Consider the following 104,799-nt stretch of genomic DNA (forward strand, 5'->3'; position numbering starts at 1 on the left):
AATATACTAAAAACAGATAACGTGAAAGCTACTTTTTTCATGTTAGGACAGATGGTGGATCAAAATCCAGATGTTGCAAAACAAGTCCACGACGAGGGTCATGAGGTAGCAAGTCACTCGTATTCTCATCCACAATTGAATACACTTTCGACAGATGAATTACAAAGGGAAATAAATAAAACCAACAAAGCTATTTTCAAGGCTACAGGCGTCTTGCCTCGCAATATCCGTCCCCCTTATGGCGCTATTGATAAAAAAAGTGCTGAAACAATTGGCATGCCAATTATTCAATGGGATATTGACTCACAGGATTGGAAATCAAAAAATCCTGGAACAATCAATAATGTTGTTAAACAGAATGTCTTTAATGGCGCAATCATCTTAATCCACGATATCCATCCTGAATCAGTCAAAGCTGTACCAGGATTGATCTCTATGTTAAAACATGAAGGATACGAATTTGTGACGATCGATCAACTATTGTCAGGAAAACAAAAACCATTGCATCAATATTTTGGTATGAATGATGAACGACTAGTAGAATAAAAGAAAAGCGAACGTATTGGCGTTCGCTTTTCTTTTATTCATAAACATTTGTAGTAAATATTTGAATAAGTAAATGAGAAACTGCTTTAGGCTGCATCTCAGAAAAATCTTTTAGCCAGCGTTCAATCAACCCGATCGAGCCACAGACAAAATAACTCAAACATAACTCTAATTCTTCTCTTGTTGCATCTTCGAAATAAATAGTAAAGCGTTTAAACGTTTCCGGTCTGATTTTTTCCAATAACAAATCTAATAAATGACTGTTATTAAGCAGAATCAAATGACTTACACTAGGATTTTCTTGCAGTATAAGTAATAATTTTTCTAGCCATAGATCTAATGGGAGATTTTCTTGTTGCAAATTATCTGCAATTTGTTCAACGATTTCTTTCTCAATCTCCTCTAAAAGGTCTGCAGTATCTTTGTAATACTTATAAAAAGTTCCTCGATTGATATCAGCACGCTGGGCAATCTCTGTAATTGTGATTTTTTCAAATTCTTTTTCCATCAAAATCTCTTGAAATGCTTTTCGAATCACTTTTTTTGTATATTGTGTTCGGCGATTTCCAACTATTCCTACCATAACTTCAATCCTTTCTATACAAAAATAACTTAAATGTTTATTTAATAACAGATGAATAAGATTTGAGGATTGCCCCTTTTTTTCTTTCTTAGTATACTAACGCTATGTGATTAAATCAACAGGTGTTCAAAATATGGAGGCGTTATATGAGTTATGTAGAAGTAAAAAATACGTATAAAAGATATAAAATGGGCGAAACCACGATTACCGCTAATGAAGACCTATCCTTTTCAATTGAAGAAGGAGAACTAGTCGTTATTTTAGGTCCAAGCGGAGCTGGAAAATCGACTATTCTAAATATATTAGGTGGGATGGATTCACCTGATGAAGGTCAAATCATTATCGATAATATTGATATTGCACAATTTTCGGATAAACAACTTACAGAATATCGGCGCAAAGATGTAGGCTTCGTTTTTCAATTTTATAATTTAGTCCCAAATCTAACAGCAAAAGAAAATATCGAGTTAGCAACAGAGATATCACCGAACGCACTTGACCCAGATGCTGTGCTTAAGCAAGTAGGATTAGAAAATAGGTCCAATAACTTTCCTTCTCAATTATCAGGTGGCGAACAGCAACGAGTGTCCATTGCCCGAGCGCTAGCAAAAAATCCGAAATTACTTCTTTGTGACGAACCAACAGGAGCATTAGATTTTGAAACCGGTAAACAAGTATTGAAGCTGTTGCAAAGCGCAAGTCGTCAAGCTGGAAATACTGTTTTAATCATTACGCACAACAGTGCCATTGCTCCCATTGCTGATCGCGTGATTCGTATTAATGATGCTACAGTGCGCTCTGTAGAAATTAATGAATCCCCTATTTCAATCGATGAGATCGTTTGGTAGGAGGAAACAAATGAAAAATAAGACGTATTTAAAAGCAAGCTTACGAGAAATCAAACAGTCTAAAGGAAGATTTATCGCTATTGTTTTAATCATCTTTCTAGGTACTTTTTTGTATGTAGGTGTCAAAGCAACTGGGCCTATTTTGAATCATTCTGCAAGTACTTATGTTGATGAACATAACTTAGCTGATATACAGGTTACATCAACACTAGGTATCACCGATCAAGATCTTAAAGTAGCTAAAGAGTCAGGGATTCAAGTGGAATCAGGCTACCAATTTTATTATGTAGCAGAAGCAGATGAAGTTGTCCAAATCAATTCTTACAACAAAAGCCAAAAACAAAACGCATTAATCCTTGAAGAAGGCCATTTACCAAAGAATAGCAATGAAATTGTCTTAGATACACAAGCGAAAGAATATGGCTATCAGTTAAACGATACTTATACTATCGACTCGCAGGATACTATAAAGGATAAAAACTTCAAAATCGTTGGTTTTGCCAACTCGCCCCTATTTATCAGTAAAGCTGAACGAGGCTATGCGAATGTTGGCAGTGGTACAGTAACATATTTTGCTTACCTTCCCGAAAATCAATTTCTGAGTGATGTCCAATCGGTGCTCTATCTGTCTTTTGATAATGTGAAAGATTTAGAAACTTACTCTGATTCCTATCAAGAAAAAATGGAAAAGAATCAAGAAAAAGTAAAAACGCTTTTTGCTGATCGTCCACAAGAACGTGTAGCAGAAATCAAACATGACGCAATGGAAGAATTGAAACCTGCTAAGGAAAAAATTGAAACTGGAAAAGCACAGCTATTAGATGCACAAACAGAATTAGATGCTGCTAAAGCTCAGATTGAACAACAAAAAAGTGCAACCCTTCTGTTACCGTCTCAACAACAAGCTGGTGCTATTGAACAACTGAAAACTGCTGAATCGACATTGATTAAACAACAAAATCAAATCAATGAAGAAAAAGAGAAGTTAGCTGATGCAGAATCTACATTACAAAAAAAAGAAAATGAAATAAATGAAATGGAAGAGCCTACTTATTTATTTAATCTAAGAAAAGATAATCCTGGGTTTCAAGAATACGGCGGTTTATCTGATCGTATAGCGGCAATTGCAAATGTCTTTCCAGTATTCTTCTTTTTTGTAGCAGCTTTAATAACTTTTACCACCATGACTAGAATGGTAGAAGAAAATCGAAAAGAAATTGGCACATTAAAGGCTTTGGGATATGCAAAAAGAGAGATAGCTCGAAAATATATCATCTATGCTCTTTTATCATCTAGTATAGGAATTCTCTTAGGAGCTGTACTAGGTATCGAATTTCTACCTCGATTAATCTATTTTCTTTCTAGTGAACGGTATCTTTTAGGTGGTGTCCGGGTTTACTATGTTTGGGGGCCAATCATTCAAGCTACAGTCGTCTTTATTCTTGCTACTTTAGGTGCAGCCCTTGTTGTCCTCTATCGTGATTTGCGAGAAAAACCAGCGCAACTATTGCAGGCACGTGCACCAAAGCCAGGGAAAAGAATTTTTCTAGAATACATTCAACCACTTTGGTCACGCTTGAGCTTTAATCAAAAAATCAGTTACCGAAACATTTTTCGCTATAAATCACGAATGATTATGGCAATAATTGGGATCGCAGGATGTGCAGGACTTATGGTCGCTGGAGTGGGTCTAAAAGATTCATTAAGTGCTGTTTCGCAAAAACAATTTGGTCCTATCACTGATTATCAAGCAATCGTCACATTAAAAGATAGTAAAACAAACAATACCGAAGTTTTTGAAATATTAGAAGAAGATCCAACAATTCAACAATCCCTGCTTGTATTGAATGAAACAATTGAGTTACGGTCCAAAGAACAAGGAAAGCAAAGTCTGTCTTTAGTGGTACCTTCTGATACTGACTCATTCTCGAACTATATGCATCTACACTCTACCGATGGAAAAAAAATGTCACTAGATGATGGGGCCATCCTAACGATGAAATATGCGGAGCTTTTTGATATCCACATTGGAGATGAGCTAACCTTTTATGATAAGGATCAAACAGCTGTAACAGTGAAGATAGCTGGTATCGCTGAAAATTATTTAGGTAACTCACTTTATCTTTCTAGAAATGACTATGAAAAAGCAACAAATACGAACTATCAGCCTACATCGCTTCTTATCAAGAGTAAAAAGATGGAACAAAAGCAAGAAGGCGCATTAGCTAAAGAACTATTGAAAACAGACCAAGTTCAGAATACTACCTTCCTGTCTAGTCAAATCAAAGCGCAAAATGAGTCCATGGGGAATCTGAATTCCATTGTTCTTATCTTGGTCATTTTATCTGGTGCCTTGGCATTTGTTGTTCTATACAATTTAACAAACATTAATGTATCGGAAAGGATTCGGGAACTCTCTACAATTAAAGTTTTAGGTTTTTACGACAAAGAAGTTACAATGTATATTGTTCGTGAGAATGTTGTCTTTACTTTGCTAGGGATCCTAGCTGGTTATGGAGTCGGATACTTACTGACTGATTTTATTCTCCGACAGGCATCGATGGAAAACATGGTTTTTCCATTAGTGATTAGTTGGGCTGCTTATGCGTTAGCCGGCGGCATGACCATTTTATTTACAATCATTGTTATGTTGGTTACTCATTATAAATTGAAGCATGTTGATATGATCGACGCATTGAAATCAAATGAATAATTTTCCCATACAAAAAATGGCGGTCAGTGTCTTATTAAGACTACTGGCCGCCATTTTTTATTTAATGTTTTCACGTGAAACAATTTCTAAGACTTCACAGAATAGTTTGGTGCTTCTTTAGTAATTTGCACATCGTGAGGGTGAGATTCTTTCAAACCATTTCCGCTCATTTGGATAAACTGTGCTTCATCTCTTAGTTGTTTTAAGTTCGCTGCTCCAACATATCCCATCCCTGATTTTAGACCGCCGATCATTTGGAATAAAATATCTGCAACACTGCCTTTATAAGCCACTCGGCCTTCAATTCCTTCTGGAACAAGTTTATTTGCTTCATTAACTCCACCTTGGAAATAACGATCACTTGAACCTTTTTCCATAGCTCCTAGTGACCCCATTCCCCGATAGGTTTTGAAACGTCGACCTTGATAAATTTCAAATTCCCCTGGAGATTCATCCGTTCCTGCCAACATACTTCCTAGCATAACTGCATGTCCGCCAGCAGCCAAAGCTTTGACAATATCACCAGAATATTTGATACCACCATCTGCAATAATGGCTTTTCCATATTGTCGAGCCACTGAGGCAGCATCATAAATAGCCGTTAACTGAGGGACACCTACACCAGCGACAACACGTGTCGTACAGATGGAACCAGGACCAATACCAACTTTAACGACATCTACACCAGCGTCGTATAGAGCTTTTGTTCCCTCAGCAGTTGCGACATTCCCTGCAATTAATGTTGCTTCAGGAAAATGTGCTCTGATTTCAGAAATTTTACGCAGTACGCCTGCACTATGTCCATGAGCAGTATCGATTACGATCGCATCTGCTCCAGCATCTAACAATGCTTGTGCTCTTTCAAAGGTATCACTGGTCACACCTACAGCTGCCGCTACTAATAAACGGCCATGAGTGTCTTTAGCCGCGTTGGGGAATTCAATGACTTTTTCAATATCTTTGATCGTAATCAATCCACTTAAAATACCTTCATCATCAACGATCGGTAATTTTTCGATCTTATGTTTTTGCAAGATTTTCTCTGCATCTTTCAAAGAAGTACCAACCGGTGCCGTAACTAATTTTTCTTTGGTCATTACATCAGAAATTGCGATTGAATAATCCGTAACAAAACGCATATCTCGATTCGTGATGATTCCAACTAGTTTACGATTCTCCATTGTTTCAACAATAGGGACACCGCTGATTCGGTATTTACTCATAAGGTGTTCTGCATCTGCTACTAGATGACTAGGTGTTAAGAAGAACGGATCAATGATTACGCCACTTTCAGAACGTTTTACTTTCCGCACTTCATCTGCTTGGGCAGCAATACTCATATTTTTATGAATGACCCCTAATCCACCTTGACGAGCCATTGATATTGCCATTTTACTATCAGTTACTGTATCCATACTGGCACTCATGATCGGTATATTTAACGTAATATTTTTTGCAAGCTGCACATGCATATCCACATCATTTGGCAACACATGACTTTCTGCAGGTATCAATAATACATCATCAAACGTTAACCCTTTTTTTACAAATTTGGTTTCCCAGTTGGACATTTTTGTAACCACTCCTTAAAGTTAATATGTATTTTTAAAAAAATAGCAAATATTTTTTCATAAGTCAACTATTCGGAAAGCTTTCTTATTTATTCCTGTGTAATCTGAGAAAACAGCCAGAATCACAAAAGATTTCTATTTTCTCCCTCTTGTATGACACATAATAAAAAAGACCCACACGCATGAATGACATGTGGGAACTTATTATTATCCTCTAGGAACAGATAAGCTACTAATAATATTGTATTTCTTCTTCAAGTAATATTTAGCTGCTAGTGCCACAGCCCCAATCACAATTTCGATTAATGGGTCGACCTGTGGATTAAGTGGTGGTTGAAGCATAGCAGAAAGTGAGATAGTCACGATCCATACTAAGAAAGCTCCAACTAAAATCAAAATAATTTTCCACATTTTCGGACGTTTACTTTTATCTGCGCCTGGACGTTCATATTGATACATGTACTTGTACATTAAGTAGAAGACCCAACCAGCTAACATGGCCATTAAGAAGAGGGTCAACAATCCGTAAGGCTGTGCTTGACCTTTTGTAAATACCCCCATCACGCCGAGCATTAATCCAAAAATACCTAAAATAAGCAACGTATTGTCTAACCACATCAAGAATGGACCTGATTCTTTTTGTTCAACTGGCTTCGTGATGATTGCTTCCGTACGTTCAGAGACTGTCCCAAAAAGTTGTCTAGCGGTTTTACCACCTTTTTGTTCTTGAACAAGAATCGGTAACATCTCATGTAATGCGACAGTTTTTTCTTCTTCAGAAAGATTAGCTGCCTCCAAAGATTTTTTTAAATCAAAAATATATTGTTGGTTACGTTTTGTTAGTTGTTTTTCTAATTCACGATTTTCGGAAACATACGAGCGCAGAGTTTCTGGTTCCATAAATCATTTCTCCCTTCTGCGTGATTTCTTCACAAAGGACATTTTACCATATTTTTTTTTGGAAGAAAGCCTTTTATACATTAAAACGGAATAACATAACATCGCCGTCTTGAACGACGTATTCTTTTCCTTCTAAACGAACACGCCCAGCTTCTTTTGCTGCATGCATATTGCCATACTTATCTAAATCTTCAAAGGAAACAGTTTCTGCACGGATAAACCCTCGCTCGAAATCTGTATGAATAATTCCTGCAGCTTGAGGCGCTTTGATTCCTTTTCGGAAAGTCCATGCACGAACCTCTTGTTCCCCAGCTGTAAAGTAAGTGGCTAATCCTAATAAATCATAGGCCGCACGAATCAGTTGATCTAAACCAGATTCTTCAATGCCTAAAGCTTCCAAAAATTCTGCTTTATCTTCATCATCCAATTCAGCGATTTCTTCTTCTGCTCGAGCACTAATGACGATCACTTCCGCATGTTCACTCTCGGCAAATTCTTTCACACTTTTAATATAGGGATTCTCTTCTGCATTTGCCACATCATCTTCTGCAACGTTTGCTACATATAGAACAGGTTTTGTTGTCAGCAAAAACAATCCTCTAACGATTTTTTGTTCTTCTTCAGTAAATTCAATAGAACGTGCGGATAGACCTTCTTCTAAAACAGGTTTAATTTTATCTAAAACTGCTAATTCAGCTACAGCATCTTTATCTTTTGTTTTCGCAACTTTAGCAACACGTGCATAACGTTTATTGATAGATTCTAAATCAGCCAAGACTAATTCTAAATTAATAGTATCGATATCCGCTAGTGGATCTACCCGTCCTTCAACGTGTGTAATATTGTCATCATCAAAACAACGGACTACATGACAAATAGCATCTACCTGACGGATATGACTTAGAAATTGATTTCCTAGTCCTTCTCCTTTACTAGCTCCGCGAACGATTCCTGCGATATCCGTAAATTCAAATGTTGTCGGTACAGTTTTTTTTGGATGTACTAATTCCGTCAAACGTTGTAAACGCCAATCAGGGACTTCCACCATCCCTACATTTGGATCGATCGTAGCAAAAGGATAGTTTGCTGCTTCCGCTCCAGCTTTCGTTATAGCATTAAATAAAGTAGATTTACCTACATTAGGTAGTCCAACGATTCCAGCAGTTAAAGCCATTTATTATTTCACTCTTTCTCTTTTTTTTCTAGGATTTTTTTCATTTTTTTGTCGAACTCACGGCGAGTAAGCATAACAATATGGCCACAGTTCGTACATTTTATTTTGATGTCCGCACCCATACGGATAATTTCCCAACGGTTTGCTTTACATGCATGGGGTTTCTTCATTTCAACAATGTCACCAAGATCATACATATTTATCACCTCAAGCTTCATCAAATTGAATGTTCAATAAATCAAGGATTCGTGTTAAATCTTTCTGTGAAAGGTACTCAATCTCTATTTTCCCCTTACCTTCCTTTTCATGGATTTCAACATTTGTCCCAAACTTGTCCATTAGTCGTTCTTCACTTTCCCGCAAATAATAGGGTTTTTCACGAATCAAACGAGGAATTTTCTTCTTCTCATTTTTAGCATCATTCATTTCAGACACTAATTGTTCTAATTGGCGAACAGTAAGATTTTCTTTCACACATCGATTGGCTAATTTTAAAATCAGATCTTTGTTTTTTAACCCTAGCAGTGTGCGCGCCTGTCCCATTGATAAGCGTTCATCTTGTACCATCTCTTTTACCAACTTTGGCAATGATAATAGACGAAGATAATTTGCAATATAAGGACGACTTTTGCCTAATCGTGTTGCCACTTCTGCTTGTGTTAATTTAAGATTTTTCATCAGCATTTCATACGCTTCAGCTTCTTCTAAAGGATTTAAATCTTCTCTTTGCAGATTCTCTAGAACAGCTACTTGCATCATTGCTTCTTCATCAAAATCACGGATAATTGCAGGTATCGTTTCTTTTTTTGCTAACTTGGATGCACGAAAACGTCGTTCACCAGCAATGATTTCATAGCCCTTTACAGTAGATTTTCTAACAATAATCGGCTGAAAAACACCTGCGTGTTGAATTGAATTAGCTAGTTCTTGAAGTGAGACTTCATCGAAGGTTTTACGTGGCTGGTAAGGGTTTGGTCTTAATTCATTTAAAGGGAGCTCAACCACTTCCTCTGTTTTGATATCTACTTCTTCTAAGCCTTGAAGATCTTGAAATAGTGCATCGATCCCCCGTCCTAAACCTTTCCCTTTATTTTTCACGAGTCAACACTTCCTTTGCTAATGTCTGATATACTTCAGCACCCTTTGAACGTGGATCATAATCAATAATAGATAGACCATGACTTGGGGCTTCTGATAAGCGTACATTACGTGGAATAATTGTCTCATAAACTTTTTCTTGGAAATAACGACGAACTTCTTCTACTACTTCAGCACCTAGATTTGTCCGTGCATCGTACATTGTCAACAAAACACCTTCAATTTCTAATTCAGGATTAAAGTGCTTTTGAACTAGACGCACGGTATTCAATAACTGACTTAGTCCTTCCAATGCGTAATATTCACATTGAACGGGTATTAAAATAGAGTCGCTGGCTGTAAATGCGTTGATCGTCAAATGTCCAAGAGAGGGGGGGCAATCAATAAATATATAGTCATATTGATCTTTGATTTCATTCAATGCCGATTTCAAACGAGATTCCCGAGCCATCATTGAAGTTAATTCAATTTCAGCACCAGCTAATTGAATCGTCGCAGGAACAATATCTAAATTCTCACGACTACTTGGCAATATTGCCTCTACGATTGGTGTTTCATTCACCAATACATCGTAGATATCTTTATCAACATCTGGTTTACGAATTCCTACTCCACTTGTGGCGTTTCCTTGAGCATCAATATCTACTAGTAAGACTTTTTTTCCTACATAAGCCAAACAAGCACCCAGGTTGACTGTAGTTGTTGTTTTGCCTACGCCGCCTTTTTGATTTGCCACCGAAATAATACGTGCCATTCTGCTTCCTCCTACTTGATTGGTTGTTTCGCCGGCAAACCAGGTTTGCGCGGGTATTTTTTTGGCGTTTCTTTCGTTTTTTTGATGATCAAAAGATGCCGTTCATCATTACTAACAGGCAATGTCAATTTTTTTTCTTCAATAAACTTACCACCAAGTAATGCGATTGCTGATTTTGCTTCTATTAATTCTTCTTCGCTTTTTGCTGCTTTTAAGGCAAAGAAATACCCGTTCTTTTTAACGAGAGGCAAGCATAGTTCCGTTAAAATATTTAAACGAGCTACTGCTCGAGCAGTGACATAATCAAAGGATTCTCGGAACTCTTTTTGACCAAATGTTTCTGCTCGATCGTGAAACAAGTAAACATCTTTTAAACCTAAATCTGCCACTAAAGTTTGTAGAAAAGTAATCCGTTTATTCAGTGAATCAACGATTGTTATCTTTAGTTGTGGGAAGATGATTTTCAATGGAATACTAGGAAAACCTGCTCCAGAACCGACATCACATAAATGTGCATCTTCTTTGAATGCTGTCACAAAAGCTAAAGAAATCGAATCATAAAAGTGTTTCAAATATACTTCTTTTTGATCGGTAATTGCAGTGAGGTTCATTTTTTGATTCCATTCAATCAACCGATCATAGTAAGTAGCAAATTGCTTGAGCTGTTCAGATGACAACTCAATTCCTTGAATAGATAATTGTTTTTGAAATTCTTCTGGCAGCATAATGAATCCTTTCTATTTTTGTGAAACAGAAAAATGTTTCACAGACTAATTCCTACTTTAACGCAAAAAGTTTTGAGATGCAATAGGAATACATTGCTTTCAAAGAGATTTTAATTTTTCCACGACGGTTTTTATTTAATTGTTTGTGGTTAGTTTATGGCAAAAATTTGAACTTGTACTCAGACAAAAAAATGCATCATTTTCCATGACCGGTAAATACTAACTCACTAGACTTAAAAAATACAATTACAAAATTGTATCTGTATTCTGATGAAATTGTTACTTGTATGAATAGTCAGTAAGCAGCTGTAAAAGTGTATTATCAGTTCTATCAATTTTTTAGTTAAATAATATAGAAAGAATCTATTTTTCAAAAAAATTGATCGATAAAATAAGAGCTACCCTTCAACATGAAGGATAGCTCTTATTTTTTCTATTATTAATTAATGAACGCGAGGTTCATTATTTTCTTGCATACGATCAGATGTTCGTTCTACTGCACCTTTAGCTTTTTCTGTTTGTCGAGAAGCAAAATCTCCTGTTTTTGATGCCGCGTTGGAGACTTTATCTTGAACTGTCTCGCTATCTTCTTGATACTCAGCTTCTGACTTAATGTCGACCACATTGATATTGACTTCAATTACATCTAGTTGAGTCATATTGGCTACTTCTCTATGAATCACTTCTTTAACTCTCTCAGCAACTTCTGGAATATTTCGTCCGTACTCTACCACAATATCCATATCAACAGCGACTTGTTTTTTGCCAACTTCAGTATTGATCCCAGAGGTTACATTATCTGTATTTACTAATTTCTCTGCAATATTTGAGAAAAACCCTCCATCAACTGTTAACAGACCATCAACATCTTCCAGAGCGATACCAATAATTTTTTGAATAACTTTATCATCATAGGTCAAAGAACCATTTACGGATGTTTCTCCAGTAGGACCTTGAAATCCACTAGGTTTTTCTGTCTGATTATGATGTTGGTTTCCAACTGTTGCTTGGTGCTGTTCAACCGCTTCTTGCGCATGAGGTACAACTGGGTCTGGTGCTTCTGTCATCGGAATATCGTTTTCTTTTGTCGTATGATCCGTGTTTGGTACGACTGGATCTGGATGTGCACTTACTGGTTTTTCATTTTTTAATTCGTTTTTTTCGTTATTCATTTAAATTCCTCCTGAGTTCTTATTGTTTTAGAAATTGATCTAACATTCCCGTTCTCTGTACGTACATCCCTAGGGCAAAGCCTAATCCTGTGAGCACAATGATCAGTAGTGTTTTGAAAAAGCCAATGCTGACAAATAGTAAAGCTAACACTAATCCAATCGCTCCAAAGATAATAGGGATCTTATATTGTTCAAGCTCTTTCATTGATAGACCTCCTATTCTACACGTGGATTTTCTGTAGTGTTCTGTTCTTCGTAGTTCGTATAAGAAACATCGACTTTGACTTTTTCACTTGATCCTAACGTTCTCTGCAAATCTTGCTGGATCTCAGTCATCAAATTCTCTGTTTTACCTACCAATGCAGAAGTACGTTTTAATTTTCCTTTGATTTTTACGCTGATTCGATTTTTAGTTGCTTTAACATTCACTTTAGGTCCATCAACGAATTCTTTTTCACTAACCTTTGTTCGTACTAAACCTTCAATTGCTTTTTTATCGATCGACAATGTTCCTTTATCCTCTTTCAAAACAAAAGTAGCTTTTGTTCTAGGATAGAAGATAATAACTAGAATGACACAAAGGAAAAAGATAATTAGAACTGCTGCTGCCCAAAAAAGATATTGTTGTAGGAAATAATTCGTGAAAAAGAAGAAAATAAATCTTTCTTTTCGATCTAAGCCAAACGGTAAACTAAAATAAGGATTGCCCAATAATAATATTGGCAATAACACAGTAATAAAAATCAATGAAACTACAATCGCTAAAGTTTTCCATCCTTTATTCATAAGACACCTCCTAATATTTGATCACTTCTTATAGATTGATTGCTTCTCCACCAGTTACTCCATAAATTTGAGCTGTTACATAGCTTGCTTTGTTCGACGCCAGAAAAACATACACAGGTGCTAACTCGGCTGGTTGTCCTGCACGTTGTAACAACGAATTTTGGCCAAATTCAGGTAACTGATCCTGAGGTTGTCCATGATCCAACTGTAGAGGTGTCCAAATTGGGCCTGGTGCTACACCGTTTACTCTAATTCCCTTTTCAGCAAACTGTTTTGCCAAACTAACTGTGAAACTAGCAATAGCAGCCTTAGTTGCAGCATAATCCATTAAATGAGCACTTGGACTAAAAGCTTGAACAGAAGTCGTTGTCACAATGGCCCCACCTGCTGGGAGATGAGGTTCTGCAGCTTTAACTAAAGCAAACATGGATAATATATTCACCATGAACGTATCTTTTACTTGCTCAAAGGGTAATTCTGAAATAGAGGGACGTGTGATTTGTTGCGCAGCGTTCAAAACAAGCGTATCCAAACCGCCTAGCCCTTTTACTGCTTTTTCAACGATTTCTTGAGGAGCTGCTTCATCTCTCAGATCATATGGTAATAGGATAGCTTTACGTCCAGCTTGTTCGATATAGTGAGCAACTTCCTCGGCATCTTTTTCTTCTCCTGGAAAAAAATGTAAGGCGATATCGGCCCCTTCTCGTGCAAAAGCAATGGCTGCCGCTCGACCAATTCCTGAATCTCCACCCGTAATCAGTACCCGTCGATTTTCTAATTGATTTGTTCCTTCATATGTTTCTTCTCCACAATCCGGCTCAGGCATCATTTCTTCTTGCAAAGCAGGAGTATCTTGATCCTGTTTTTTAAATTTACCTGTTTGATAAAGTTCGCGCGGATCATTCAAAATAGGTTCACTCATCTTACATCCTCCTTTTGTCTATAACAAAATTCTAAACCATTAAATTTTTTTTTGGAAATATAACGCTTATTTAATTTTAAAATCAAAAATAATTTCAATAAAAAATGAGCAAAGAAAGCGCAAACAAAGAGGGTTTTAATAAGGATATAGAAGGTAAAATAATTTATTTCTCTTTCCGTACTGAAATTCAATTTTTTCCATATTTGGGCAAAAGTAGGTAAACTAAAAGAAAAAAGGGGGAGTACAAAATGCCTTGGAATATGAAAGATTATCCTGCTTCAATGAAAAACTTGGATCCGTTGGTTCGAAAAAAAGCAATTGATATTGCAAATGCTTTGTTGAATGATGGCTATACAGACGATCGGGCAATTCCTATTGCTACTAGCCAAGCGGAAAAATGGCTAGAAAATGCCAGTGAAGAAGAAAAGAAAGAATTTCGTAAGGAAAAAAATCCTCAAAAAGATGATCCGCATACCAAAAATAAAAATGCAAAAAAGCTTCTGACAGCCAATGTTCAAGTAAAATTTGAAGAAGATAAATGGGTTGTTTTATCTGAAGGCGCTAAACGAGCTAGTGATCATTTTAATATTAAAGAAGATGCCATTGCTCGGGCAAAAGAAATCGCTGAAAATAAAAAAACTGGTGTAGAAGTATTTAAAAAAGATGGTAGTCACCAAAAAGATTACGACTTTTCCGAATAAAAAAACCAGCCTCTTTAGGCTGGTTCAGTTATTTTCGCAATCTTTCCTTGTTCGATATAAACCATCAATATACTTATGTCGGCTGGATTTACGCCACTAATTCGGCTGGCCTGAGCGATGGTTTCTGGTTGTATTTTTTGTAGTTTTTGTTTTGCTTCAGTTGCAAGACCATTGATTGCTTCATAATCAATGTTTTCAGGAATCCGTTTTGCTTCCATGCGTTTTAGTTTTTCCACTTTTTCAAGGGCTTTTTTGATATATCCTTCATATTTGATCTGAATCTCTACTTGCTCAATTTCCTTCGGCTTTAATGCAGGGTTTGCTTCGATAAACTGCAAGAGTTCTTGATAATTTACTTCTGGACGGCGTAGAAATTCATTTGCTAGAACACCATCTTTTAATGGAGCGGTTCCTTTCTCTTTGAGGAAAGATTGAACAGATGGTGTTGGTTTGATACGTACTTTTTTTAGACGTTGGATTTCCTCTTCTACAGCTGTTTTTTTCGTTAGATAGGCTTGGTATTGTGGCTCTTCCACTAAGCCAATTTGGTGTCCGACTTCTGTTAGACGAAGATCCGCATTATCGTGACGCAGCAACAACCGATATTCTGCTCTCGATGTCAATAGACGGTATGGCTCATTAGTCCCTTTTGTTACTAGATCATCGATCATTACTCCGATGTATCCATCACTACGTTTCATAATAAAAGGCTCTTTTCCTTGAATCTTAAGAGCAGCATTTATGCCAGCAATCAATCCTTGACCCGCTGCTTCTTCATATCCGCTCGTTCCATTTGTTTGTCCTGCTGTAAAAAGGTTAGCGATGACTTTTGTTTCTAACGTTGGTCGTAACTGATGTGGTACTACAACATCATATTCAATAGCATAACCCGTACGCATCATCTCAACTTTTTCAAGCCCGGCAATCGAATGGAGCATATTGACTTGGACGTCTTCTGGAAGAGAAGTTGAAAGTCCTTGGACATACACTTCTTCGGTATCTAAACCTTCTGGCTCTAAAAATAATTGGTGGCGTGATTTATCGGCAAAACGTACGATTTTGTCCTCGATCGAAGGGCAGTACCTTGCTCCAACCCCTTCAACGATTCCAGTAAACATTGGTGCACGATGAAGATTATCATTAATGATTTGATGTGTATGTTCATTGGTATAGGTTAACCAGCAAGGTTCTTGATTGGTTTTGTATTGGCTATCTGGTGTACTGTAACTAAAGTGATTAGGGGCTTCGTCACCGGGTTGGATCTCAGTTACATCATAGTTGATGGTACTTGACTTCACACGTGGCGGCGTACCAGTTTTGAAGCGCGCAATTTCTAAACCTAACTCTTTTAAATGATCAGCAAGCCCAATGGATGGTTGAGAATTATTAGGTCCCGAAGAATATTTTAGTTCACCAATAATAATTTCCCCACGTAGCGCAGTTCCAGCAGTAATGATCACCGATTTTGCTTGGTAACGAGCTCCAGTTGCAGTAACAACGCCTTTACAAATACCATCCTCAACAATCAATTTCTCTACAATACCCTGGCGTAATGTCAAATTTTGCTCCATTTCAATGGTTTTTTTCATTTCAGAAGCATAGGCATGTTTATCTGCTTGTGCACGCAATGCACGCACAGCCGGTCCTTTACCTGTATTCAACATTCTCATTTGAATGTATGTTTTGTCGATGTTCTTCCCCATTTCGCCCCCGAGAGCATCAATCTCTCTAACAACTACACCTTTAGCAGGACCTCCTACTGATGGATTACAAGGCATAAATGCAACCATATCTAAATTGATGGTTAACAATAATGTTTTACACCCCATACGGCTAGCTGCAAGAGCAGCCTCTGATCCAGCATGACCTGCACCAACTACTATAACTTCATATTCTTCTGCTTGATATTCTTGCATCGTATTCTCCTTTGGTAATTTTATTTTCCTAAACAAAATTGACTAAATAACTGCGTAATTAATTCATCTTGAACACTATCTCCAACAATTTCGCCTAAATAATCCCAGCAACGAGTCATGTCGATTTGCACAAGATCAACAGGCATCCCACTTTCAATTCCTTGAATCACTTCTGCTAATGAATGTTCTGCTTTTTCCAATAATGCAATATGACGAGTGTTTGAGAGATAAGAGGCATCTTTATCTCCTGTATTTCCACCAAAAAACAAGTCAGCTATTGCTTGTTCAAGTTGATCCAATCCTTCACTCGTTAATACCGAAATAGGAAGAGCAGGCTCATTCTCTAAATAGGGCACTAAATCTTCTTGATTGATTCTTGAAGGTAAATCTGTTTTATTTAGCAAAATGATTCGTTTATTTCCAGATGTAATATCCAATAATTGTTTATCTTCTGTTGTGAGTGACTCACTTTGATTTAGTACTAATAAAATCAAATCCGCTTCACTGAGTGCTTTGCGACTACGCTCAACACCAATTTTCTCAACGATATCTTCTGTTTCACGAATTCCTGCGGTATCAACTAACTTTAAAGGCACACCACGTACGTTTACATACTCTTCAATAACATCTCTAGTAGTACCTGCAATATCTGTTACAATTGCTTTCTCTTCCCGTAATAAGTGATTTAGCAGACTTGACTTGCCTACGTTTGGCCGACCAATAATTGCTGTACTGAGACCTTCTCGTAAAATTTTTCCTTGCTGTGCTGTCTGTAAAAGAGCTTGTATCTGTTTCTGGACTTGATTTGCCTTTTCTAATAATAAACGTGTTGTCAATTCTTCGACATCATCATATTCTGGATAATCGATATTTACTTCTACCTGTGCCAATGTCTCTAAGATCTCTTGCCGTAGTTGTCGGATCAATCTTGAGAGGTTACCATCTAATTGGTTGATAGCGAGATTCATTGCTTTATCAGTTTTTGCACGAATCAAATCCATCACTGCTTCAGCTTGAGATAAATCAACACGCCCATTAAGAAAAGCACGCTTTGTAAACTCTCCCGGTTCAGCCAACCGTGCTCCTTGACGCAAAACTAATTGCAAAATTTGATTAACGACAACAATCCCGCCGTGACAATTGATTTCTACTATATCTTCTCTAGTAAAAGTTTTTGGTTTTCTCATGATCGATACCATAACTTCATCCATCATTTGATACTTCTCAGGGTCAAAAATATGGCCATAATGTATCGTGTGGCTACTCACATCTATTAGTTTTTTCTTTCCTGATTGAAAGACAGCATCTGCTATGGAAATTGCTTGTTCACCACTTAATCGAACAATACTGATTGCTCCTTCACCAGGGGGCGTAGATATTGCTGCAATCGTATCAAATTCCTGCGTAATACTCACCATACTAAAGCTCCTCCTAATTTTTCGCATAAAAAAAGCGCCCACTCCACCCGTCAAACTCATAACGGATAGACTTAGCACTTTGACTGCTTGTCATATAAAATTCTGGGAATAGATTAGCATACTTTTTATTTTGTCGCAAGTCTACTTGGTAAACTTTTAATCTTTTGCATCAAACACTAAAAACATTTAAAATAAAGGAAACAATAAGAAATGAGGGATTTTTATGGATACGTCCAAAAAAATAGATACTTCTTCTCGCATCAAGGAAATCATTCTTTCTACCGGAAATGTCAATCGGCCATACATTGTTCGCGATATTGTCTTTGCCGCAGATAAAATTGAAGTAGATTTATTTGATCCTGAAATCGATTTGAATGCGCTTCTCTCTGATGTTGCTTTTCGTCTGAAAGAAAAAGCGCACAGTTATGGTGCTAATGCTGTAATCAACTGCCATTTTGAACATGATCGAATCGTAGAAAACGGGAAAACTTTTTTAGAAATTTTTGCTTATGGAACAGTTGTACAGTTTACACAATCTACAATCGGCGGCTAATTTCCCTCAACAGTAAACTGCTAAACCTCGATACTACCAATACAATTAATATAAAAAAAGAGTCCGTGGCAAACGGACTCTTTTTTTCACCAAAGTAAGAACTACTCATCGTATGTTTACTTTGATAAGAATGATTTCTAGTCAAGAATACTTGGTTTCAAATATCTTGTCAATTCCTTTTTCTCCACGATAAAAGGAATGACCTGAAATCAGGTCATTCCTTTAGACTTAAAAGTTTTTTTTCGCTGGTTCAACCACCAAGTACCGATAAGGCTCGTCACCTTCAGAGTGTGTTTGTATTTGGGCATCCTTACTTAATGCAGAATGGATTTGCTTTCTTTCAAAAGCTGGCATAGGTTCTAAAAAGACTGGTCTACCTGTGCGTTTAACTTTTTCTGCTGTTCTATTGGCCAGACGCTCTAAAATTGCCTGACGCTTTTCACGATAATCACCTACATTAACAACCACAGATAGCTTATTTGCTGCGATTCGATGAATATATACTTGTGCCAGATATTGTAAAGCATTTAGTGTTTTTCCATGTTTTCCAATCAGGAGTCCTTGCTTTTGTGTATCTAGATGAAAAACGATCAAGCCATCTTCTCGTGCTGTTTTTACAAGGGCTGGTGCATTCAATGCTTTAGAAATGTTAGTCAAATATAAAGCAAGATGAGTAAGTGCTTCATCATCAGAAAGATCCTTTGCGTTAGGTTTTTCTTCCGTATCTGCTTGCGATTTTGCAGTAAGCACTGATTCCTCAAGTTCAGGTTCTAAGATTTCTTCAATTATTTCAGTTACTGATTCTGTGATGATTTTTGATTCATCCGCAGCACTTCTTTCAATTGATACGCGGGCACTCTTTTTACCAATACCCAAAAAACCTTTTTTCCCCTCATCCAAAACATCGATCACTGCTTGATCCTTGTTTAAACCTAAAGCATGCAATCCTTCTTGGATAGCTTCATCTACTGTAAGACCTTCATAAATCGGCATTATCTGCAACCTCCTTTTATTTCTTACGTTTTTTCTTAGGACTCATTGCTTTCTTCAGCGCTCTTTCTCGTTCTCTTTCTTTTCGAGCAGCTTCTTCTCTTTCTTGACGAATCTTGAATGGATTATTCAAAATCAACGTTTGTACTACTTGGAATGCATTGGATACAACCCAGTATAAAGATAAACCACTAGCGATATTGATCCCCATCAATAAAATCATCAATGGCATTGCAAAATTCATTATCTTTAAACTAGCATTTGATTCTATTTGACTCATACTAGACAAATAAGTACTTGCAAATGTAAATAGTGCAGCTAATATAGGTAAAATAAAGTAAGGATCTCGGTCCCCTAATTGTAACCACAAAAATTTTCCTTCTTGTAAAGCTGGAACCCGCGAAATCGATTGCCATAATGCCATCAAAATTGGCATTTGGACAAGTAGCGGCAAACATCCGGCATAAGGATTCACATTATTTTCTGCATAAAGCCGTTGCGTTTCTGCACGTAATTTATTTTGTGTTTCACTATCTTTCGATGCATATTGTTGTTGCAGAGCTTTTAATTTTGGCTGCAATTCTTGAGTTTTTCGCATACTCTTTGTTTGAAAATGCATTAAAGGCATGAGAATAATCCGAATGATCAAAGTAAATAGAATGATCCCAATTCCAGCATTGCCAAAAGATAGCATCTTGATCGCTTCAGCAAAGTAATAAACGATATAACGATCCCATAATCCTGAACTTTGCGCATTCACTTCCCCAGTTGCGCTACAGGCAGACAAGACAACTACCAATGAGACGATCCCCAAAAATAGTAAGATACGTTTTCCTTTTTTCACTTAAATAATTCCTTTCCGTTAGTTAATGATTTTAGCAAGCTTTAACACATGCTCTAAATTCGAGTATACTTCTTGAGAAGAGCAATTCGAAACACTTGGACGAGCAATTACGATGAAATCGAGTGTAGGTTTGATTCTAGGTTGCATATCCGTGAGACTTGCTCTGATTTTTCGTTTGATCTCATTTCGTTTAACAGCATTTCCTACTTTTTTTCCTACAGATAATCCGACACGAAAATGTGGCTGATCTTTCTGCAGAACATAGACAACAAATTTACGGTTTGCAAAAGACTTTCCTTTCTGAAAAACCTTTTGAAAGTCTTGTTCTGTTTTTACGCGATATGCCTTTCTCATCTTGGTTCCTTCATTTCTTTCTACTTTGGTTACTCACCTGTCAATAATACCATATTTAGTAAAAGGGATTCACTATATTCCTTAAAAAACGGCATAAAAAAAACCACTGGCATTCAGTGGCTTATGCAGAAATAACCTTTCTGCCTTTACGACGACGACTTGCTAAAACACGACGTCCATTTTTTGTACTCATACGTTTACGGAATCCGTGAACTTTTTGACGTTTACGTTTATTTGGTTGATAAGTTCTTTTCATTTAGTGACACCTCCATCAAAATAATGATTATGCGCATAGACATACTTTGATAGTATAACGAGTCAGACAGTGTTTTGTCAATATAAAATTCACCCACTTTACTGTCTTGTTTTCCACATAAACGAAATGAACTGTGTGTTACTTGTGGATTTTGCATTTTTGTGGATAACTTATTTCCACAAGTTTTTCCTGCTTTTTCCACAAATAAACACCCTTCTAAAAAGTTATCCACATACACTTTTCTGGCTGTGCATAAATCAGGAAAATGCTTTTACATCAACGTATTTGATTAACAGTTGCTTGTGGATAAACAAGAGATTATTGTAACAATCCACAAACACTCCTCCTCTGTGGATAACCGTAAATTTGATAAGTTAATTTCTCCTGTTCTTTTTTCCATAAATGTGGAAAAGTATTTTTTTCTAACCTTTTTTATTATAATCTGTGGAAAACTTCTTCCATCCGTGCTAAATTAGTATTATCTATTCTTAGCTATAGGAGGACAATTTATGTCATCTGCTGATTCCATTTGGCGAGATCTTCAGAAATCTTTTAAAGAAGAACTTAATCCAGCAAGTTACAGTGCTTGGATCGAAACAGCCAACATATTATCTTTTGAAAAAAATCAGTTATTGATTGAAGTACCCAGTGATCTTCATAAATCTTATTGGGAAAAAAATCTAGCTGCAAAAATTGTTGAGATGGGCTTCATGAAGACCGGTGAAGAACTAATTCCTAGTTTTGTCACTGCTGAAGAAGCAGAAGCTCTGCAAAAATCGCCTTCTGTTGAACAAACAGTTACTGAAAAAGCAGAAAAAAAAGGAAAAACTATTCTAAACGAAAAATATACTTTTGATACATTTGTTATAGGTAAAGGAAATCAGATGGCTCATGCTGCAGCTTTAGTTGTAGCTGAAGATCCCGGTTCTATCTATAATCCGTTATTCTTCTATGGTGGTGTGGGTCTAGGAAAAACTCACTTGATGCATGCTATCGGACATCAAATGCTGTTAAAAAGACCAAATGCAAAAATCAAATATGTGAGCAGTGAGAACTTCACTAATGATTTTATTACTTCGATCCAAAAGAATAAAATGGAAGATTTTCGGAATGAATACCGAAATGTTGATCTCTTACTTGTTGATGATATTCAGTTTTTGGTCAATAAAGAAGGGACACAAGAAGAATTCTTTAATACATTTGAAGAGCTTTATCGAAATAACAAGCAGATCGTTTTGACAAGTGATCGCTTACCAAATGAAATACCCACGTTACCTGAACGATTGGTTTCACGTTTCGCATGGGGGTTATCTGTAGATATTACACCTCCAGATCTAGAAACTAGAACAGCGATTTTAAGAAAAAAAGCAGAAGCTGAACGCCTCGAAATCCCTGACGATACACTGAGTTATATCGCAGGACAAATTGATTCGAATATTCGGGAATTAGAAGGCGCATTAGTGCGTGTACAAGCATTTGCAACTATGCAAAATTCGGATATTACAACAAGCTTAGCTGCAGAAGCAATCAAAGCATTAAAGTCAAGTCATGGAAGCACTCAAGTTTCTATATTGCAAATCCAAGAGGAAGTTGCAAAATACTACCATATCCATATAAATGATCTCAAAGGAAAAAAACGTGTCAAAGGAATTGTCGTACCTCGGCAAATCGCCATGTTTCTTTCTCGTGAACTAACGGATAACTCTTTACCTAAAATTGGAGCTGAATTCGGAGGTAAAGATCATACTACAGTCATTCATGCTCATGAAAAAATCCAACATCTCTCAGAAACAGATCCTACCATTAAGAATGAAATTTCAGAAATCAAAAACATTCTCTTTAGTTGAGTTGTGGATAAAGCAAAAACATGTCAAAAAGTTATGCACAGGTTATACACAGGCGTTTTCGTTGACGTCTCAATGATATTTTCTAGTTATCCACAATACTAACAAGCCTATTACTACTATTACCTTATTTAATAACTATAAATAAAAGGAGTGCTCCTAATGAAAGTAACTTTAAATCGAACAGAGTTCATGCAAGAATTACAAACCGTTCAACGTGCCATTTCATCAAAAACAACCATACCGATCCTTACAGGTGTTAAATTAGTTCTAACTGATAAAGGTTTAACTCTGACAGGAAGTAATGCTGATATTTCAATTGAGACTTTTTTAAGCGTAGAGAAAGAAAAAGTTCAAATGAAAATTGAACAAACAGGAGCAATTGTTTTACAAGCACGATTTTTTAGTGAAATCATTCGTCGCTTACCGGATAATACTGTTACGCTGGAAGTGATAGAAAATAACCAAGTAGCAATAACTTCAGGGAAAGCTAACTTTACTGTAAATGGATTAGATGCTGATAGTTATCCACATTTACCAGTTGTCGAAAGTCAAGATCGCATCGAAGTTCCTGCTCACATTCTAAATAAAATTGTTAACGAAACAGTTTTTGCTGTTTCACAGCACGAAAGTCGTCCAATTCTAACCGGTGTTCATTTTGTTCTTGAAAATAAGAAATTATTAGCTGTAGCTACAGATTCCCATCGATTAAGTCAACGAGTAATTCCATTAGAAAGTGGGGAAGCGAATTTCAACATCGTTATTCCTGGGAAAAGTTTGACTGAATTGTCCCGTTCTTTAACAGATGAAGAAGAAGCTATTCAAATCAGTATCATGGATAATCAAGTATTGTTCCAAACCAATACAATGAAGTTCTATTCACGCCTATTAGAAGGGACTTACCCAGATACAAATCGATTGATACCATCAAGCTTTAACACAGAAATTGAATTTTCAGTTCCAGAATTGTTGTCAGCCATCGAACGCGCATCTTTACTTTCACATGAAGGAAGAAATAACATTGTTCGTTTGTCAATAAATGAAGATTCTGTTATTTTATATGGGAATTCTCCTGAGATTGGTAAAGTAGAAGAAGATCTATCCTACGAGCAAGTTTCAGGAGAACCATTGGAAATCTCTTTCAATCCTGATTACATGAAGGCGGCTCTAAGAGCTTTTGGAGATACAAGCATCACGATTCGCTTTATTTCTGCTATCAGACCATTCACTTTGGAACCAACTGAAAGTCAAGGAAGCTTTATTCAATTGATTACACCAGTCCGCACAAATTAGAATTTTTCATGTTTATTGTAAATGCATGAAACAAACGTCTGAAAATACAAAAATAGTTTAGAAGGGCTTAAAATCGATTTTAAGCCCTTCTTTTTGTTTTTGCTTATTTTTTATCTAAAACAATCAAAACTTCTCAGAATGAAAATTATACGGATAAATTTGTTTTATTCCTTAAAAAAGAGTATAATAATGGTATACGTTCTTCTATAGAATCGAGGGATAATATGAAAATGCAAATACCTTTAGAAACTGAATATATGACGTTAGGACAAATGTTGAAAGAAGTCAGCGTAATCAGCAGTGGAGGACAAGCAAAATGGTTCCTAGCTGAACATACGGTACTTGTAGACGGAGAGCCAGAGAATAGACGAGGCCGCAAATTATATGCGGGAATGAGGATTGAGATACCTGATGAGGGTACTTTTTTTATGGTAAAGAAGGAAGCCTCAGATGCGTCTGAATAATCTTCAGCTAAATAATTATCGCAACTATGAATCTTTGGAGTTATCTTTCGATAAAAATCTTGTCATTTTTTTAGGCGAGAATGCTCAAGGAAAAACCAACGTTTTAGAAAGTATTTATGTTTTAGCGATGACAAAAAGTCATCGAACTACAAGTGAACAAGAGTTGATTCGTTGGGATACAGCTGAGGCTCAAGTTAGCGGAGCTGTGTCTCGAGGGCATTCTACCATACCATTAGAATTATTTTTAACTAAAAAAGGTCGTAAAACGAAAGTCAATCATATTGAGCAAAAAAAACTTAGTAGTTACATAGGGCAATTGAATGTAATTCTTTTTGCCCCCGAAGATCTTTCACTTGTTAAAGGAAGTCCTCAAGTAAGAAGAAAATTTATCGATATGGAAATTGGACAGATTGATCCGATTTATTTGTATGATCTTGTGCAATATCAAAGTGTTTTGAAACAGCGAAATCAGTATTTGAAGCAATTATTTGAAAAAAAGCAAAATGATGAGCTCTATCTCACTGTGTTGACTGAACAATTGATTGAATTTGGCAGCAAGATCATTTTTGCACGACAACGTTTTGTAAAACGATTAGCATTTTGGGCCAATCAACTCCATCAAAAAATAAGTGATGAAAAAGAAGTTTTACAAATAGAATACTTGTCTAGTGTTGGTACTGTAAGTGCATCTCTAGAACAAGTTCAACAACAATTCAAAGATGCACTGGATCAAGTGAAAACACGTGAAAAAATGAGACAGATTTCTCTAGTGGGTCCACACCGAGATGATCTCAACTTTTTAATCAATGATAGGAATGTTCAAACATTCGGATCCCAAGGTCAACAGCGAACCACTGCATTAAGTGTAAAATTGGCAGAGATTGATTTGATGAAAGAAGAAACGGGAGAATATCCGGTTCTTTTGTTAGATGATGTCATGAGTGAATTAGACGATTCTCGTCAGTTACACTTACTAGAAACAATTGAAGGAAAAGTACAAACATTTATTACTACAACCACACTTGAACATGTAAAAGATAAAATGTCTGTTGAAGCAGAGATTTTTTACGTAGACAAAGGACACATAAAAGGAGAATAGACTGAATGACAGAAGAAGAAAAAAGTTTAGTTGAACGTGCCAAAGAATATGACGCCAGTCAGATTCAAGTCTTAGAAGGTTTAGAAGCGGTACGCAAGCGTCCAGGAATGTATATCGGATCGACCAGTTCAGAAGGGCTCCATCACCTTGTGTGGGAAATCGTAGATAATTCGATTGATGAAGCACTTGCTGGTTTTGCTACAGCGATTCAAGTAATTATCGAAGAAGACAATAGTATTACTGTTGTCGATGACGGTCGGGGAATTCCTGTAGATATTCAAGCAAAAACTGGCAGACCTGCTGTTGAAACCGTATTTACTATTCTTCATGCAGGGGGAAAATTTGGCGGTGGCGGATATAAAGTTTCAGGAGGCTTGCATGGGGTAGGCTCTTCAGTGGTAAACGCATTATCTACCACATTAGATGTTAAAGTATTCAAAGAAGGCAAAGTTTATTATCAAGAATACCATCGGGGAGCTGTTGTCGAAGATCTAAAAGTGATTGGTGAAACAGATCGTCATGGGACCACTGTTCACTTTGTACCGGATCCTGAAATATTTACAGAAACTACTGTTTTTAACTTTGATAAGTTGGCTACACGTGTTCGAGAATTAGCTTTTCTGAATCGCGGCTTAAAAATTTCAATTGAAGATAAACGAGAAGAACATCCTGTTCTGAAGGAATATCATTATGACGGCGGAATTAAAAGCTACGTTGAACACTTAAATGCAAGTAAGACAGTTATTTTTCCTGAACCAATCTATCTTGAAGGGGAACAACAGGGCATCACGGTTGAAGTTTCTCTACAATACACAGATAGCTATCATAACAATTTGCTAAGTTTTGCTAATAATATTCATACGTATGAAGGTGGTACACATGAGTCTGGATTCAAGACAGCTTTGACTCGGGTTATCAATGACTATGCACGTAAATCTAAGCTAATGAAAGAAAATGATGAGAATCTAACAGGTGAAGATGTTCGAGAAGGTCTTACAGCGGTTATTTCCATCAAACATCCAGATCCTCAGTTTGAAGGACAAACAAAAACAAAATTAGGGAACTCAGAAGTGCGGACTGTAACTGATCGTTTATTTTCAGAACATTTCACAAAATTTTTGATGGAGAATCCAGCAGTTGGGCGCCAAGTAGTTGAAAAAGGACTGTTAGCCTCTAAAGCACGTCAAGCAGCTAAGCGTGCGCGTGAGATGACTCGACGTAAAGGTGCTCTTGAAATTAGTAATCTGCCAGGTAAGCTAGCAGATTGTTCAAGTAATGATCCTGAGAAATGCGAATTATTTATTGTCGAAGGAGACTCAGCTGGAGGATCAGCTAAACAAGGACGAAGTCGTGAATTCCAAGCGATTCTGCCTATTCGAGGGAAAATTTTAAATGTCGAAAAAGCAAGCATGGATAAAATTTTGGCAAATGAAGAAATCCGTTCACTATTTACAGCGATGGGCACAGGATTTGGAGCAGACTTTGATGTTTCTAAGGCACGTTATCATAAATTAGTAATTATGACTGATGCCGACGTCGATGGCGCACATATCCGAACATTGCTATTAACTTTATTCTATCGCTATATGCGACCAATTGTTGAAGCTGGATATGTTTATATTGCTCAACCACCACTTTATGGGGTAAAACAAGGAAAAAATATCCATTATATCCAACCAGGCAAAAACGCAGAACAAGATTTGAAGAATACAATCGAGTCATTGCCTGCAACGCCTAAACCAAGTGTTCAACGATACAAAGGTTTAGGTGAGATGGATGACCATCAGCTTTGGGAAACAACAATGGATCCGGAAAACCGGATGATGCTCCGTGTAAGTGTAGACGATGCAATTGAAGCAGATCAAATTTTTGAAATGCTAATGGGCGATCGTGTAGAACCAAGGCGTGCCTTTATTGAAGAGAATGCACATTATGTTAAAAATCTTGATATCTAGCCAATCGTAAAGGAGGAAATAGCTTGAGTGAAGCAAAACAAAATATTCATGATGTCAATCTGACAAGTGAAATGCGTGAGTCCTTTATCGATTATGCGATGAGTGTTATTGTTGCAAGGGCCTTGCCAGATGTTCGAGATGGACTAAAACCAGTTCATCGTAGAATTTTATATGGAATGAATGAATTAGGGGTTACACCAGACAAACCTCATAAAAAATCAGCCCGTATCGTCGGTGATGTAATGGGTAAATATCACCCTCATGGTGATAGTGCGATTTACGAATCAATGGTGCGGATGGCGCAACCGTTTAGTTATCGTTATATGTTAGTGGATGGTCATGGTAACTTTGGTTCAGTCGATGGTGATGGTGCTGCCGCGATGCGGTATACTGAAGCCCGCATGAGCAAATTAGCAATGGAAATGCTAAGAGACATTAATAAAGATACCGTCGATTTTCAAAGTAATTACGACGATACTGAAAGAGAACCTGCAGTATTGCCTGCTCGTTTTCCTAATCTCTTAGTCAATGGTACAACAGGTATTGCGGTAGGTATGGCAACGAACATTCCACCACATAATTTGAATGAAGTAATTGCGGCTATTGAGCTGCTAATGGAAAATCCTGAAGTAACAACGAATGAATTGATGGAAGTTTTGCCCGGACCTGATTTTCCAACGGGCGGCCTAGTTATGGGTAAATCAGGTATTCGACGGGCCTATGAGACAGGTAAAGGGTCCATTACGGTACGAGGAAAAGTTGAAGTTACTGAGATGCCTAATGGTAAAGAAAGAATTCTAGTCACCGAATTGCCGTACATGGTCAATAAAGCAAAATTAATTGAGCGGATTTCAGAACTTCATCGAGACAAACGTATCGAAGGTATTACGGACTTGCGCGATGAATCTTCTCGAGAAGGTATGCGTATTGTGATCGATGTTCGTCGTGACGTTAGTGCTTCAGTTATTTTGAACAACCTTTATAAAATGACGGCTCTTCAATCATCTTTTGGCTTTAATATGCTGGCGATTGAAAAAGGCGTACCAAAAATTTTAAGTTTGAAACGAATTTTAGAAAATTATATCGAGCATCAACAAGAGGTAGTAACGCGTCGTACTCAATTTGACAAAAACAAAGCAGAAGCACGTGCTCACATCTTGGAAGGATTACGGATTGCTCTTGATCATATTGATGAAATCATTGCATTGATTAGAGCATCTAATTCAGATGATGAAGCAAAAAACACAATGATGGAACGTTTCAGTCTATCAGATCGACAAGCGCAAGCGATTCTAGATATGCGTTTGCGTCGTTTAACAGGATTAGAAAGAGACAAGATTGAAAATGAATATCAAAGTTTGTTGGAATTGATTGCTGACTTAAAAGATATTTTAGCTAATCCTCAGCGAGTTTTAGAAATTATCCAAACAGAATTGCAAGAATTAGGTCAACGCTTTGGTGATGAGCGCCGAACAGAATTACTTGTTGGAGAAGTATTGAGTCTTGAAGATGAAGATTTGATTGAAGAAGAAGAAATTGTCATTACGCTGACAAATAATGGGTATATCAAACGAGTAGCAAATTCTGAATTTCGAGCTCAACGTCGTGGAGGTCGTGGTGTTCAAGGCATGGGGATTCACGATGAAGACTTTGTTAAAACGTTGATTTCTTGTTCAACTCATGATACTTTACTTTTCTTTACTAACATGGGGAAAGTTTATAAAGCTAAAGGATACGAAATTCCTGAATACGGACGAGCTGCTAAAGGTATTCCTGTGATCAATCTTTTAGGTATTGATTCAAACGAACGCATCGAAGCGATTATCTCTGCTTCTGGAGGACCTCAAGAAGGACGTTATCTGTTCTTCACGACACGGCTAGGTATAGTAAAACGTACATCAGTTACTGCTTTCTCCAATATTCGGGCCAATGGATTGATTGCTATTGGGTTACGCGAAAATGATGAATTAGTTAATGTAGTAGAAACCAATGGGCAAGATGTGATGATTATTGGTACACACAATGGCTATTCAGTTACATTTAAAGAAGAGCTGGTTCGAGATATGGGACGAACTGCTGCAGGCGTTCGAGGCATCCGTTTAAGAGAAGATGACTATGTTGTCGGCGCTTCTGTGATCAAAGAAGATAGTGAAGTATTAGTTATCACAGAGAATGGCTACGGAAAACGTACAAAAGGTTCAGAATACCCAATAAAAGGGCGTGGTGGTAAAGGAATAAAAACTGCGAATATTACTGCGAAAAATGGACCGTTAGCTGGATTGACTACAGTTTCAGGCAAAGAAGATATCATGCTAATTACAGACAAAGGTGTCATTATCCGATTTAACGTTGAAACAGTATCTCAAACTGGACGTGCAACTTTAGGCGTTCGCTTAATGAAGATGGAAAACGGAGCGAAAGTAGTCACGATGGCCACTGTAGATCCGGAAGTTTCTGAAACAGAAGAAGAAATATCTTCTGAAAGTCAGAATGATGAATAGTAATGAAACTCCAACACGATGTTGTTGGAGTTTTTTTAATAAATGAAAATATTTTGTGCGTACTTATTGATGCAAGCAATTTTACTGTCAAAAGTCAAAAAATTAATCTTGTATTATGGATGAAAAAAATGTATAATTGGTATTTGTGAGTAGTCTAATCAGGCGACTCTCTCTGCTCCTAGAATATACTAGGGGCCTAAGACCACAGGGAGGTGAATAATCAATGGAAAATACGAAATATGAGATCTTATACATCATTCGTCCAAACATTGATGAAGAAGCAAAATCTGCATTGATCGCACGTTTTGACACGATCTTGACAGATAACGGAGCTGAAGTTATCGAGTCTAAAGATTGGCAAAAACGCCGTCTAGCGTATGAAATGGATGGATTCCGTGAGGGTATCTATCACATCGTTAAAGTTTCTTCTCCATCAAATGCAAGTGCAATCAATGAATTTGACCGTCTTGCTAAAATCAATGACGATATTATCCGTCACATGATTGTCAAAGAAGAAGAATAAAATTGTTTCACATGAAACAAAGCGATGAGGAGATGATGAACTTTGATTAATAATGTTGTATTAGTAGGAAGATTAACCAAAGATCCTGATTTACGATACACTGCTAACGGCACTGGCGTCGCGTCTTTTACATTGGCTGTAAATCGTAATTTTACAAACCAAAGTGGAGAACGTGAAGCTGATTTCATCAATTGTGTGATTTGGAGAAAACCTGCAGAAACACTGGCTAATTATGCTCGTAAGGGTACATTACTTGGTGTGACTGGAAGAATCCAAACACGTTCTTATGACAATCAACAAGGACAACGTGTATATGTAACTGAAGTTGTAGCAGACAATTTTCAATTGTTAGAATCTCGAAATGCTTCTGAACAACGACGCACTACCGAAAGCGGTGGAAATACTTCGTATAATACTAGTGGTTCTTCTGGATTCGGAAACAATAGCACAAATCAAAATCAATCCTCTCAACCATCAGGAATGCCTAACTTTGATCGAGATAATTCTGATCCATTCGGAAACTCGTCAATTGACATTTCAGACGATGATTTACCATTCTAATAAATTGATAGGAGGGAAATAGAATGGCACAACAAAGAAGAGGCGGACGTAAACGTCGCAAAGTAGACTATATTGCTGCAAATCATATCGAACACATCGATTATAAAGATACAGAATTGTTAAAACGTTTCATTTCTGAACGTGGAAAAATTTTGCCACGTCGTGTAACAGGTACAGGGGCTAAAAACCAACGTAAACTAACTGTTGCAATTAAACGCGCACGTATCATGGGATTACTTCCATTTGTAGGCGAAGAATAATTTTTACTATTCAAAAGTTGACAACTGTTTTTGACAGTTGTCAACTTTTTTTGTATATACTATTGCTAAAAAATTTAGTATATTCGTTATTTAATTCTATCTTTAAATAACGAAAAAATCTTTGCTGGTATTTGATTTGTGGTTTCCTAAATAAAGTTTCACGTGAAACTTTATTTAGGAAATCGCTTATTCGTATAAGATGTGGTAAAATATAAAAGTGTTTAATATTTCTATAGCAGTTTATTGAGGAGTTAAATTATGTCAGCAATCGGACTTATTTCAATTGATAACTATGATGATCTAATTGACAAAAAAGATGACAAACAAATATCCTACTTGAACTCTTTGATCACGACGCTGATTTCAGATTGGGCCAGTGAAAATCATATCTTTTATAAGCGGATTAATTCTGAACGCTTTCTTTTTGTTGCCAAGATTGAAGATATTGAGAAGATGAAAAAAGGGAATTTTGAATTTTTGACACGTGTTCGTAATATTGCTGAAAAGAATGACTTAGCCTTAACCATTAGTATGGGAATCTCTTACGGAGAAGAATCGCTAGAGACAATAGGCGAAGTAGCTCAAAATAATTTAGATATCGCCTTGGTACGTGGTGGGGATCAAGTGGTACTGAAGAAAGCTGATGAAGAAGCAAAACCACAGTTTTTTGGGGGGAATACAGATGGTACGCCTAAGAGAACTCGTGTTCGCTCTCGGGCTATGAGTACTACATTAAAAAAAATATTTGCTGATAATAAAAAGGTATTTATCATGGGACACAGGTACCCTGATATGGATGCTTTAGGTGCAGCCTTTGGAGTTGCTTATATGGCAATGATGAGTGAACGTGAATGTTACATCATTTTAAATCCTAAAGAAATTACTGCGGATATTGAACGGGTATTAGAAGAATTGAAGAAATATCCTGATTTAGAACGAATTGTTATTTCAGGTGAGGAAGCTGTAACTTTATCCAATGAGGAAAGTGTCTTAGTAATGGTTGATTATCATAAACCGTCTATGTCAATCTCACAAAAAGTTTATGATGTATTTGATAAAATTGCTGTAATTGATCATCACCGTCGCGGAGATGAGTTTCCAGATAAGCCGTTGTTGACTTATATTGAATCAACAGCATCTTCGGCATCAGAGTTAGTCGCTGAGTTGATACAATATCGTTCTACTCGCAAAACACAAATTCCCAAATTTATCACTACTTCTTTATTGGCGGGAATTTATGTCGATACAAAGAATTTCTCTGTTCGAACAACTGGTAGAACTTTTGATATAGCTGGATACCTCAAAAATCAAGGTGCGGATACTTCACTTGTTCAATATATGCTTAGTACGGATTTAGATTCCTATTTAATGATTAGTGAACTAGTTTCTAAAAGCAAACATTACAAAGAAGATATCGTTATCGCAGTAGCTGATGATAAACGAGTATATGACAGTGTGACAGTCGCTAAGGCAGCGGATACGCTTTTATCAATCAATGGGATTCATGCTGCTTTTGTGATCACAAGGCAGCCTAGTAAGTTGATCGGTATTAGTGCTCGAAGCACTGGCAAAATCAACGTGCAAGTTTTAATGGAAGCACTTGGTGGAGGAGGCCACTTCACAAATGCAGCTACTCAAATCAAGGATAAAAGCTTGGATGAAGTCAAAAAAATGTTAATTCAAGAACTTAACAAGTTAGAAAGAGAATGAGGAGTGACCACAGATGAAAGTTATTTTCTTGCAAGATGTTAAAGGAAAAGGAAAAAAAGGAGATATTAAGGATGTACCAAATGGGTATGCACAAAACTTCTTAATTAAAAACAACTTAGCTAAACCAGCTAATAATGAAAGCATGGCCGAATTAAAAGGAAAACAAAAAGCACAAGAAAAACATGAAGCGGAATTACTGGCGGAGGCTGAAGAACTAAAAACAGTCCTTGAAAAGGAAGAAACAGTTGTTAGAATTAAAGCGAAAGCAGGAGAAGATGGTCGATTGTTTGGTTCTATTCCATCAAAACAAATTGCTGATGCTTTGAACAAACAATATAGTATAAAATTGGACAAGCGGAAAATTGAGTTAGAACAACCCATTCGGGCATTAGGTTATACAAAGGTGCCCGTCAAATTACATTCTAAAGTAACTGCTACAATTACCGTCCAAACGGTACAAGAATAAAAAGTTTCCCAACAGTAAAATGTTGGGATTTTTTAAGCGGATATTTTTGTAATCGAGGTTCTCTTGTGCTTTGATTTGATATCCTGTAGAATAAATGAACACTAGATTAGGAGCGAAAGTCATGAATGAAGTATGGCAAAATCAAATTCCGCCTCAAGACATTGAAGCTGAGCAAGCGGTTTTAGGAGCAATCTTTTTAGACGCGGATTCAATTATTGATGCGATGGAAATTATTGAACCACAAGATTTTTATCGGCGCAGCCATCAGATTATCTTTCAAGCGATGATTCAACTCAATGATCGTAATGAATCCATCGACCTAATCACATTGAAAGCAGAAATAGAAAAAAGTAATAGTCTGGAAGATATCGGCGGGCTTACTTATTTAACAGAACTTAGCCAAGCTTCTCCTTCGGCCGCTAGTATTGCTTATTATGCAAAAATCGTGGACGACAAAGCGACTTTACGCAACTTGATTCAAACCGCTAGTCGTATCGTGACAAAGGGGTTTGAACAAGATGAAGATGTTCAATCGATTGTCGATCAAGCAGAGAAAAGCATTTTAGAGGTTTCAGAAAAAAGAAATAGCAACGGATTTCAGTCTATTGCTGATGTGTTAAATCGAACAATTGAAAATATTGATCAGTTAGCGCAAAATAACGAAGAAATTACCGGATTGCCTACTGGCTATGCAGCTTTAGATAAAATGACAGCTGGACTTCAAAAAGAAGAGCTAATTATTTTAGCAGCACGTCCTGCTGTTGGTAAAACAGCTTTTGCACTAAATATAGCACAAAATGTAGGAACAAAAACAGATCGTTCTGTCGCCATCTTCAGCTTAGAGATGGGTGCAGAATCATTAGTCAATCGAATGCTATGTGCGGAAGGATCTATTGAAGCCAGCCATTTACGGACCGGTCAACTGTCAGAAGAAGAGTGGCGCAATTTGATCGTGGCCATGGGAAGTTTATCGAATGCTAGTATTTATATTGATGATACACCTGGAATCAAAATTTCCGAGATTCGAGCACGTTGTCGTAAATTAGCACAGGAAAAAGGGAATTTGGGTTTGATATTGATTGATTATTTGCAATTGATTGAAGGTACAGGAAGAGAAAACCGTCAACAAGAGGTCTCTGAGATTTCTCGGCAATTGAAGAAATTAGCCAAAGAATTAAAAGTTCCAGTTATTGCGCTTTCTCAATTATCACGAGGGGTGGAACAACGCCAAGATAAACGTCCAGTTTTAAGTGATATTCGTGAATCTGGATCTATTGAGCAAGATGCAGACATTGTTGCATTTCTCTATCGAGACGATTACTATCAACGTGAAGGTGACGAAGAGGATGGCGGTGAAGAGCCGCAAAACAATAATGTCATTGAAGTGATTATTGAAAAGAACAGAAGTGGAGCACGGGGAACAGTTGAATTATTGTTTATCAAGGAATACAATAAGTTTTCCTCTCTATCTCCAAGAGTTGAGTTTGCATAGGATAGGTTGCGACTGGTACTATTGCCGGTCGCTTTTTTTATTCGTATTTAGCTTTGTATAAAAAAAATAAATAAAATATAGTTCGTTTTTTTCTGCTTTTTTTCATTTTAATCGATTCAATCATTCGATTTTAGATTGAATCCATGATCGAATACTGGTACAATACTTATGGAGTGCAATATATAAAGAAAGAGGTCATTAAATGTCATCTGTAGTAGTAGTAGGTACCCAATGGGGCGATGAAGGAAAAGGGAAGATTACCGACTTTTTGAGTGAAAATGCGGAAGTGATTGCACGTTATCAAGGTGGAGACAATGCAGGACATACTATTAAGTTTGATGGAGTGACATATAAATTACACTTGATTCCATCCGGTATTTTTTATAAAGATAAAATTAGCGTGATCGGAAATGGCGTAGTTGTGAATCCAAAATCTCTTGTTAAGGAACTTGCCTATCTAAAAGAGAATAATATAATAACAGATAATTTGAAAATTTCTGACCGTGCCCATGTTATTTTACCGTATCATATCAAATTAGATCAGTTACAAGAAGATGCTAAAGGTGACAATAAAATCGGAACAACGATCAAAGGGATTGGTCCAGCTTATATGGATAAAGCCGCTCGTGTAGGTATTCGAATTGCTGATCTTCTTGATAAAGAAATTTTTGAAGAAAGATTACGTATCAATCTTGAAGAAAAAAATCGTCAATTTGTTAAAATGTTTGATGATGAGCCGATTGCTTTTGAAGATATTTTTGAAGAGTATTATGAATATGGTCAACAAATCAAGAAATATGTAACGGATACTTCAGTTATTCTAAACGATGCGCTAGATCAAGGAAAACGCGTACTGTTTGAAGGTGCTCAAGGAGTTATGCTAGATATTGATCAAGGAACATATCCGTTCGTAACATCCTCAAATCCAGTAGCTGGTGGAGTAACCATTGGTAGTGGAGTGGGTCCTTCTAAAATCAATAAAGTAGTTGGTGTTTGTAAAGCATATACTTCAAGAGTTGGTGATGGCCCATTCCCAACAGAACTTTTTGATGAAACAGGCAATCAAATTCGTGAAGTTGGCCGTGAATATGGTACGACAACTGGTCGTCCACGTCGTGTTGGTTGGTTTGACTCTGTTGTCATGCGTCATTCAAAACGTGTTTCTGGTATCACGAATCTGTCTCTAAATTCAATTGATGTTTTGAGCGGCTTGGAAACTGTAAAAATTTGTACTGCTTATGAATTAGATGGAGAATTGATTTATCATTATCCTGCAAGTCTAAAAGAATTGAATCGTTGTAAACCAGTCTATGAAGAGTTACCAGGCTGGTCAGAAGATATTACTGGATGCAAAACATTAGCTGATCTTCCTGAAAATGCACGTAACTATGTACATCGTATCTCTGAATTAGTTGGGGTTCGTATCTCAACATTTTCAGTAGGGCCAGATCGTAATCAAACGAATATATTAGAGAGTGTTTGGGCACAAATCTAATCAGTGGGTAGAATTAATTAGTAGAATTGAATAGTAGAAAGAACAAGGCAGAGTATTTTAGAAGAAAATCGATGATTTTCCCGGCTTCAAGTATGATTTCTTCTGCCTTGTTCTTTTTTTGCTATAATAAGGTTATCAAAGGGGGTGTACCTATGTATCAAATCATTACAGATTCATGTTGTGATCTACCAGCAAAAAGATTAGCTGAATTGGGTGTTCAATATATATCTATGACAATTGAACTTGAAGGAAAAGAATATATCGATGATATGGGTGAACAATTTGATGCCAAGTGGTTTTTAGAAAAATTAAAAGAAAATGCACAACCGACAACTTCTCAAATCAACGTCGGACGTTATGTTGAATTTTTTCGTCCATATGTAGAATCGCACACACCGATACTTTATCTAGGTTTTTCGTCTGGAATGAGCGGTTCTTTTCAAAGCGCTGTTCAAGCTGTTGCTATTCTTAAAGAAGAATACCCTCATGCTGAAATCACACTCATTGATACAAAATCTGCTAGTTTGGGAGAGGGTTTTTTAGTAGCGGAAGCAGCAAAAAGATAAAGTGAAGGTTGGTCTCTTCATGAGGTCAGCCAGTGGGTAGAAGAACATAAATTATCTCTAGATTCTTGGGTGACAGTTGATGATCTTCGACATCTTGAAAGAGGCGGTAGAATATCTAAAACAGCAGCGGCCATTGGCGGACTATTAAATGTTAAACCAATTATTACTGTAGATACAGAAGGAAAGTTGAAAAATGTCGATAAAGTGAGAGGTCGAAATAAATCAATTCAAAAAATTGTTGATAAAACAGTAGCGAATCTGCGTGAATCTCAAATAGAGACGGTTTATCTTGCAAATGCAGGTGATGACGAAGCAGCAGAAAAAGTGTTAAGACTCTTGAAAGAGCAATTTCCAGCATTAATTATTTATCATTATCCTTTAGGACCAACAATTGCCAGCCATACAGGATATGGTTGTTTGGCACTTTTTTCATTCGGAAAAACACGTTTGATCAGTGATTGATTTTCTCTTAAATATAAAAGCCAAATGCAAGAGTTCTTGCATTTGGCTTTTTCATTTGGAGATCAATTATATAATTCTTGAATTCTTTGTTGTACATCTTTGTTGTCTAAGAACTCATCGTAGGTAGTCTCTGCACGATCAACAACACCTTTATTTGAAACGGCGATAATTCGATTTGCGAGCGTTTGAATAAATTGATGATCATGAGAGGCAAAAAGTAAAGAGCCGGTAAAAGCCATAAGGCCATCATTCAATGCAGTGATCGATTCTAAATCTAAGTGATTTGTTGGATCGTCTAAGACAAGAACATTAGCTTTTGATAGCATTAGTTTTGATAACATACAACGAACTTTTTCGCCACCCGATAGAACATTGACTGGTTTTAAGACTTCATCACCTGAAAACAGCATCCTACCTAAGAAACTACGTAAGAATGTATTATCATCCTCTTCTTTACTAGCATACTGACGCAACCAATCAACAATTGGTGTATCCGTATCAAATTCACCAGTAGTATCTTTTGGCAAGTAAGCGTGTTGTGTTGTAACACCCCAGCGTACACTACCAGTATCTGGCACGATCTCGCCCATAATAACTTTGAATAGTGTAGTCGTTGTGATGTCGTTGTTGGCAATAAAAGCAACTTTGTCATCTTTATTCAAAGTGAATGAGATATTATCTAAAATCTTTTTACCGTCAATAGTCACACTGACATTATCTACTTGCAACAAGTCATTCCCAATTTCCCGTTCTGGTTTAAATCCTACAAAAGGATAGCGGCGTGAAGAAGGTTGAATATCATCAAGTGTGATTTTATCCAACATTTTCTTTCGAGAAGTGGCTTGCTTTGATTTTGACGCGTTTGCACTAAAGCGGGCAATAAATTCTTGCAGTTCTTTGATTTGTTCTTCTTTTTTCGCATTTGATTGTGATTGCAATTTTGCTGCTAATTGACTTGATTCTAACCAAAAATCATAGTTTCCGACATACAGTTTGATCTTCCCAAAATCTAGATCTGCCATATGGGTACATACTTTATTTAAGAAGTGACGGTCATGGGAAACTACGATAACGGTATTATCAAAGTTGATTAAAAATTCTTCTAACCAGTTAATAGATTGGATATCCAATCCATTAGTAGGCTCATCCAAGAGCAAGACGTCTGGTTTTCCGAAAAGAGCTTGTGCTAACAACACTTTCACACGTTGACCAGCTGTTAATTCTTTCATTTGGACATGGTGTAATTCATCAGGGATATTCAACCCTTGTAAGAGAACTGCGGCTTCAGGTTCAGCTTCCCAACCATCCAGTTCAGCAAACTCTCCTTCTAGTTCAGCAGCACGGATACCATCTTCGTCACTAAAGTCTTCTTTCATGTAGATCGCATCTTTTTCTTTCATTACGTCGTATAATCGTTTGTGACCCATGATAACAGTTTCAATAACTGGGTATTCTTCGAAGTCAAAATGATTTTGTTTCAAAACAGCCATTCGTTCATCGGGTCCTAATGAAACATTTCCTGTAGATGGTTGGATTTCTCCAGATAATATTTTTAAGAAAGTTGATTTACCAGCACCATTTGCACCAATCAAACCATAGCAATTGCCAGGCGTAAACTTAATATTAACATCGTCGAACAGTTTGCGATCTGAAAAATGCAAACTTACATCACTTACTGTAATCAATTCTTTTCCTCACTTTATATATATTGACATTGAGTCTCCTAGCATTATAGCGATGAATGTTGAAAGTTTCAAGTAAACTCAAGGATTTCCCTACAATCAAACAAGGAGCTTAGAATTATTTTGAGTAAAACAAAAGGCTAGAATCAAGCGTTTTCCTATGCTAGAGTAAAGGGAGAAGATAGGAGGAGAGAAATGTTTTGGTTGAATGGTTAATGCAACTGTCCCCGTGGCAGCAGGCTTTGGCTGGTACTTTATTTACATACGCCATGACTGCTCTAGGTGCGGCACTTGTTTATTTTTTTAAGGATATCAATAAAAATGTTCTTAATACGATGTTGGGATTCGCTTCCGGTGTAATGATTGCTGCGAGTTTTTGGTCATTACTAGACCCTGCTATCGCTCGTGCGGAAGAAAATGGGGATATCCCATGGCTTGTGGTTAGTATTGGTTTTGGATTGGGTGGACTATTTTTATATGCTGCAGACAAAACATTACCGCATATGCACTTTGGTCCTAACCATGAAACAGAAGGCTTTCCAAGCCATTTAAAACGAACGATTCTGTTGGTCTTCTCCATCACATTACACAATATTCCTGAAGGCTTGGCAGTTGGTGTGGCTTTTGGAGCAGCCGCCAGCTCGGAAGATCCTCGGGCAGCAGTTTTGGCAGCTATTTCAGTAGCTATAGGTATTGGGATCCAAAATTTTCCCGAAGGAGCTGCTGTATCCATTCCTTTAAGACAGGAAGGATTGAGTCGTAATAAGGCCTTTGTCTATGGACAAGCTTCTGGGATCGTTGAACCGATTGCCGGTGTTATAGGCGCTTTGCTGGTAACAAGTATGACAGCCGTTTTGCCATATGCTTTAGCATTTGCAGCGGGAGCGATGATTTATGTAGTGGTAGAGGAACTAATACCTGAAGCACAACAAACAGCTAGTAGTCGACGGCATTTTGCAGTTTTTGGTGTTATGACAGGCTTCATTCTGATGATGGTTTTGGATGTTGCTTTAGGATAATCAAAAAAGACTTGGAACAGATAATGCTCCAAGTCTTTTTGTTAGTTATAGTATTTTTTTGGTCGTTGTCGAACGTTTGTCAGCCACCGAACAATTAGAACAGCTAACAATAAAGGAATACCAAAACGAAAAATTAAACCAATCAATCCGCCAATTAATCCTAAGACGAGAGATAAGAGCAATGAAGCCAGAACTAAAACTGCTACAACAGTTACGATTTTACCTAACAAACTTTGTGTATTCATAATAAATCCTCCTATGCCTTTTTCTTAAATTTATTTTATCAAGAAAGAAGAGGTGGAACATCCATCTTAAGGCGGAATTTTTTCTCCGTCGGTAGTCAAAGAGATGTTAGTGAGGTAAACTGGTAAAAAAAAGCAGGTGAGAACATGAAAGCAATTATCAAAAGTAAACATTTTATTACGGAAGGAGGGTGCAATGCTTGCCAGGCCTTTGAGTTAGAAACGTTTACGATGCACTTAGAGAATGGTAAAGAAGTTTCTGTAGAAAATCTGGACGTAGCATCTTTAGTAATGCCACTTATCCAAAATGAGCATTGGCAGACAGCGCTATTATTAGACGAAGAAGAGGGCTACATTTTTCGAAAAGAGAATCAAGAAGTGAAATTTGTGGATAATGATGCTACACAAGTATTTGTTTCAAAAGAACAAAGAATTGTTTGTCAGAAAAAAGCCTGTGATCAGGAATTGTTTACAGAAGCAAATGCAGTTTTACAGCAACTCTTCGCTATGGAACCAGTTGAATTTGTAATTGAACAAGCATAATCAATCAGAAAAGCAGCTTGAAAAAGAAACTTTCAATCAAAAGTGAAAATCACTTAAAGATTGAAGTCTCCGGAATCAAGCAGCTTTTTTATTTACGTATTTGACCTTCTCCATAGATAATATATTTGGTGGAAGTCAGAGCTTCAAGTCCCATTGGGCCTCTAGCATGCAATTTCTGAGTTGAAATGCCGATTTCTGCTCCAAAACCAAAAACAAACCCATCCGTGAATCGTGTAGATGCATTGACATATACTGCAGCAGCATCTACTTCTTGTAAGAATTTCTGAGAGGCAAAGTAGTTATCCGTGACGATAGCTTCAGAATGCTTAGTGTTGTAATGATTGATGTGGGCAATTGCTTCATCGATGGAATCTACAACTTTGATGGCTACAATATAATCTAGAAATTCGGTTTGCCAATCTTCTTCAGTAGCAGGTTGCGCATTTATTAAATAGTTACGCGCGTTAGTATCAGCACGCAACTCTACTTTATTTTTCAGTTCTTTTTCTAGTAAAGGTAGAAATTCTGCTGCACAACTTTTATGAACGAGGATCGTTTCGATTGCATTGCAAACAGAAGGTCGCTGAGTTTTGGCATTGACAACAATGTCGACAGCCATCGGAAGCTGTGCAGCTTTGTCAATAAAGATATGGTTGTTACCTGTTCCTGTTTCAATGACAGGAACTGTTGCTGTTTCTTTGACACGACGAATGAGGTTAGCACCGCCTCGTGGAATCAGTACATCCAAGTACTTGTTCAAGCGCATCATTTGATCAGCCACTGCATGACTGGTGTCATCAACAAATTGAATAGAATAGGGTGAATATCCATTGGCGCTTAATGTTTCTTGCAAAAGATTTACAAGGATTTGATTTGAGTAGAAGGCTTCTTTACCTCCTCGCAGAATGACAGCATTCCCAGATTTGAAACATAGACCGGCAGCATCTGTTGTAACATTGGGTCTTGCTTCATAAATAATTCCCACAACACCTAATGGTACACGTTGTTTACCAATTAAGAGATTATCACTATTGCGCCACATTTTGTCCACGATTCCAAGTGGATCAGGGAGCTGAACGATTTTTCGAATACCAGTTGCCATCTCCTTGATTCGTTCATCAGTTAATTCTAGGCGATCAATTAAAGTTGAATTTAATGCATTTTTTTTTGCAGCAGCAAGGTCTTTTTTATTTTCTGTTAAAATTCGTGAACGATTTCTTTCAAGTGTATCGGCCATAGCTGATAGTAAGTGATTTTTCTCAGTAGCGGTTAGTAAGCTAAGTGAGGCCGCACTTTTTTTTGCTTGCTTTCCCAATTGCATTAAATCGATCATAATGTTTCCTCCTTGTAAAAGTAAGTGCCAACCTTTTTGCCAGCTAAGATATCAAAAATGATTTTAGGCTGTTTCCCATTCGCCAAGATCATTGTGGCATCTGTTTTGAGAATACGATCCGCAGCTTTTAATTTGCTTGACATGCCACCAGTTCCATACGGACTTCCTTTTCCGGTTGCTTGTTTCATTAAATCAGGTGTAATCTCAGTAATTTCATCATAAAGTTTAGCAGTTTTATGATGTAGCGGATTAGCAGTATAAAACCCATCGATGTCGGATAGCATAATCAACAGATCCGCATGGACTAACTGCGCTACAATTGCAGATAATTGATCATTATCACCAAATTTAGTAAGATGGTCCAACTCATCTATGGCAACTGTATCATTCTCGTTGATTATTGGGATAATTCCCATCGCTAAGAGCTGCTCCAATGTATTACATACATTTTCTCGACTTTGAGGAAACTCAATAATATCTCGAGTCAACAATAATTGAGCAGTTTTTTGATTGTAAACTTGAAAACGGTGATTGTAAATATTCATTAATTCGGCTTGCCCCACGGCTGCAACAGCTTGTTGCTGGGGGATTTCTACAGGACGTTGTGGAATGTTTAGTTTATTCATCCCTACACCAATAGCACCAGAAGAAACGAGAATAATCTCTTTGTTTTGATTCTTTAGATCGGACAGAACAAAAGCCAGTTCATCAATACTCGAGAAGTTGATATTTCCATTGGGATAGACGAGGGAACTGGTCCCAATTTTGATAACGACTCGATTCGCTTTTTTTAGTTTCTCTCGCATGGATGTAACCACCTCTTCTGAATTCAGTAAATAATATTTTTTCTATTGTACTAGCAAAATAGCCTTTCGTCATGTCCTTTTTCTATTTTCTTCGTTTTTTTGACTGCGGAAGCGAAGAAAATATAAAGAGTTTCTGTTAATTTTGTTTTCATTAAAGAAAACAAGGGTTACTATGCTAAAATGACTATATGTTTATTAATTGGAGGAAAAGATGAAGACACGTGGATTTGAAATTGTTTCAACATATGCAGATAAGGATATAGCTCTTCCGCAACGCGCAACACACCATGCGGCAGGGTATGATTTTGAAGCGGCAGAAGAAGTCGTAATACCTAGTATATGGAAAGCGGGGTTGATGAATGGCATCCAAGCGTTGACAGCTAAAGATGTTCAAAAAGCAATCAAACCGACACTGGTTCCGACTGGAATCAAATCATATATGGGAAAAGAAGAGTATTTACAATTAACGAATCGTTCGAGCAATCCTCTCAAACGTTTTTTGTTACTAACAAATGGTGTCGGAGTCATTGACAGTGATTATTACAATAATTCTGATAATGAAGGGCATATCATGTTTCAATTTACGAATTTTGGTCCCAGTGATTTGACCATCAAAAAAGGTGAACGAATTGGTCAAGGGATCTTCTTGCCGTTTTTAAAAGCGGATCAAGATGTAACCAGTCAATCACGCTCTGGAGGATTTGGTTCCTCAGACCTGTGATTGTTCGATATACGCATGCAGTCAGTCCTAGATAACGAATTGGAGGTTTGCAATGGCTAAGAAAGCAAAGAGTCAGTTTGTCTGCCAAAATTGCGGATATTCTTCACCAAAGTATTTAGGGAAGTGCCCTAATTGTGGTAGTTGGAATTCGATGGTAGAAGAAGTGATTCAAGAAACAACGGATCGGCGAGTACGGACCACTCTTACGGGACAACGGATGCAACCAACAAAAATTGCTGATGTCATACCAAAGAAAGAACCACGAGTACAGACCAAGCTAGCAGAGCTAAACCGAGTTTTGGGTGGTGGTGTTGTTCCGGGATCATTGATTTTGATTGGTGGTGATCCAGGGATCGGCAAGTCGACTCTTTTACTGCAAGTCTCACAGCAGCTTGCAGCTATTGGCGGCAAAGTATTGTATGTTTCGGGTGAGGAAAGTGCAGAGCAGATAAAAATGCGTGCCCAGCGTTTAGGAGCCATTGATACGGAATTTTATTTATATCCAGAAACGGATATGTCTGAGATAAGCAAGGCAATCGAAAATCTAACACCGGATTATGTCATCATAGATTCGATACAAACGATGACACAACCAGATATCACTAGTGTGGCAGGAAGCGTGAGTCAGGTTCGAGAAACGACTGCCGAACTTCTAAAACTGGCTAAAACCAACGGGATTGCTATTTTTATTGTGGGACATGTAACCAAAGAAGGTTCAATTGCTGGTCCACGAATGCTAGAGCACATGGTGGACACCGTTTTATATTTTGAAGGTGAAAAGCATCACAGCTTCCGTATTTTGCGTGCCGTCAAAAATCGATTTGGTTCGACAAATGAGATTGGGATTTTTGAAATGGAAGCAGGCGGATTGAAAGAAGTAGCCAACCCCTCTCAAGTCTTTCTTGAGGAGCGATTAGAAGGCGCTACGGGTTCTGCCATCGTTGTTGCAATGGAAGGCAGTCGACCGATTTTAGTAGAGATCCAAGCTTTGGTGACACCAACTATGTTTGGTAACGCTAAACGAACGACTACCGGATTGGATTTTAATCGTGTTTCATTAATCATGGCGGTCCTTGAAAAACGGGCTGGGTTGCTTCTACAGAATCAAGATGCTTATTTAAAAGCAGCTGGTGGTGTAAAATTAAATGAACCTGCAATCGATTTAGCAATTGCAGTCAGCATAGCCTCAAGTTATAAGGAAAAAGGTACGAGTCCTACGGAATGTTTTATCGGTGAAATTGGGTTGACTGGTGAGATTCGACGTGTCAATGCGATCGAACAACGGGTAAAAGAAGTGCAAAAATTAGGATTTACTAAAGTATATTTACCTAAAAATAATCTTACTGGGTGGCAACCGCCCAAAGGTATCGAAGTAGAAGGTGTGTCAACTTTATCGGAAACCCTACGAAAAGTTTTTCGTTAATTCTGATAAGGTCTTAGTTAAAAAAAAGAATAAATTCGAAGGTGAGACGAAAATAACGAAATTATCAGAACAAGAATGAATGAAGACTGTTTATTGAGAACTATTTGCATCAGAAGGTGCTATCTTTGTCCAGCTCTTTCTAAAAAAGATTTTTTCGTTTATGAGTCTCAGCTTCGTACTAAATTAGTTTGGAGGAACGTGTATGCAGAAACGAGTCATTACTGCGCTAATGGTTCTTGCTGGAGCAAGTTTAGGTATCTCATTAATGCCTGTTGCATGGCAAACCATTGGTCAATCAAAAAATGAATGGCTGAACAATAATATCACTAATAGTTTGCTTGGAGCCCTTATTTTCTTTTTATTATCTTTGCTATTAGCGAAATATATTGCAGCTGGAATTCGTAAAATTGAAGAAAAATTGAGTGAATTGAGTCTAACTTATTTATTATTTGGAGCAATCGGATCAATTATTGGTTTAATGATCGGGGTCATTGTATCGATTCCTTTTTATAATTGGGATATTCCTTTTATTAACGGAATCGCGCCTATTTTAGTAATGGCGTTGTTGGGATATCTTGGCTTTCAAATTGGCACGACTCGAATCGAAGAATGGAAAAAAATCTTTTCTTCTAAAAGCAAGAAAACAGAACCTGTTGAAGAACAACAGATGCTTGATCGTAAAATAGCTGATCATTTTCATAAGTATAAAATTCTCGATACGAGTGTTATCATCGATGGACGTATCTACGACATTGCTAAGACAGGTTTTCTTGAAGGGGTCCTATTAATTCCCAATTTTGTTTTATATGAATTACAATATATTGCAGATTCAGGAGACAGCTTGAAACGTGTACGAGGTCGACGTGGATTGGATATTTTGAATGCTTTGCAAAAAGAAGAAGGTATCGCTGTTGAAATGTATGAGGGTGACTTCGATGATATTTCTGAGGTCGACAGCAAATTGATCAAATTAGCAAAGATCCTTGATGGTATTGTGGTTACAAATGACTATAATTTAAACAAAGTTTCAGAATTTCAAAATGTTCCTGTGTTAAATATCAACGCTCTTGCGAATGCAGTTAAACCAGTAGTGATTCCTGGAGAAACAATGAATGTACTTGTTGTAAAAGCTGGAACGGAAAGACAACAAGGTGTCGCTTATTTGGATGACGGAACGATGGTTGTTGTTGAAGATGGACAGCATTACATGAATGAACATATCCAAGTAGTTGTTACGAGCGCACTGCAGACAGCTGCGGGACGAATGATATTTGCTAAACCGGCTCATTCAAGTCGTGGAATCGATAATCAGGAAGACACAAAAAATTAGCAATAATCAATGGCAATTGGCGGATTTTACGCCGGTTGCCTTTACTATTTTGCTTAATGATTGTACAATTCTAGCTGAGCGAACTATTTTATTATCGGAGATTTTCCCTATAAGCTAGAAGGTAAAAACCGAACAGCAAAGGATTGTTTGCAAATCAGATGAAGGAAGAGGAAAAAGATGACTAAAGTGCGAGTACGTTATGCTCCAAGTCCAACTGGACATCTACACATCGGAAATGCCCGAACAGCATTGTTTAACTATTTATTTGCACGTCATAACGATGGCGAATTTATTATCCGTATTGAGGATACGGATAATAAAAGAAACATTGAAGATGGTGAGAAGAGCCAGCTAGAGAATCTCGCTTGGTTGGGTATTGATTGGGATGAATCCCCTGCAAACCCTGGAGAGTACGGACCGTACCGCCAATCAGAACGCGGTGAGTTGTACCAACCATTGATTGATCAGTTGCTAGCAAGCAATCGTGCCTATAAGTGTTATTGTACAGAAGAAGAGCTAGAAGCAGAGCGTGAAGAACAACGCGAACGTGGCGAAATGCCTCATTATGGCGGAAAATGCGCTAATCTAACACCAGAGGAGCAAGCGGAAAAAGAAGCACAAGGTATCCAACCAGTTATTCGTTTCCGAGTTCCTAGAAATACAGAGTATAAGTTTCATGATATGGTAAAAGGTGAGATCGTTTTTGAGTCAGATAATGTAGGCGGCGATTTTGTCATTCAAAAGCGCGATGGGATGCCAACATATAACTTTGCAGTGGCAGTTGATGATCATCATATGAAAATCACACATGTATTGCGGGGCGATGACCATATTGCTAATACACCAAAACAATTGATGATCTATGAAGCATTTGGTTGGCAAGCGCCACAATTTGGACACATGACACTGATCATCAACAGCGAAACTGGTAAAAAGCTAAGCAAACGCGATGAATCAATTTTACAATTTATTGAGCAGTATCGTGAATTAGGATACTTACCAGAAGCAATGTTCAATTTTATCGCATTGTTGGGTTGGTCCCCAGTAGGAGAAGATGAGTTATTTTCTCAATCTGAATTGATCCAAATGTTTGATCCAGAACGCTTGAGCAAATCACCAGCGGCTTTTGATGCTAAAAAATTGGAGTGGGTCAACAACCACTATATGCGTCAAATGGACCTGGATCAGTTGACAGAAATGTGTTTGCCATATTTAATCAAAGCAGGTCGAATTGAAGAAGAGCCTTCCGCAGAAAAAAGAGAATGGCTGAAAAAAATCGTCTCACTATATCAACCACAAATGAGTTATGCTGCACAAATTGTGGAAGTTTCTGAGTTATTCTTTAATGAACATCCTGAATTGGATGCTGCTGCGCAAGAAGTCTTGGCGGGTGAAACTGTTCCAACTGTACTCAATGCCTTTAAAGAAAAATTGACTGCAATGACTACAGTTGACGCACCAACAGTAAAAGCTGCAATCAAAGAGATCCAAAAAGAAACAGGAATCAAAGGCAAAAACTTGTTTATGCCAATTCGTGTTGCTGTCTCAGGACAAACGCACGGACCAGAATTACCGGATACAGTAGAATTACTAGGAAAAGAAAAAGCACTTGATCATTTAAATAATGTATTATAAACACGAAGAATAGACGAAGTACTTACCTTTTTTTTGAAGAGAGATCACGGGTGGTGAGAGTGATTAAAAAAAGTAAGGAAATGCACCTAGGAGTGGTTTTGGCGCAAGTCAAAAACGGCAGCAGACGTTACCTGCACCAAGGCAGAAAATTCTGTGAACAAAAGTGGAACCACGTGGTTGAGCGTCTTTTGAATAAGGAAACTTATTTGAAAGATGCTTTTTTGTATGTAAGTAATCAATAGGGGAAGCAGGTGAGAAGATGACTTGGACCCAAAAAGCAATTGCAGCAGCGAAAAAAAATGACCCTTCAGCTCGATCAACGCTGGAAATCGTATTGTCTTATCCGGGCTTTCACGCATTGTTTTGGCATCGCTGGTCGCATTTTTTATTTCAAAAAAAACTCTTTCTTCTAGCTAGACTCACATCCCAGTTTTGGCGTTTTCTGACAGGCATCGAGATTCATCCTGGTGCTCAGATTGGCGAAGGGGTTTTTATCGATCACGGGATGGGTGTTGTAATTGGAGAAACAGCTATTATTGAAGATGACGTCGTATTATTTCACGGTGTAACACTAGGCGGGACTGGTAAAGAAAAAGGGAAGCGCCACCCGACCATAAAAAAAGGGGCATTCATTTCAGCTCATGCACAAATTCTTGGCCCTGTCACAATAGGGGAAAGCGCCAGAATCGGTGCTAGTGCAGTGGTTCTTAGTGATATCCCAAATGAAGCGACTGCTGTAGGAATACCAGCCAAAGTCGTAAGAATCAAAGGAAAGAAGGTTAGCCAAGATGATCAAAATTTATAATACGTTAACACGTAAAAAAGAAGTTTTCCAACCTCTCGAACAAGGTAGGGTGAAAATGTATGTTTGCGGGCCAACAGTTTACAATTATATCCACGTCGGCAACGGACGTAGTGTAGTATCTTTTGACACGATTCGCAGATACTTAGAATATAGAGGGTATGAAGTCGATTACGTAATGAACTTCACCGATGTTGACGACAAAATTATTCGGACCGCCAAAGAATTGAAAACTTCTGCTCCAGAAATAGCAGATCGTTTTATCGAAGCATTCAATAAAGATACTGCGGCTTTAAATGTTCAACCAGCTACATTAAATCCGCGAGTAATGGATCACATCGAAGACATTATTGCGTTTATTCAAGTATTAGTAGATAAAGGATACGCCTATATGGCAAATAATGATGTGTATTACCGTACACGTAAATTCAAGCACTATGGTCAGTTAAGTGATCAATCAATTGATGAATTAGAAGTTGGGGCCAGTCAACGAACGGGTGAAGAACAAAAGATCAAAGAAGATCCGTTAGATTTTGCTTTGTGGAAAGCGGCTAAGGAAAACGAAATCGCTTGGGATTCACCATGGGGACTAGGACGTCCCGGTTGGCACATCGAGTGCTCCGTTATGGCAACCAAACATTTAGGAGAAACAATAGATATTCATGGAGGTGGACAGGACCTGACTTTCCCTCATCATGAAAATGAAATTGCACAGAGTGAAGCGAAAACGGGTAAGACGTTTGCTAATTATTGGATGCACAATGGTTATGTCACGATTGGTGAAGAAGAAGAAAAAATGAGTAAATCTTTGGGCAATTTCGTTACTGTCCATGAAATGGTTCAAAAAATTGATCCTCAAGTTTTGCGCTTCTTTTTGGCTACTACCCAATATCGGCGTCCAATCAAATACAGTGAAACGACATTGAAAGAGGCAGAAACAAATCTGCAAAAATTGAGAACAGCCTTAGAAAATGCACAATTTCGTTTGCAAAATAGTAAAGAAGGATCCCCAGAAGGAACCGACCATGCCATCTTAGCAGAATTTGAACAGCGTTTTGTACAAGAAATGGATGACGATTTTAATGCAGCAAATGGTATCACAGTAGTATATGAACTTGCAAAATGGTTGAACACTTACAGCGAAAGTGCTTCAATCGATATAGAATTATTGACTGCTGCAGTTGAAAAATTCAAGGAATGGCTAGCCATCTTTGGGATTTACTTTGTGGGTGAGGAACTTTTAGATGAAGAGATCGAACAACTAATCGAAGAACGTATCCAAGCAAGACAAGCAAGAGATTTTGCCCGAAGCGATGAAATCCGGGATGTGCTAAAAGAAAAAGGGATTATCTTGGAAGACACAGCGCAAGGTACCCGGTGGAGAAGAGACGCATGAGAGATTACAAACAGTTGAACGGACTAGCGTTAGCCTATATTGGGGACGCGGTCTATGAAGTATACATTCGGGACTATTTGATTGAACAAGGACAAACAAGACCTAATCAGCTTCATCATATGGCGACACACTATGTATCAGCAAAAGCTCAGGCGGCATTGATCCAAAAGATGCTTGATGAAGAAATAATGACTGAAGAAGAATATGATTTTTACCGTCGTGGACGAAATAGTAAAAGCCATACCAGTGCAAAAAATGCTGATGTAACCACCTATCGCATTGCTACAGGCTTTGAATCCTTAATTGGGTATCTACACTTAACAAAGCAACAGGATCGTTTAGACACGCTCGTAGCTTGGTGTATCAAGAAAGTAGGGGAAGAAGATGAGGGAAAAGAAACAAAGAAAACCGTCGCGTCAAAACACGGTAAAAAATAAACAGCACACTAGAAAGAATTTTCGTGAAGAAACAACTGAATTGATAGATGAGAATTTTGTATTCGGTTATCATGCGGTAATTGAAGCGTTGAAAGAAGGACGCGGGAATAAATTATTTATGGCAGAGGATGCCAGAGGGGAAAAAATCGATGGGTTAAAAGAAGCTGCTCGTGCACAGTCTGTCCCAGTCAAGTGGGTGCCAAAACAAAAGCTCGATCAAATGAGCAATCAAGGCGTCCATCAAAGTGTGATTTTAGCGATCACCCCTTATGAATACCTATCTCTGGATGAATTATTGGCACAAACAAAAGAGCAGTCATTCTATTTGATTTTAGACAATTTAGAGGATCCACATAATTTTGGTTCAATCCTGAGAACAGCGGATGCTAGTGGGGTAGACGGAATCATTATTCCGAAACACCGTGCAGTAGGAATCACTCCTGTAGTCGTGAAGACTTCTACTGGTGCTGTAGAACATATTCCGATTGCTCGTGTCACCAATTTAAGCCAAGCGATTCAACAACTAAAACAAGCTGGTTTTTGGATTTTTGGAACGGATATGAAAGGAACTGATTACCGTTTGTGGAATGCTCAAGGGGCAGCGGGATTGATTATCGGCAATGAAGGTCGAGGAATGAGTGAAGGATTGAAAAAAGATGTTGATGAGATGTTGACTATTCCGATGACTGGTCATGTACAAAGTTTGAATGCTAGTGTGGCAGCTGGGTTATTAATGTATCAAGCTTTTACTAGTCGAAATGGGGCGCCGCAATGAAAACGCCCCTGCTAATCGTCGATGGCTATAATATGATTGGTGCTTGGCCTGAATTAGTCTTATTAAAAAACCAAGATCGTTTAGAAGATGCAAGAGAGGCGTTATTGCATCGATTATCCAATTATTCAAAATACGAAGGATTAAAGATTATTGTTGTATTTGATGCGCAATTGGTTCCCGGTGTTACTCAAAGCTATAGTAAATATCAGTTACAAGTCATCTTTACTGAAGAAGGTGAAACTGCTGACAGCTATATCGAACGCATCGCTGGAGAATTGAATGACCGTTTGACTCAAGTAACAGTTGCAACGAGTGACTTAGCAGAACAATGGGTTGTGTTTTCTCAAGGTGCGTTGCGAACTTCTGCTCGAGAGCTTTATAAAAGTATTGAAAAAACAGAAGAAGCAATCCATCAGCATCAAACAGACATCAAATTTGAAAATTTTCGCAGAAACTCTCCTTGGACGCCTGAACAATTAGCTGAATTAGAAAAAAAACTGCATGATTTGAGTTAGGGACAAAGATGGTTCGTTAAATGAGAAACTAATGAACAAGAATATGTTACGCTCTTTTTGTACCAAAAATTAAGCATAAAAGGAGCGTAACAAAATGAAATCAAACGAATCAATCAGTAGGAGTTCAGAAGAATTTGAAGCAATGTTTTTCAAGTATCGCCCTATCGTCGAGATTATGTACAAAAAATATTATCTCAAAGATTATGATTTAGATGATTGGATGCAAGAAGGCCGTATTGTTTTTAACAAATGTCTGCAAGCTTATGATGAAAACCGTGGAACAACACTAGGAGTTTTGTTCAAACGCTCGTTTGAAAATCGCGTCTGCAGTTTATTACGGTTGCAACAAGCACAAAAAAGAAAAGCACAATTAAATTCTTCTTCTCTTGAAGAAAAAATTTCTCATGAAGGACCAAATTTTCTCTCCGATCAAAATGAACAAACTGAAAAAGCGGAGAAGTATTTAATGCTTCAAGAAACTATGAATAAATACGATTCGCCATTTTCGAAGTTAGAGCAAATCGTTATAATGAATTACTTGAAAGGATTAGAACTTGAACAAATCGCAGAACAAACAGAACTTCCACTGCAACAAATTAAAAGCGCTTACAACCGCGGTAAAAAGAAATTGAGAGCGCTTCTTATGAACCCTTAGAGAAAATCTTATTGAAAGAATAATTATTTTATGGTAAACTTGAAATTTTCTGTAAATTATAGTATACTGTTGCTTGAGGTGAATGCGATGCCAACAACTTTAGCAACAATCAAAAAAGATTTAGAAGGTCGTATAGGCAGTGAAATCATGCTAGTTGCTCAAACTGGGCGTAAACGTCAAACGGAACGCCGTGGTGTTTTGACAGAAACATACCCTTCTGTGTTTGTCGTGGATTTAGATCCAAATGAAAATTCGTTCGAACGTGTTTCCTATAGTTATTCGGATATTCTTACTCGAACGGTTGAGATTGAATTTTTAACAAAAGCTGTTTGATCAGAAAAGGGCTGACAAAATGTTAGCTCTTTTTTTGTATTTTTTATTATTGATTAGTTAGGAGATAGTAGAATGATTGTTATGATAAAAGAGTTGCATGAGATGACCGGATTAGAATTTCACCAAATCGCTGCTTTACGTACTCAAGTGTTTGTCGTAGAACAAAATTGTCCCTATCAAGAAGTAGATGCAATTGATTTGATTGCTAAACATCTTTGTATTTTTGATGAACAGCAACAACTTGTTTCTTATGCAAGGATATATTTTATCGAAGGTACGGTTCATTTTGGTCGAGTTTTAGTAAATCCTCTGTTCCGTGGACAAGGGCATGGGGATCAATTGCTACAAGAAATCATCAAACAACTAAATCGTTTCTATCCAAATGCTCCGATTGAAATCGAAGCTCAAGCGCATTTGCAGAAATTTTACGGGAAATATAATTTTGTCACTGTTTCCGATCCTTTTGATGAAGATGGAATTTTACATGTGGTTATGAGAAAAGAGAAATAAAAGCAGTCATTACTTATAAAAAAAAGATGAACAAATCATGAATAACTCTCTGCTCTGACATGTATTTGCCAGAGCTTTTCTGATTTCAAGAGCTATCCATTATTGTTCGAATCATTCTAAAAAACTATCTAGTTAAAAGGATCACGGTTTATATCATTAGTTGTGATATTGGTGCGGGATTCTGTTTGTACTTTCAATAAGTCACGAATTTCTTGAAGATAGTCTTCGGCAGTAACTTCTGGTTCTTCTTCTTCAACTGGTTTTTGATGAAGATTGCGCAATTTATTCACAGCTTTAACGATTAAGAATAGAACAAAAGCAGTAATCAAGAATGTAATAATTGCAGTAATCACTTGACCGAAATTAAAGACGACATTTTTTTTAGGCTCCCAAACAAGCCCTGAAAATGCATCTTCGCTGCCGAAAAATGAAAATACCAGCGAAACTAATGGTGTTAAAAGACCTTCTACCAAACTGGTGACAATCGCTGTGAAGGCACTCCCGATGACAACCCCAACAGCTAAGTCAATCACATTTCCGCGCAAAATAAATTCTTTAAATTCCTTGATCATAAACAAACCTCCTTTAAATTTATTCTTAGTATAACGAATAAACGATGATTTATAAAAATATACGCCCGTAAAATGAGTAATTTTTCTGGAAAAATTCTGCATTATGCTATAATTGAAGAGATGATTTTTGAGAGGATAAGAGGTGCATTATGGCAATTGAACTAAAAAAAAATGTTCGACTTACGGTTTTGCCGACTAAAAAATATAAAACAATCCGTGTTTTTATTCGATTTACTTCGCAATTAGCGGCTGAAACGGCTGCGAAACGCACATTATTGACGAGTTTATTAGAGACAACTAGTTTGCGTTATCCCACTCAAACAGCCTTTAGTACGCAACTGGCAGAATTGTATGGAGCAAGCTTTGGCATGAATGTTAATAAAAAAGGGGATCTTCATCAAGTCAATGCAGCGATGTCGTTCGTCAACGGAAAATATGTTGCTGATGAAGAACTATTTACCCAAGCTGTTTCTTTTTTGAAAGAAGTGCTTTTTTTCCCAAATATTGTTCAAGATGAATTTGAATCAAAAAATTTTACGATCGAAAAAAGCAATTTGATTGCTTATATGAGAAGTATTGCTGAGGATAAACAGGCGTTTGCTTCATTAAGCTTACAAGAATTATTTTTTTCAAAAAGTGACAATCAAAAATTTCCAAGTTTTGGTCGTCCTGAAGATTTGGAAGATTTGACGGCAAAAGAACTAACAGAAACATATAGTTCTATGATTAAAGAAGATGCTGTAGATATTTTTGTGATTGGGGATGTCGAAGAAGATCAAGTAATTGAAGTTATGAAGGATCTCCCCTTTGAAAATCGTCCTGAAAAAGATCTTTCTGTTTTTTATCGTCAAGATTTGGAAAATATTATTCGCGAGAAAATCGTCAGAGAGCCTGTGACTCAGGCAAAACTGAACTTAGGTTATCGTACGGGTGTTTATTATAATCAACCGGAACGTTTCTCTCTCATGGTTTTTAATGGATTATTTGGCGGATTTCCTCATTCAAAACTATTTATGAATGTTAGAGAAAAAGAGAGCTTAGCTTACTATGCATCAAGTAATGTGGATACATTTCGAGGTTATTTATCTGTTCAAACAGGAATTGATGGCAGTAACCGGGATCAAGTCTTTACTTTGATTGAACAACAACTTCAAAGTTTACAAAGAGGAGAAATTACAGAGGCTGAATTGGCACAGACAAAAGCTATGCTTAAAAATCAGTTTTTGTTATCGTTGGATAGTCCACAGTCTTTGATTGAAACAGAATATCTTAATCAGTGGGTACCGAATACTAAAATGAGTGAAGAGCAGTTTATACAGCGTTTGGAAGAGGTATCGGTCACAGATGTTCAAAAAATTGCTCAAAAGATCGAACTTCAAGCCGTATTCTTTTTAGATAAGGAGCTTGATCATGAATAAAAAACATTATAATCAAATAAATGAAGTCTTGTATAAAGAGATATTACCCAATGGATTAACAGTTTATTTATTACCTAAAGAAGGGTTTCATAAAACATACGGTCTTTTTAGTACAGATTATGGTTCTATCGATAATCATTTTGGTTATGCGAATGAAACGATGCATACTGTACCAGATGGTATTGCCCATTTCTTAGAGCATAAACTTTTTGAAAAAGAAGACGGTGATGTCTTTCAAAAATTTGGGCAACATGGAGCATCAGCCAATGCATTTACTAGCTTCACAAAAACGAGTTATCTTTTTTCGGCTACCAATCAAATTCAAAAAAATTTAGAAACCCTTTTAGATTTTGTACAGATGCCTTATTTTACGAAAGAAACGGTTGAGAAAGAGAAAGGGATCATTGGGCAAGAAATTCAGATGTATGATGATGATCCTAACTGGCAACAATTTTTTGGTGTCATTAAGAATCTATATCCAAAGCATCCGCTTCACATTGATATTGCTGGGACTGTTGAAAGTATAGCAGCCATCACAGCAGAAGATCTTTATCTGTGCTACCATACATTCTACCACCCAAGCAATATGACTTTGTTCATAGTTGGAAACATCGATCCAGAAGAGACAATGAACTGGATCAGAGAAAACCAGGCAGAAAAAACTTTTTCTGCAGCAAAAGAAATTAAGCGTCAATTTCCGGAAGAAACCGTTCAAGAAATTATTCCAGAAAGTATTATGAGGATGCCCGTTACGCGACCAAAAGGTGTTTTGGGTATCAAAGGGAATATGGAAAAACGTCCGACGGAAGGTCGGGAGTTGCTACGATATAAACAATCTTTGAATTTATTGTTCCAATTACTTTTAGGTAATACTTCAGCTAATTACTTAAGGTTGTATGATCAAGGAATTATTGATGATACGTTTGGTTTCGAAGTAAGTTTGGATCGAAGTTTTTACTTTGCTGATTTTTCTGGAGATGCAGAATACCCTGAAGAGATGCTTCAAGCGGTTGAAGAAATTTTATTGAATTATGAAAATGATCCTGAAATGAACGAGAAGAATCTTGAGTTACTTAAGAAAAAAATGCTGGGTAAATATTTTCAATCTCTCAATTCATTAGAATTTATTGCTAATCAATTTACACAAAGCTTATTTGGCGAAACAACACTCTTTGATTTGCCAGATGTTATACGTTCAATCACGCTCAATGATGTTCGATCTGCTGCTAAAGTATTCATTGATCAAAAAGCATTCAGTCGGTTTTACTTGCTACCAACTAAAACTAACTGATTAATCGTCATTGTGTAAGATGCCGTCTATGCATTTTCTGATAGATGGCTCTTGTTTTTGTAGAAGAATGAGTAATGAGATCAAAAAGTATTAAATTTTGTTTGCGACTTGTTTGAATGTTATCCTCAGTCAATTTTTTTTATGGTATTCTTTAAATGATACTGATTGAACAATTTTCATTTATGATGAAAAATCAAGAGTAAAAATGTTATATTTAATAAACAACCTATCAATTAAGCAATCCAAGGATGACAAGGAGAAACGAAGTGGATTTCCGATCCAAGTGTTTGCCTTCCATAAAATGAATAGTAAAGACTGGAGTAGATGATCGAGTGGCCAACGAAACTACGATTGGAGCAAAATTACGGCAAGCCCGTTTAGATAAACATATTTCATTAGATGAATTACAGCAAATGACAAAAGTTCAAAAAAGGTATTTGGAGGCAATCGAAGCCGATCGTTTTGAACAATTACCAGGAACTTTTTATGTTCGTGCATTTATTCGTCAATATGCCGCCGCTGTAGGTGAGGACGGAGATAAGTTAGTTTCTGTATTTGATGGAAAAGATACATTGGCAGAACCACTGCCTAAAAGACCTCAACCTGAGACCGTAAGCGGATCGAGAAAAGCTTTGCATGTAGAGGAAAAAGGCGGAACGTTTTTATCCCGCTACTTACCAATGATTTTATTAGGATTAGTAGCAGTCACTATTATCTGTATTGTTGGGTATATGGCTTGGCAAGACAGACATTCAACCCCTATGATTCAAGGTAGTTCGGCACCGGTGGTTGAGAATTCAGCCTATACGTCAACCTCAAGCACGGTGGAATCGACAGCAAGCAAAGAAACGAGCGAGTCAGAGACTCAATCTTCTAGCAGCACAGAATCTAGTGAGAAAGAAATGACTATGACCAAAGGGGAATCTTCCCAATCAGATATCAGCATTTCAATTAAAGATGCGACGAATCCAATTAAATTAGAGTTAACTGGATTAGATGCCTCGTGTTGGGTAGGCATTCTTGTAGACAATGCGTATGTCTACCAATATACTTTACAAGCGGGCGAAGTCCAATCGACGACATTGCCAGAAAATGCAACCAATGCAACCATTGTACTTGGTGCAAGTCAAAATATCCAGATTGCGGCAAACGGGCAAAAAATTGATTTCGATGATCCTCAGTATAAATTGCTCCAAAAAAATGTGCATTTAGCGATTGAGTATCAAGAAACAAACTGATCAGAAGAAGGATTAATTAGTTAGAAAGATAACATTGTTCCTATGGCAAGTGCTGTAGTAGCATGATTTCCGTTTTTTTCGTACAATATTTGTCAGAGAGGAGCAAATTTTTTGAATTTACCTAATCAATTAACTGTATTACGCATCATAATGATTCCTATATTTATTTTAGTTTTGGCGTTGCCAATCGATTTAGGAACATTGGACGTTGGAGGCGTCGATTTACTCACAACACATCTGATAGCAGCCATTCTATTTGCTGTTGCAAGCATTACGGATTGGCTGGATGGTAAGATTGCTCGTTCCAGAGGATTGGTTACCAATTTTGGGAAATTTGCCGATCCCTTAGCGGACAAAATGCTGGTAATGACTGCATTTATTATGTTAGTCGAATTGGATAAGGCTCCAGCTTGGGTAGTCTCTATCATCATTTGTCGAGAGTTAGCAGTCACCGGTTTAAGGCTCTTGTTAGTAGAGCATCATGGTGAAGTTCTTGCTGCTGCTTGGCCTGGTAAAATCAAAACAGCAACACAAATGGTTGCCATTATTTTCTTATTTATTAACAATCTTCCTTTTTCACTCATAGGCATTCCATTGGATCAAATCATGTTGTATGTATGTTTGATCTTTACAATTTATTCTGGAATCGATTATTTCATTAAAAATGCCAGTGTTTTTAAAGGTTCAATGTAATTTCTAAAAGTTCAGAGGAATTCTGAACTTTTTTTGTAAAAAAAATCAATTACAACGTAGTTGATAATGAAGGAGTAATGAAATGAAGGCAGAGATTATTGCAGTAGGGACCGAATTGCTTTTGGGACAGGTGGTGAATACCAATGCAACTTTCTTATCAGAAGAATTAGCTAGTTTAGGAATCGAAGTTTACTATCATAGTGTTGTAGGGGACAATCCAAAGCGTTTGGAAGAGCTAGTAACACTTGCCGAGAATCGCAGTGACTTGATCGTATTTTGCGGTGGTCTCGGACCTACAGAAGATGATTTAACCAAACAAATCGTTGCACAGCATGTCGGTCAAGAGCTCGTTCGTGACGAAGCAGGGTATGAGCAAATGCTGACCTTTTTCAAAAATGGTCAGCGTTTTATGACAGAAAATAATTTGAGGCAGACGTTGGTATTCAAAGATGGTACAGCGTTACCTAATGCAACTGGGTTAGCAATCGGTATCTTCTACCGAACAGCTACAGCGGCATATCTCCTGTTGCCTGGACCACCAAGTGAACTGAAACCTATGTTTATCCAACAAGCCCGTCCAATTTTGCAGACAGAGTTTTCATCAAAAGAACAGTTGATTTCTCGAGTATTGCGATTTTATGGAATTGGAGAATCCGCACTAGTAACTGAACTTGCCGATCTAATTGATTCTCAGAAGAACCCAACGGTCGCACCGTACGCTAAACCCAATGAAGTAACCTTGCGTTTGACGGTGAAAACTACGGATGAATCGGCAGGACAAGCCAAACTAGATGAATTAGAACAACAAATCCAAGCAAGAGTGGGCGAATATTTTTATGGATATGGAGAGCATACATCATTAGCTGAAGTAGTTGTTGATATGCTGAAAGAAAAGAAAAAAACTGTGACGGCTGCGGAGAGTTTGACAGCGGGACTCTTTCAAGCGACGCTGGGAGACATCTCAGGCGTGTCCCGTGTATTTTCTGGTGGTTATGTGACTTATGCTAAAGAGACAAAAAGTAAGATGCTAGGAATCAATGAAGACTTGCTAACAGCTTATGGAACTGTCAGCAAGGAATGTGCAGAAGCGATGGCGCTTGCTGCCCAAGCCAAAGAAAAAGCGGATTATGCCCTTTCTTTTACCGGGGTAGCTGGACCAGATGAGCTTGAGAATCAACGCCCAGGAACGGTCTGGATTGCTTTAGCAACCAATGAAGGTGTGAAAAGCAAGTGCTATCATTTTTCCAGAGATCGTGCATACGTTCGTCATAGTGCAGTAATGGCAGGATTAGATCTATTACGTAAGGAATTGTTAAGATAATGCGAATGTTTGTTCGTTTTTTCTTGCATTTTTTTAAAAGAAGGACTATTATTAACATAGTAATTGACACACGAAAGTGAAGAAAATAAGGGGGATTATCCGTTTGGCAGATGATCGTAAAGCAGCTTTAGATGCTGCACTGAAAAAGATTGAAAAGAACTATGGTAAAGGTGCCATTATGAAACTTGGTGAGAAAGTCGATCAACAAATTTCGACGATTCCAAGTGGTTCATTGGCTTTGGATGTTGCTTTAGGTGTGGGTGGTTATCCACGTGGACGTATTGTTGAAGTATATGGACCAGAAAGTTCTGGTAAAACGACAGTTGCTTTACACGCAATCGCTGAAGTTCAAAAAGGTGGCGGAACAGCAGCCTTTATTGATGCAGAACATGCATTAGATCCTCAATATGCACAAAAATTGGGTGTAAATATCGATGATTTGCTGCTATCTCAGCCCGATACAGGTGAGCAAGGTCTTGAGATCGCTGATGCTTTAGTATCAAGTGGAGCTGTCGATATTGTTGTTATCGACTCGGTTGCCGCTTTGGTACCAAGAGCTGAGATCGATGGTGAGATGGGTGATACCCACGTTGGTCTTCAAGCCCGGTTGATGTCTCAAGCATTGCGTAAATTATCTGGATCAATCAATAAGACCAAAACAATTGCGATTTTTATCAATCAAATTCGTGAAAAAGTTGGGATCATGTTCGGTAATCCTGAAACAACTCCTGGTGGACGTGCGCTTAAATTCTATTCGACGATTCGATTAGAGGTACGACGTGCAGAACAATTAAAATCCGGGACAGACATTATCGGAAACCGGACAAAAATCAAAGTTGTCAAAAATAAAGTAGCGCCACCTTTTAAAGTTGCTGAAGTAGACATGATGTATGGACAAGGAATCTCTCAAGAGGGAGAGTTGCTTGATATGGCAGTAGAGCAAGACATTGTTGATAAGAGCGGTGCTTGGTATGCTTATAAAGGAGATCGCATTGGTCAGGGGCGGGAAAACGCGAAAAACTATATGCGTGAACATCAAGAAATGATGATGGAAGTTTCTGCTCGTGTTCGCGATGCGTACGGCATTGGTACCGGAGAAACGGTCATTGAAACAGAAGATGCGCAAGAAGAACTACCATTAGACGAATAAGATCGTTTAACGATAAAGAAGAAGCCAAACATTCAAGTGTTTGGCTTTTTTTGTACAGTAATAACAGATCTGCTCATAAAAACTGCACGTTAAAATGAAACCTACAGGAGGTGATATACATAGGATTTAAAGTTGACACTCTTGTGTACAAACATTAGAATAAACTTATGTGGGTTTCCACATAGCAGTAGGCAACTTGATAATTTATTTTAATTTGTTTATCAAAACTACAAAATATTGTAAAAGATAGTATGGAGGTGGATTCATTGGAACTACTTTACATTCTCCTCGCTATCATCGGTTTAATTGTCGGTCTTGGATTAGGAGTTTTTGTGACCAAATCTCGTCACGAAAAAGAGATCAATGGCGCGCAAAATTCTGCAACTGGAATTATCGAAAGCGCTAAAAAAGAAGCAGAAACTCTAAAAAAAGAAGCATTGTTAGAAGCTAAGGAAGAAAATCAGCGTTATCGGTCAGAGATTGAAAGTGAGTTGAAAGAAAGCAAACTTGATTTAAAATCACAAGAAAATCGCTTGCTCCAAAGAGAACAAGTACTTGATCGCAAAGATGATTCTTTGGAAAAACGAGAGCACTCACTGGAAGAAAAAGAAAACAGACTTAGTGAGAAACAACAATTAATTGACGAGCGAGAAAAAGAAGTAGAAAAACTAATCGATGGGCAACAGCAAGAATTAGAGCGTATTGCGGCTTTGTCTAGAGAGGAAGCCAAAGAGTTGATCATGAAATCAACGGAAGAAGAATTGAATCATGAATTAACGATTATGGTAAAAGAATCAGAGCAACGTGCAAAAGAAGAAGCAGATCGTAAAGCGAAAAACTTATTGTCACTAGCAATTCAACGTTGTGCTGCAGATCAAGTATCAGAAACAACAGTATCTGTCGTATCATTACCAAATGACGAGATGAAAGGTCGAATCATTGGACGAGAAGGACGCAATATTCGGACATTGGAAACATTGACCGGTATTGATCTGATTATCGATGACACACCAGAAGCAGTTGTACTATCAGGATTCGATCCAATCCGTCGAGAGATTGCACGAATGACATTAGAGAAACTGATCCAAGATGGACGGATCCATCCTGCACGTATTGAAGAGATGGTTGAGAAATCCCGCAAAGAAATGGATGAACACATCCGTGAATATGGGGAACAAGCAGCCTTTGAAGTCGGTGCACATACCCTACATCCTGATTTGATCAAGATATTGGGACGTTTACGCTTTAGAACCAGTTATGGACAAAACGTATTGAATCACTCAATTGAAGTGGCAAAACTTTCGGGTGTTCTAGCTGCTGAATTAGGTGAAGACATTCAGTTAGCAAAACGTGCTGGACTGCTGCATGATATTGGGAAAGCACTTGATCATGAAATTGAAGGCTCACACGTTGAGATTGGTGCTGAACTTGCTGCCAAATATAAAGAAAATCCTGTAGTCATTAACGCAATTGCATCCCACCATGGAGACGTAGAAGCTACTTCAGTTATCTCTGTGCTGGTAGCTGCAGCAGATGCTTTATCCGCTGCTAGACCAGGTGCACGTAGCGAATCGTTGGAAAACTATATCCGTCGTTTACAAAACTTAGAAAATATTGCGAATGGCTTCAAAGGTGTAGATTCAAGTTTTGCTGTACAAGCAGGACGAGAAGTACGAGTTATGGTTAAGCCAGAAGAGATCTCCGATTTAGATGCGGTTCGTCTAGTACGTGATATCCGCAAAAAAATTGAAGATGATCTTGATTATCCAGGACATATCAAAGTAACGGTTATTCGTGAAACGCGAGCAACTGATTACGCTAAATAGCATAAAAAAGAACCTTGGCTTTTAAAGCCAAGGTTCTTTTTTATCAAATAGTTTAGCCCTCGTTAGCAGGATTAAAATTAATCAAAGCCGCCTAGTACTTAAGAGAGGTTAGATTTTTCTTCTGCGCGCAAAGTCTACAAATCGAAACTTATCTAAGCGATGTATCGATTCAGTGTATTCAAAACAGCGTGTGTCTTCAAGATAAACCAAACTACGTACAGTAACAACATGTTGATCATCAGGATGAAGGTCCATTAAATCTCTTAATTCTTTATTGACTGGATCCACGGTAATTTCTTTTTGTGCATAGGCAATTTCAAGTCCAAGATCATTTTCAAAGTAATCATAGATCGAGTCTTGTGCTCGACGTTCAGGCAATTCTTCAATAATCGAAGCATCTAAATAATCTTTATCTAGAATGACAACTTCACCATCAATCTTTCTTTGACGTACCAATTTCCAAGCTTCAGAAGCAACTGGCCAATCAGTAATACCATGTAATTTTGGTGAAACGGCGATCTTACGAATTTCAACTACTTTTGTTTCACTAGGAATACGTTGAGTATCTTGTAATTCTTTAAAACTAGTTAGACCAGAAATAGGAAAGTCAAAACGATTCAGATCTAAAACGATTGAACCTTTTCCTTGTTTTTTTTGAATGTAGCCAGCATTTTTTAAAAGATTCAAGGCTTTTCGAACCGTTTCACGAGAAACACTGTACATTTTGATTAATTGGTTCTCACTAGGTAAAAGAGAGTGTGGCGGGTATTCGTTTGACAGTATCTTTTGTTCAAGATCCAAAAATATCTCTTTGAATTTATTCATGGGATTGCCTCCTCTTGCCTATTATAGCGAGGGCATTTTTGAAAAGCAATCGGCTATTTGGCCAATAATTCATCAATTGAAAGATCCGTCAGTTTTTCGACGATTGTGTCAGCTCCATGCAGTTCTTCACCAGAATAGACACCAACTGCATACATGCCAGCTGCCTTAATGCCATCAATACCTGCTTGGGCATCTTCAAAACCAACTGCATCACTAGGTTTAATGTTCAGCCCTTTTGCAGCTTGGATAAAGATTTCTGGATCTGGTTTACCTTTAGAAAGTGTGGCTGGGTCAACGATTACATCAAAATCCTGCATGACACCCAATTTATCTAAAATAAATGGCGCATTTTTAGATGCCGATGCGATAGCACAAGGAATCCCCTTGTGTTTTGCTTCTTCTAGAAAAGTTTTGACACCCGGAAGAAGGTCATCCGGAGTCAGACTTTGAAGTAATTGAACATAGTGAGTGTTTTTTTTGCTTGCTAAAGCATCTTTTTCTTCTGAACTATAAGCATCATTTTTATTTCCTAATGTTAAAATACGCTCTAAGGAATCCATACGACTAATCCCTTTTAGTTGTTCGTTGAATTTTAAGTCGATTTCAATACCGATTTCAGCGGCTAGTTCTTTCCATGCGATATAGTGATATTTGGCTGTGTCTGTAATCACACCATCTAAATCAAAAACAAACCCTTTTTTCATTATGTTACTCTCCTTTAATAGTTGATAGATTGTTCTTTATTGGCTTTTAATTCATGAGTAGCGCCAGAAAGAATGATCGTTGTATTTTGGTCAGCTACAACTATCAATGTTTCATGTGTAACATTAAAGTGATAATTAATACCTCTGACTTGAATATTAAATTGAATATTTTGCCATTGCTTAGGCAGATTTGGATCAATACGCATCACATCTTCCCGAAAATCGATTCCCGCAAATGTCGTTAGCGGAATATAGAGAGTTGCCGCCATTACACCCGCATGAATTCCTTCGGCGGTGGTTCCTCCTTGAATATCGCGGTAATCTGAATAGAGAGCCTCTTGATATAAAGACCAAGCGAGATCTTGCTGATCAACCATTGCTGCCAATTGAGCATGTACAACTCGAGAGAGTGTAGAGCCATGAGAAGTTCTGGCCAAATAATAATGCAAGTTTTTTTCTACATAATCTTCGGGTAAGCGGTAAGTAAGATCATCTAAGATTTGATGCACTTGCGCTGTTGAAAAATTGTAAAAAATCATTAGGCTGTCAGCTTGTTTGGCAACTTTGTATGCATCGGCGCTTTTTCCTTCAGCATTTAAAATACGATCCATACGATAAATGTTCCCATATTTTTCTCTATAATGATCCCAGTCTAAGTCTTTTAAATCAAAATAGCCTTCAAATTGTGCAATAATTCCTTCGGGATTAATTTCTAAACTTAAATTTTTACGAATATCGGTCATTTGTGAGAAATTGTCCTCTGAAAGCTGCACTTTAGCTGCTACACTTTGAAAGATTTCTGGTGAAAGTTGGTTGCGTAATTTTTCCACTTCTTCAAACAACCACACTACCATCATATTGGTATATGCATTATTTTTCAACCCACCTTTTTGACTGTTGGGATAGCTTTCATGAAATTCATCCGGTCCCATGACACCTTCGATTGAGTAACGGCCTGTGACAGAATTCAAAGTAGCAGCACTCTGCCAAAAATGAGCAATTTCTAAAATTAATTCTAAACCGTATTGCTCCATAAAAGATCGGTCACGAACGTTATGCCAGTACTGCCATACATTATAGGCAATCGCTAAAGAAACGTGACGTTGCAATCGGCTATGGTCTTCTTTCCACTCACCACTGATAGGATTCAAATGAAGTTCTTGTGACTGTTCTGTTCCATCTAAACCAGATTGCCATGGAAACATTGCGCCTTGGTATCCGGCTTCTTTGGCTGCTTTCTTGGCTGCCGTTAAGCGCTGATAGCGGTAAAGTAAGATCTCTCTGGCGGTTTTAGGAAAATGAAGAATATAAAAAGGTATGATGAATAATTCATCCCAAAAAATATGACCACGGTAAGCCTCGCCATGGAGACCACGGGCTGTGATACTAGCATCAAGAGATTGCTCATAGGCGTTGGGTGCTGCTGACACTAATAGATGGTATGTGTGAAGATTCAGCATTTTTTGTGACATGAGATCCCCATCAATGGTAATGGCTGCATTCTCCCATAGTTTGCGCCAAGCTTCTTTGGATTCAGCATACATTTCTTTAAACCGTGGTAGTGAAAGAAGTGCCAGCTTGCTAGTAGTTGTTTGTTCTCCCATTTGATATTTAGCAACAGTAACTGATTTTTCTAAAGTATAAGTTCTATTTTTCTCCGCAGAAATTGTTAATTTTTGAATTACTTTTTCTGCCGTTTTTTCTGATTTTAATGTTTCAAGAGAAAAGTCATCAGAAAATAATTGTGATGCTTGGCAAACCGTAATGTCAGACTGATTTGTACGGGCAATGAGCAGAGCTTTGCTCTTAAAATACTCCGTTGTTTGAATGGTCAAGTGCTTGTTTGTCAAGCTTCGATAGCGTGCGACATTATAATTGTAGACCGAACCATCTGCTTCACTTATCACGTCGATTTCTCCGGTAAAATTAAGTGGAGTAAAGCGGTAAAGGATGGAGTAGTGATGACTATTTTCCATATTAGCAATTTTTTGTGTTTCAATTCGTAATTGCTTTTTAGTTTGTGTTTCGATTTCAGCGAAGGAGGTAAATAATCCAGTTTTTAAATTTAATTGACGCTTAAAAGATAAAAGTGTATTTTGTGCGATATCGATTTTTTCGTTGTCAATGACTAAATAAATTTTTTGCAGATTTGGTGCATTGACGAAGTCCTCATTTGTAATGGTACGATCAGACACCTCTGACTCCGCCGTATTATAGAGACTTGCTAAATAAAGCCCAGGATAATTGGCATCGGAAATCTCCATTTCTGGTGTGGTACCACGCAACCCTATAAAGCCATTTCCTACTGTCAATAGTGATTCAACGGAGTACTCATCTTTGCCAGGAGTATAGCCATAATATTCTAATTGCCAAGGAATCTCCAAACGCTTCTCTTCAAAGCTTTCTTCAGTTCCACATACAAACGCTCGATTTAATTTTTCGGTTAACCATTGATCTAATGAAAAGGTTCCTTCTTCGTTAGTAAAGACGAATGAGTCGGAAAGGATTCCTCCCTCTTGATTCTTTTCCAATTGTTTCTTTAATGCTGCTATTCGTTCATTGGTGGTCCCTGTAAACGTGAATATAGCACCCATGTGGTCGGCCAATAGCCATTGATCATTAGTGATCTCAATTTTGTTCACAGTATTCTCTCCTTTCTACTTGTCTATACATGCAAAATGATTATAACCGATATTGTAAGCTTTTTCAATTTAATAAGGCTGTTTTTTTAAATTATTGTGTAAAGTTGAATGAAAGTGATTTGTTTTTTTTATTTGCTCAAAGTTTATCTTTTTGAATGAAAATCCTTTTGTACCAACAAAAATAAAGCGTGTTCTGAATGATTATTTTTCACAAATGTCTTTAGTGAAAAAAATATAGAATGAAACGCTTGCAATATTGTAAATATAAAGTTATGATTAGCATGAAATAAAAACATATATATACAAGTTTAAATGGAAGGGGTTTATTATTATGGGGAAGTATCGGGATGATGCTGAAAAATTGCTGGAGTATGTAGGCGGTAAAGAAAATATTGCAGCTGTGACTCACTGTGCGACGCGGATGCGATTTGTACTGAATGATCAGTCGAAAGCAAACGAGAAAGCCATTGAAGATATTCCAAGTGTTAAAGGGATGTTTACAAATGCTGGGCAGTTTCAAGTGATTATCGGAAATGATGTTCCAACGTTTTACAATGATTTCACAGCGGTATCTGGGATTGAAGGAGTTTCTAAAGAACAAAGTAAAGCGATTGCAAAAAATAACCAAAATATTGTTCAACGCGCCATTGGCACATTAGCAGAAATTTTTACGCCATTATTACCAGCAATTATTGTCGGTGGTTTAATGTTGGGTTTAAGAAATTTTCTAGAAGGTGTACCTCTTGAGGCTTTAGGTGGACAAACAATTACGCAATCCTCTACTTTTTGGAATGGGGTCAATGGATTTTTATGGTTACCCTGTGAAGCAATCTTTCACTTTTTACCTGTAGGTATTACTTGGAGTATTGCTCGTAAAATGGGAGCTACACAAATTTTGGGGATCGTTTTGGGGATTACTTTAGTATCACCGCAATTATTAAATGCTTATTCTGTAAGTTCAACCAGTGCTGCGGAGATCGCTCAAAATTATACATGGGATTTTGGTTTTTTCACAATTGACAAAATTGGCTATCAAGCTCAAGTTATCCCAGCTATGTTAGCCGGGTTCCTATTGGTTTATTTGGAAAGATTCTTTAGAAAATGGATTCCAGAAGCAGTCTCTATGATTTTTGTTCCTCTATTTTCATTGTTACCAACTATTTTAGCAGCTCATATGATTTTAGGTCCGATCGGCTGGCAAATTGGTTCAGGAATCTCCTGGGTAGTAAATGCTGGTTTAACATCATCATTAAACTGGTTATTTGGTTTTATTTTTGGTGGTCTTTATGCGCCGCTCGTTATCACAGGCTTACATCATACTACGCTAGCAATTGATTCACAATTAGTAGCAGATTATGGCACAACGAATCTTTGGCCAATGATTATGCTATCAAATATTGCCCAAGGTACAGCAGTATTAGCTATTTGGTTCCTTCATCGTGGGAATAAAAAAGAAGAACAAGTATCCGTACCTGCAACAATCTCTGCATATATGGGTGTAACAGAACCTGCTATGTTCGGGATTAATTTGAAATATGTCTATCCATTTCTTGCAGCTATGGTTGGCTCTGCATTTGGCGGAATGTTGATCACTGCTACAAATACAAGAGCACTAGGTATTGGTGTCGGGGGACTTCCAGGATTCTTATCTTTCCAAATTAAAGATTACCCAATGGTTTTCCTTTCGATGGGTGTGACTATTGTAGTAACGTTCATCTTTACTTTTATATTTAGAAAAGTTAGTGTCTTAAATAAGTTGGAACCAGAACTGGCTCTTGCAGACACAGGTGTTACTGATACAGCGACAACAGTAGACCCAATGACTTCTTCTGCGAATGCAGCAACTACTGTAACTGAGGAAATGCTTTATGCACCGGCAGATGGTCAAATCATTGCAATCGGTGAAGTGGAAGACCCTGTTTTTTCACAAAAAATGATGGGTGATGGCTATGCAGTTCGTCCAAGTAACGGAAAAATCTATGCTCCTGTTGCAGGGACGGTTTCAAGTATTTTTGAAACAAAACATGCAATTGGAATTGTGACTCCTGGTGGGGCAGAGGTCTTAGTTCATATGGGATTAGATACCGTTGAATTAAAAGGCGCACCATTCACTGTCAAAGTGTCGGAAGGTGATGCTGTCACAGTAGATACATTGATTGCTGAGATGGATCTAGAAGCTGTTACCAAAGCTGGAAAGAAAACAGATATTGTTACGGTTCTTACGAACGCTGAAAAGATCAATCAGCTGACAATCAACAAAACCGGCAGTGTACACGCGCATGATCGAGTAGGAGCTGCTGAAGTCCGCTAAATAAAAAAGAGTAGGCTCATGAAAGGAAGCTATCATTCCATTCATGAGCCGTATTTTTTTGTTTTATTTTTCTTAAAGGGTTATTATGTTTGGCGTACACGTTCTTTATAAAAGTAGCGCAAAGTTAGAAATACGACTAGCAATACTAGCACCCATAGGAAGAATAAAGCGATTTGTGACCCTAAAATTGTTCCGGAAATATAATCGGGACTTACTTTTTGAGCAAGGTCGATCATTGTCGCAACTAAAGCTGTTGCGACAGCGCCAGAAAATTGTTGCAGTGTGTTGAAGACGGCATTTCCATCGGCGGCCAAATGTTGGTCAATTTTACTTAACCCCATAGTCATCATATTGCTATACGAACAACCGATTCCGATCATATAAAAGACATGGGCAGCAATAAACGCCCACAAAAACGTCAGGTGCAATAGCAAGGCCAACGCTAACCAGCCAAAAGTAATCAATACAAGACCAATCATAATCGGTTTTTTAGGTCCGATGCTATCCAACATACGGCCTGAAAGAGGAGCTAGAACAGCACCTACAATCGCACCAGGCAACATAACCAATCCAGCAGTGAATGCGTCCTGACCAAGGACTATTTGAACAAAGTTTGGCAAGACAAATGAGATTCCAAGTAAAAGAAACTGGCAGACAAGAAATCCGAATAAGAATAATCGGAAAGAACGATTTTTGAATACAGATAAGCGAATCAAAGGCTCAGATTGCAAGGAACGTTTATAGAAAAGAGCTGCACCTAAAATGCCAAGTGCTAATGGAAATATGCTCGTAAGAGAACCAATTTGGTTTAAGAAAAGCAAAAAGCCACTAAACATAAAAGTGATACCCAAAACACTCCACAAATCCAGACGACCAGTTTTTTCAATTGCAATTTTAGGTATTGAATAAAGACCTAAAACCAATGAGACCAATAAGACGGGTATTAAGAAGAGGAAAATGTAGTTCCAGTTCAAGAGAGAAGTCAATAAACCTCCGTAAGTAGGACCAATCGCCGGTGCAATTGAAGTAGTTAAATTTCCGATTCCAATCATAGTTCCTCTTTTTTCCAAAGGAGAGTACGTAAGGATGATATGAAACATCAACGGTAAAGCAATTCCTGTACTTGCCCCTTGAAGTAAACGGCCAAGTAATAGGATAGCAAAGGAAGGGGAGAGGAAATCAATCAGTAATCCTGCTAAAAACAACCCGTTGGCAGCCAAAAATAATGTTCGAATTTGAAATTGTTTCAACAGAAAAGTAGAAATTGGTACGATGATCGATATCACCAGCAAATAGATTGTTGTAACCCATTGCACATTTGAAGTAGAAAGATTGAATTGATTAATCAAAGTCGGAAATGTTACATTCATAGCTGTTTCGATCAATACCCCAGCAAATGACATAATACCGGTTGCTATAATAGCGCCTAACAATTTTATTTTTTTCTCCATATTATCACCTCTAAAAAAATTCATAAAAAAAGAGCCAGTTTCTAAATAAATAGAAACCGCCTCTCTCTCGACAAGCATTACTGCTTGTTATCTGTACGATTTAATCTAAAAGCTATTGTACTGACTTCTTTTTGAAGAGTCAATAGAAATGTTTGAAAAATAAAACTGAATTTTATTTGAAACTTTTCAAAAAAATCCTTACACCAAAATTTTTATTTTGTTAGAATAATCAAGTATGTAAAAAAGAAAGGAAGTTTTAAATGCCGATTAACAAAAAAGAAAGTTTGATCTATACGACATTTATGTGTTTTTTTATGGTGTACTTCATGAGTGTCTACAATTTAATGTATGAGGTGGGAATTACTGCAATAGCTTTTCAATTGGCTTGGAATGAACTGCCATTTGCTATATGTATTGCGTTTATTTTAGATTGGTTTATTGTCTCAGGTCCTGCGAAAGCATTTGCTTTCCGTTTTATTGAAAAAGATACCCCAGCTTGGAAAAAGATTGGTCTAATCTCATCAATGATGATTGCTGGCATGGTTTTCTTTATGTCACTTTTTGGTGCTGTAATGCATCCGAATGTAAATCAAGGACTATTAATGACATGGTTATCTAATATTGGTAAGAATGTAGTTGTTGCTTTACCGTTACAATTATTGATTGCCGGACCAATTGTACGACGATTATTTAGAAAATTATTTCCCATAGGTACGGTACAAGAAACTCAATAGAATTTATACAAAGGGCCACTTCTGAGGTTGAACTCAGAAGTGGCTTTTTATCTAAATATATTTGTTAAATAACAAACAAAAAACACCATAGGATGGTATGGCGTTTCTTGTTTACCCTATAAAATAGGATACAGGATGTACTTACATAATAGTATGCATAGGAAGAAAAGTATAGTTCAACAATTTCATTGCTCGGTGAAATCATTGCTTTGAACATATTTTAATCTGTAAAAAAATTGAAAAGTTGGTACCAAGGACGGTCAGATACGATGTATGCTTCAGGAGAAAAACCTGATGATGCATACCCTAAAAAACAAATGAATAGCCCTAGAAAAATGAATGCCCCGCCTATCATTAGTAGCAAACGTTTATTTATTTTGATCATCTTACCACCTGCTTTTGAAAGTTTTTGTATAACGCTTTAGGCAAATGAATAAACTGTTGCGTCCAACCTAAGATGGGTTTACTAAGCATATAAGTAAAGATCATACATACTAACCCTATTCCGAACATCGTGACGCCTAGACCTAGCTGGGTGATAGAAAAGTGAAGACCTTGAGATAGTAGTAAAGGGCTTAAAACAACACTTGCAATGCCGCCAATCAGTGAAGTTATGCCAATAACACTTGTACTGAATGGAAGGCACCAAATAACTATCAAACCACTAAGCATCAACAATAGAACGGTTAACAGTAAGCTTCCCCATAGAGGAAATCCTAGAAAAATTATCACTAATAAGAATGGATGAAAACGCCTAGGAACTTTTACGACAATTTCTTCGGCACCTAATGCACTTTGAGCAATACTTTGAGGAGTCCCTAATCTGGCTACAGCTTCAACTTCAGAGAGTCTCTCTTCCATCAAATCTTGGATCATTTCATCATAATAATCAATAAGATGATGAATCTCACTTGGTTTGGTCTTATAGGCTAATTCAGCTGCTAAACTTTTAATAAATGTTATGCGATCCATGTCAGTCGTCTCCTTTAATATAATGATGAATTTTTTCTAAATGAGGCCAATCAATAGTCAAAAATTCATGGATACTATTTTGACCATGAGCAGTGATTTGATAATATTTTCTCAGCCGGCCATTATGTTCTTTTGAATAAGTCGAAACTTTTTTATTTGCCTCTAAGCGTTTCAAGATAGGGTATAAAGTTGATTCAGAGATTGGCAATAGAGGAGAAATATTTTTAACGATTTCATATCCATAAGAGTCTCCTCTTTGTAAAAAAGCTAACACACAGAATTCGATAATCCCTTTTTTCAGTTGACTATCCAATGACTACACCACCTTATACATAATACTATATAAAACATAGTATAGTTTTGCAAGTCGATTTGTGGAAATCAGTCTCAAGACGTAGTAACTTCCAGGTTGTTCCTATTTTTTTTGCTTCCAGTCATTTTTCCTTACTTAAAATTCATCGTACGGTGAAAATATTGATTATTTTATATTAGATTCTTTTGGTAAAGTATTACTAATAAAAAGTTGTTAGGATTTTAGACAAACGTATAGTTGTTGTGTTAGGTAATTGCTGTTGGAAAAGTTGCTTGATAAAAAACACACGATACTCAGTCCAGCTACGAAAGAAGTTAGTAAGAGAGTGTGTGTTTATCAGGAAAGGAGTTAATAATGAGAAAACAAACAATCACAAAGAAATATTTAATCAATAGGTTACGCAGTCATTTAGAAGAATATTTGTATACTCCCATCACTGTTAGAAAAATTGCGAAATATGCAAAGATTTCTACACAACCGATCTATTTGCAATTTTCGAATATGCAAAATTATAAACAGGCAATGATTGATGATGTTTTGGCAGAGATTCACGAGCTTTCTTTGAAAAAGGAGATAGAGGATGATCCATTGTATACGTTTTGGCTTAACTATTATTTGTTTGCCAGCCAAAATAGGAACTTATTTTTTGCGTTATTTTTGAATGATATAGGGTGTGGTTCCTATTTAAGAGATCAATCATTGTCATTGTTTATAGAGACAATGGCTGAATCCGAAGTATATCAAAAAGCAAATTGCGAAGACATTGAAAAATTGCATAATGAAAGTTTGATTTTCTTTTCTGGTCTCGTTCTTACTTATGTACGGGGAGAGAATATGCAAGCAATAGAAGAATTTTTACAAGATATTAAAGACTATTTTTATCGTACACTGATTGATCCTATGTATATTTATCGAGAAATATTACCACAATCAGTCATCGAAGCTGGTTTTTAAAATAACGATAAACTGTTTTTTGATTTTTTTCATTACTTGATAGGCTTCTTGCTTTATAAAAATTCTTGGCTCATTCATTTTCTTGTAAACGAATAGTATGGGTTTATTGTTGGCAATTTTCAAGAAATATGAGAAGGTAGAATTAGCAAAAAGTAAGGTGTTTTATGACTAAAAAGAAACAAGTGATGGAGGAATCTTGATGGGTCAAACAGATAATTATTCAGATAAAAAAGCTCAAATCGATCAGCGAATCTGTTTTTTGGAAGAGCATACTTACCAAGGAAACGACCTTGGCGTAACCTTTCAAGAGCATGCGATAACCTTTAAATGCTGGACACCAGAGGCTGATGCAGTTTCAGTCATTATTTATCAAAGCGGAGAGGTTAAAGACAAGGATCGTGTGATGACAGTTCCAATGAAGCAAGAAAATAATTGTTGGAAGGTCACAGTTACGGATGAAGTCAAAGAAATGTTCTATACGTTTGAAATCCAGCGAGGACAAGAGAAGGTTGAAGTGGTTGATCTTTATGCGAAAGCTGTCGGTCTCAATGGGGATCGTGGGGCTATCGTTGATTTAAAAGAAACGGATCCTGAGGGATGGTCGCAGACAGAATGTGTTGGCCAAGATACGATTACAGACGCTTACATTTGGGAATTACATGTGGAAGATTTCAGTAGTTCTAAAACTAGCGGCATCTCAGAAAAAAATCGTGGAAAATATCTAGCGTTTACTGAAAAGAATACGCATCTTGAAGGAGATGAAAGGCAGCCAACAGGGCTCGCCTATTTGAAAGAACAGGGGATTAACTATGTTCATCTGTTGCCAATCTTTGATTTTGATAATGACGAGCTGTCTACAGCCTACAACTGGGGATATGATCCTAAGAATTATAACGTTCCAGAAGGAAAGTATTCTTCAGACCCGAAGGATCCCAAAGCCCGCATTCGGGAATGCAAACAAATGATTCAGTCTCTCCATGAGGAATCTATTGGTGTAGTAATGGATGTCGTTTTTAATCACACTGCAGTCACAGAATCTTCTTGGTTTAATAAGACTGTGCCAAACTATTACTACCGTCAGGATGAAGAAGGAAATTTCGCTGATGGCTCTGCCTGTGGCAATGAAATTGCCTCAGAACGTAAAATGATGCGCAAGTTTATTATTGATTCAATCCTTTATTGGGCTAAGGAGTACAAAATTGATGGATTTCGTTTTGATTTGATGGGACTGATCGATGTGGAGACGATGAATCAACTGCGTGCAAGCCTGGATTCGGAAGGTTTCTCTCATGTTATTCTATACGGAGAACCATGGGATGCCGGCAGCAATCGTATCATCCAGCCAAACATCCCAGCGAATAAAAGTAATGTCTGGGCACTGTCAGAAGGCGTTGCGGTTTTTAGCAATGATTTAAGAGACAGTATCAAAGGTGATGTCTTTGAAGAAACAGACGGAGCGTTTATTCAAGGAATGAATGGTCAACCGCAAGTCAAGCAAACCTTTTATGCGGCAAATTTGGCAACGGCGATTCAAGGAAATACGAAAGTTGCTGGACAAGAAGGCGCCGAGCGCTGGGCAAAATCTCCCCGCCAAGTGATCGCCTATGCTTCAGTCCATGATAATTTGACCTTATGGGACAAACTGGTGGCAACCATGCAGGCTTCAGCGAAGGAAAGAAATTATGATTTTGATCCTGAGCTTTTAGCCCGCAACAAACTAGCAGCAGCCATTTTGTTTACTAGCCAAGGAGCAGTATTGACCCAAGCAGGCGAAGAGTTTGGCCGTACCAAACAAGGAGACGAAAATTCTTTCCGTTCACCGATAGAAATTAATCAGCTAGACTGGAAACGCGCACAAACTTTTAATGAGTTGCGGTCATTTTATCAAGGTATGTGGCAGATCCGTAAATTCTATCCTCCATTAAGAGATGCCACTATTCGGACAGCTGAAAGCATGGTCTTTTATGAGACAAAGGATGAAAATCGCTTGGCGTATCAAGTACCCAATCGTGACAAACAGCATCCATGGCGTTCCTTGTTCGTTTTACTCAACAGCACGGAAGAAAGCTGGTCTTTTGACTTACCGACGACAACAGAAAATGCCACATGGCACCTCGTTGCTGACCCCAAAGGAGCTGGGATCGCTTCTCGCGGCGTAGCAGCGCCAAGGATAACCATCGACCCATTGTCCTTCTGCATTTTGGCGGAACAAAGTAACTAATCAAAGTAGAAGCTAAAACAAACTAAAAATTTTAGTTTGTTTTAGCTTTTTTGGTAGTAAAAAAACAATTCTTTTGCTATACTTTTAACAGAATGAGAAGCAGAAAGCGGTGAGCAAATGAAAGTTGTGATCTCTGATATTGCCCGAAAAGCTGGCGTTTCCAGCGGAACAGTCTCTAATGCGATCAACAATCGGAAGGGGATCAGTGAACAAAAACGGCAAGCGATCTTGAAGATCGCTCGTGAGATGGGGTATTTTGATCAGCGAGAAATTAAAAAAACGGAAAGTCAAAAAATCAAATTTGTCATAATGAACAAACAAGGAAATGTCGTAGGGGATACGCCTTTCTTTTCTGAATTGATCCGAGGAATCGAAATGGAGTGCAGTACGTTAGGCTATGAACTGGTCATTTCCCATATCACACTGGCACCAGAAGAAGACCCGATTGAAAAGATCCGTCCAGAATTAGCAGATGGTTTGCTATTGTTAGGAACGGAATTGGAAAAACAAGATTTAGCAGTCTTCCGTCATTTGGAAGTACCCTTAGTGATTTTAGATACGATTTTTAATTCGCAGGACTTTGATTTTGTCGCCATCAATAATCGTGACAGCGCCTATGAGATCGTTGAAAAGATGATCGAAAAAGGCCACCGAGACATCGGTATCATCAATTCAACCTTTCAAATCAACAACTTCCGTGAACGCAAGCAAGGGTTTATTCAAGCGATCCAAGAGCATGATCTGATCCATTATGAAGAGACGGAAGCCTTAGTAGAACCCACCTTGGAAGGCTCCTATCAAGACATGAAGGTCTATTTGGAATCCTTGCGTGCCGATCAGCGACCGTTACCAAGCGCCTTTTTTGCGGTCAATGACAATATCGCCATCGGTGCCATGAAAGCCATTCGCGAAGTGTTTCCCGATCATCCGATGACCATTGTTGGGTTCGATGATATTCCTTTGGCGGAATTTTGCAACCCACCGCTGACCACCGTCAAAGTAGATAAAGTGTACCTTGGTCGCCAAGCCGTGCGACGCTTGATCGAGAAAATCACGAGTGAAGATGAAAACCATCTGAAAATGCTGGTCGCCACGACGATCGTCGAACGCGAAAGCATCAATTAAGAAGAAAAATAATATGAAAAATAAGAAAAAGGACAAAACGTTTAGCAAGCGTTTTGTCCTTTTTTAGTTATTTAACAAAAATATTTATCTAAAACTATTGCAAAATATTTAGCTTGTGCTATATTTAAGGTGTAAAAAGTAAGGGATTACATTTTGAGGAAGTGAATAGATGACACAGATCGGTCTCTTTTGTGCAACTGGGCTCTCCAGCGCACTGCTCGTCAAAGCGCTCAAAGAACAACTAGCGGATGATCAGCATTACCAAGTCAATTCCGCGCCTTTTTCAGAAATATTTATGGTGGGGAATGACTATGATTTTTTGATTTTAGCTCCTCAAACCCGCTTCAATCAAGCGAAAGTCGCCGCAGCCTTTCCTGATAAAAAAATCGTTTTACTGACGGATGAGGAATTTCTGAGCAAAAATGTTGCACGAATCGTCGAAGAAATAAAAATTTAGCTAAATATACTAAAACGCAAAGGGTGGTTTTATGGATAAAGTAACCATCGGGTTCGCCCCGACTAGAAGAAATTTGTTTAGTGCAGCAGCAGCCATTGAGTACGCCAATCTGACACGACAAAAAATGGACGAACTCGCTATTGATTATGTAGATATTTTAGATATCAACGAAGACGGCTTGCTATACGATGATGAAGGGGTTGAAAAAATCGCCGAAAAATTCAAAGCAGCAAAAATCGACGGTCTTTTTCTAGCCAATGAAAACTTTGGTACGGAATACGCCTGTGCTCGTTTAGCCAAAAAACTAGATGTTCCCGTCTTATTATGGGGACCCAAAGATGAGACGCCAGCCGCCGACGGTTCACGTTTGCGGGATACGCAATGCGGTCTTTTCGCTATCGGGAAAGTCTTACGCCGTTTCAAGGTACCTTTCACCTATGTCAAAAATTCTGATATTGATTCACCGGAATTTGCCCGCGGATTGCAAGACTTTATCAAAGTCTGCAATGTCGTCAAGACCTTCAAACAAACACGAATCTTGCAAGTTGGCCCACGCCCTTTTGATTTTTGGACTGTGATCTGCAACGAAGGCGAACTATTGGAGCGTTTCAATATCTCGCTATCACCAGTACCGATCCAAGAAGTGGTGCAAGAAATCAAGAAAGTCAAAGAACAGCAGCCAGATAAATTGCAAGCAGTCATTGATTATTTCGAAACCAATACGGAAGTACAAATTTCGGCGAAAGATTTGGAGATGGTGGCAGCCCTTAAAGTGGCCTTGCAAAACTTATGTGAAAGCTACGGCTGCAATGCAGGGGTCATCCAGTGTTGGACAGCCTTACAAGACGAAATCGGTATTTTACCGTATGCCTCCCTGTCGCTTTTACAAGAAGAAGGTCTGCCTTTTGTCTGTGAGACGGATGTTCATGGGGCAATCTCGGAACTGTTGGTCGAAGCCGCTTCGTTAGGGGAACACCGTGCGATCTTTGCGGATGTCAACTGCCGCCATCCAGAAAACGAGAATGGCGAATTGCTGCAGCACTTAGGGGTTTTTGCTTATTCCACCGCAGAGACCAAACCGATCTTGCCGCAACGGCATTTTGTTTTTGACTATCCAGGATCAGTCGCTTTTCGGGCAATCAAAGACGAGTATACGCTGTGTCGCTTTGATGGGGACAATGGCGAGTATTCGCTGCTGATGGGAACCGGTAAAGGCATCGATGGGCCGTACAATCAAGGGACCTATCTCTATCTGGAATTTGCGAATTTGAATCGCTTGGAATTCAAACTCGTTGAAGGACCTTATATTCATCATGTTGCAGCGGTCAGAAAAAATGTGGTGCCTATCTTGTACGAAGCGTGCAAATACATCGGCGTACAGCCAGATTTTTATGATCCAATCGAAGAAGACGTCAAAGCATACTTGAGAGGGGATCAATCATGGAAATAAACGAGCTGGAAATGAAGGCTTTAACGATTCGAAAATCCGTGTTAGAGCTGATCTATCAGGCAAAAACGGGTCATACTGGTTCGGATCTTTCTTGTACCGATATTTTAGTGGCCCTGTATTATCAGATAATGAATGTAGATGCGAAAGATCCTCAAAAGCATGATCGTGACCAGTATATCCAAAGTAAAGGACATGCTGCAGAAGTACTATGGGCCGTTTTAGCGGTCAAAGGCTTTTTGCCGAAAGAAGAATTAGCTACCTTTTCGCAATTTGGTTCACGATTGATCGGTCATCCAAACAATAAAGTAGCTGGTGTTGAGATGAATACTGGTTCGCTAGGTCACGGTTTACCCGTCGCAGTAGGGATCGCCTTGGCTGGCAAACTGGATCATCGCACGTATCAAACTTATACGTTGTTGGGAGATGGCGAATTAGCAGAAGGCTCGGTATGGGAAGGAGCCATGGCGGCTGCCAACTACCAGCTAGATAATTTGACCGCCATCATTGATCGCAACGGCTTGCAGATCACTGGAGCCTCGGAAGATGTGATGGCAGTGGAGCCGCTAGATGAAAAATGGCGTGCCTTTGGTTGGGATGTGCATATCGTTGATGGCAATGACATGGCTGCCTTGGTGGCTGCATTAGAAAAACCGCATCAGCCCAATCAACCAAAGCTGATCATTGCTAAAACCATCAAAGGCAAAGGCTATTCCGCAGCCGAAAATCAAGCGCAATGGCATCATAAAGTGCCAACGGCAGAAGAGCTTGCACAAGCCATTGCCGAACTTGATCAGCAAATGGAGGTTTTGACTCATGGGAAAAAATAATATTGCCAATCGCCAAGCGATGTGCGACGTATTGATCGAAGAAGGAAAAAAGAATCCTGCTATCACGGTGTTGACCAGTGATTCTCGTGGTTCCGCTTCGTTAGCACCTTTTGCCAAGGAATTACCGACACAATTGGTGGAAGTAGGGATCGCAGAGCAAAACATCGTCAGTATTGCGGCCGGCTTAGCCCATATGGGCAAACGCCCCTTCGTTGCATCCCCGGCTTGTTTTCTCAGCATGCGCAGTATCGAACAGATCAAAGTCGATGTCGCGTATTCGAATAAAAATGTCAAACTCGTAGGCATCAGCGGCGGTGTCAGTTATGGGGCATTAGGCATGAGTCATCATTCCTTGCAAGACATCGCAGTGGCACGAGCGATCCCTAATTTGCAAGTGCTGTTGCCAGCAGATCGCTTTGAAACGATCCAAATGTTTAAAGCCTTAGCGGCATCAAATGAACCAGCCTATATCCGTCTCGGTCGCAATCCTGTTGAAGATTGTTATGATTCTGCAGATTATTCTTTTGAGATCGGCAAAGCGATTGAACTGAGAAGCGGCCAAGATGTCGCATTGATCGCTACCGGCGAAACCGTGCGCCAAGCGTTGGATGCTGCTGAGCTGCTGGAAAAACAAGGCATTACTGCCACCGTCTTAAACGTCCATTCCTTGAAACCGTTTGATGCCGAAGCGGTCAAACGAGTGGCGAAAGAGACGGGCACCGTGATCACTGTGGAAGAACATAGCCTATACAACGGCTTAGGAGCTGCCGTGGCGGAAACACTGGCAGAAGAAACGAGCATTCGACAAAAAATCATTGCTTTTCCGGATGAAGCCTTGATTACTGGTTCTTCGTCAGAACTGTTTGCCCATTATGGATTAGATGGTGCCTCCATAGCGAAAACAGCGGTTGCGTTTCTAGGAGCTTAAGATGGACAAGACCTATCAGCTTGTTTTAGATCAGAGTACATCCGGTACCAAGCTCTTACTGTTTCAAGAAGGGAAAATCGTGCAGCGTTACGATAAAAAACATCGCCAAATTTATCCAAAAGTCGGGTGGGTCGAACATGATCCCCTCGAGATTTGGCAAAATGTCCAAGAATTGCTGGCACAAGTGTTTCAAGAACAAGCGATCACTGCAGATCAAATCGTTTCCTTGTCATTGACCAATCAGCGGGAAACGATCGTTGCTTGGGATCGATTGACCGGCAATCCCCTGTACAATGCGATCGTGTGGCAATGCAACCGCAGCGCCGCGATTTGTGAAGAATTGACGGCACAGGGCTGGGAAAAGACGATCAATCAAAAGACCGGTTTGCGCTTAGACCCGTATTTTTCCGGCACCAAAGTTAAATGGCTGGCCCAAGAATTATCGGCCATCAAGGAAAAGTCGGGGACTGGCGAATTGGCGATCGGTACGATGGACAGTTGGCTGTTGTGGAATTTAACGCAAGGGACAGTATTTGCGACAGAAGCCAGCAACGCTTGCCGAACATTGTTTTACAATATTGAAGAGGGCCGTTGGGATGCAGAACTCGTCAAACTTTTTGGCATCCATTTAGCAGACTTGCCAGTGATCAAACCTGCTGATACGGTTTTCGGTAGCTATCACGGAATCCCTATCAAAGGGATCTTAGCGGATTCACAAGCGGCATTATTCGGGGAAGGTTGTCAAAGCCTTGGGGATGTAAAAATCACGATGGGTACCGGTTGTTCGATCATGATGCAAGTGCAGCAGGAGCAGACGTTGCGGGATCGCCGCATTTTGACGACGGTCGGCTGGCAAACTAGCCAAGAAACAGCATTTGCGCTAGAAGGCATCATCCGTTCCTGTGGTGACGCCATCAACTGGTTCAGTGAGCAAGTGGCTCCGCTGCCAGATGTAGCTGAGATCTGTCGAGAAGTGCTGACCAATGACAGTCAAGAAGACATCTATTTTATCCCAGCATTGCAAGGAATGGGCGCCCCTTTTTGGGATAATACGATGACCGCTAGCTTTGTCGGCATGAAACGTACGACGACGACTCATGAGCTATTGAAAGCCGTTTTAGAAAGCATCATTTTTCAAATCAAAGCAGTGATCGATGTGATGGAAGAAGTCGCTGAACGACTGATCAATCAGGTTATGATCGATGGCGGTGTTTCGAAAAACCGCGCCTTGATGAGCTTATTGGCGACTTTGATCAATAAACCCGTCATCGTCAGCGAAGTCGAAGAATTTTCAGCCATCGGCACAATGCGTGTTGCCAATCCAACTATGAATGAACCAGCTATTCAGCAAACCACGATCGTTCCGCAAGCCGAACAGGCCGTGATCCGTTTGAAATATGAAAAATGGAAACGGTTCATTGAGAAGTCAGTTGCTTTTATAGAAGGATAAAGGAGGAGCTATATGGAAACCCAACGAATCCAATTGAATCAAACGGCTTACGTGGATACCTATTTATTGCACCAATCCAAAGAGTACAATGTCGGCAAGAAACGACCGCTAGTGATCGTCTGTCCAGGCGGCGGCTACGCATTTACCAGTGATCGAGAGGCGGAAGTCATTGCCTTGAAATTCAATAGTATCGGGCTAAATAGCGTTGTTTTATGGTACACCACCGGTGACCAAGTGAAAAACGTTCCCCACAATGCCTTGATGGAAGCCGCCCAAACCGTCAAGATCATTCGTGAGCATGCTCAAGAATGGTTGGTGGATGAGGAGCAAATCATCGTTTGCGGTTTTTCAGCAGGCGGACATCTAGCGTTGCAGTTAGCGACGCGCTGGCACGATGCTGAGCTGGCAGAAGCGTTGGGCGTTAGCAGTGACTTACTGAAAGTGAATTTGGCGATCGCCGGCTACCCATTGGTTTATCAAGAGCATGCCTTCCCAATCGATGAGCTAGGCTTTGCCGCTAGTCTGATCGAAGCACCTTTAACTGCCAACGAACGCTTTTTTGGGAGTAAACAACCCACGGAAGAAGCCATTCAATCCATGAACATTTTGCATCATGTCGATCAGTGGACACCTCCGATGTTTCTCTGGCATACGACGGAAGACGTCTTAGTCGATGTGGCGCACTCGTTGAAGTTGGCGGTCAAATTAAGAGAAGCAGAAATTCCATTTGAACTGCATATTTTTGAAAAAGGCGAACACGGAATGGCATTAGCGGATCGAACAACGGCACGCAAGCCAAGTCACCTCAATGCCCATGTCGCCAAATGGTTTGAGCTGTGCGAAGGCTGGCTCAGCAGTTATATTGATTAATAACCGCCGGTGCACAACTTGTGCCGATGAAAGGAGAGCACCACCGTGAAAATCAACGTAAGTCAAAACCAGCGCACCTTATTGCGAGACGGACAGCATTTCTTTTATTTAGCCGATACTTGCTGGAGTGCCTTTACTAGTATTCAAGAAAATGACTGGATCACCTACTTAGACAAACGCAAAGAGCAGGGCTTCAATACCCTTCAAATCAATGTGTTACCGCAATGGGATCGCAGCCGTGGTCAATTTGACTGCTTGCCGTTTCCCGTTGATGCGGGCGTCTTTGATTTTACAGTTTGGGAGGATACCTATTTCGAACGGGCTCAGAGTCTTTGTAAAGTTGCCGATGAGAAAGGCTTTACTTTAGCGTTGGTCGTCTTGTGGTCAAACTATGTCGCCGGCACGTGGGCTAGCCAGTTGGACAAAGAACGCAACGTGTTGCCGGAGGATTGCCGCCAGGCCTACTATCAAAAAGTGATTACGACTTTTGATGCCTTCCATCCGATCTACTTTATTGGTGGCGATACGGATTTCCCAACACAGCCAACCATCGATACGTATCTAGAAGCCTTTGCTTTCTTTGAAAAGCATTCGCCCAATACCCTGAAAACTATTCATATCAAGGGACGTTTTGAAGAAATCCCTGAACCTATCGTCGAACGTTTGGACTTATTTTTATACCAATCAGGTCATAACAGCGCCTTTTTGAATATGCCTTATTATTTGGCAGAGCGTTTTTATCAACGAGAACCGCAGCTGCCGATCATCAACTCAGAACCTTGTTATGAACAAATGGGCTATGCCCGCCACGTATACGGCCGATTTGGCCAAAAAGATGTCCGCAAAGCAGCATGGCAATCATTGTTAGCCGGCGGCTCGGCTGGGATCACGTACGGTGCCCACGGCATCTGGAGTTGGCAAACCCCGACGGCGACCTTTGCGGAAGAAATCGGGGAAGCGTTTGACCGTCCGATGATTTGGCCAGAAGCTTTGTCTTTTCCTGGGGCAGATGACTATGGCTTTATCAAGCAATTATTTGAATTATTAAATATTCAGGAGCTTGTGCCTTGCCAAGAGCGCTTGATCGATGCAGATGAACAGATTCGTATGGCAGCTATCGCAGGAAGGAATGATGCCTTGCTTTACTTGCCAAGCAATACAACAGTTCGCCTGCAAGGAGATCTTTCTACAGCGACCGTCACATTGATCGATTTGAACAGCAATCGTTTCTTGAAACCAAAACTGACAGTTACCAATGGTATCACTGTTTTCCATCCCCACAATTGTCACGAAGACGTATTGTTCGTTATCCAAATAAAGGAGTGAAAAGAAAATGGATAAATATATGGATAAGGTATTAGTATTTGCAGATAAAATCTCCAACAATCGGTATTTAAAGGCAATTTCAAACGGGTTGATGGCGACGCTTCCGATCAACATCATTGGCTCGATCGCCTTGTTGTTAGCAGTTTTGCCGATTCAAGGGTGGACAGATTTTATCAACTCTATCAATATTGGCGGTTATTTTTCCGTCGGTTACAGTATGACCGTTGGGGTTATCTCAGTGTACGCTTCCTTTCTGGTCGGTCACCGTTTAGCGACAGAATTTAAGCAGTCGGCGGTCCCTGCCGGCATCGTTTCGTTGTTTGCCTTTTTGATGATGACGCCAATGGTCACCTTGGAGGAAACAACGACCCTCGACATGAGTAAACTCGGCGCTCAAGGCTTGTTTACCGCTATGATCTGCGGCATAGTCTTTGCTCGTTTGTACTGCTTTATTTTAGAAAAAAATATCGCCATCAAAATGCCGGCAGGTGTGCCGCAATTTGTGACGGATACCTTCGCCGGTTTGATTCCCGCAATTATTTCTGGGTTTACCGCGATCGTCATTAGCTGGGCATTCAGTTTTACTTCTTATGGCTCATTCTCAGATTTCATCTATCAAATCTTGGCAATGCCGCTGCAAAGCTTGTCTTCTAGTGTAGGTTCATTGTTATTTATTGTACTGATCCAAATGGTGCTATGGTTCTTCGGTATCCATGGTTCGTTGGTGGTGGGTAGCTTTGTCACCGCTTTATACTTACCAATGGATGTGGAAAATATGGATGCTTTAGCTAGCGGCGTTGCTCGTTCCGAGCTGCCGAATATTTTGAGCAAGTCATTTTATGATTTGTTTGCTGGTATTGGTGGGGCTGGGGGAACGTTATCATTGATTATCGTTATTTTGCTGTTGGCGAAATCAAAACAATCACGGACAGTTGCTAACCTGAGTGCCGTTCCTGGATTGTTCACCATTAATGAGCCGGTGATTTTTGGCTTACCGCTGATTTTGAATCCAATCATGGCGATTCCGTTCATATTAACACCATTGGTTCAAGTGCTTGTGGCGTACCTAGCGATCTGGAGTGGGATCGTCCCACGACTTAGTGGCGTACAAGTTCCTTTTGGCACACCGATTTTTCTAAATGGGTTTCTAGCCGGCGGCTGGCAGGTCGCAATTCTACAAGTCGTTTGCGTTTTGGCAGGCTGCCTGTTGTACATTCCTTTTGTCAAAATATTAGATAAAGGAAAATTAAAAACAGAAGCAGAAGCTGCGCAAGCTGAGGGACACCCCCAAACAGAAAGTATCGATGCAACGGGAGAAACAGTCTAAAAGAAACCGATTTTATGATGACAATCTGACTGCTTAATGCTATAGTAAAAACAGAAAAACCCAAGTTGGATTGTTACTGACTCGATCAGGCAAAACCTAAATGAGAAAACGCTCTTTGTAGCGGCTCTTATTTAGGTTTTTTATTTTTTTCGGGTATTTCTTAGAATGTTAAGCAGCAAAGTTATTGTTTCAGTTACTTGCAAACATATGACTTTGTTAAAATAAATTAGGCAAAGGAGAACGAGCAAATGGCAAAATTTCCAGAAAATTTCTTATGGGGCGGCGCGACCGCAGCGAATCAATTAGAAGGGGCGTTCAATCGCGATGGCAAAGGCTTGTCAGTGGCGGATGCAATGCCTGGCGGCAAACAGCGTTTAGCGATTTTAGGCAGTGATACGTTTGATTGGACGATCGATGAGGACAAATACACCTACCCAAATCATCGCGGGATCGACCATTATGACCGTTTCAAAGAAGACATTGCGTTGTTTGCGGAAATGGGCTTCAAGAGCTATCGTTTTTCAATCGCTTGGACACGTATTTTTCCAAAAGGTGATGAAACGACACCGAACGAAGCTGGGTTAGCATTTTACGATGCGTTGATTGATGAATGTTTGAAATACGGGATCGAGCCAGTGGTTACGATCTCCCACTATGAAATGCCCTTGCATTTAGCCAAAGAATACGGTGGCTGGAAAAATCGAGCATTAATCGATTTCTATGAGCGTTTTGCAAAAGTCGTTTTGGAACGTTTCCATAGTAAAGTCAAATACTGGATGACTTTCAATGAAATCAATTCAGCTTTCCATTTCTCCGCATTGAGCCAAGGAATGGTCAACAGTACGGGTGCTAGCGACTTTACAAACGTGATCCAAGCGTGGCACAACCAATTTGTTGCCAGCAGTAAAGCAGTCAAAATTGGGCATGAATTGAATCCTGAGTTACAAATTGGTTGCATGATCATTTATGCAACGACCTATAGCATTGATGCAAACCCAGTCAACCAAGTAGCAACAATGATCCATAACCAAGCCTTCAACTACTACTGTGCCGACGTGCAAGTACGTGGGAAATATCCAGCATTTACTGATCGCTTGTATAAAGAGCATGGGGTCAAGAAGGAAGATCTTGATATTACCGAAGAAGATTTAGCATTGATTGCTAAGTATACCGTCGATTATATTGGATTTAGCTATTACATGTCTTCTGCAGTGGATATCACAACAGAAGAAGCTGATGAAGTACAAGGTAACTTGTTGGGTGGTGTCCGCAATCCATTCTTGGAAGCAAGTGAATGGGGCTGGCAAATCGATCCAGAAGGACTGCGCATTGCGTTGAATGAATTGTATGATCGGTACCAGAAACCATTATTTATCGTGGAAAATGGTTTAGGAGCTATCGATACTATTAGTGAAGATGGCAAAATCGAAGACGATTACCGAATTGATTACTTACGTCGTCATATCGAAGCAATGGGTGAAGCGATTGAAGATGGTGTTGACCTGATGGGATATACACCATGGGGATGTATTGACCTCGTTAGCGCGTCAACCGGAGAAATGAGCAAACGCTATGGCTTTATCTACGTGGACTTTGATGATGAAGGTAATGGCACAATGGATCGATTAAAGAAAAAATCCTTCGATTGGTATAAACAAGTGATTGCTTCAAATGGAGAATATTTAGCGTAAGATTAATACTCGTTTTTTTATAGCCGCACAACACGGATTATCGTTGTGCGGTTATTTTGCTGAAAAAATAGATTGTCTGAATAGAGTAAAAAATCTAAAAATAATAGATAACACATCATAAAAATTTTAATCAGAAAAACTTTAATAATTGCACTTGGTAAGCGGAATAAAACTAAATTTTCAAATAAATTTTTCAAGAATGGCTGACTCTTTCTTTCCAACTAAAAGGGGACCAACATATTTTTGATGATATGGAAAATTTTGCAAATTTAGAAGGGCGTTGTGGTTTTCTTCTGAAATGTTTCACGTGAAGCATTTTTACAGAAGATAGTTACATCAAATGCAATATTTTCGAAAATAGCGACTCTATTTTGTGAAGCGGATGAGTTTCTCTTAGAACGTTTGGATTAATAAAAATTATTTCGAGCCGATTAAAGAAGTAAGAGAACGGAGTATGAAAAATTGTTTCCCCTCATCTATTCGAATAATTGGTCTTTACCATATGATGGTGATAAGATTAAAACATAGAAATGTAGAGCATTTTGCTTGTGAAAACGTTTCAATTTTAAAGAATGGAGAGTAAGCGATTAAAAAATAAAAATAGTAGGCAAGTTGCTTCTTTTTTACTTAAGAGAGGAGTATATTCGTATTTGGAATTTTTCTTTATTTAGAATAATTTTAATGTATTTTTTTAGAAATAGGGGGATGTAAAATGGATATTGTAACATTAGCACGAATCCAGTTCGCGATGACGACGATTTTTCACTTTTTCTTTGTACCGTTTTCGATCGGAACTGGTGTCGTTGTTGCAATCATGGAGACACTTTATGTGATCAAAAAAGATGAAAAATATCGCCGAATGACAAAGTTCTGGGGAAATATTTTTCTATTAAGTTTTGTGGTAGGAGTGGTAACTGGGATCATTCAAGAATTTCAATTTGGAATGAACTGGTCTGATTATTCTCGTTTTGTTGGGGATATTTTTGGTGCTCCTTTGGCGTTAGAAGCATTGCTAGCCTTCTTTTTGGAATCAACTTTCTTAGGATTGTGGATTTTCACATGGGATAAAGTCAGCCCTAAACTGCATATGACGTTCTTTTGGTTAGTTACTATTGGCTCGATGCTCTCTGCTTTCTGGATTTTAGCTGCCAATAGTTTTATGCAACATCCAGTTGGATACACATTGAACAATGGTCGTGCTGAGATGACTGACTTCGGAGCCCTGTTAGCTAACCCGCAAGTCTGGTATGAGTTCCTTCATGTTATTACTGCAGCAATTGCCATGGGAGGAATTCTGATTGCAGGAATGTCAGCTTTCCAATTGTTGAAAAAAGACAAGAAAGTTGACCGTGATTTTTTCAAAAAATCAATGCGGATCGGTTTTGCAGTAGCTTTGTTTGGTTCAATTACGGTGTTGATCGCAGGTGACGAACAAATGAAGTATTTGGTTGAAGAACAACCAATGAAATTTGCAGCAATGGAAGGTACGTATGAAGATACCGGAGATCCTGCGGCATGGACTGTAGTTGCATGGGCAAATGAACGAGAACACAAACGGGTTTTTGGTGTTGAGATTCCTTATATGTTGAGTATCCTTGCATTTAACGAACCATCTGGTTCGATTGATGGAATGAACACAGTGAATCAAGATTTGATCGAACGTTACGGAGATCGGAACTATTTTCCTCCGGTCAACACATTGTTTTGGAGCTTCCGGATCATGGCAGGTTTCGGTGCATTGATGTTGTTGGTTTCTTCATTGGGGTTATTCTTTACGCGTAAGAAGAAGCCTTCGCTATTTGAGAAACGTTGGATGCTTTGGGTAGTGGCTATAACATTATTTACCCCATTCATTGCAAATACAGCAGGGTGGCTGATTACGGAATTGGGTCGCTACCCATGGACAGTCTATGGTCTATTTACGATTGAAGATAGTGTTTCGCCAAATGTATCGGCAACTTCGCTTGTTATCTCAAATATTGTTTACTTTGTTCTTTTCTCTGGTTTGGCATTAACAATGGTTTATTTGATTCGGCGAGAGTTAGGACATGGTCCTGAAAACAACCAGATGGAAGGAACGCTGCACGAAGCAGAAGAAGATCCATTTGATAAGGAGGCGTTTGAAGGATGACCGGATTGCAACTAATGTGGTATGTATTGATTGGCATTTTGTTTGCCGGCTTCTTCTTTTTAGAAGGATTTGACTTTGGTGTGGGGATGTCTGTCCAGACATTGACCCATAATGAACAGGAAAAAGATCAGATCGTGCATACGATCGGACCAGTGTGGGACGGGAATGAAGTTTGGTTGATTACCGCAGGTGGCGCGATGTTTGCTTCTTTCCCTTACTGGTATGCCTCTTTGTTCAGTGGTTATTATTTGATTTTGTTATTGATACTAGTCGGATTGATTATACGCGGTGTTTCCTTTGAGTTTCGGGCAAAAATGCCTGAAGACCGTAAAAATATGTGGAATTGGACATTAACCATTGGCAGTACATTGGTGCCTTTTATGTTCGGACTCTTGTTTACAAGTATGGTCCAAGGCATGCCAATTGATGCAGAGGGAAATATGTCCGCGCACTTCGGTGACTACGTCAATCTCTTCTCTGTAGTTGGCGGGATTGCCCTAACTTTGCTTTGCTACTTACATGGATTGAATTATATTGCACTAAAAACTACTGGTCCGATTCGTGACCGTGCCCGAAATTATGCGAGTGCCTTTTATGGTGTGCTATATTTTGGTTTGGTGGCGTTTGCCGCGCTACTTTATTTCAAAACAGATTTCTTTGAAAAACATTTTGCTTCGACGCTTCTTTTGCTGATTGTGATTGTGGCTTTGACGCTGATAGCGAATATCTCTGTATTTAAAGGGAAAGAAATGGTGGCATTTATTGCTAGTGGTTTGACCATGGTGGCGCTAGTCGGATTGTTGTTCTCTGGTTTGTTCCCACGAGTATTGATTAGCTCAATCGACCCTAGTTATGATTTGTTGATTGCAGAAGCTTCCTCTAGTCACTACACATTGAAGATCATGAGTTATTTATCACTGACAATCTTGCCGTTTGTTTTGGCTTATACAGCATGGACCTACTATATTTTCCGTAAACGAATTAGTCATACTGAGCTGACGGAGGGTTATTAATGATCGACAAACAAATCATAGAGCTTCCCGGAATGAAACGGTTAATGGGATTGCTTGCAGGACTTTCTTTCCTGCAAGCTCTCTTCATCATTGGACAAGCCTATGGTCTTGCTAGTGGGATCACTGGATTATGGGAAGGACAATCGTTAGAAGAGCAGTGGGGCTGGATTCTACTGTTCTTTTGTTCGTTTTTAGGTCGCCAGGCCATTGTTTATTTTCGGACAAAGAAATTAGACAGCTATAGTTACCAGCAAGCTACTGAATTACGTAATCAACTGCTAGAAAAGATTTTTCGTGTAGGACCACAAATCGTTCAGCAACAAGGTACCGGAAACATTACAACGATGGTATTGGAAGGCATTAGTCAGGTAGAAAACTATTTACAACTAATATTGGCAAAAATTATGAACATGTCGATCATTCCTTGGGTGATTTTGGCTTTAGTATTTTACTTGGATTGGATCTCAGGTCTGGTTTTATTGCTGGTTTTTCCACTGATCATTATTTTTATGATCATCCTAGGCTATGCCGCCCAAAGTAAAGCTGAAAAACAATACCGCACATTTCAATTATTGTCCAACCACTTTATTGATTCATTACGTGGAATCGACACCTTGAAACTTTTTGGGATCAGCAAAAAATATGGAAAAAGTATCTTCGCTTCTAGCGAACGTTTTCGTAAAGCAACGATGGGATCGTTGAGAGTCGGAATTCTTTCCACTTTTGCATTGGATTTTTTCACAACATTGTCCATCGCTGTGGTTGCGGTTTTACTGGGGCTGCGTTTGATCAATGAAGAAATCTTGTTATTTCCAGCACTAACGATTTTGATTTTATCTCCGGAGTATTTTTTACCAATTCGCGATTTTTCAAGTGATTACCATGCGACTTTAGATGGGAAAAATGCAATGACCGCTGTATCTACGATTTTATCTGAGCCAGAAGCAGCCATTGATCCAGTAAGTTTACCTCAATGGCAAGCTGATTCGGAACTATCGATTCATTCGTTATCTTTTGATTATGGAGAAAAGTCTGTTTTGAAAGATATTGCATTGGAGGTCCAAGGATTTCAAAAAATTGGGATCATTGGGATGAGTGGCTCTGGAAAATCAACGCTGATCAATAACTTAAGCGGCTTTTTGATTCCGAAAGAAGGCGAAATTACTTTTGATGGCCAAAAAATGACTGCATTAAGACAGTCGGATTGGCAGCAGCAACTAGTTTATATTCCCCAAAACCCCTATATCTATCGGATGACTTTGCGAGAAAATGTGGCTTTCTATCAGCCAAATGCTACTGAAGAACAAGTGTGGCAAGCAATCGAAGTTGCAGGTTTAACGAAATTAGTTCAAGAATTGCCGCAAGGAATCGATACAATGCTAGGTGAAGGGGAACGCCATCTAAGCGGTGGACAGGCGCAACGAATTGCGTTGGCTCGTGCTTTCTTAGACCAGCATCGAAAAATTTTATTATTTGATGAGCCAACTGCCCATTTAGATATTGAAACAGAAGTAGAATTGAAAGAACGGATGCTTCCGTTGATGGAGAACCATCTAGTCTTCTTTGCGACACATCGCTTGCACTGGATGGAAGAGATGGATCAAATCCTAGTAATGGATCAAGGCAGAATTGTTGAGCGAGGGACATTGGCAGAACTGCAAGCAAAGAATGGCGCTTTCGTTGCGTTAGTCAATGGGATGAGGAGGGAACAACTTGAATAAAATCGGTCTCTGGCGTTCGCTAAAAACAGATACCTGGGTCAAACCCTTTCTTTCAAAGTACAAAAAGGTTCTTGCAGCAGCGCTGTTTTTAGGATTTATGACATTCTTTTGCGGAGGCGCGTTAATGTTTAATTCTGGCTATCTGATTAGCCGCTCTGCCTCAATTCCAGAGAATATTTTGTTAGTATACATTCCAATCGTTCTGACCCGAGCATTCGGGATCGGCCGACCAGTTTTTCGTTATGTTGAACGACTGACAAGTCATAATTGGGTGTTGCGAATGACATCGAACCTACGCCTAAAACTATACAATGTTGTCGAAAAAGATGCCGTTTTCTTTAAGCAGACCCATCGAACTGGCGATATTTTAGGATTATTAGCAGAAGATATCAACCATATCCAAAACTTATATCTGCGAACGATTTTCCCTACGGTGATTGCTTGGTTATTGTATACTTTTCTGATTATCGGATTAGGGTACTTTTCGTTAGGATTTGCATTGGTAATGTTGCTGTTGTTGGGAATAAATGTGTTTGTGCTGCCGCTCTGGTCCGTTGTGATCAATGGCGCTCGTCAAGAAAAGCAAAAACAAATGAAGAATCAATTATATACAACGTTGACTGATAATGTGCTAGGAGTTTCTGACTGGGTATTTTCACAGCGAGGAGCGGAATACGTCGATGAACACAAGCAATTGGCGGCAAATCTACGAAGCGTTGATGAGAAAATCAATCGTTTTGATCGAAAAAGAGATTTCCTTTTACAAGTGATCTTCGGGGTGATTACGGTTGCGTTGATTGTCTGGACAAGTCAGCGATTTCCTGGCGAGCACGGTGGCTTAGCTAATTGGATCGCAGCATTTGTCCTTTGTGTCTTTCCTTTGGTAGATGCTTTCGCACCATTGCCTTCAGCGGCACAAGAAACCAATATATACAAAGATTCGATTGATCGTTTTAATGCATTACCAGAAAAAGAGGAACAAAAACGGACAGCATCAGCTATAAGTGCACCGTTCAATTTAGAAGTGAATCAGGTTAGTTTCCATTATCCATCTGAAAAAGAGGTACTAAAGAATCTTAGCTTAACGATTCCTGCGCATCAAAAACTGGCAATATTGGGACGTAGCGGTTCTGGGAAAAGTACCTTTGCTTCTTTGCTCAGGGGAGATTTATTGCCGACCCAAGGTAGTATTACCTTAAATGGTGAGCCGGTAGCAAGTTTTGGTGAAGATATTAGCGAATGGATTGGAGTCATCAACCAGAGTCCTTATTTGTTCCATACAACGATTTTAAATAATTTGCGGATTGGTAATGAAGAAGCGTCAGAAGAAGAAGTTTGGGACGTACTGAAACGAGTAGGCTTATCAGAGATGGTGACAGCTCTGCCAGAAGGTTTGCGAACCATGGTTGATGAAGCAGGGTTACGTTTTTCCGGCGGTGAACGCCATCGGTTGGCATTAGCGCGAATTCTTTTGAAGAAAACACCGATTATTTTATTAGACGAGCCAACTGTTGGGCTAGATCCAATCACTGAGCAAGCTGTTTTGGAAACTTTTTTCAATGAGTTGGAAGACAAGACGATTATTTGGATCACCCACCACCTGCAAGGAATCTCACTGATGGATCAGGTCATTTTTATTGAGGATGGAGAATTAACGATGAGCGGTACGCCTGCTGAGTTAGCTGTCGAAAACCAACACTTTCAACAGTTATTGGCTATTGATCAAGGGCGACTGTAATCAAACTGGGACCTTTGCCAAGACAACAAAAAAATCGGCTAGTGATCGACATGAATGTCGGCTTAGTTTTTGAGGAGCATTCGCTCCTCAAAACACTTCACTGTTTACCCGATTGGTTCGTTTATTTTCAGAATAGCTTTCAGTTGCGGAGGATAGAATAAAGAATGATCAATAATTTCGTTGCAAAAGCAGTTGCGTTAGCTCGCGAATTTTTTCTTTGCTAGGGGTGTTCGGCAGCAGTTCGATGTCGGCTAGTGCTTTTTCGGTATAAGAAACAGCAAAATCGGTGGCTTTTTCGACGCCATGATAACGGCGCACTAATTCAGCAACCTCTGTGGCCTCCTCGGTGGTCAACTCGCTTTTTTTGGACAGATAACTTTCAAATGCGGCAGGATTTTGTTCTTTAGCAAAGAGCAGAGGTAATGTATAGACACCTTGTGCCAAGTCTTCAAGAACGGGTTTTTTCAACGTTCCAGAATCTGCTGTATAGTCCAAAATATCATCAAAAACTTGAAAAGCGATGCCGATGTTTCGTCCGATCTCACCAGCCCGTTCTTGGTTTTCTAAGTCGAGACCGCCAAAATGAGCACCTTCGATGCAGGCCAGCCAGAATAATTCGGCAGTTTTACCATTGATGCTTTGTAAGTAATCAGCAATTGATTCATCTATATTGTAGCGTGTGTGCATTTGATCTAATTCTCCCAGCAAAAGGCGTTTCATTGCTTGGGCATTTGTAGCCAAAAAATGAGAGCCATTCATGCTCTCGATCAATAACTCAAAGAATTGGGTGAAGAGCAGGTCACCTGTGTAAACAGCGATATCTTTGCCATATTTTGCTTGGACAGTGATGCGTCCGCGACGCAACGGCGAATCATCAATGATGTCATCGTGAATCAAGGTTGCCATATGTAAGATTTCTAATGAAGCAGCAATTTTGGTTAATTGATCATTTCTTTCATCAATGGGTTCGCCTAGATCAGCGAATAAGAAAAATAATGCTGGACGCAGCATTTTTCCTCCAGAATAAGTAAAATCAACTAATACATCTTGTATTTCTTTGTTACGAACAGTTACGCGTTCTTCAATGATCGAACAGACAGTTTTTAGTCTTTGCTCGATCGAAGGATAATCGATCCAAAAATTCAACATATTAAAACCCTTTCTACCAGTCATTCAGCCCTTATTCTAACTTAAAGGGAGTCTATTGACTAGTTAAGTGCATTTATCAAAAGGAGATGAGTATTTGACACTCCCAGTATTTCTGGAGCTTGTGGAATTTAAAGCGAAAACAGCCAGTGTCCTCCCATTTTTTATCGGAATTTGTTACAGCTGGTATAACTACGGCTCAATTCATTTAGGTTATGTGGTGTTATACTTTATTGCTATGCTGATCTTCAACATGGCAGTAGATATTTTAGATAATTATAACGATTACCATCACGCAACAGAAGTTCATGATTACAAAGAAAAAACAAATATTATCGGACGCGAGCAGCTCTCGCTTCCATTCGTTTTTCGCTTAATGATCGGTATGATCGTCGTTTCGGCGGTGATGGGTATCGTATTGGCCTATTTCGTCGGTTGGCCCTTGTTTTGGATGGGACTTTATTGTTACTTGATTGGTATCTTTTACTCATCAGGTCCGCGGCCTTTATCGAGTTTACCGCTAGGTGAGTTTTTTTCAGGATTTACGATGGGCTTCATGATTTCGTTGATTTGTGTATATTTGAATACTTATGAAACCTTTCAATGGAATAGCGCGACCTTGGGTGGAATATTTCTAATCGCACTACCCAATACATTGTGGATTGCTAACTTGATGCTGGCCAACAACATCTGTGATTTGGAGGAAGATGAAAACAACAATCGTTATACATTGGTGCATTATTTAGGAAAGAGTCAAGGATTACGGCTATTTGTCCTTTTGAACATTATTGCATTTGTAGCGATCTTGACAGCAGTGGTTCTGCATTTAGCACCATGGACGATGTTGTTGACGTTTCTCGTTTTACCATTTGTCTGGAAACAGACAAAACTATTTATGCATAAACAAATCAAACGCGAAACCTTTGTCTGCGCTGTAAAAATCCTTGCGGTCGGTGCATGTGCGCAGGTCATTAGTTTTGCGATCGGTTTGATTTTATAATTTTTTGAAGGAAGAAAGGAAGTAGTAGGAAATGAAGGAAGTTGTCATTTTAGGAGCAGGCTACGCAGGGTTGCGAGCATTGCATGTATTACAAGGAGCAAAAGGTGATTTTCATATTACATTAGTAGATAAGAATGACTACCATTATGAAGCGACAGATTTGCATGAAGTGGCTGCTGGAACGCAGCCAAGAGAGCGAATTAGTTACGATATCGCTGATGTGGTACGACCACAAAAAACAACTTTCCTACAAAATGAAGTTGCAACGATTGACCGTCAAAGTCAACGGATCATGTTTACGGATCAAACATCTCTTTCCTATGATTATTTGATCGTAGCATTAGGATTTGAATCTGAGTCATTTGGGATCCCAGGTGTTAATGAAAACGCATTGGAAATGGTAGATGTTGATTCAGCAGAAACTATTTATCATCATTTATTGAAACAAATGAAAGAATACAAAAAAACACAAGATCCAGATTTATTGAAAATCGTCGTATGTGGGGCGGGATTCACTGGAGTAGAACTCTTAGGTTCTTTAGTGGAAAATCGGAAGGAATTTGCTGAGATCGCAGGTGTCCAATCAGAAGAAATCAAACTCTTTTGTGTAGAAGCAGTTACGCGATTATTACCGATGTTTGATGAAAATCTGTCTGCCTATGGAATCAATAACTTGGTAAAATGGGGTGTTGAATTTCTAACAGGAAAACCAATCAAAGAAATCAAGCCTGGAGTAGTTGTTTATCAAACGGATGCTGAAACGGGTGCTACAGAAGAATTGTCTGCTAAAACGATCATTTGGACAACAGGTGTCAGTGGAAGCCATGTCATGGCAGATTCAAATTATGCGGCTCGCCGTGGACGTGTGATGGTCAACCAAGATTTAAGTGATCCAGAGCACAGTAATGTTTTTGTAGTAGGGGATGTTTCAGCTGTGATGGATCCTGCAACAAATCGCCCTTATCCAACGACAGCACAGATTGCTTTGAAAATGGGGTATCAAGCTGCCAAAAACTGTCTACACTTGATTAAAGGTGAAAAAACGGAAGACTTTCATTTTGAATCTTTAGGATCTGTAGCCTCTATTGGGAACACGCATGCCTTTGGTTTGGTGGGTAAAATGCCTGTAAAAGGTTATCCAGCATCATTTGTCAAAAAAGCCATCATGGACCGCTCCCTGTTCCTAACTGGTGGGGTCAAAGAAGTGTTAGCAAAAGGCCGCTTTGATTTTTATCATTGAGTCGTGCGCTATTTTTTCGACTTAACATTAACAGAAGCAAGAAGAGAACATGTACCGATGGAGATAGTTTAATTATAAGTAAAATAGACAGAGATGCCCGATTCATGTTGGGCGTTTCTGTCTATTTACTACTATTTCAGTTTTTAACACCATAGGGCGTAAGGCCTTTATTGAATCTCTAGATAAATGATTAGGTTTTGAAGAGAAAACAGGGTAAGAAAAAACCCCCTTTTGTACCTTTATTAAAAAAATGTTAAAATAAAGAGACTATGTTTGTTGGGAGGCATGAAATGACGATTCGTAAAGAAAGACGCCGTTTAGAAAAACGATTGAAGCGTTCATTATTAGCAAAAAAAGGGTTGACGATGGCTACAACTGTGGTAGCCGGTTCAACGATTGCACCAAATTTGGTTTTAGCTGCAGAAACAGCGACTTCAGATGATGCAAAAAACCAAGCAGAGATCACAGAAAATCAAGTATCTGGAGGAAATAGCTCCACTGATTCAACTGGAGACAGCATTCAAAGCAGTGCTGACGAGACGATTTCGACAGAGGAAACAACAGAACCAACTGTTCCTATTGAAGAGCAGCCTGTTACAACACCTGAGGAAGCGGCAACGCCACAGGAAACTATCACGGAAGATACAGCGGTCGTTGAGACGCCAATTGTTGCTGCACCTGCGTTAGCAAGAACCTCGATCTTCTCAGCACGTGCTGATACGAGTGGATTTATTGCGAAAGCAAGTGGTTATGCAACAGAAGTAGCTGCCGCTAATGATCTCTATGCATCAGTGATGATTGCACAAGCTATCCTAGAATCCGGCTGGGGTACTTCGACTTTGACGACCCAAGCGAACAATATGTTTGGAATCAAAGGAAGTTATAATGGGCAGTATGTCGAAATGGCAACATTGGAAGATAATGGTTCGGGCAATTATTATCAAATTATAGCGAAGTTCCGCAAATATCCATCTTTAAGAGAATCTTTCCAAGATAATGCGTATGTCTTACGAAATACCAGTTTTGCTGCCGGTAGCTATTATTACAGCGGTGCTTGGAAGAGCAATACGAGATCATATACAGAAGCAACGGCATGGCTGCAAGGACGCTATGCGACTGATACTTCCTATGCCAGCAAATTGAACAATCTTATTGCAACGTATAACTTAACTCAATACGATAGCGGCAGTTCCGCTGGGAACGGTGACATGAATAATGTTGAGACCCCTGTAGGAGAAAACGCGATTCAAAAGCAAATGAAAACGACTGCATCTATGAATATCCGTTCAGATGCGTCTACTACAGCAGCAGTTACCGGCTCACTTACTGCGAATACAACCTTTACGGCAGTTGCGGTCAAAACAGGAACGAGCGTCAATGGCAATACAAATTGGTATAAAGTTTCTGGCAAAGGCTGGGTCAGTGGTGCGTATTTAACAGAAGTAAATTCTGGTTCAACATCAGGCAATGCAAATGATAATACTGTCAATACTGGAATCAACCAAAAGATGAAGACGACTGCGACATTGAATATTCGTTCTACAGCATCGACGAGTGGCAGCATCGTTGGCTCATTGAGTCAAGGCAGCACTGTGACAGCAACGGCAGTCAAAACAGGAACGAGCGTCAATGGTAATACGAAATGGTACTATGTTTCTGGCAAAGGCTGGGTCAGCGGCGCGTATTTAACAGAAGTAAATTCTGGTTCAACATCAGGCAATACAAATGATAATACTGCCAATACTGGAATCAACCAAAAGATGAAGACGACTGCGACATTGAATATTCGTTCTACAGCATCGACAAGTGGCAGCATCGTTGGCTCATTGAGCCAAGGCAGCACCGTAACAGTAACAGCCGTCAAAAATGGTACTAGTGTCAATGGCAATACGAAATGGTACTATGTTTCTGGCAAAGGCTGGGTCAGCGGCGCGTATTTAACGAGTGACTCTAGCTCATCGTCGAATACATCGAATACAGGTGATTCGATCAATCAAAAGATGAAAACGACCGCGACATTGAATATTCGTTCTACAGCATCGACAAGTGGCAGCATCGTTGGTTCATTGAGCCAAGGCAGTACCGTGACAGCAACAGCCGTCAAAAATGGTACTAGTGTTAATGGGAATAACAAATGGTACTATGTTTCTGGCAAAGGCTGGGTCAGTGGTGCCTATCTTACGAAGACCGCGACAAATGCTTCTTCAAGTAATAGTTCTGCCAATAATAGTTCTTCGACTAAATATCATACCGTTAAATCTGGGGACAGTCTGTGGTCTCTTGCGCAAAAGTATGGTAGTAGTATTGACCAAATCACTTCATGGAATCGCTTGTCCAATAATATCATTTATGTTGGTCAAAAATTGATCGTGAAATAGTGAGACACCTGATTTCATGCAACTCAAAAGAAAATCAATCAGCATTACCTGATACACATTCGTGATATCGGGTAATGCTTTTTTGCTGGTTTGTTCGTAATAAAAATCGCTGAAGAGAGATTTATTTTTGAATGGTCTTTTAGAATCATTCTGTTTACCTCTGTCAAAGAATCCAAGCAGATTTTGGTTCCGTCCCCCCTATGGAGTTTCCTATTTTTTAGGTAAAATAGAAAACAAAGAAAGGAGTGGAGAGTATGAAGACGATTGTTTATAGTGGGATGATGAACGGATTGACGATTGATCGCTCACGACGAGATAGTATCTACAATATGGTGAAGCATTGGCATTCTGAATGCGAAATCCAATATTTTATAGAAGGGAACCGCTATTTTTTGATTGGAGAAAAAACCTATAAAATCCAACCTGGTACATTGGTTATGATTCACCCCGACTGTGTCCACAATACATTCTCAGGAAAGTATATTTATCATGATCGTGTACTCGTTCTCTATGAAGCCAGCAAATTTCCAAGAATCGCTCAATCCATGGGAATAGATCTGGAGACCTTTTTTTTAAAACATCATGGTATCATTCAGATTCCGCCAGCGGATCGCTCTTACGTACAAACGCTCTTAGCGAAAATCGCAGATGAAGTGATCCACAAAGAATACAATTACCAGGTAATGGTCGAAACAAAATTAATCGAACTTTTTATTTTTATTCAGCGGATCAAGAACTTCAGGGGGCTTTCTGATGAACCGGCAGAAAGTTTGGGAAAACAAAGCGAGCTAGTTAATCAAATTGCAGCCTTTATTCGTCGGAACTATGCATCGATCCATTCATTGGAACAAATCGCTTCGTCTTTTTATCTCGACAAATCCTATTTATGCCGTATCTTCAAGCGTGCAACAGGCTACACCATCACTGAATATACCAACATTCAACGAATCCGTCAGTCTCAGCGATTACTGGAAGATACAGATTGGGATATTGCTGAAATAGCGAGAAAAAGTGGATACAGCAACATTACCTACTACAACCGTGTGTTCAAAAAATATACAGAGACATCCCCTTTGCAATACCGCAAGAAACAAATTGCATACAAAGAAAGTCTGCGAGAAAAAAATAATTTCTAAATAGTCACTCATCTTTGCACAGGCATGAAAGGGGGATTATTTTCCTGTTAAAAAAGTCAATATTGTACAAGTTCGCGGATATTACGTCACTTTTTTGTGCAAGTTTTGCTTGTCTATTGCTGAGACATTTTTTGTCCGATAAAATCAGTAAGCGGATACATAAATGAAAAATTGTAAACGTGTGCATTTTATGGAGGAGGAAATAATCAGATGAAAAAGAAGATATTGATTGCCAGTCTTTTTAGCACTTTAGTTCTAGCAGCGTGTGGATCTCAGCCTGACACTACTGGTTCTGGCAGCAGTGGTTCAACAAAAGATGCAGAAGCAGTGACGATTAAGTTTGCTTGGTGGGGAGCGGATAATCGTCATGATGCGATGCAAGATGTAGTGGCTCTTTTTGAAGAGGAATATCCGCATATCACGGTTAACACAGAGTATGGTGCGTGGGATGGATGGCAAGAAAAGACATTGACTCAGCTATCCGGTAAAACTGAAGCAGACGTGATGCAAGTGAATTAAAATTGGCTCTTTTCATTCGGGAAGGGCAAGAATATCTTTATGGACTTGAATGAGGTCAGTGACTATTTGACGCTAGACAATTGGGAAAGTTCTTATTTAGAAGCGATGCAAGTGGGTGGTGAACAAGCCGCGGTTCCCCACGGAATGACCGGTCGGGTTCCTTTGATGAACCAAGCACTTTATGAAGCCAATGGGTTGGAACTGCCAACGACCTATGATGATCTTTTGGCAGCGGGAGAAGTCATTGCGAAAGGGAATACGCCAACTGGTGAAGACAATCAGTACGCATATCTCAATGTGGGAGAGTTCTCATTAGATCTATTTATTGCTCAGATGCTTTACAACTATACAGGGAAGATCATGCAGACCGATGGGACAGTCAACTATAGTGTGGCTGAAGTGAAAGAAGTGCTTGAAAGATATAAAGAATTGGAAGATGCTGGTGCACTGCCGACTTTTGAGCAAACAAGCCCAATCGATACGGAATCAAACCCTCCATGGGTAGAAGGCAATGCAGGCTCTGTTTATGAGTGGGCAAACTCACTGGCGAAATGGACAAACTCATACAAAGGCGGCGACGGGTTAGATGAGTTAGTTGTAGGAGATTTCTTGCAAGTCGATGCTGACTCTAAACCAAGTATCTATGTGAAACCAAACTTTGGCTACGCAATTTCAAAAAATTCGAAACATCCTGAAGCAGCAGCCACTTTTATTGAGTTCTTGTTTACCAATGAGCAAGCGGTGAAGGCTGCCGGAGATTCTTTGGGTATTTCAAGCAACACAGTTTGTTACGATCTGCAAGTAGCGAATCAACTAGTCGAAGGTGCTGTGGCTGAAGGGTACGCCAAATTGGATGACTATGAACAAACGGTGTTAGATCCATACTTTGAAGACGAAAATGTGCGGGGAGAAAGATATACGGTTTACGAGGCATTTCGGACAGGAAAGTTCACGTCAGAGGAAGCTGCGAAGCAATTCATTGAGAAACAGCAAGCAGCACTTGATAAGTATTACCAAGAATAGGAAGCAACAAGAAGGAATGCGAGACTTAGCTACGTCCCGTACCCTTCTTTTTCCGAAATAAAATTGGACATGAGTGAGAATGTCTGGAAGTAACCCATTAGTATCTGGGCGTTCATTTAGAAGGTAAAGGAGTCAAATGCGATGTTGAAAAAAATGAAAAGAACAAATTGGGTGATCTACTGCATGCTCATGCCATGGATCATTGGCTTCCTAGTCTTTAAAGTTTACCCAATCATTATTTCTTTTTACTACAGTTTGTTAGAATATCCGATTTTAGGTGATCCGGAGTTTGTCGGATTACAAAATTATCTAGAGATTTTTACAAAAGACGATACGTTTACTGCGAGTTTCTTTGCAACAATCAAATATGTGTTGATTGGTACCCCAGCAGTTATCATTGTCTCTTTTGCAGTAGCAGCCATCTTGAATTTTAAGCTTAAGGGAGTCAATTTCTTTCGTACCGCTTATTATATTCCTTCTATTTTAGGAGGAAATGTAGCTGTTTCAATTTTATGGACCATGCTTTTTGATGTCAACGGACCTGTGAATATGGTGTTGAGTGTTTTTACACTCGGAAACGATGTCGCCATTAACTGGACAAAAGATCCAAAGTTCGCGATTTTTACCCTGATTATTTTAAAAACTTGGCAATTCGGTTCGACCATGTTGATTTTCTTATCGGCATTGCAAGGTGTTTCTAAAACAGTTTATGAAGCGGCAGAAATGGATGGGGCTTCAAAAATAAGACAACTGTTCAATATCACTGTACCGATTATTACCCCCGTAATTTTGTTCAACGCCGTAAATGTATTAGTCAAAGCGTTTCAAGAGTTTAACTCCGCGTATTTAATCACTAAAGGTGGACCAAATAAGACGACTTATTTCTTGAATCTTTATATTTATGATCAAGCCTTTCAAAATGGGAATTATGGCTATGCGAGTGCACTAACATGGATTTTGTTGGTGATCATCGGTATATTTACGGTTATTATTTTCAAGTCATCTGATCGGTGGGTATTTTATAATGATTAAGGGGGCTGAATAATGGAAATGAGTAAATCTCGAAGACGGATGAATGAAATCATTCGTTATGGATTATTGATTGGTGTGGGGATTATCTTGATTTATCCGTTGTTTTGGATGATTGGTTCTGCGTTTAAAGAGAACCGGGACATTTTTGGTAGCTTGAGTATTTTCCCGCCAAGTGACCGTGTGGTTACAACGAATTTTTCCGATGCTTGGCAGTTGACGCGAGACCATTCTATCTGGTTTTTCTTTGGGAATACACTGAAATTTTTGATTCCAAAAACGATTTTTACAGTTTTATCTTGCGTGATTACCGCCTATGTGATTGCACGAAAATCGTTTAAAGGGAAAAAATTTGTCTTTGGTGCCGTGATCGTTACATTATTGATGCCAGAACTGGCTTTTCGCATTCCGCTGTATCTGTTGTACCGTGAGGTGGGACTTTTGGATAGTTTTGCCAGCCTTTATGTAGCGGATATTTTTGCTAGTTCTTCGTTTTTTGTATTTATGATCATTCAATTTATGCGAACAATTCCTAGAGAGTTAGATGAAGCGGCAGTGATGGACGGGTGTAATGAATTTCAGATTTTGTTCAAAATCATCATTCCCGTAATCAAACCAATTCTGATTACCGTTGCCTTGCTAAGCTTTATGTGGGGCATGAATGATTTCCAAGGACCATTGATTTATTTGAATAGTTCAGATAAAACGGTTCTATCAGTAGCATTGAAACAATTATTAGACGGTGAAGCAATGGTCTCCTATGGGAGAGTATTCGCTGCTTCTTGTTTGGGGCTGTTACCTATGATCGCAATTTTCTTTATGGGATCACGGTACTTTGTTGATGGCGTTGCTTCTTTAACCATAGTATAATAAATAATAGTAGTTAAAGTAGTTTAAGAGGAGATATTAAAGGGATATTTTACTTTAAATAAAAATTAACAAGGTTTATAATTTGTAGTAGTTAAA

Annotated in this window: 94 protein-coding genes, 2 pseudogenes and 1 other annotated feature; of the genes and pseudogenes, 65 read left to right on the forward strand and 31 right to left on the reverse strand. The window is 38.7% G+C overall.

Translation table 11 applies throughout. From position 1 onward, the window contains the following. A partial coding sequence (locus ACTFWY_RS11575) for a polysaccharide deacetylase family protein (RefSeq protein WP_439948494.1) occupies positions 1–546 on the forward strand: 546 nt, incomplete at its 5' end. A gap of 34 nt (positions 547–580) precedes the next feature. Here ACTFWY_RS11575 and ACTFWY_RS11580 read toward each other — a convergent pair. Further along, positions 581–1,129 carry a TetR/AcrR family transcriptional regulator gene (locus ACTFWY_RS11580; RefSeq protein WP_003129161.1) on the reverse strand — a complete coding sequence of 183 codons (549 nt, stop codon included), beginning with the start codon at positions 1,127–1,129 and terminating at the stop codon, positions 581–583. A 146-nt stretch (positions 1,130–1,275) separates the two neighbouring features. Here ACTFWY_RS11580 and ACTFWY_RS11585 point away from each other — a divergent pair, with 146 nt between their 5' ends. Both ACTFWY_RS11585 and ACTFWY_RS11590 read left to right on the forward strand, forming a co-directional pair. Then, positions 1,276–1,977 carry an ABC transporter ATP-binding protein gene (locus ACTFWY_RS11585; protein WP_005473109.1) on the forward strand — a complete coding sequence of 234 codons (702 nt, stop codon included), beginning with the start codon at positions 1,276–1,278 and terminating at the stop codon, positions 1,975–1,977. Positions 1,978–1,987: 10 nt separating this feature from the next. Beyond that, positions 1,988–4,690, forward strand: a complete 2,703-nt coding sequence (locus ACTFWY_RS11590; RefSeq protein ID WP_439926912.1) for an FtsX-like permease family protein — start codon at positions 1,988–1,990, stop codon at positions 4,688–4,690. Between the two features lie 86 nt (positions 4,691–4,776). Here ACTFWY_RS11590 and guaB read toward each other — a convergent pair whose 3' ends face one another. The 11 genes from guaB to ACTFWY_RS11645 all read right to left on the reverse strand — a co-directional run bounded on the left by guaB (position 4,777) and on the right by ACTFWY_RS11645 (position 13,792). Further along, entirely contained in the window at positions 4,777–6,261 is a 1,485-nt protein-coding gene (gene guaB / locus ACTFWY_RS11595; RefSeq protein ID WP_003129164.1) for an IMP dehydrogenase, read from the reverse strand. Positions 6,262–6,468: 207 nt separating this feature from the next. Then, the gene (locus tag ACTFWY_RS11600) at positions 6,469–7,161 is read right to left on the reverse strand and encodes a DUF1129 domain-containing protein (RefSeq protein WP_003129165.1); all 693 of its coding nucleotides are present in this window, start codon (positions 7,159–7,161) and stop codon (positions 6,469–6,471) included. A gap of 73 nt (positions 7,162–7,234) precedes the next feature. After that, the gene (gene ychF / locus ACTFWY_RS11605; RefSeq protein ID WP_029487362.1) at positions 7,235–8,335 is read right to left on the reverse strand and encodes a redox-regulated ATPase YchF; all 1,101 of its coding nucleotides are present in this window, start codon (positions 8,333–8,335) and stop codon (positions 7,235–7,237) included. 8 nt (positions 8,336–8,343) lie between these two features. Beyond that, entirely contained in the window at positions 8,344–8,532 is a 189-nt protein-coding gene (locus ACTFWY_RS11610; protein ID WP_021148890.1) for a DUF951 domain-containing protein, read from the reverse strand. Between the two features lie 10 nt (positions 8,533–8,542). Further along, complete coding sequence (locus ACTFWY_RS11615; protein WP_003129168.1) at positions 8,543–9,433, reverse strand: ParB/RepB/Spo0J family partition protein; 891 nt, start codon at positions 9,431–9,433, stop codon at positions 8,543–8,545. After that, positions 9,423–10,187, reverse strand: a complete 765-nt coding sequence (locus ACTFWY_RS11620; protein WP_003129169.1) for a ParA family protein — start codon at positions 10,185–10,187, stop codon at positions 9,423–9,425. Before ACTFWY_RS11620 ends, ACTFWY_RS11615 begins: the two co-directional genes overlap by 11 nt. Positions 10,188–10,198: 11 nt before the next feature. Further along, a complete protein-coding gene (rsmG, locus tag ACTFWY_RS11625; protein ID WP_003129171.1) occupies positions 10,199–10,912 on the reverse strand; it encodes a 16S rRNA (guanine(527)-N(7))-methyltransferase RsmG in 714 nt (237 codons plus the stop codon). Between the two features lie 443 nt (positions 10,913–11,355). Beyond that, a complete protein-coding gene (locus tag ACTFWY_RS11630; protein ID WP_005473101.1) occupies positions 11,356–12,084 on the reverse strand; it encodes an Asp23/Gls24 family envelope stress response protein in 729 nt (242 codons plus the stop codon). 19 nt (positions 12,085–12,103) lie between these two features. Beyond that, positions 12,104–12,289 (reverse strand): DUF2273 domain-containing protein, encoded by a 186-nt coding sequence (locus ACTFWY_RS11635; RefSeq protein ID WP_003129173.1) that lies wholly within the window; start codon positions 12,287–12,289, stop codon positions 12,104–12,106. Positions 12,290–12,300: 11 nt separating this feature from the next. Continuing rightward, on the reverse strand, positions 12,301–12,870 hold the full coding sequence (amaP, locus tag ACTFWY_RS11640) for an alkaline shock response membrane anchor protein AmaP (RefSeq protein WP_439926915.1): 570 nt from the start codon (positions 12,868–12,870) through the stop codon (positions 12,301–12,303). A gap of 28 nt (positions 12,871–12,898) precedes the next feature. Continuing rightward, entirely contained in the window at positions 12,899–13,792 is an 894-nt protein-coding gene (locus ACTFWY_RS11645; protein ID WP_003129177.1) for an SDR family oxidoreductase, read from the reverse strand. 248 nt (positions 13,793–14,040) lie between these two features. Here ACTFWY_RS11645 and ACTFWY_RS11650 point away from each other — a divergent pair, with 248 nt between their 5' ends. After that, positions 14,041–14,493, forward strand: a complete 453-nt coding sequence (locus tag ACTFWY_RS11650) for a DUF2188 domain-containing protein (RefSeq protein ID WP_308052719.1) — start codon at positions 14,041–14,043, stop codon at positions 14,491–14,493. 14 nt (positions 14,494–14,507) lie between these two features. On the opposite strand, the gene mnmG is transcribed toward ACTFWY_RS11650, so the two are convergent. Then, complete coding sequence (gene mnmG / locus ACTFWY_RS11655; RefSeq protein WP_409531402.1) at positions 14,508–16,409, reverse strand: tRNA uridine-5-carboxymethylaminomethyl(34) synthesis enzyme MnmG; 1,902 nt, start codon at positions 16,407–16,409, stop codon at positions 14,508–14,510. Positions 16,410–16,429: 20 nt separating this feature from the next. Next, the gene (gene mnmE / locus ACTFWY_RS11660; RefSeq protein ID WP_003129182.1) at positions 16,430–17,827 is read right to left on the reverse strand and encodes a tRNA uridine-5-carboxymethylaminomethyl(34) synthesis GTPase MnmE; all 1,398 of its coding nucleotides are present in this window, start codon (positions 17,825–17,827) and stop codon (positions 16,430–16,432) included. A gap of 223 nt (positions 17,828–18,050) precedes the next feature. On the opposite strand from mnmE, the gene ACTFWY_RS11665 reads away from it, so the two are divergent. Beyond that, entirely contained in the window at positions 18,051–18,380 is a 330-nt protein-coding gene (locus ACTFWY_RS11665) for a heavy metal-binding domain-containing protein (protein WP_003129184.1), read from the forward strand. A gap of 228 nt (positions 18,381–18,608) precedes the next feature. On the opposite strand, the gene jag is transcribed toward ACTFWY_RS11665, so the two are convergent. From jag to rpmH, 4 genes are all read right to left on the reverse strand, one after another. Then, positions 18,609–19,373, reverse strand: coding sequence for an RNA-binding cell elongation regulator Jag/EloR (gene jag, locus ACTFWY_RS11670; RefSeq protein WP_081131865.1), 765 nt, complete (start codon positions 19,371–19,373; stop codon positions 18,609–18,611). Positions 19,374–19,389: 16 nt separating this feature from the next. Next, positions 19,390–20,214 (reverse strand): membrane protein insertase YidC, encoded by an 825-nt coding sequence (locus ACTFWY_RS11675; RefSeq protein ID WP_003129186.1) that lies wholly within the window; start codon positions 20,212–20,214, stop codon positions 19,390–19,392. Positions 20,215–20,232: 18 nt separating this feature from the next. Further along, positions 20,233–20,568, reverse strand: coding sequence for a ribonuclease P protein component (gene rnpA, locus ACTFWY_RS11680; RefSeq protein WP_003129188.1), 336 nt, complete (start codon positions 20,566–20,568; stop codon positions 20,233–20,235). A 121-nt stretch (positions 20,569–20,689) separates the two neighbouring features. After that, positions 20,690–20,824, reverse strand: a complete 135-nt coding sequence (gene rpmH / locus ACTFWY_RS11685) for a 50S ribosomal protein L34 (RefSeq protein WP_002356012.1) — start codon at positions 20,822–20,824, stop codon at positions 20,690–20,692. A 509-nt stretch (positions 20,825–21,333) separates the two neighbouring features. Here rpmH and dnaA point away from each other — a divergent pair. The 14 genes and pseudogenes from dnaA to ACTFWY_RS11755 all read left to right on the forward strand — a co-directional run bounded on the left by dnaA (position 21,334) and on the right by ACTFWY_RS11755 (position 37,515). Then, complete coding sequence (gene dnaA / locus ACTFWY_RS11690) at positions 21,334–22,671, forward strand: chromosomal replication initiator protein DnaA (protein WP_003129244.1); 1,338 nt, start codon at positions 21,334–21,336, stop codon at positions 22,669–22,671. Positions 22,672–22,830: 159 nt separating this feature from the next. Beyond that, entirely contained in the window at positions 22,831–23,961 is a 1,131-nt protein-coding gene (gene dnaN, locus ACTFWY_RS11695; RefSeq protein WP_003129245.1) for a DNA polymerase III subunit beta, read from the forward strand. 224 nt (positions 23,962–24,185) lie between these two features. Continuing rightward, positions 24,186–24,425 carry a S4 domain-containing protein YaaA gene (gene yaaA, locus ACTFWY_RS11700; RefSeq protein WP_003129246.1) on the forward strand — a complete coding sequence of 80 codons (240 nt, stop codon included), beginning with the start codon at positions 24,186–24,188 and terminating at the stop codon, positions 24,423–24,425. Beyond that, on the forward strand, positions 24,412–25,524 hold the full coding sequence (recF, locus tag ACTFWY_RS11705) for a DNA replication/repair protein RecF (RefSeq protein WP_439926921.1): 1,113 nt from the start codon (positions 24,412–24,414) through the stop codon (positions 25,522–25,524). Before yaaA ends, recF begins: the two co-directional genes overlap by 14 nt. Positions 25,525–25,529: 5 nt before the next feature. Further along, a complete protein-coding gene (gene gyrB, locus ACTFWY_RS11710; protein WP_003129249.1) occupies positions 25,530–27,479 on the forward strand; it encodes a DNA topoisomerase (ATP-hydrolyzing) subunit B in 1,950 nt (649 codons plus the stop codon). 23 nt (positions 27,480–27,502) lie between these two features. After that, positions 27,503–29,980 carry a DNA gyrase subunit A gene (gyrA, locus tag ACTFWY_RS11715; protein ID WP_081131863.1) on the forward strand — a complete coding sequence of 826 codons (2,478 nt, stop codon included), beginning with the start codon at positions 27,503–27,505 and terminating at the stop codon, positions 29,978–29,980. Between the two features lie 223 nt (positions 29,981–30,203). Beyond that, a complete protein-coding gene (rpsF, locus tag ACTFWY_RS11720) occupies positions 30,204–30,503 on the forward strand; it encodes a 30S ribosomal protein S6 (protein ID WP_003129251.1) in 300 nt (99 codons plus the stop codon). Positions 30,504–30,545: 42 nt separating this feature from the next. Next, on the forward strand, positions 30,546–31,064 hold the full coding sequence (gene ssb / locus ACTFWY_RS11725) for a single-stranded DNA-binding protein (protein ID WP_003129252.1): 519 nt from the start codon (positions 30,546–30,548) through the stop codon (positions 31,062–31,064). Positions 31,065–31,087: 23 nt separating this feature from the next. Further along, on the forward strand, positions 31,088–31,324 hold the full coding sequence (gene rpsR / locus ACTFWY_RS11730) for a 30S ribosomal protein S18 (protein WP_003129253.1): 237 nt from the start codon (positions 31,088–31,090) through the stop codon (positions 31,322–31,324). 258 nt (positions 31,325–31,582) lie between these two features. Beyond that, entirely contained in the window at positions 31,583–33,034 is a 1,452-nt protein-coding gene (locus tag ACTFWY_RS11735) for a DHH family phosphoesterase (RefSeq protein ID WP_003129254.1), read from the forward strand. A gap of 13 nt (positions 33,035–33,047) precedes the next feature. After that, positions 33,048–33,500: a 50S ribosomal protein L9 gene (rplI, locus tag ACTFWY_RS11740; protein ID WP_003129255.1), complete on the forward strand. Its 453-nt coding sequence runs from the start codon at positions 33,048–33,050 to the stop codon at positions 33,498–33,500. Positions 33,501–33,621: 121 nt separating this feature from the next. Next, complete coding sequence (dnaB, locus tag ACTFWY_RS11745; RefSeq protein WP_003129256.1) at positions 33,622–34,992, forward strand: replicative DNA helicase; 1,371 nt, start codon at positions 33,622–33,624, stop codon at positions 34,990–34,992. Between the two features lie 202 nt (positions 34,993–35,194). After that, on the forward strand, positions 35,195–36,487 hold the full coding sequence (locus ACTFWY_RS11750; RefSeq protein WP_021148909.1) for an adenylosuccinate synthase: 1,293 nt from the start codon (positions 35,195–35,197) through the stop codon (positions 36,485–36,487). 152 nt (positions 36,488–36,639) lie between these two features. After that, positions 36,640–37,515: pseudogene (locus ACTFWY_RS11755) on the forward strand (DegV family protein). Positions 37,516–37,577: 62 nt separating this feature from the next. On the opposite strand, the gene ACTFWY_RS11760 reads toward ACTFWY_RS11755, so the two are convergent. Next, complete coding sequence (locus ACTFWY_RS11760) at positions 37,578–39,200, reverse strand: ABC-F family ATP-binding cassette domain-containing protein (RefSeq protein WP_003129260.1); 1,623 nt, start codon at positions 39,198–39,200, stop codon at positions 37,578–37,580. A gap of 197 nt (positions 39,201–39,397) precedes the next feature. Here ACTFWY_RS11760 and ACTFWY_RS11765 point away from each other — a divergent pair, with 197 nt between their 5' ends. Beyond that, positions 39,398–40,216: a ZIP family metal transporter gene (locus ACTFWY_RS11765; protein WP_003129261.1), complete on the forward strand. Its 819-nt coding sequence runs from the start codon at positions 39,398–39,400 to the stop codon at positions 40,214–40,216. A gap of 41 nt (positions 40,217–40,257) precedes the next feature. Here the strand turns inward: ACTFWY_RS11765 and ACTFWY_RS11770 are convergent, their stop codons facing one another. Continuing rightward, complete coding sequence (locus ACTFWY_RS11770) at positions 40,258–40,461, reverse strand: hypothetical protein (RefSeq protein ID WP_003129262.1); 204 nt, start codon at positions 40,459–40,461, stop codon at positions 40,258–40,260. A gap of 144 nt (positions 40,462–40,605) precedes the next feature. Between ACTFWY_RS11770 and ACTFWY_RS11775 the strand changes: the two genes are divergently transcribed. After that, positions 40,606–41,001 (forward strand): DUF4809 family protein, encoded by a 396-nt coding sequence (locus ACTFWY_RS11775; RefSeq protein ID WP_003129263.1) that lies wholly within the window; start codon positions 40,606–40,608, stop codon positions 40,999–41,001. An 88-nt stretch (positions 41,002–41,089) separates the two neighbouring features. Here the strand turns inward: ACTFWY_RS11775 and ACTFWY_RS11780 are convergent, their stop codons facing one another. Continuing rightward, on the reverse strand, positions 41,090–42,334 hold the full coding sequence (locus tag ACTFWY_RS11780; protein ID WP_103300720.1) for a glutamate-5-semialdehyde dehydrogenase: 1,245 nt from the start codon (positions 42,332–42,334) through the stop codon (positions 41,090–41,092). After that, positions 42,331–43,140: a glutamate 5-kinase gene (gene proB, locus ACTFWY_RS11785; protein ID WP_005473069.1), complete on the reverse strand. Its 810-nt coding sequence runs from the start codon at positions 43,138–43,140 to the stop codon at positions 42,331–42,333. The genes ACTFWY_RS11780 and proB overlap by 4 nt, the downstream gene beginning before the upstream one ends. Before the next feature lie 211 nt (positions 43,141–43,351). Between proB and ACTFWY_RS11790 the strand changes: the two genes are divergently transcribed. From ACTFWY_RS11790 to ACTFWY_RS11845, 12 genes are all read left to right on the forward strand, one after another. Next, entirely contained in the window at positions 43,352–43,861 is a 510-nt protein-coding gene (locus ACTFWY_RS11790; protein WP_005473067.1) for a dUTP diphosphatase, read from the forward strand. 52 nt (positions 43,862–43,913) lie between these two features. Continuing rightward, on the forward strand, positions 43,914–45,284 hold the full coding sequence (gene radA, locus ACTFWY_RS11795) for a DNA repair protein RadA (RefSeq protein ID WP_003129268.1): 1,371 nt from the start codon (positions 43,914–43,916) through the stop codon (positions 45,282–45,284). 202 nt (positions 45,285–45,486) lie between these two features. After that, a complete protein-coding gene (locus tag ACTFWY_RS11800) occupies positions 45,487–46,614 on the forward strand; it encodes a PIN/TRAM domain-containing protein (RefSeq protein WP_103300719.1) in 1,128 nt (375 codons plus the stop codon). 177 nt (positions 46,615–46,791) lie between these two features. Then, complete coding sequence (gene gltX / locus ACTFWY_RS11805; RefSeq protein WP_439926924.1) at positions 46,792–48,249, forward strand: glutamate--tRNA ligase; 1,458 nt, start codon at positions 46,792–46,794, stop codon at positions 48,247–48,249. Then, positions 48,246–48,441 (forward strand) — a binding site (T-box leader). Its footprint overlaps the gene before it by 4 nt. Positions 48,442–48,508: 67 nt before the next feature. Then, positions 48,509–49,054 carry a serine O-acetyltransferase EpsC gene (gene epsC / locus ACTFWY_RS11810; RefSeq protein ID WP_003129273.1) on the forward strand — a complete coding sequence of 182 codons (546 nt, stop codon included), beginning with the start codon at positions 48,509–48,511 and terminating at the stop codon, positions 49,052–49,054. Continuing rightward, entirely contained in the window at positions 49,038–50,447 is a 1,410-nt protein-coding gene (cysS, locus tag ACTFWY_RS11815) for a cysteine--tRNA ligase (RefSeq protein WP_103300717.1), read from the forward strand. Before epsC ends, cysS begins: the two co-directional genes overlap by 17 nt. Beyond that, positions 50,444–50,884, forward strand: a complete 441-nt coding sequence (locus ACTFWY_RS11820) for a Mini-ribonuclease 3 (RefSeq protein ID WP_003129275.1) — start codon at positions 50,444–50,446, stop codon at positions 50,882–50,884. Before cysS ends, ACTFWY_RS11820 begins: the two co-directional genes overlap by 4 nt. After that, positions 50,832–51,659 (forward strand): 23S rRNA (guanosine(2251)-2'-O)-methyltransferase RlmB, encoded by an 828-nt coding sequence (gene rlmB, locus ACTFWY_RS11825; protein ID WP_003129276.1) that lies wholly within the window; start codon positions 50,832–50,834, stop codon positions 51,657–51,659. The genes ACTFWY_RS11820 and rlmB overlap by 53 nt, the downstream gene beginning before the upstream one ends. Continuing rightward, on the forward strand, positions 51,656–52,174 hold the full coding sequence (locus ACTFWY_RS11830; RefSeq protein ID WP_005473058.1) for an NYN domain-containing protein: 519 nt from the start codon (positions 51,656–51,658) through the stop codon (positions 52,172–52,174). The genes rlmB and ACTFWY_RS11830 overlap by 4 nt, the downstream gene beginning before the upstream one ends. A 94-nt stretch (positions 52,175–52,268) precedes the next feature. After that, on the forward strand, positions 52,269–52,829 hold the full coding sequence (locus ACTFWY_RS11835) for a sigma-70 family RNA polymerase sigma factor (RefSeq protein WP_003128971.1): 561 nt from the start codon (positions 52,269–52,271) through the stop codon (positions 52,827–52,829). An 87-nt stretch (positions 52,830–52,916) separates the two neighbouring features. Beyond that, positions 52,917–53,162, forward strand: coding sequence for a Veg family protein (locus ACTFWY_RS11840; RefSeq protein ID WP_003128972.1), 246 nt, complete (start codon positions 52,917–52,919; stop codon positions 53,160–53,162). A 72-nt stretch (positions 53,163–53,234) separates the two neighbouring features. Beyond that, on the forward strand, positions 53,235–53,672 hold the full coding sequence (locus ACTFWY_RS11845; protein WP_003128973.1) for a GNAT family N-acetyltransferase: 438 nt from the start codon (positions 53,235–53,237) through the stop codon (positions 53,670–53,672). A gap of 128 nt (positions 53,673–53,800) precedes the next feature. Here the strand turns inward: ACTFWY_RS11845 and mscL are convergent, their stop codons facing one another. Then, a complete protein-coding gene (gene mscL / locus ACTFWY_RS11850) occupies positions 53,801–54,244 on the reverse strand; it encodes a large conductance mechanosensitive channel protein MscL (RefSeq protein WP_005473052.1) in 444 nt (147 codons plus the stop codon). A 149-nt stretch (positions 54,245–54,393) separates the two neighbouring features. Between mscL and yfmF the strand changes: the two genes are divergently transcribed. The 7 genes from yfmF to rny all read left to right on the forward strand — a co-directional run bounded on the left by yfmF (position 54,394) and on the right by rny (position 63,181). Beyond that, entirely contained in the window at positions 54,394–55,662 is a 1,269-nt protein-coding gene (yfmF, locus tag ACTFWY_RS11855; RefSeq protein ID WP_423121579.1) for an EF-P 5-aminopentanol modification-associated protein YfmF, read from the forward strand. Further along, positions 55,655–56,953 (forward strand): EF-P 5-aminopentanol modification-associated protein YfmH, encoded by a 1,299-nt coding sequence (gene yfmH, locus ACTFWY_RS11860; RefSeq protein ID WP_081131856.1) that lies wholly within the window; start codon positions 55,655–55,657, stop codon positions 56,951–56,953. The genes yfmF and yfmH overlap by 8 nt, the downstream gene beginning before the upstream one ends. Positions 56,954–57,285: 332 nt before the next feature. Beyond that, the gene (locus ACTFWY_RS11865; protein ID WP_003128979.1) at positions 57,286–58,191 is read left to right on the forward strand and encodes a helix-turn-helix domain-containing protein; all 906 of its coding nucleotides are present in this window, start codon (positions 57,286–57,288) and stop codon (positions 58,189–58,191) included. Positions 58,192–58,302: 111 nt separating this feature from the next. Further along, positions 58,303–58,884, forward strand: coding sequence for a CDP-diacylglycerol--glycerol-3-phosphate 3-phosphatidyltransferase (gene pgsA, locus ACTFWY_RS11870; protein WP_005473048.1), 582 nt, complete (start codon positions 58,303–58,305; stop codon positions 58,882–58,884). Positions 58,885–58,966: 82 nt separating this feature from the next. After that, entirely contained in the window at positions 58,967–60,205 is a 1,239-nt protein-coding gene (locus ACTFWY_RS11875) for a competence/damage-inducible protein A (RefSeq protein WP_423121578.1), read from the forward strand. A 103-nt stretch (positions 60,206–60,308) separates the two neighbouring features. After that, a complete protein-coding gene (recA, locus tag ACTFWY_RS11880; RefSeq protein WP_003128984.1) occupies positions 60,309–61,355 on the forward strand; it encodes a recombinase RecA in 1,047 nt (348 codons plus the stop codon). Between the two features lie 251 nt (positions 61,356–61,606). Beyond that, positions 61,607–63,181 carry a ribonuclease Y gene (gene rny, locus ACTFWY_RS11885; protein WP_029487351.1) on the forward strand — a complete coding sequence of 525 codons (1,575 nt, stop codon included), beginning with the start codon at positions 61,607–61,609 and terminating at the stop codon, positions 63,179–63,181. A 108-nt stretch (positions 63,182–63,289) separates the two neighbouring features. Here the strand turns inward: rny and treR are convergent, their stop codons facing one another. Genes treR through ACTFWY_RS11900 form a run of 3 tightly spaced genes read right to left on the reverse strand, consistent with a single transcriptional unit; the run spans position 63,290 to position 67,352 of the window. Continuing rightward, complete coding sequence (gene treR, locus ACTFWY_RS11890) at positions 63,290–64,006, reverse strand: trehalose operon repressor (RefSeq protein WP_003128986.1); 717 nt, start codon at positions 64,004–64,006, stop codon at positions 63,290–63,292. Positions 64,007–64,059: 53 nt separating this feature from the next. Further along, positions 64,060–64,710 carry a beta-phosphoglucomutase gene (gene pgmB / locus ACTFWY_RS11895; RefSeq protein ID WP_003128987.1) on the reverse strand — a complete coding sequence of 217 codons (651 nt, stop codon included), beginning with the start codon at positions 64,708–64,710 and terminating at the stop codon, positions 64,060–64,062. A gap of 14 nt (positions 64,711–64,724) precedes the next feature. Then, complete coding sequence (locus ACTFWY_RS11900; protein WP_439926927.1) at positions 64,725–67,352, reverse strand: glycoside hydrolase family 65 protein; 2,628 nt, start codon at positions 67,350–67,352, stop codon at positions 64,725–64,727. A 331-nt stretch (positions 67,353–67,683) separates the two neighbouring features. Between ACTFWY_RS11900 and treP the strand changes: the two genes are divergently transcribed. Beyond that, complete coding sequence (gene treP / locus ACTFWY_RS11905) at positions 67,684–69,663, forward strand: PTS system trehalose-specific EIIBC component (RefSeq protein ID WP_423121577.1); 1,980 nt, start codon at positions 67,684–67,686, stop codon at positions 69,661–69,663. A gap of 83 nt (positions 69,664–69,746) precedes the next feature. Here treP and ACTFWY_RS11910 read toward each other — a convergent pair whose 3' ends face one another. Then, on the reverse strand, positions 69,747–71,114 hold the full coding sequence (locus ACTFWY_RS11910) for an MFS transporter (protein ID WP_423121576.1): 1,368 nt from the start codon (positions 71,112–71,114) through the stop codon (positions 69,747–69,749). Positions 71,115–71,374: 260 nt separating this feature from the next. Between ACTFWY_RS11910 and ACTFWY_RS11915 the strand changes: the two genes are divergently transcribed. Next, positions 71,375–71,848, forward strand: coding sequence for a DUF2798 domain-containing protein (locus ACTFWY_RS11915; protein ID WP_103300712.1), 474 nt, complete (start codon positions 71,375–71,377; stop codon positions 71,846–71,848). Positions 71,849–72,068: 220 nt separating this feature from the next. Here ACTFWY_RS11915 and ACTFWY_RS11920 read toward each other — a convergent pair whose 3' ends face one another. Genes ACTFWY_RS11920 through ACTFWY_RS11930 form a run of 3 tightly spaced genes read right to left on the reverse strand, consistent with a single transcriptional unit; the run spans position 72,069 to position 73,133 of the window. Continuing rightward, entirely contained in the window at positions 72,069–72,233 is a 165-nt protein-coding gene (locus ACTFWY_RS11920; RefSeq protein ID WP_005473033.1) for a hypothetical protein, read from the reverse strand. After that, the gene (locus tag ACTFWY_RS11925) at positions 72,230–72,820 is read right to left on the reverse strand and encodes a DUF1700 domain-containing protein (protein WP_423121575.1); all 591 of its coding nucleotides are present in this window, start codon (positions 72,818–72,820) and stop codon (positions 72,230–72,232) included. The genes ACTFWY_RS11920 and ACTFWY_RS11925 overlap by 4 nt, the downstream gene beginning before the upstream one ends. A 1-nt stretch (position 72,821) precedes the next feature. Further along, the gene (locus ACTFWY_RS11930) at positions 72,822–73,133 is read right to left on the reverse strand and encodes a PadR family transcriptional regulator (RefSeq protein ID WP_176333088.1); all 312 of its coding nucleotides are present in this window, start codon (positions 73,131–73,133) and stop codon (positions 72,822–72,824) included. 354 nt (positions 73,134–73,487) lie between these two features. Here ACTFWY_RS11930 and ACTFWY_RS11935 point away from each other — a divergent pair, with 354 nt between their 5' ends. The 16 genes from ACTFWY_RS11935 to cydC all read left to right on the forward strand — a co-directional run bounded on the left by ACTFWY_RS11935 (position 73,488) and on the right by cydC (position 94,362). Next, entirely contained in the window at positions 73,488–74,087 is a 600-nt protein-coding gene (locus ACTFWY_RS11935) for a TetR/AcrR family transcriptional regulator (protein ID WP_003128997.1), read from the forward strand. Positions 74,088–74,286: 199 nt separating this feature from the next. Beyond that, positions 74,287–76,308 carry a type I pullulanase gene (gene pulA / locus ACTFWY_RS11940; RefSeq protein WP_423121574.1) on the forward strand — a complete coding sequence of 674 codons (2,022 nt, stop codon included), beginning with the start codon at positions 74,287–74,289 and terminating at the stop codon, positions 76,306–76,308. Between the two features lie 117 nt (positions 76,309–76,425). Next, positions 76,426–77,433 carry a LacI family DNA-binding transcriptional regulator gene (locus ACTFWY_RS11945; RefSeq protein WP_423121573.1) on the forward strand — a complete coding sequence of 336 codons (1,008 nt, stop codon included), beginning with the start codon at positions 76,426–76,428 and terminating at the stop codon, positions 77,431–77,433. Positions 77,434–77,602: 169 nt separating this feature from the next. Next, positions 77,603–77,890: a PTS Lactose/Cellobiose specific IIB subunit gene (locus tag ACTFWY_RS11950; protein WP_016608966.1), complete on the forward strand. Its 288-nt coding sequence runs from the start codon at positions 77,603–77,605 to the stop codon at positions 77,888–77,890. Positions 77,891–77,921: 31 nt separating this feature from the next. Next, entirely contained in the window at positions 77,922–79,340 is a 1,419-nt protein-coding gene (locus ACTFWY_RS11955) for an L-fucose/L-arabinose isomerase family protein (RefSeq protein ID WP_169042711.1), read from the forward strand. Next, positions 79,331–80,167, forward strand: coding sequence for a transketolase (locus ACTFWY_RS11960; RefSeq protein ID WP_439926929.1), 837 nt, complete (start codon positions 79,331–79,333; stop codon positions 80,165–80,167). The genes ACTFWY_RS11955 and ACTFWY_RS11960 overlap by 10 nt, the downstream gene beginning before the upstream one ends. Next, on the forward strand, positions 80,154–81,095 hold the full coding sequence (locus ACTFWY_RS11965; protein ID WP_060813719.1) for a transketolase family protein: 942 nt from the start codon (positions 80,154–80,156) through the stop codon (positions 81,093–81,095). The genes ACTFWY_RS11960 and ACTFWY_RS11965 overlap by 14 nt, the downstream gene beginning before the upstream one ends. Before the next feature lies 1 nt (position 81,096). Beyond that, positions 81,097–82,545: an FGGY-family carbohydrate kinase gene (locus tag ACTFWY_RS11970; RefSeq protein ID WP_423121571.1), complete on the forward strand. Its 1,449-nt coding sequence runs from the start codon at positions 81,097–81,099 to the stop codon at positions 82,543–82,545. 12 nt (positions 82,546–82,557) lie between these two features. After that, positions 82,558–83,415 (forward strand): alpha/beta hydrolase, encoded by an 858-nt coding sequence (locus tag ACTFWY_RS11975; RefSeq protein WP_423121570.1) that lies wholly within the window; start codon positions 82,558–82,560, stop codon positions 83,413–83,415. A gap of 45 nt (positions 83,416–83,460) precedes the next feature. Next, complete coding sequence (locus tag ACTFWY_RS11980; protein ID WP_423121569.1) at positions 83,461–84,741, forward strand: apiosidase-like domain-containing protein; 1,281 nt, start codon at positions 83,461–83,463, stop codon at positions 84,739–84,741. Positions 84,742–84,748: 7 nt separating this feature from the next. Then, complete coding sequence (locus tag ACTFWY_RS11985) at positions 84,749–86,068, forward strand: PTS sugar transporter subunit IIC (protein ID WP_423121568.1); 1,320 nt, start codon at positions 84,749–84,751, stop codon at positions 86,066–86,068. Positions 86,069–86,316: 248 nt separating this feature from the next. Beyond that, positions 86,317–87,759 (forward strand): glycoside hydrolase family 1 protein, encoded by a 1,443-nt coding sequence (locus ACTFWY_RS11990; RefSeq protein ID WP_423121567.1) that lies wholly within the window; start codon positions 86,317–86,319, stop codon positions 87,757–87,759. A 712-nt stretch (positions 87,760–88,471) separates the two neighbouring features. After that, complete coding sequence (locus ACTFWY_RS11995; protein ID WP_003129000.1) at positions 88,472–89,890, forward strand: cytochrome ubiquinol oxidase subunit I; 1,419 nt, start codon at positions 88,472–88,474, stop codon at positions 89,888–89,890. After that, positions 89,887–90,903: a cytochrome d ubiquinol oxidase subunit II gene (gene cydB, locus ACTFWY_RS12000; RefSeq protein ID WP_003129001.1), complete on the forward strand. Its 1,017-nt coding sequence runs from the start codon at positions 89,887–89,889 to the stop codon at positions 90,901–90,903. The genes ACTFWY_RS11995 and cydB overlap by 4 nt, the downstream gene beginning before the upstream one ends. Next, positions 90,903–92,624, forward strand: coding sequence for a thiol reductant ABC exporter subunit CydD (gene cydD, locus ACTFWY_RS12005; RefSeq protein ID WP_003129002.1), 1,722 nt, complete (start codon positions 90,903–90,905; stop codon positions 92,622–92,624). Before cydB ends, cydD begins: the two co-directional genes overlap by 1 nt. Continuing rightward, positions 92,617–94,362, forward strand: coding sequence for a thiol reductant ABC exporter subunit CydC (gene cydC, locus ACTFWY_RS12010; protein ID WP_029487346.1), 1,746 nt, complete (start codon positions 92,617–92,619; stop codon positions 94,360–94,362). The genes cydD and cydC overlap by 8 nt, the downstream gene beginning before the upstream one ends. A 168-nt stretch (positions 94,363–94,530) precedes the next feature. On the opposite strand, the gene ACTFWY_RS12015 is transcribed toward cydC, so the two are convergent. Further along, positions 94,531–95,511, reverse strand: a complete 981-nt coding sequence (locus ACTFWY_RS12015) for a polyprenyl synthetase family protein (protein ID WP_003129005.1) — start codon at positions 95,509–95,511, stop codon at positions 94,531–94,533. 94 nt (positions 95,512–95,605) lie between these two features. Between ACTFWY_RS12015 and ACTFWY_RS12020 the strand changes: the two genes are divergently transcribed. The 7 genes and pseudogenes from ACTFWY_RS12020 to ACTFWY_RS12050 all read left to right on the forward strand — a co-directional run bounded on the left by ACTFWY_RS12020 (position 95,606) and on the right by ACTFWY_RS12050 (position 104,703). Then, positions 95,606–96,508 carry a prenyltransferase gene (locus ACTFWY_RS12020; RefSeq protein ID WP_003129007.1) on the forward strand — a complete coding sequence of 301 codons (903 nt, stop codon included), beginning with the start codon at positions 95,606–95,608 and terminating at the stop codon, positions 96,506–96,508. Positions 96,509–96,539: 31 nt separating this feature from the next. Further along, entirely contained in the window at positions 96,540–97,748 is a 1,209-nt protein-coding gene (locus tag ACTFWY_RS12025; protein WP_103300706.1) for an NAD(P)/FAD-dependent oxidoreductase, read from the forward strand. 290 nt (positions 97,749–98,038) lie between these two features. Next, entirely contained in the window at positions 98,039–100,126 is a 2,088-nt protein-coding gene (locus ACTFWY_RS12030; protein ID WP_138371400.1) for an SH3 domain-containing protein, read from the forward strand. Between the two features lie 254 nt (positions 100,127–100,380). Next, entirely contained in the window at positions 100,381–101,262 is an 882-nt protein-coding gene (locus ACTFWY_RS12035) for an AraC family transcriptional regulator (protein WP_005473018.1), read from the forward strand. A 375-nt stretch (positions 101,263–101,637) separates the two neighbouring features. Beyond that, positions 101,638–102,804: pseudogene (locus ACTFWY_RS12040) on the forward strand (ABC transporter substrate-binding protein). 141 nt (positions 102,805–102,945) lie between these two features. Further along, positions 102,946–103,836 (forward strand): carbohydrate ABC transporter permease, encoded by an 891-nt coding sequence (locus tag ACTFWY_RS12045; protein ID WP_005473010.1) that lies wholly within the window; start codon positions 102,946–102,948, stop codon positions 103,834–103,836. 12 nt (positions 103,837–103,848) lie between these two features. After that, entirely contained in the window at positions 103,849–104,703 is an 855-nt protein-coding gene (locus ACTFWY_RS12050) for a carbohydrate ABC transporter permease (protein ID WP_439926931.1), read from the forward strand. The last annotated feature ends 96 nt before the right edge of the window (positions 104,704–104,799 follow it).

The organism is Enterococcus sp. 125944, assembly GCF_051909435.1.
Classification (GTDB): Bacteria; Bacillota; Bacilli; order Lactobacillales; family Enterococcaceae; genus Enterococcus_D; species Enterococcus_D gallinarum.

Bases quoted from the DNA above. Each gene is read 5' to 3' on its own strand.
- ACTFWY_RS11580 (WP_003129161.1), bottom strand. From the start codon at position 1,129: ATGGTAGGAATAGTTGGAAATCGCCGAACACAATATACAAAAAAAGTG.
- ACTFWY_RS11585 (WP_005473109.1), top strand. From the start codon at position 1,276: ATGAGTTATGTAGAAGTAAAAAATACGTATAAAAGATATAAAATGGGC.
- ACTFWY_RS11590 (WP_439926912.1), top strand. From the start codon at position 1,988: ATGAAAAATAAGACGTATTTAAAAGCAAGCTTACGAGAAATCAAACAG.
- guaB (WP_003129164.1), bottom strand. From the start codon at position 6,261: ATGTCCAACTGGGAAACCAAATTTGTAAAAAAAGGGTTAACGTTTGAT.
- ACTFWY_RS11600 (WP_003129165.1), bottom strand. From the start codon at position 7,161: ATGGAACCAGAAACTCTGCGCTCGTATGTTTCCGAAAATCGTGAATTA.
- ychF (WP_029487362.1), bottom strand. From the start codon at position 8,335: ATGGCTTTAACTGCTGGAATCGTTGGACTACCTAATGTAGGTAAATCT.
- ACTFWY_RS11610 (WP_021148890.1), bottom strand. From the start codon at position 8,532: ATGTATGATCTTGGTGACATTGTTGAAATGAAGAAACCCCATGCATGT.
- ACTFWY_RS11620 (WP_003129169.1), bottom strand. From the start codon at position 10,187: ATGGCACGTATTATTTCGGTGGCAAATCAAAAAGGCGGCGTAGGCAAA.
- rsmG (WP_003129171.1), bottom strand. From the start codon at position 10,912: ATGCTGCCAGAAGAATTTCAAAAACAATTATCTATTCAAGGAATTGAG.
- ACTFWY_RS11630 (WP_005473101.1), bottom strand. From the start codon at position 12,084: ATGAATAACGAAAAAAACGAATTAAAAAATGAAAAACCAGTAAGTGCA.
- ACTFWY_RS11635 (WP_003129173.1), bottom strand. From the start codon at position 12,289: ATGAAAGAGCTTGAACAATATAAGATCCCTATTATCTTTGGAGCGATT.
- amaP (WP_439926915.1), bottom strand. From the start codon at position 12,870: ATGAATAAAGGATGGAAAACTTTAGCGATTGTAGTTTCATTGATTTTT.
- ACTFWY_RS11645 (WP_003129177.1), bottom strand. From the start codon at position 13,792: ATGAGTGAACCTATTTTGAATGATCCGCGCGAACTTTATCAAACAGGT.
- ACTFWY_RS11650 (WP_308052719.1), top strand. From the start codon at position 14,041: ATGCCTTGGAATATGAAAGATTATCCTGCTTCAATGAAAAACTTGGAT.
- mnmG (WP_409531402.1), bottom strand. From the start codon at position 16,409: ATGCAAGAATATCAAGCAGAAGAATATGAAGTTATAGTAGTTGGTGCA.
- mnmE (WP_003129182.1), bottom strand. From the start codon at position 17,827: ATGGTGAGTATTACGCAGGAATTTGATACGATTGCAGCAATATCTACG.
- ACTFWY_RS11665 (WP_003129184.1), top strand. From the start codon at position 18,051: ATGGATACGTCCAAAAAAATAGATACTTCTTCTCGCATCAAGGAAATC.
- jag (WP_081131865.1), bottom strand. From the start codon at position 19,373: ATGCCGATTTATGAAGGTCTTACAGTAGATGAAGCTATCCAAGAAGGA.
- rnpA (WP_003129188.1), bottom strand. From the start codon at position 20,568: ATGAGAAAGGCATATCGCGTAAAAACAGAACAAGACTTTCAAAAGGTT.
- rpmH (WP_002356012.1), bottom strand. From the start codon at position 20,824: ATGAAAAGAACTTATCAACCAAATAAACGTAAACGTCAAAAAGTTCAC.
- dnaA (WP_003129244.1), top strand. From the start codon at position 21,334: ATGTCATCTGCTGATTCCATTTGGCGAGATCTTCAGAAATCTTTTAAA.
- dnaN (WP_003129245.1), top strand. From the start codon at position 22,831: ATGAAAGTAACTTTAAATCGAACAGAGTTCATGCAAGAATTACAAACC.
- yaaA (WP_003129246.1), top strand. From the start codon at position 24,186: ATGAAAATGCAAATACCTTTAGAAACTGAATATATGACGTTAGGACAA.
- recF (WP_439926921.1), top strand. From the start codon at position 24,412: ATGCGTCTGAATAATCTTCAGCTAAATAATTATCGCAACTATGAATCT.
- gyrB (WP_003129249.1), top strand. From the start codon at position 25,530: ATGACAGAAGAAGAAAAAAGTTTAGTTGAACGTGCCAAAGAATATGAC.
- rpsF (WP_003129251.1), top strand. From the start codon at position 30,204: ATGGAAAATACGAAATATGAGATCTTATACATCATTCGTCCAAACATT.
- rpsR (WP_003129253.1), top strand. From the start codon at position 31,088: ATGGCACAACAAAGAAGAGGCGGACGTAAACGTCGCAAAGTAGACTAT.
- ACTFWY_RS11735 (WP_003129254.1), top strand. From the start codon at position 31,583: ATGTCAGCAATCGGACTTATTTCAATTGATAACTATGATGATCTAATT.
- rplI (WP_003129255.1), top strand. From the start codon at position 33,048: ATGAAAGTTATTTTCTTGCAAGATGTTAAAGGAAAAGGAAAAAAAGGA.
- dnaB (WP_003129256.1), top strand. From the start codon at position 33,622: ATGAATGAAGTATGGCAAAATCAAATTCCGCCTCAAGACATTGAAGCT.
- ACTFWY_RS11750 (WP_021148909.1), top strand. From the start codon at position 35,195: ATGTCATCTGTAGTAGTAGTAGGTACCCAATGGGGCGATGAAGGAAAA.
- ACTFWY_RS11770 (WP_003129262.1), bottom strand. From the start codon at position 40,461: ATGAATACACAAAGTTTGTTAGGTAAAATCGTAACTGTTGTAGCAGTT.
- ACTFWY_RS11775 (WP_003129263.1), top strand. From the start codon at position 40,606: ATGAAAGCAATTATCAAAAGTAAACATTTTATTACGGAAGGAGGGTGC.
- ACTFWY_RS11780 (WP_103300720.1), bottom strand. From the start codon at position 42,334: ATGATCGATTTAATGCAATTGGGAAAGCAAGCAAAAAAAAGTGCGGCC.
- proB (WP_005473069.1), bottom strand. From the start codon at position 43,140: ATGCGAGAGAAACTAAAAAAAGCGAATCGAGTCGTTATCAAAATTGGG.
- ACTFWY_RS11790 (WP_005473067.1), top strand. From the start codon at position 43,352: ATGAAGACACGTGGATTTGAAATTGTTTCAACATATGCAGATAAGGAT.
- radA (WP_003129268.1), top strand. From the start codon at position 43,914: ATGGCTAAGAAAGCAAAGAGTCAGTTTGTCTGCCAAAATTGCGGATAT.
- ACTFWY_RS11800 (WP_103300719.1), top strand. From the start codon at position 45,487: ATGCAGAAACGAGTCATTACTGCGCTAATGGTTCTTGCTGGAGCAAGT.
- gltX (WP_439926924.1), top strand. From the start codon at position 46,792: ATGACTAAAGTGCGAGTACGTTATGCTCCAAGTCCAACTGGACATCTA.
- epsC (WP_003129273.1), top strand. From the start codon at position 48,509: ATGACTTGGACCCAAAAAGCAATTGCAGCAGCGAAAAAAAATGACCCT.
- cysS (WP_103300717.1), top strand. From the start codon at position 49,038: ATGATCAAAATTTATAATACGTTAACACGTAAAAAAGAAGTTTTCCAA.
- ACTFWY_RS11820 (WP_003129275.1), top strand. From the start codon at position 50,444: ATGAGAGATTACAAACAGTTGAACGGACTAGCGTTAGCCTATATTGGG.
- rlmB (WP_003129276.1), top strand. From the start codon at position 50,832: ATGAGGGAAAAGAAACAAAGAAAACCGTCGCGTCAAAACACGGTAAAA.
- ACTFWY_RS11830 (WP_005473058.1), top strand. From the start codon at position 51,656: ATGAAAACGCCCCTGCTAATCGTCGATGGCTATAATATGATTGGTGCT.
- ACTFWY_RS11835 (WP_003128971.1), top strand. From the start codon at position 52,269: ATGAAATCAAACGAATCAATCAGTAGGAGTTCAGAAGAATTTGAAGCA.
- ACTFWY_RS11840 (WP_003128972.1), top strand. From the start codon at position 52,917: ATGCCAACAACTTTAGCAACAATCAAAAAAGATTTAGAAGGTCGTATA.
- ACTFWY_RS11845 (WP_003128973.1), top strand. From the start codon at position 53,235: ATGATTGTTATGATAAAAGAGTTGCATGAGATGACCGGATTAGAATTT.
- mscL (WP_005473052.1), bottom strand. From the start codon at position 54,244: ATGATCAAGGAATTTAAAGAATTTATTTTGCGCGGAAATGTGATTGAC.
- yfmF (WP_423121579.1), top strand. From the start codon at position 54,394: ATGGCAATTGAACTAAAAAAAAATGTTCGACTTACGGTTTTGCCGACT.
- yfmH (WP_081131856.1), top strand. From the start codon at position 55,655: ATGAATAAAAAACATTATAATCAAATAAATGAAGTCTTGTATAAAGAG.
- ACTFWY_RS11875 (WP_423121578.1), top strand. From the start codon at position 58,967: ATGAAGGCAGAGATTATTGCAGTAGGGACCGAATTGCTTTTGGGACAG.
- rny (WP_029487351.1), top strand. From the start codon at position 61,607: ATGGAGGTGGATTCATTGGAACTACTTTACATTCTCCTCGCTATCATC.
- treR (WP_003128986.1), bottom strand. From the start codon at position 64,006: ATGAATAAATTCAAAGAGATATTTTTGGATCTTGAACAAAAGATACTG.
- pgmB (WP_003128987.1), bottom strand. From the start codon at position 64,710: ATGAAAAAAGGGTTTGTTTTTGATTTAGATGGTGTGATTACAGACACA.
- treP (WP_423121577.1), top strand. From the start codon at position 67,684: ATGGGGAAGTATCGGGATGATGCTGAAAAATTGCTGGAGTATGTAGGC.
- ACTFWY_RS11910 (WP_423121576.1), bottom strand. From the start codon at position 71,114: ATGGAGAAAAAAATAAAATTGTTAGGCGCTATTATAGCAACCGGTATT.
- ACTFWY_RS11915 (WP_103300712.1), top strand. From the start codon at position 71,375: ATGCCGATTAACAAAAAAGAAAGTTTGATCTATACGACATTTATGTGT.
- ACTFWY_RS11920 (WP_005473033.1), bottom strand. From the start codon at position 72,233: ATGATCAAAATAAATAAACGTTTGCTACTAATGATAGGCGGGGCATTC.
- ACTFWY_RS11925 (WP_423121575.1), bottom strand. From the start codon at position 72,820: ATGGATCGCATAACATTTATTAAAAGTTTAGCAGCTGAATTAGCCTAT.
- ACTFWY_RS11935 (WP_003128997.1), top strand. From the start codon at position 73,488: ATGAGAAAACAAACAATCACAAAGAAATATTTAATCAATAGGTTACGC.
- pulA (WP_423121574.1), top strand. From the start codon at position 74,287: ATGGGTCAAACAGATAATTATTCAGATAAAAAAGCTCAAATCGATCAG.
- ACTFWY_RS11945 (WP_423121573.1), top strand. From the start codon at position 76,426: ATGAAAGTTGTGATCTCTGATATTGCCCGAAAAGCTGGCGTTTCCAGC.
- ACTFWY_RS11950 (WP_016608966.1), top strand. From the start codon at position 77,603: ATGACACAGATCGGTCTCTTTTGTGCAACTGGGCTCTCCAGCGCACTG.
- ACTFWY_RS11955 (WP_169042711.1), top strand. From the start codon at position 77,922: ATGGATAAAGTAACCATCGGGTTCGCCCCGACTAGAAGAAATTTGTTT.
- ACTFWY_RS11960 (WP_439926929.1), top strand. From the start codon at position 79,331: ATGGAAATAAACGAGCTGGAAATGAAGGCTTTAACGATTCGAAAATCC.
- ACTFWY_RS11965 (WP_060813719.1), top strand. From the start codon at position 80,154: ATGGGAAAAAATAATATTGCCAATCGCCAAGCGATGTGCGACGTATTG.
- ACTFWY_RS11970 (WP_423121571.1), top strand. From the start codon at position 81,097: ATGGACAAGACCTATCAGCTTGTTTTAGATCAGAGTACATCCGGTACC.
- ACTFWY_RS11975 (WP_423121570.1), top strand. From the start codon at position 82,558: ATGGAAACCCAACGAATCCAATTGAATCAAACGGCTTACGTGGATACC.
- ACTFWY_RS11985 (WP_423121568.1), top strand. From the start codon at position 84,749: ATGGATAAATATATGGATAAGGTATTAGTATTTGCAGATAAAATCTCC.
- ACTFWY_RS11990 (WP_423121567.1), top strand. From the start codon at position 86,317: ATGGCAAAATTTCCAGAAAATTTCTTATGGGGCGGCGCGACCGCAGCG.
- ACTFWY_RS11995 (WP_003129000.1), top strand. From the start codon at position 88,472: ATGGATATTGTAACATTAGCACGAATCCAGTTCGCGATGACGACGATT.
- cydB (WP_003129001.1), top strand. From the start codon at position 89,887: ATGACCGGATTGCAACTAATGTGGTATGTATTGATTGGCATTTTGTTT.
- cydD (WP_003129002.1), top strand. From the start codon at position 90,903: ATGATCGACAAACAAATCATAGAGCTTCCCGGAATGAAACGGTTAATG.
- ACTFWY_RS12015 (WP_003129005.1), bottom strand. From the start codon at position 95,511: ATGTTGAATTTTTGGATCGATTATCCTTCGATCGAGCAAAGACTAAAA.
- ACTFWY_RS12025 (WP_103300706.1), top strand. From the start codon at position 96,540: ATGAAGGAAGTTGTCATTTTAGGAGCAGGCTACGCAGGGTTGCGAGCA.
- ACTFWY_RS12030 (WP_138371400.1), top strand. From the start codon at position 98,039: ATGACGATTCGTAAAGAAAGACGCCGTTTAGAAAAACGATTGAAGCGT.
- ACTFWY_RS12035 (WP_005473018.1), top strand. From the start codon at position 100,381: ATGAAGACGATTGTTTATAGTGGGATGATGAACGGATTGACGATTGAT.
- ACTFWY_RS12045 (WP_005473010.1), top strand. From the start codon at position 102,946: ATGTTGAAAAAAATGAAAAGAACAAATTGGGTGATCTACTGCATGCTC.
- ACTFWY_RS12050 (WP_439926931.1), top strand. From the start codon at position 103,849: ATGGAAATGAGTAAATCTCGAAGACGGATGAATGAAATCATTCGTTAT.